The 115,343-nt window shown below is 34.5% G+C and carries 105 protein-coding genes, 1 tRNA gene, 1 rRNA gene, 4 riboswitches and 1 other annotated feature (1 of these 112 running past the window's edge); of the genes, 31 read left to right on the forward strand and 76 right to left on the reverse strand.

What is annotated here, in order from left to right:
* Positions 1-73: ribosomal RNA gene (locus tag DES36_RS07790) — 16S ribosomal RNA — on the reverse strand; the annotation flags it as partial.
* A 512-nt stretch (positions 74-585) separates the two neighbouring features.
* Positions 586-1,755 carry an NAD(P)-dependent malic enzyme gene (locus DES36_RS07795; RefSeq protein ID WP_113920666.1) on the reverse strand — a complete coding sequence of 390 codons (1,170 nt, stop codon included), beginning with the start codon at positions 1,753-1,755 and terminating at the stop codon, positions 586-588.
* Between the two features lie 447 nt (positions 1,756-2,202).
* Between DES36_RS07795 and DES36_RS07800 the strand changes: the two genes are divergently transcribed.
* Complete coding sequence (locus DES36_RS07800) at positions 2,203-2,487, forward strand: hypothetical protein (protein ID WP_113920667.1); 285 nt, start codon at positions 2,203-2,205, stop codon at positions 2,485-2,487.
* A gap of 439 nt (positions 2,488-2,926) precedes the next feature.
* On the opposite strand, the gene DES36_RS07805 is transcribed toward DES36_RS07800, so the two are convergent.
* Positions 2,927-3,442, reverse strand: coding sequence for a folate family ECF transporter S component (locus DES36_RS07805; RefSeq protein WP_113920668.1), 516 nt, complete (start codon positions 3,440-3,442; stop codon positions 2,927-2,929).
* 57 nt (positions 3,443-3,499) lie between these two features.
* Positions 3,500-3,599: riboswitch (THF riboswitch) on the reverse strand.
* A 204-nt stretch (positions 3,600-3,803) separates the two neighbouring features.
* Between DES36_RS07805 and DES36_RS07810 the strand changes: the two genes are divergently transcribed.
* Positions 3,804-4,070, forward strand: a complete 267-nt coding sequence (locus tag DES36_RS07810; RefSeq protein WP_113920669.1) for a TIGR03905 family TSCPD domain-containing protein — start codon at positions 3,804-3,806, stop codon at positions 4,068-4,070.
* Between the two features lie 195 nt (positions 4,071-4,265).
* Here DES36_RS07810 and DES36_RS07815 read toward each other — a convergent pair.
* Both DES36_RS07815 and DES36_RS07820 read right to left on the reverse strand, forming a co-directional pair.
* A tRNA-Ala gene (locus tag DES36_RS07815) sits at positions 4,266-4,341 on the reverse strand.
* Between the two features lie 153 nt (positions 4,342-4,494).
* Positions 4,495-5,289, reverse strand: coding sequence for an EcsC family protein (locus DES36_RS07820; RefSeq protein WP_113920670.1), 795 nt, complete (start codon positions 5,287-5,289; stop codon positions 4,495-4,497).
* Positions 5,290-5,617: 328 nt separating this feature from the next.
* Between DES36_RS07820 and DES36_RS07825 the strand changes: the two genes are divergently transcribed.
* From DES36_RS07825 to DES36_RS07840, 4 genes are all read left to right on the forward strand, one after another.
* Positions 5,618-6,544 (forward strand): alpha/beta hydrolase, encoded by a 927-nt coding sequence (locus tag DES36_RS07825; protein ID WP_113920671.1) that lies wholly within the window; start codon positions 5,618-5,620, stop codon positions 6,542-6,544.
* Between the two features lie 9 nt (positions 6,545-6,553).
* A complete protein-coding gene (locus DES36_RS07830; protein WP_242981731.1) occupies positions 6,554-7,834 on the forward strand; it encodes a hypothetical protein in 1,281 nt (426 codons plus the stop codon).
* A gap of 21 nt (positions 7,835-7,855) precedes the next feature.
* Complete coding sequence (locus tag DES36_RS07835; RefSeq protein WP_113920673.1) at positions 7,856-8,518, forward strand: DUF6320 domain-containing protein; 663 nt, start codon at positions 7,856-7,858, stop codon at positions 8,516-8,518.
* A gap of 202 nt (positions 8,519-8,720) precedes the next feature.
* Entirely contained in the window at positions 8,721-10,040 is a 1,320-nt protein-coding gene (locus tag DES36_RS07840; protein WP_113920674.1) for an MATE family efflux transporter, read from the forward strand.
* Here DES36_RS07840 and DES36_RS07845 read toward each other — a convergent pair.
* The 14 genes from DES36_RS07845 to DES36_RS07905 form a co-directional block, all read right to left on the reverse strand.
* Positions 10,037-10,798 carry an energy-coupling factor transporter transmembrane component T family protein gene (locus DES36_RS07845; RefSeq protein ID WP_170128230.1) on the reverse strand — a complete coding sequence of 254 codons (762 nt, stop codon included), beginning with the start codon at positions 10,796-10,798 and terminating at the stop codon, positions 10,037-10,039. The genes DES36_RS07840 and DES36_RS07845 overlap by 4 nt on opposite strands.
* Positions 10,776-12,293, reverse strand: coding sequence for an ABC transporter ATP-binding protein (locus tag DES36_RS07850; RefSeq protein ID WP_113920676.1), 1,518 nt, complete (start codon positions 12,291-12,293; stop codon positions 10,776-10,778). Before DES36_RS07850 ends, DES36_RS07845 begins: the two co-directional genes overlap by 23 nt.
* Positions 12,294-12,309: 16 nt before the next feature.
* Positions 12,310-13,677 (reverse strand): UbiD family decarboxylase, encoded by a 1,368-nt coding sequence (locus tag DES36_RS07855; RefSeq protein ID WP_113920677.1) that lies wholly within the window; start codon positions 13,675-13,677, stop codon positions 12,310-12,312.
* A gap of 10 nt (positions 13,678-13,687) precedes the next feature.
* Positions 13,688-14,251, reverse strand: a complete 564-nt coding sequence (locus DES36_RS07860) for a hypothetical protein (protein WP_242981732.1) — start codon at positions 14,249-14,251, stop codon at positions 13,688-13,690.
* Positions 14,252-15,985, reverse strand: coding sequence for a hydantoinase B/oxoprolinase family protein (locus tag DES36_RS07865; protein WP_113920678.1), 1,734 nt, complete (start codon positions 15,983-15,985; stop codon positions 14,252-14,254).
* Complete coding sequence (locus DES36_RS07870) at positions 15,982-18,048, reverse strand: hydantoinase/oxoprolinase family protein (RefSeq protein ID WP_170128231.1); 2,067 nt, start codon at positions 18,046-18,048, stop codon at positions 15,982-15,984. The genes DES36_RS07865 and DES36_RS07870 overlap by 4 nt, the downstream gene beginning before the upstream one ends.
* A gap of 337 nt (positions 18,049-18,385) precedes the next feature.
* Positions 18,386-18,574, reverse strand: a riboswitch (cobalamin riboswitch).
* A 160-nt stretch (positions 18,575-18,734) separates the two neighbouring features.
* Positions 18,735-20,141 (reverse strand): NlpC/P60 family protein, encoded by a 1,407-nt coding sequence (locus tag DES36_RS07875; protein WP_170128232.1) that lies wholly within the window; start codon positions 20,139-20,141, stop codon positions 18,735-18,737.
* 218 nt (positions 20,142-20,359) lie between these two features.
* Complete coding sequence (locus tag DES36_RS14805; protein WP_170128233.1) at positions 20,360-20,509, reverse strand: hypothetical protein; 150 nt, start codon at positions 20,507-20,509, stop codon at positions 20,360-20,362.
* A 102-nt stretch (positions 20,510-20,611) separates the two neighbouring features.
* Complete coding sequence (locus DES36_RS07880; RefSeq protein WP_113920681.1) at positions 20,612-21,352, reverse strand: SprT-like domain-containing protein; 741 nt, start codon at positions 21,350-21,352, stop codon at positions 20,612-20,614.
* 71 nt (positions 21,353-21,423) lie between these two features.
* Entirely contained in the window at positions 21,424-22,194 is a 771-nt protein-coding gene (locus tag DES36_RS07885) for an ABC transporter permease (RefSeq protein WP_113920682.1), read from the reverse strand.
* A gap of 2 nt (positions 22,195-22,196) precedes the next feature.
* Positions 22,197-22,925, reverse strand: a complete 729-nt coding sequence (locus DES36_RS07890; protein WP_113920683.1) for an ABC transporter ATP-binding protein — start codon at positions 22,923-22,925, stop codon at positions 22,197-22,199.
* Positions 22,925-23,851, reverse strand: a complete 927-nt coding sequence (locus tag DES36_RS07895) for an ABC transporter substrate-binding protein (RefSeq protein ID WP_242981733.1) — start codon at positions 23,849-23,851, stop codon at positions 22,925-22,927. The genes DES36_RS07890 and DES36_RS07895 overlap by 1 nt, the downstream gene beginning before the upstream one ends.
* A 255-nt stretch (positions 23,852-24,106) precedes the next feature.
* Positions 24,107-24,793, reverse strand: coding sequence for a CDGSH iron-sulfur domain-containing protein (locus DES36_RS07900; protein ID WP_113920685.1), 687 nt, complete (start codon positions 24,791-24,793; stop codon positions 24,107-24,109).
* 96 nt (positions 24,794-24,889) lie between these two features.
* Positions 24,890-25,819: a LysR family transcriptional regulator gene (locus DES36_RS07905; RefSeq protein WP_113920686.1), complete on the reverse strand. Its 930-nt coding sequence runs from the start codon at positions 25,817-25,819 to the stop codon at positions 24,890-24,892.
* A gap of 133 nt (positions 25,820-25,952) precedes the next feature.
* On the opposite strand from DES36_RS07905, the gene DES36_RS07910 reads away from it, so the two are divergent.
* Complete coding sequence (locus DES36_RS07910) at positions 25,953-26,849, forward strand: 4Fe-4S dicluster domain-containing protein (RefSeq protein ID WP_113920687.1); 897 nt, start codon at positions 25,953-25,955, stop codon at positions 26,847-26,849.
* A 213-nt stretch (positions 26,850-27,062) separates the two neighbouring features.
* Here DES36_RS07910 and DES36_RS07915 read toward each other — a convergent pair whose 3' ends face one another.
* The 3 genes from DES36_RS07915 to DES36_RS07925 all read right to left on the reverse strand — a co-directional run bounded on the left by DES36_RS07915 (position 27,063) and on the right by DES36_RS07925 (position 29,680).
* On the reverse strand, positions 27,063-27,296 hold the full coding sequence (locus tag DES36_RS07915; protein WP_113920688.1) for a heavy-metal-associated domain-containing protein: 234 nt from the start codon (positions 27,294-27,296) through the stop codon (positions 27,063-27,065).
* A gap of 88 nt (positions 27,297-27,384) precedes the next feature.
* Positions 27,385-29,238, reverse strand: coding sequence for a heavy metal translocating P-type ATPase (locus DES36_RS07920; protein WP_113920689.1), 1,854 nt, complete (start codon positions 29,236-29,238; stop codon positions 27,385-27,387).
* A gap of 139 nt (positions 29,239-29,377) precedes the next feature.
* A complete protein-coding gene (locus tag DES36_RS07925) occupies positions 29,378-29,680 on the reverse strand; it encodes an iron-sulfur cluster repair di-iron protein, ric (RefSeq protein WP_113920690.1) in 303 nt (100 codons plus the stop codon).
* Positions 29,681-29,829: 149 nt separating this feature from the next.
* Between DES36_RS07925 and DES36_RS07930 the strand changes: the two genes are divergently transcribed.
* The gene (locus DES36_RS07930) at positions 29,830-30,231 is read left to right on the forward strand and encodes a hypothetical protein (protein ID WP_113920691.1); all 402 of its coding nucleotides are present in this window, start codon (positions 29,830-29,832) and stop codon (positions 30,229-30,231) included.
* A gap of 390 nt (positions 30,232-30,621) precedes the next feature.
* Here the strand turns inward: DES36_RS07930 and DES36_RS07935 are convergent, their stop codons facing one another.
* From DES36_RS07935 to DES36_RS07955, 5 genes are all read right to left on the reverse strand, one after another.
* Positions 30,622-31,221: a 50S ribosomal protein L25 gene (locus DES36_RS07935; protein ID WP_113920692.1), complete on the reverse strand. Its 600-nt coding sequence runs from the start codon at positions 31,219-31,221 to the stop codon at positions 30,622-30,624.
* A gap of 149 nt (positions 31,222-31,370) precedes the next feature.
* Positions 31,371-33,986, reverse strand: coding sequence for an ABC transporter permease (locus DES36_RS07940; RefSeq protein WP_113920693.1), 2,616 nt, complete (start codon positions 33,984-33,986; stop codon positions 31,371-31,373).
* Positions 33,983-34,666 carry an ABC transporter ATP-binding protein gene (locus tag DES36_RS07945; protein WP_113920694.1) on the reverse strand — a complete coding sequence of 228 codons (684 nt, stop codon included), beginning with the start codon at positions 34,664-34,666 and terminating at the stop codon, positions 33,983-33,985. Before DES36_RS07945 ends, DES36_RS07940 begins: the two co-directional genes overlap by 4 nt.
* An 82-nt stretch (positions 34,667-34,748) precedes the next feature.
* Positions 34,749-35,759, reverse strand: a complete 1,011-nt coding sequence (locus tag DES36_RS07950) for a sensor histidine kinase (protein WP_341457130.1) — start codon at positions 35,757-35,759, stop codon at positions 34,749-34,751.
* Positions 35,752-36,429, reverse strand: coding sequence for a response regulator transcription factor (locus DES36_RS07955; RefSeq protein ID WP_113920695.1), 678 nt, complete (start codon positions 36,427-36,429; stop codon positions 35,752-35,754). Before DES36_RS07955 ends, DES36_RS07950 begins: the two co-directional genes overlap by 8 nt.
* A gap of 258 nt (positions 36,430-36,687) precedes the next feature.
* Positions 36,688-36,932 (forward strand) — a binding site (T-box leader).
* Positions 36,933-37,186: 254 nt separating this feature from the next.
* Here DES36_RS07955 and DES36_RS07960 point away from each other — a divergent pair.
* A complete protein-coding gene (locus DES36_RS07960) occupies positions 37,187-38,554 on the forward strand; it encodes a TrpB-like pyridoxal phosphate-dependent enzyme (protein ID WP_113920696.1) in 1,368 nt (455 codons plus the stop codon).
* A gap of 118 nt (positions 38,555-38,672) precedes the next feature.
* Positions 38,673-40,247 carry a ClC family H(+)/Cl(-) exchange transporter gene (locus tag DES36_RS07965; RefSeq protein WP_113920697.1) on the forward strand — a complete coding sequence of 525 codons (1,575 nt, stop codon included), beginning with the start codon at positions 38,673-38,675 and terminating at the stop codon, positions 40,245-40,247.
* Between the two features lie 290 nt (positions 40,248-40,537).
* Here the strand turns inward: DES36_RS07965 and DES36_RS07970 are convergent, their stop codons facing one another.
* Positions 40,538-41,242 (reverse strand): YetF domain-containing protein, encoded by a 705-nt coding sequence (locus DES36_RS07970; protein WP_113920698.1) that lies wholly within the window; start codon positions 41,240-41,242, stop codon positions 40,538-40,540.
* Between the two features lie 266 nt (positions 41,243-41,508).
* Complete coding sequence (locus DES36_RS07975) at positions 41,509-41,754, reverse strand: CDGSH iron-sulfur domain-containing protein (protein ID WP_242981734.1); 246 nt, start codon at positions 41,752-41,754, stop codon at positions 41,509-41,511.
* A gap of 363 nt (positions 41,755-42,117) precedes the next feature.
* Here DES36_RS07975 and DES36_RS07980 point away from each other — a divergent pair, with 363 nt between their 5' ends.
* Positions 42,118-42,324, forward strand: coding sequence for a GMC oxidoreductase (locus DES36_RS07980; protein WP_113920699.1), 207 nt, complete (start codon positions 42,118-42,120; stop codon positions 42,322-42,324).
* Between the two features lie 233 nt (positions 42,325-42,557).
* On the opposite strand, the gene DES36_RS07985 is transcribed toward DES36_RS07980, so the two are convergent.
* Complete coding sequence (locus tag DES36_RS07985; protein WP_170128234.1) at positions 42,558-43,202, reverse strand: glutamine amidotransferase; 645 nt, start codon at positions 43,200-43,202, stop codon at positions 42,558-42,560.
* 271 nt (positions 43,203-43,473) lie between these two features.
* On the opposite strand from DES36_RS07985, the gene DES36_RS07990 reads away from it, so the two are divergent.
* From DES36_RS07990 to DES36_RS08000, 3 genes are read left to right on the forward strand one after another with little or no spacing between them, the layout of a single operon-like run.
* Complete coding sequence (locus DES36_RS07990) at positions 43,474-44,412, forward strand: metal ABC transporter substrate-binding protein (protein ID WP_113920701.1); 939 nt, start codon at positions 43,474-43,476, stop codon at positions 44,410-44,412.
* Positions 44,413-44,421: 9 nt separating this feature from the next.
* Positions 44,422-45,177, forward strand: a complete 756-nt coding sequence (locus DES36_RS07995) for a metal ABC transporter ATP-binding protein (RefSeq protein WP_113920702.1) — start codon at positions 44,422-44,424, stop codon at positions 45,175-45,177.
* A complete protein-coding gene (locus DES36_RS08000; protein WP_113920703.1) occupies positions 45,164-45,994 on the forward strand; it encodes a metal ABC transporter permease in 831 nt (276 codons plus the stop codon). The genes DES36_RS07995 and DES36_RS08000 overlap by 14 nt, the downstream gene beginning before the upstream one ends.
* Before the next feature lie 266 nt (positions 45,995-46,260).
* Here DES36_RS08000 and DES36_RS08005 read toward each other — a convergent pair whose 3' ends face one another.
* From DES36_RS08005 to DES36_RS08015, 3 genes are all read right to left on the reverse strand, one after another.
* Positions 46,261-47,532, reverse strand: a complete 1,272-nt coding sequence (locus DES36_RS08005) for a M14 family metallopeptidase (protein ID WP_113920704.1) — start codon at positions 47,530-47,532, stop codon at positions 46,261-46,263.
* 222 nt (positions 47,533-47,754) lie between these two features.
* The gene (locus DES36_RS08010) at positions 47,755-48,522 is read right to left on the reverse strand and encodes a GGDEF domain-containing protein (protein WP_170128235.1); all 768 of its coding nucleotides are present in this window, start codon (positions 48,520-48,522) and stop codon (positions 47,755-47,757) included.
* Between the two features lie 235 nt (positions 48,523-48,757).
* Positions 48,758-50,383 (reverse strand): putative manganese-dependent inorganic diphosphatase, encoded by a 1,626-nt coding sequence (locus DES36_RS08015; protein ID WP_113920706.1) that lies wholly within the window; start codon positions 50,381-50,383, stop codon positions 48,758-48,760.
* Positions 50,384-50,557: 174 nt separating this feature from the next.
* Between DES36_RS08015 and DES36_RS08020 the strand changes: the two genes are divergently transcribed.
* Complete coding sequence (locus DES36_RS08020; protein WP_113920707.1) at positions 50,558-51,301, forward strand: VCBS repeat-containing protein; 744 nt, start codon at positions 50,558-50,560, stop codon at positions 51,299-51,301.
* A gap of 158 nt (positions 51,302-51,459) precedes the next feature.
* On the opposite strand, the gene DES36_RS08025 is transcribed toward DES36_RS08020, so the two are convergent.
* The 11 genes from DES36_RS08025 to DES36_RS08070 form a co-directional block, all read right to left on the reverse strand.
* On the reverse strand, positions 51,460-52,632 hold the full coding sequence (locus tag DES36_RS08025; protein ID WP_113920708.1) for an ABC transporter permease: 1,173 nt from the start codon (positions 52,630-52,632) through the stop codon (positions 51,460-51,462).
* Between the two features lie 10 nt (positions 52,633-52,642).
* Positions 52,643-53,314: an ABC transporter ATP-binding protein gene (locus DES36_RS08030; protein ID WP_113920709.1), complete on the reverse strand. Its 672-nt coding sequence runs from the start codon at positions 53,312-53,314 to the stop codon at positions 52,643-52,645.
* Complete coding sequence (locus DES36_RS08035; RefSeq protein WP_113920710.1) at positions 53,314-54,204, reverse strand: efflux RND transporter periplasmic adaptor subunit; 891 nt, start codon at positions 54,202-54,204, stop codon at positions 53,314-53,316. The genes DES36_RS08030 and DES36_RS08035 overlap by 1 nt, the downstream gene beginning before the upstream one ends.
* 160 nt (positions 54,205-54,364) lie before the next feature.
* Complete coding sequence (locus tag DES36_RS14810; RefSeq protein WP_170128236.1) at positions 54,365-54,526, reverse strand: hypothetical protein; 162 nt, start codon at positions 54,524-54,526, stop codon at positions 54,365-54,367.
* Between the two features lie 165 nt (positions 54,527-54,691).
* Positions 54,692-56,230, reverse strand: coding sequence for a methylenetetrahydrofolate reductase C-terminal domain-containing protein (locus DES36_RS08040; protein ID WP_113920711.1), 1,539 nt, complete (start codon positions 56,228-56,230; stop codon positions 54,692-54,694).
* A 364-nt stretch (positions 56,231-56,594) separates the two neighbouring features.
* On the reverse strand, positions 56,595-57,680 hold the full coding sequence (gene ytvI, locus DES36_RS08045; protein WP_170128237.1) for a sporulation integral membrane protein YtvI: 1,086 nt from the start codon (positions 57,678-57,680) through the stop codon (positions 56,595-56,597).
* A gap of 239 nt (positions 57,681-57,919) precedes the next feature.
* Positions 57,920-58,801 (reverse strand): Hsp33 family molecular chaperone HslO, encoded by an 882-nt coding sequence (gene hslO, locus DES36_RS08050; RefSeq protein WP_207657436.1) that lies wholly within the window; start codon positions 58,799-58,801, stop codon positions 57,920-57,922.
* Positions 58,802-59,216: 415 nt separating this feature from the next.
* A complete protein-coding gene (locus DES36_RS08055; protein ID WP_113920713.1) occupies positions 59,217-59,423 on the reverse strand; it encodes a cold-shock protein in 207 nt (68 codons plus the stop codon).
* Positions 59,424-59,511: 88 nt separating this feature from the next.
* The gene (locus DES36_RS08060; protein WP_113920714.1) at positions 59,512-60,255 is read right to left on the reverse strand and encodes a class I SAM-dependent DNA methyltransferase; all 744 of its coding nucleotides are present in this window, start codon (positions 60,253-60,255) and stop codon (positions 59,512-59,514) included.
* Between the two features lie 9 nt (positions 60,256-60,264).
* Positions 60,265-61,596: a hypothetical protein gene (locus DES36_RS08065; protein WP_113920715.1), complete on the reverse strand. Its 1,332-nt coding sequence runs from the start codon at positions 61,594-61,596 to the stop codon at positions 60,265-60,267.
* A gap of 2 nt (positions 61,597-61,598) precedes the next feature.
* Positions 61,599-62,741 carry a M20 metallopeptidase family protein gene (locus tag DES36_RS08070; RefSeq protein WP_113920716.1) on the reverse strand — a complete coding sequence of 381 codons (1,143 nt, stop codon included), beginning with the start codon at positions 62,739-62,741 and terminating at the stop codon, positions 61,599-61,601.
* Between the two features lie 337 nt (positions 62,742-63,078).
* Positions 63,079-63,252: riboswitch (Lysine riboswitch) on the forward strand.
* 106 nt (positions 63,253-63,358) lie between these two features.
* Between DES36_RS08070 and DES36_RS08080 the strand changes: the two genes are divergently transcribed.
* The 5 genes from DES36_RS08080 to DES36_RS08100 all read left to right on the forward strand — a co-directional run bounded on the left by DES36_RS08080 (position 63,359) and on the right by DES36_RS08100 (position 68,166).
* Positions 63,359-64,357 (forward strand): aspartate-semialdehyde dehydrogenase, encoded by a 999-nt coding sequence (locus tag DES36_RS08080; protein ID WP_113920718.1) that lies wholly within the window; start codon positions 63,359-63,361, stop codon positions 64,355-64,357.
* Positions 64,358-64,371: 14 nt separating this feature from the next.
* Positions 64,372-65,253, forward strand: coding sequence for a 4-hydroxy-tetrahydrodipicolinate synthase (gene dapA, locus DES36_RS08085; protein ID WP_113920719.1), 882 nt, complete (start codon positions 64,372-64,374; stop codon positions 65,251-65,253).
* A gap of 12 nt (positions 65,254-65,265) precedes the next feature.
* Entirely contained in the window at positions 65,266-66,018 is a 753-nt protein-coding gene (dapB, locus tag DES36_RS08090) for a 4-hydroxy-tetrahydrodipicolinate reductase (RefSeq protein ID WP_113920720.1), read from the forward strand.
* Positions 66,019-66,187: 169 nt separating this feature from the next.
* On the forward strand, positions 66,188-66,931 hold the full coding sequence (dapD, locus tag DES36_RS08095; protein ID WP_113920721.1) for a 2,3,4,5-tetrahydropyridine-2,6-dicarboxylate N-acetyltransferase: 744 nt from the start codon (positions 66,188-66,190) through the stop codon (positions 66,929-66,931).
* Positions 66,932-66,960: 29 nt separating this feature from the next.
* Positions 66,961-68,166 carry an aspartate kinase gene (locus tag DES36_RS08100; RefSeq protein WP_113920722.1) on the forward strand — a complete coding sequence of 402 codons (1,206 nt, stop codon included), beginning with the start codon at positions 66,961-66,963 and terminating at the stop codon, positions 68,164-68,166.
* 138 nt (positions 68,167-68,304) lie between these two features.
* Here DES36_RS08100 and DES36_RS08105 read toward each other — a convergent pair whose 3' ends face one another.
* From DES36_RS08105 to pdaB, 3 genes are all read right to left on the reverse strand, one after another.
* A complete protein-coding gene (locus DES36_RS08105) occupies positions 68,305-68,970 on the reverse strand; it encodes a single-stranded DNA-binding protein (RefSeq protein ID WP_113920723.1) in 666 nt (221 codons plus the stop codon).
* Between the two features lie 68 nt (positions 68,971-69,038).
* Positions 69,039-70,103: a Mur ligase family protein gene (locus tag DES36_RS08110; protein ID WP_113920724.1), complete on the reverse strand. Its 1,065-nt coding sequence runs from the start codon at positions 70,101-70,103 to the stop codon at positions 69,039-69,041.
* A 46-nt stretch (positions 70,104-70,149) separates the two neighbouring features.
* Positions 70,150-70,929 (reverse strand): polysaccharide deacetylase family sporulation protein PdaB, encoded by a 780-nt coding sequence (gene pdaB / locus DES36_RS08115; RefSeq protein WP_113920725.1) that lies wholly within the window; start codon positions 70,927-70,929, stop codon positions 70,150-70,152.
* 403 nt (positions 70,930-71,332) lie between these two features.
* Here pdaB and DES36_RS08120 point away from each other — a divergent pair, with 403 nt between their 5' ends.
* The gene (locus tag DES36_RS08120) at positions 71,333-71,860 is read left to right on the forward strand and encodes a DUF4364 family protein (RefSeq protein WP_113920726.1); all 528 of its coding nucleotides are present in this window, start codon (positions 71,333-71,335) and stop codon (positions 71,858-71,860) included.
* Positions 71,861-71,988: 128 nt separating this feature from the next.
* On the opposite strand, the gene DES36_RS08125 is transcribed toward DES36_RS08120, so the two are convergent.
* Positions 71,989-72,141, reverse strand: coding sequence for an aspartyl-phosphate phosphatase Spo0E family protein (locus DES36_RS08125; protein ID WP_113920727.1), 153 nt, complete (start codon positions 72,139-72,141; stop codon positions 71,989-71,991).
* Between the two features lie 161 nt (positions 72,142-72,302).
* A riboswitch (cyclic di-GMP riboswitch) is annotated at positions 72,303-72,389 on the reverse strand.
* Positions 72,390-72,639: 250 nt separating this feature from the next.
* Entirely contained in the window at positions 72,640-75,321 is a 2,682-nt protein-coding gene (locus DES36_RS08130; protein ID WP_479722700.1) for a valine--tRNA ligase, read from the reverse strand.
* A 380-nt stretch (positions 75,322-75,701) separates the two neighbouring features.
* Here DES36_RS08130 and mgtE point away from each other — a divergent pair, with 380 nt between their 5' ends.
* Entirely contained in the window at positions 75,702-77,042 is a 1,341-nt protein-coding gene (mgtE, locus tag DES36_RS08135; RefSeq protein ID WP_423230754.1) for a magnesium transporter, read from the forward strand.
* Positions 77,043-77,217: 175 nt separating this feature from the next.
* On the opposite strand, the gene DES36_RS08140 is transcribed toward mgtE, so the two are convergent.
* From DES36_RS08140 to DES36_RS08145, 3 genes are all read right to left on the reverse strand, one after another.
* Positions 77,218-78,321, reverse strand: coding sequence for an MGDG synthase family glycosyltransferase (locus DES36_RS08140; RefSeq protein ID WP_113920730.1), 1,104 nt, complete (start codon positions 78,319-78,321; stop codon positions 77,218-77,220).
* Positions 78,322-78,399: 78 nt separating this feature from the next.
* Complete coding sequence (locus tag DES36_RS14815) at positions 78,400-78,567, reverse strand: hypothetical protein (RefSeq protein ID WP_170128238.1); 168 nt, start codon at positions 78,565-78,567, stop codon at positions 78,400-78,402.
* Positions 78,568-78,711: 144 nt separating this feature from the next.
* Complete coding sequence (locus tag DES36_RS08145; RefSeq protein ID WP_113920731.1) at positions 78,712-79,692, reverse strand: SIR2 family protein; 981 nt, start codon at positions 79,690-79,692, stop codon at positions 78,712-78,714.
* Between the two features lie 202 nt (positions 79,693-79,894).
* Here DES36_RS08145 and DES36_RS08150 point away from each other — a divergent pair, with 202 nt between their 5' ends.
* The 3 genes from DES36_RS08150 to DES36_RS08160 are packed head-to-tail and all read left to right on the forward strand — an operon-like array spanning position 79,895 to position 82,472.
* Positions 79,895-80,902, forward strand: coding sequence for an ABC transporter substrate-binding protein (locus DES36_RS08150; RefSeq protein WP_479722701.1), 1,008 nt, complete (start codon positions 79,895-79,897; stop codon positions 80,900-80,902).
* A 15-nt stretch (positions 80,903-80,917) separates the two neighbouring features.
* Positions 80,918-81,676 carry an ABC transporter ATP-binding protein gene (locus tag DES36_RS08155; protein WP_113920733.1) on the forward strand — a complete coding sequence of 253 codons (759 nt, stop codon included), beginning with the start codon at positions 80,918-80,920 and terminating at the stop codon, positions 81,674-81,676.
* Positions 81,666-82,472: an ABC transporter permease gene (locus tag DES36_RS08160; protein ID WP_113920734.1), complete on the forward strand. Its 807-nt coding sequence runs from the start codon at positions 81,666-81,668 to the stop codon at positions 82,470-82,472. Before DES36_RS08155 ends, DES36_RS08160 begins: the two co-directional genes overlap by 11 nt.
* 147 nt (positions 82,473-82,619) lie before the next feature.
* On the opposite strand, the gene DES36_RS08165 is transcribed toward DES36_RS08160, so the two are convergent.
* The 5 genes from DES36_RS08165 to DES36_RS08185 all read right to left on the reverse strand — a co-directional run bounded on the left by DES36_RS08165 (position 82,620) and on the right by DES36_RS08185 (position 87,355).
* Positions 82,620-82,769: a stress-responsive transcriptional regulator PspC gene (locus tag DES36_RS08165; RefSeq protein ID WP_113920735.1), complete on the reverse strand. Its 150-nt coding sequence runs from the start codon at positions 82,767-82,769 to the stop codon at positions 82,620-82,622.
* 215 nt (positions 82,770-82,984) lie between these two features.
* Complete coding sequence (locus tag DES36_RS08170; protein WP_113920736.1) at positions 82,985-84,700, reverse strand: ABC transporter ATP-binding protein; 1,716 nt, start codon at positions 84,698-84,700, stop codon at positions 82,985-82,987.
* Positions 84,701-84,723: 23 nt separating this feature from the next.
* Positions 84,724-85,560, reverse strand: coding sequence for a glutamate 5-kinase (proB, locus tag DES36_RS08175; protein ID WP_170128239.1), 837 nt, complete (start codon positions 85,558-85,560; stop codon positions 84,724-84,726).
* Positions 85,548-86,501: a dipeptidase gene (locus DES36_RS08180; RefSeq protein WP_113920737.1), complete on the reverse strand. Its 954-nt coding sequence runs from the start codon at positions 86,499-86,501 to the stop codon at positions 85,548-85,550. Before DES36_RS08180 ends, proB begins: the two co-directional genes overlap by 13 nt.
* Positions 86,502-86,752: 251 nt before the next feature.
* A complete protein-coding gene (locus DES36_RS08185; protein ID WP_170128240.1) occupies positions 86,753-87,355 on the reverse strand; it encodes a zinc dependent phospholipase C family protein in 603 nt (200 codons plus the stop codon).
* A gap of 144 nt (positions 87,356-87,499) precedes the next feature.
* On the opposite strand from DES36_RS08185, the gene rlmD reads away from it, so the two are divergent.
* Positions 87,500-88,855 carry a 23S rRNA (uracil(1939)-C(5))-methyltransferase RlmD gene (rlmD, locus tag DES36_RS08190; RefSeq protein WP_113920739.1) on the forward strand — a complete coding sequence of 452 codons (1,356 nt, stop codon included), beginning with the start codon at positions 87,500-87,502 and terminating at the stop codon, positions 88,853-88,855.
* 32 nt (positions 88,856-88,887) lie between these two features.
* Here rlmD and DES36_RS15365 read toward each other — a convergent pair whose 3' ends face one another.
* Genes DES36_RS15365 through DES36_RS08205 form a run of 3 tightly spaced genes read right to left on the reverse strand, consistent with a single transcriptional unit; the run spans position 88,888 to position 91,595 of the window.
* Positions 88,888-89,196, reverse strand: a complete 309-nt coding sequence (locus tag DES36_RS15365; protein ID WP_341457131.1) for an EamA family transporter — start codon at positions 89,194-89,196, stop codon at positions 88,888-88,890.
* A gap of 34 nt (positions 89,197-89,230) precedes the next feature.
* On the reverse strand, positions 89,231-90,220 hold the full coding sequence (folP, locus tag DES36_RS08200) for a dihydropteroate synthase (protein WP_113920740.1): 990 nt from the start codon (positions 90,218-90,220) through the stop codon (positions 89,231-89,233).
* Between the two features lie 10 nt (positions 90,221-90,230).
* A complete protein-coding gene (locus DES36_RS08205; RefSeq protein WP_113920741.1) occupies positions 90,231-91,595 on the reverse strand; it encodes an SLC13 family permease in 1,365 nt (454 codons plus the stop codon).
* Positions 91,596-91,912: 317 nt separating this feature from the next.
* Between DES36_RS08205 and DES36_RS08210 the strand changes: the two genes are divergently transcribed.
* Positions 91,913-93,826 carry a GGDEF domain-containing protein gene (locus DES36_RS08210; protein WP_113920742.1) on the forward strand — a complete coding sequence of 638 codons (1,914 nt, stop codon included), beginning with the start codon at positions 91,913-91,915 and terminating at the stop codon, positions 93,824-93,826.
* A 99-nt stretch (positions 93,827-93,925) separates the two neighbouring features.
* On the opposite strand, the gene DES36_RS08215 is transcribed toward DES36_RS08210, so the two are convergent.
* Positions 93,926-94,138 (reverse strand): hypothetical protein, encoded by a 213-nt coding sequence (locus tag DES36_RS08215; RefSeq protein ID WP_113920743.1) that lies wholly within the window; start codon positions 94,136-94,138, stop codon positions 93,926-93,928.
* Positions 94,139-94,391: 253 nt separating this feature from the next.
* Between DES36_RS08215 and DES36_RS08220 the strand changes: the two genes are divergently transcribed.
* Positions 94,392-95,999: a potassium/proton antiporter gene (locus DES36_RS08220; RefSeq protein WP_113920744.1), complete on the forward strand. Its 1,608-nt coding sequence runs from the start codon at positions 94,392-94,394 to the stop codon at positions 95,997-95,999.
* Between the two features lie 377 nt (positions 96,000-96,376).
* Positions 96,377-98,383: a sensor domain-containing diguanylate cyclase gene (locus DES36_RS08225; protein WP_148581887.1), complete on the forward strand. Its 2,007-nt coding sequence runs from the start codon at positions 96,377-96,379 to the stop codon at positions 98,381-98,383.
* A gap of 217 nt (positions 98,384-98,600) precedes the next feature.
* Here the strand turns inward: DES36_RS08225 and DES36_RS08230 are convergent, their stop codons facing one another.
* From DES36_RS08230 to DES36_RS08240, 3 genes are all read right to left on the reverse strand, one after another.
* On the reverse strand, positions 98,601-99,863 hold the full coding sequence (locus tag DES36_RS08230; RefSeq protein ID WP_113920745.1) for a hypothetical protein: 1,263 nt from the start codon (positions 99,861-99,863) through the stop codon (positions 98,601-98,603).
* A 291-nt stretch (positions 99,864-100,154) separates the two neighbouring features.
* On the reverse strand, positions 100,155-100,385 hold the full coding sequence (locus DES36_RS08235; protein WP_113920746.1) for a glutaredoxin family protein: 231 nt from the start codon (positions 100,383-100,385) through the stop codon (positions 100,155-100,157).
* A 108-nt stretch (positions 100,386-100,493) separates the two neighbouring features.
* Positions 100,494-101,378, reverse strand: coding sequence for an NAD(P)/FAD-dependent oxidoreductase (locus DES36_RS08240; RefSeq protein WP_113920747.1), 885 nt, complete (start codon positions 101,376-101,378; stop codon positions 100,494-100,496).
* Positions 101,379-101,596: 218 nt separating this feature from the next.
* Here DES36_RS08240 and DES36_RS08245 point away from each other — a divergent pair, with 218 nt between their 5' ends.
* A complete protein-coding gene (locus DES36_RS08245) occupies positions 101,597-102,406 on the forward strand; it encodes a J domain-containing protein (protein ID WP_113920748.1) in 810 nt (269 codons plus the stop codon).
* Between the two features lie 129 nt (positions 102,407-102,535).
* Here the strand turns inward: DES36_RS08245 and DES36_RS08250 are convergent, their stop codons facing one another.
* The 11 genes from DES36_RS08250 to gpr form a co-directional block, all read right to left on the reverse strand.
* Positions 102,536-102,805: a spore coat protein gene (locus DES36_RS08250; RefSeq protein ID WP_113920749.1), complete on the reverse strand. Its 270-nt coding sequence runs from the start codon at positions 102,803-102,805 to the stop codon at positions 102,536-102,538.
* Positions 102,806-102,817: 12 nt separating this feature from the next.
* On the reverse strand, positions 102,818-103,024 hold the full coding sequence (locus DES36_RS08255; protein ID WP_113920750.1) for a hypothetical protein: 207 nt from the start codon (positions 103,022-103,024) through the stop codon (positions 102,818-102,820).
* A gap of 171 nt (positions 103,025-103,195) precedes the next feature.
* Positions 103,196-104,338, reverse strand: a complete 1,143-nt coding sequence (gene dnaJ / locus DES36_RS08260) for a molecular chaperone DnaJ (protein WP_113920751.1) — start codon at positions 104,336-104,338, stop codon at positions 103,196-103,198.
* Between the two features lie 139 nt (positions 104,339-104,477).
* Entirely contained in the window at positions 104,478-106,310 is a 1,833-nt protein-coding gene (dnaK, locus tag DES36_RS08265) for a molecular chaperone DnaK (RefSeq protein WP_113920752.1), read from the reverse strand.
* Between the two features lie 24 nt (positions 106,311-106,334).
* Positions 106,335-106,886: a nucleotide exchange factor GrpE gene (grpE, locus tag DES36_RS08270; protein ID WP_170128241.1), complete on the reverse strand. Its 552-nt coding sequence runs from the start codon at positions 106,884-106,886 to the stop codon at positions 106,335-106,337.
* Between the two features lie 27 nt (positions 106,887-106,913).
* Positions 106,914-107,942: a heat-inducible transcriptional repressor HrcA gene (hrcA, locus tag DES36_RS08275; RefSeq protein ID WP_113920754.1), complete on the reverse strand. Its 1,029-nt coding sequence runs from the start codon at positions 107,940-107,942 to the stop codon at positions 106,914-106,916.
* A gap of 102 nt (positions 107,943-108,044) precedes the next feature.
* A complete protein-coding gene (gene hemW, locus DES36_RS08280; protein ID WP_113920755.1) occupies positions 108,045-109,181 on the reverse strand; it encodes a radical SAM family heme chaperone HemW in 1,137 nt (378 codons plus the stop codon).
* Positions 109,182-109,371: 190 nt separating this feature from the next.
* Positions 109,372-111,183 (reverse strand): translation elongation factor 4, encoded by a 1,812-nt coding sequence (gene lepA, locus DES36_RS08285; protein WP_113920756.1) that lies wholly within the window; start codon positions 111,181-111,183, stop codon positions 109,372-109,374.
* A gap of 306 nt (positions 111,184-111,489) precedes the next feature.
* Positions 111,490-111,735, reverse strand: coding sequence for a hypothetical protein (locus DES36_RS08290; protein ID WP_113920757.1), 246 nt, complete (start codon positions 111,733-111,735; stop codon positions 111,490-111,492).
* 12 nt (positions 111,736-111,747) lie between these two features.
* Entirely contained in the window at positions 111,748-112,875 is a 1,128-nt protein-coding gene (gene spoIIP / locus DES36_RS08295) for a stage II sporulation protein P (protein ID WP_113920758.1), read from the reverse strand.
* A 66-nt stretch (positions 112,876-112,941) separates the two neighbouring features.
* Positions 112,942-113,907 carry a GPR endopeptidase gene (gene gpr / locus DES36_RS08300; protein WP_113920759.1) on the reverse strand — a complete coding sequence of 322 codons (966 nt, stop codon included), beginning with the start codon at positions 113,905-113,907 and terminating at the stop codon, positions 112,942-112,944.
* Positions 113,908-114,129: 222 nt separating this feature from the next.
* Between gpr and rpsT the strand changes: the two genes are divergently transcribed.
* On the forward strand, positions 114,130-114,390 hold the full coding sequence (gene rpsT, locus DES36_RS08305; protein ID WP_113920760.1) for a 30S ribosomal protein S20: 261 nt from the start codon (positions 114,130-114,132) through the stop codon (positions 114,388-114,390).
* A 341-nt stretch (positions 114,391-114,731) separates the two neighbouring features.
* On the opposite strand, the gene holA is transcribed toward rpsT, so the two are convergent.
* Positions 114,732-115,343, reverse strand: partial view of a DNA polymerase III subunit delta gene (holA, locus tag DES36_RS08310; RefSeq protein ID WP_113920761.1) — the 3' portion only. 414 nt of this gene lie beyond the right edge of the window; only the last 612 of its 1,026 coding nucleotides appear in the window; the start codon falls outside the window, past its right edge — the gene reads right to left on this strand; the stop codon is at positions 114,732-114,734.

The following is a 115,343-nucleotide window of genomic DNA, read 5'->3' on the forward strand; positions in this document are numbered from 1 at the left end:
AATCTCGCTCGACTTGCATGTGTTAAGCACGCCGCCAGCGTTCGTCCTGAGCCAGGATCAAACTCTCTAAATAAATTGCTGGCTTGTTACATTTTATTACTTTAATGTTGCTTGTCCTAAAGACTCGCAACTAATTTGCTTGGGTTTGTGTGCACTATTCTATTTTCAAATACCTTTAGAGTAATACTTTGCTTACAAGGAACGCAGTGACGCGGTAAGTAATTAGTATTACCTATGCCAGGCTTATCCAAGAAAACGAGCCTCAAGGCGAAGTTTGATTGGCTATAAGCTACGGCTTGCCTTTCCGGCAATTTTAAATTCAGAATTTACAATTTAGAATTATAAGTCCTTTTCTTCTTTTGCTTGTCTCAAAAGACAACTTTTATATCATACTTCTTTTTATTTCTTTTGTCAACCACTTTTTTATTTTTCTTATAAAATCAACAATCTCTTTTTCTTTGAGATATTTTGTCGATTTTTGTGGCGACTTGTCCTATTATAGAGAGATTTCCCATCAATGTCAACTCTTTTTTACAAAAAAATAAAAAGCGCCTATTGCGCCCTTTTATGGATACTTATTTCACTTTATATTCTATTTACTCCAGTTGCAACAGCAGCTTCTTTTACCGCTGAGGCGATTTTATCTACTACCCTTTTATCAAAAGCATCTGGTATTACATAGTCCTCTCGCAACTCTTCTTCGCTAATTAAATCAGCTATAGCATAAGCCGCAGCCAATTTCATTTCCTCATTAATCTCTTTAGCCCTTACATCAAAAGCACCTCTAAAAATACCAGGGAAAGCCAGTACATTATTTACTTGATTTGCAAAATCAGATCGTCCTGAACCAACTATTTTTGCTCCAGCTTTTAAGGCTAAATCAGGCATTATCTCAGGAGTAGGATTAGCCAATCCAAAAATAATAGCGTCTTTTTTCATAGATTGAACCATCTCTTCCGTTACAATATTGGCTATGGAAACACCTATAAACACATCCGCTCCCACCAATGCATCCTTTAATGAACCCTTTAATAATTTTTTATTCGTTACTTTTGCAATTTCAACTTTATATTTTACATCTGATGATCCTTCAAATATGGTTCCTTTACTATCACACAAGATAATATCTTTTACACCTAAATTGAGAAGCATTTTAACGATAGCCACACCTGCTGCTCCCGCACCATTTACTACTACTTTAATGTCTTCTAACCTTTTCCGAATGATTTTTAGAGCATTAATGATACCTGCAGTTACTACAATAGCCGTACCGTGTTGATCATCATGAAAAACAGGTATATCTAATTCTTCTTTTAATCTATCTTCTATTTCAAAGCATCTTGGTGCACTAATGTCTTCAAGATTAATACCGCCAAAAGTTGGAGCAATCCATTTTATAGCCTGAATGATTTCATCTACATTTTGAGTATTTAGACATATTGGAAAAGCATCTACATTGGCAAATTCTTTAAAAAGAATGGACTTTCCTTCCATAACTGGCATAGCCGCTTCTGGTCCTATATTTCCAAGACCCAAAACAGCACTGCCATCACTAACAACGGCTACTAAGTTTCCTTTTGATGTATAAGTATAAGCACTCTCTTTATTCTCATGTATCTTTCGGCAAGGTTCTGCGACTCCAGGAGTATAAGCGATGCTTAAATCTTCTCTATTTTTAACAGAAACTTTCGATACAAGTTCAATTTTCCCCCTATGTTCTTCATGAATAACAAGACTCTTTTGTGAATAATCCATTTATTTACTCCTTTTCATCTTCATTCTTTGTACTTCCTAGCTAATATGATATTGTGTTCTGTATTTTACTAGCAATATAAAAGAACATTATTAGGTATTACAATGCTCCTACCCGCTTATAAATTTTTCATATAATTATATCACAAAGCTTTTATATGAGGAAAAAATTAGTAAGAAATTTGCTAAATCAATACATCTATCATGAATTTTTGGTTAATAACAGTCGCATCAGTATGGATTTGAATTAACTGGGGATAATCCTTTTTAATCCTACCTAAATAAATAATAAACAGATTAAAATATAATATTTTTTATAAATTCTGTTATAATTATATATAAGCATCAGCAGATATTGATGGCAAGATAATGACGTATAATCTCGATAAACACTAAATAGTGTTGAAAAACATTTAAATTATTAGGTTTCATCGAAAGGTGGTATCCGTTGTGAAAGCAATACTACTAGGAACTTTCGCACAATTCATTATTTTTATACTGAGCCTTATTTTAGAGAATCACGAAATCATTAAGAGAGGAAATGTCTTCCTTTTTATGTGCGCTTTAGTTTTAGCCCAAGGGATCGGGGCAGGTGGCGGTGGCTGGGAATATGTCGGATTTAATGAGGATGAACAAAACAAAGTACGAGATCATCGTGGAAACATAGGATTGAAATTTCTGTTTTTTATTATTCCATGCCTTATTGTAATGACTCTGTATTTTTATATTTACTAAGTATATTAAAGAAAACAATACATAGAGGGGACATATTTCATTTTTTCATATGCGTCCAATTAATTATAGAAAACTACATACTATTTATAATTTACACTGCAAAAAAGCAGCATAAACTTAAATACTGTCTATACTTCTTTAAACCATTCATCTCAGATGATTTCCTTATAATGTAATAGAAAAACCCAAAATAATTAATTTGCTCATACTATTTATAAATCATCTATTTTTCAAAATAGCTATTCAGTTATAGTGCACTCACGCTGGGTGCACTATAAGAGAGCGCCTGTGGCGCATTAGTCACTAGCATTAGGGCATTCCTCTTGGGTCAAGATCCTTCGCTTACACTCAGGATGACTGGGCAGGAGACAATGTCAAAAGTAGGACTTTCCAATTATATAAAAAGAGCCTTGCAAAAGCAAAGCTCCTCATATTTTAGTTATATTGTTGCTGTTTTCATAATATTCAAACGGCTCACTACGTAGCGCCACATGATTTGGATTAATGAAACTTGAATTGGAATCATGATTAATGATTTTATAACTCGGGTTGGTAAAATAGCTAAGTATGCATTTCCTGTTATCATCTTTATCCATAGAGTATCTAGTCCTAAATTAATGAATAAAGAAACAAATACTACTGCAAGAGTGATTCTGATAAATGTCTTTGGTTTATTATAAAGAAACAAACCATAAGCTGCACCTGTTAAAAAAGCAGTTAGTGTAAAACCTGGAAAATACGCCCCACCTGATGGAAAAAGCATCATTCCAATAATATCTGCTACTGCTGCAGCAACGCCTCCTAACAAAGGACCAAACATCATAGATGATATTGCTAAAGGTAAGAAGGAGAATCCAATTCTTACGATAGGTGTTTGTATAGACAAAAACCTAGTTAGTACAATTTGTAGCGCAATGAATAAAGCTAAGAAAACTAGTTTCCTCGTATCCTTCATATGAGCACCTCCTCTCTTATATGGCATGTACCACATTAGAGAAGAGAACTCTTCTGTGGCAGTGGATGCAGAAATAGTACCGCAAATCGTGATGATTTTTCGTCCGTCGACAACTTCCCATTCAAACGGCACTTAACGCGCTATTTCCTACTCTGCTTATGTAAACGATATTACATTCTCTTGCTGTAAGTCTACCATAAGTATGTACATATATCAATTGTATTTTTATTATTTTTTATTCTATTATTTAATAACTCCTCTCAACTATTTATGTTTTGAGTAATACAATGTCCTATTGATTATAATTATATATAGATGATACAATTCAAAAGACAGAATTTAATATGAAAGGGTGTTTTAAATGATTACATATCATACTAATGGAGTATGTTCTAGTGAAATTAATTTTGATATTAAGGACGGTTTAGTAAAGAATGTTCATTTCACTAATGGCTGTTCAGGAAATCTCCAAGCTATTAGTAGACTTGTTGAAGGAATGCCTGTAGAGGAAGTAATTAAAAAGCTTAGAGGAATTGTATGTAGAAACAATACATCTTGTGCCGACCAATTAGTGTCCGCACTAGAAGAAGCTCTCAAGAAAAGATTGGCAGAAAAAGAAATAAGTTAGACAATGCGCCTGCGGCGCATTCGTTCTAAGCTCTATGTTGTAAGTTCTAAGTAAAACCTCTTAAACCACAAACGGTAGCAGTTACGTTTGATCATCTATATTAGAATAAGAATTTTATTAGAAGGAAAACTATTCTAGTACATGACAAAACCCCTTGAAATCAAGGGGTCATTTTATTCAAAAAAACTCTTAATATGGTGGAGATAAGGGGATTCGAACCCCTGGCCTCTTGAATGCCATTCAAGCGCGCTCCCAACTGCGCCATATCCCCATATAGATGTTAGATATTAGTCTCATATTTCTAATTTCATCAAGTCATTTTTATCTAGCATCTGATTTCATACATCCTACTTCTTATCATCATAAATAAGAATATATCACATATTCATTCAAACATCCATATGAAATTAATTTTTTATAAATCTTAAGGTTTAATTTTACTCAATAAATACCTTTTCTTGTACTTAATTGATGCGTATTTTCCTATTTTGCTGACCATACTATAATTGATTGCCCCTCCTACGACTCCCACAATTGGAATCCCTTGTATAAATTTCGCAGTTAATAGGGAATTTGATAGTAAATCCGAAGTTGTCTTTATATATTCTTTCAGATCATCCCCTAAAGAAGTTTTTTGATCAATCTTTTCACCTAAGACATTAATCTGCTCATTATATTCTTTTTGCTCTTCTCCATAAGTGATGGCTCCACATATTAGAAGTAAAACATACTGCTTTTCTTCATCTTTCTCATAATCATATCCATAGCTAAGAGATACTTGATAAATGGTTCTCATAATCACGGATATAAACAACGGAATATCTGGTAAACCAATACCTAAGACACCTAGTACGCCCCCCTCTAATACAGATAAGGTAGAATTAATTCTTTTAGAGCTATTGGCTTCTTTATCCAGCTTTTTAATATATTTCTTGCTGAGACTTTTCTCTACTGCATAATTATTTAACTCGTGTTCTAATTGCATCTGATCTTTTTTATAGGTCTTTTCGATGTAGTCATTTCCCTTCACAAAGACTAATTGAAACCCTTTCATAAAAGCAGCATCAAGAGTTGTCTTTAAACCTTCTGGAATCTTCCCTTCAATTTTTTGCCTAATAGGGTTTATCTTAGATTGTATAAAGGTGTTTTTTTCTTTACTTAAAAATTTATTTTCTTGCTTTTCGATCTGTTTTAATTGTTTTTTAATCAGAGAATCCATTTAGACGCCTACCTTTTTTGGGGGTTGAAATGTTCACTTCAGAAACTCGCTTTGCAACTTTCTGAAGTCGCGCCACTCACGAAATAAAAGCTACGCTTTCATTTGCGTAGATATATGATTCCACATCCAAAACGACAAGCTATTTGTCTGCTACATTATATATCTACAGCCAAAACTTAGCTTTCGCTTAGTTCGTTGGTTACCGCAAATTATTAATCCGTGCAAGTTTTCTATGAACAGTATATAATCTAATCATACTATAATTAATGCGTGAATCAAATTAAATTTTACAATAACAGCCACCCTATAGAGAAAGAGAGGTGCTATTATGAACCCCATAAAAAGGAAAGCGCTAGAGTTTCTTACCTTTTCTTCTATAAGCATCAAGAAAATATATAAATTCCACCGAAAAGCACTCAATATTTTTAATCCTTATATTAAGCCCCTTAAACCTCTATACAATTTACTAGACTATAAAATTTTTATAGATGGCAGAGAGATTCCTGTTCGTGTTTTTAAACCAAGAAAACAGGAACACTATAAAGTGTTAATCTTCTTTCATGGTGGTGGATGGGTGACTGGAAATATTGATTCTTACACTAATGTATGTGCTTATATGGCAAAACAGACTAAACACACTGTGGTTGCTGTGGATTACAGTTTAGCACCTGAACATCCCTTTCCTATTGGACTAGAAGACTGTTACGAAGCAACTAGAGCACTCTATGAGAATCCTCATCTCTTTCATTGTAAAACGGAGGATATTACTCTGATCGGTGATAGTGCAGGAGCGAATCTTGCTGCAGTTGTTTCTCTTATGGCGAGAGATCGTGGTGAATTTAAGATTAATAAACAGATTTTAATATATCCCTCTACCTACTATGACCATAGTGAAAAAGCCCCCTTTCCTTCTATTGTTGAAAATGGGGAAAATTATATTATGACATCGAAGCGTCTAGAGGATTACATGGATTTGTATGTTCCTGACAAGAATAAAAGAAAAAATCCTTATGTAGCTCCTTTGATGGCTCAGGATTTAAAAAATCAGCCAAAGACTTTGATCATCACAGCAGAGTATGACCCACTGAGAGACGAAGGAGAATCTTATGGTGCAAGGTTGATGGATTTTGGAAATAGTGTAAAAATATATCGCATGAAGGGTGCTTTACATGGTTTTTTTTCCTTGCCCTGGAAGTCAAAGTACTTAAAAAAAACCTATAAAATTATTAACTTATTTTTAAAAGAGAAGAATTAGAAGGGAGAAATGAAATTGAAACAGAGCAAAAGCGTGGAATGGACCAAATTAGATAATGCATCCAAATATTTTCCTGCTACTGCAAATGAGCTAGATACTAAAGTATTTCGTTTATCCTGTGAACTTTATGAAATGATTGACCCTAACATATTACAGAAAGCATTAAACAAAACCATTGAAAGTTTTCCTTTTTTTAAATCTATTTTAAGAAGAGGAGTATTTTGGTATTATTTTGAATCCAGCGATTTGATTCCTGAAGTGTCAGAAGAATCTCTTTCTATATGTGCGCCAATCTATAATAAAAATACGAAAAACCTCTTGTTTCGCGTATTTTATTATCATAAGCGAATTAGCCTTGAAATCTTTCATGCTCTTTCTGATGGAAAAGGCGCTCTGCTCTTTTTACAGACCTTAGTATACCACTATTTAGTTTACCGCTATGAGGAGCAATTTAAGAATTATAAGCCAGCTTTAGACTACAATGCTTCTATTAAGAAGAAAATGGATGATAGTTTTAACAAACACTTTATAGGCGACAATGGGTTTACACGAAATGTAATAGACCATAATAAAAGAATAAAAGCTCACCGAATTCGCGGAAAAAGAACAGAAGAAAATAGAATGAAATTAATTGAGGGAACTATGTCTGTAAAAGCTGTATTAGGCGAAGCAAAAAAGAACAATACCTCTTTAACAATTTATCTTGCCGCTTTATTCATCTATTCCATTTATAAAGAGATGAATGCTATTGAACGAAGACGACCTATTGTTTTATCTGTACCTATAAATTTAAGACAATTCTTTGAATCAGACACTGCAAGAAACTTCTTTAGTACGATGAATGTGAGTTACCAATTTAGAAAAGAAGAAACAGAGCTAAAAGATATCATCGAAAGCATTACAGAATCTTTTCAAAAAGATTTGACTGTAGACAAGATCAACTACAAGATTAATCGCCTCATTTCTCTAGAAAAGAATCCATTTATGAGGATCATTCCACTGCCTATAAAAGACTACTCTATTCGCATGGCCAATAAATTGGTAGATAGAGGAATTACTGGGGCCATTTCTAATATTGGAAAAGTTCAAATGCCAGAAGAATTTGAGCCTTATATTCGTCAATTTACTGTTTGCACAAGCGCTAGAAGACCTCAAATCTGCATGTGCTCTTATGGGGATCGATTGGTCATAAGTTTTACATCTCCCTTTAAAGATACGGAAATCCAAAGGAGATTTTTCGAACATCTTTCTAATAAGGGTATTCAAATCGAAATTTCATCTAATATGTAAATTCTTGAAAGGAAGTTTTTTATGAAATATTGCTCCCATTGCAAAGTTTATATTCGCGGAGACAAACTACAGTGCACACTTTGTGAAAATTCGCTGCCAGATACCCATGACGAAGAAGAAACGCTGTTTCCAACGGTTCCACTGATTTTCCAAAGTCATTTAGCACTTCGTATTACCGCATTTATATCTATTGCTGCATTAGTGGTTAGTTTTGCATTAAAGGAGATTTTCCCAAGTAATATTAACTCACCCTTATTTGTTTTGCTTGCTCTTGTAACCATGTGGCTAAGCTTAATCGTAGTTATACGAAAAAGACATAATATCGCCAAGACTATTATGTGGCAAGTATCCTTATTGTCGATACTCTCTATACTTTGGGATTGGAGAATTGGTTGGAGAGGATGGTCCTTAGATTATGTCCTCCCTATCAGCTATGTTGCTGCCATGTTTGTCATGTATATTACAGCTAAAATCATGCGTTTGAGTGTTAGAGACTATATCGTATATTTGCTCTTAGATGGATTATTTGGAATCATACCAATTGTATTTGTGTTATTTGATTGGATTACTGTGTATTACCCCTCTATTATTTGCGTTGCAATAAGCATTATATTTTTGTCTGCAATCCTTATCTTTGAAGGGGAAAATATTAAAATTGAATTGGACAAGAGGATGCATATTTAAAGACAGTAATTAGCGTTCAGCCACCAGCATTTAGCCACCTTCGGTGGCTTTAAAAAATATGTGAATCAAGAGATGAATCACCTTACGCTTAGAAAAGTTTCAACTTTCGACTTTCCGCTTTGGTACTTTCAGTAAAATAATAAACATAAAATAGAACATCTTTGTAAAGTAGAAATAAAGAAAAAGAATAGGACGACAATATATGAAATATATCGATTTGACAGAAGGTAAAGTTACAAATGTTTTGACTAAATTAGCGCTACCTATAATGGGCAGTTCTTTACTGCAATTTACATACAACCTTTATGACATGCTATTAGTAGGTGGTTTAGGTAGCGATGCTGTGGCCAGTATTGGCTCGGCAAGCTTTTATATTGGTCTAGGTTATTCCATCAACGCATTAGTCGTAATCGGCACGGGAATAAAGGTTTCACATGCTTTAGGTGAAAAAGACGCAATAAAGGTAAGGCAATACATTAATACTGGCTTAGCCATCAATCTTGTTTTGGCTTTGCTCTACGGTATTATTTTGGTATTAGCGGGTAATTTACTAGTTGGATTTTTAAACATCAGTAATCCTATAGTAGAAGACTACGCTTATAAGTATCTGGCACTTCACGCCATAATACTATTTTTCAATTTTTTTAATACCCTTTTTATACGACTTCTTAGTAGTTATGGAAACAACCAATTATCCTTAAAAATCAGCGTTATCGGCGTCATCGTAAATGGAATCTTTGACCCCTTATTTATCTATGGGTTGAAACTTGGTGTGGTCGGCGCAGCTCTTGGCACATTAGTTGCTAATGGAGTCATGTTTGTTTTATTTTTAGTTTATTCTAATGGAATCTTTAAATTTGAGCCAAAATACGGTGTAGTTTCGAATAAGGCAAAGAAAATCCTTGTTTTGGGATTGCCAAATGCTTCTCAAAGGGTTCTATTCACTTTAATAAACATATTGCTCGCTAGAATCATCGCATCCTTTGGTTCGGATGCGATTGCCGCTCAAAAAATCGGTCTACAAATAGAGTCTGTTACCTATATGGTCACAGGTGGATTAAGTGGTGCTATGGCAGCTTTTACTGGGCAAAATTATGGTGCAAAAAAATACGACCGAATTTTAGAAGGATACAGATCAGCCAGTAAATTAAGTATCTTTTACGCTAGTTTTATGACGTTATTGTTTTTGTTTTTCAATAGACCCATAATTCGACTATTTATTCGAGAAGTCAATACCATATCAATTACTTCATCCTACCTTATGATTCTCGCTTTTTCTCAAGTATTTAGCGCTATAGAGTACACATCTAATGGCTATTTTACCGGTTTAGGTAAACCTAAGATTTCGTCTAGCATTAGCATTCTTTTTACTAGCTTAAGAATTCCTATGGCCTATTTTTTAGTAGGGTATTTTGGTTTAAGTGGAGTGTGGATGAGCATTTCACTTTCGAGTATTTTTAAAGGTATCACAGCTTATACAGTTTATCGCATTACTCGAAAAAAATTAAAACCTGAAACTTAAAGAATTTGAAGGATAAATAAAGAACCAAAATACATTACCATGATATATAATGCTATATAATCCACCGTCTTAAATGAAATGCTACCTAAAAAAGTACGAGTTGAATACCTAGTATAGCCTTTTAGCTCCATAGAAAGGGCTACTTCCTTTGTTCTTTTTAAGGAGCGAAGAATTAGTGGCATGATTACAGGAAACAATCCCTTAACCTTTTGAAAAGTAGTGCTCAATTCTAATCCTCTTGATTGTTGACTTTCATATATTTCTTTAAGATCCTTTTCAATTACTGGGAGAAAATACAATGTCATTCCTGTTAAAATAGCGTATTTGTGAGGAAGTCCTAGTTTGACTGTAAGAAGAGTCAATTCTTGAGGGGAAGTCCACATTAAAAATTGTAGAAAAGAAAAAGCCAAGCAAATCAATCGAAGAATTCCATTTAACCCTATGAAAACCCCTCCTAAATAGAAAGGAAAGGGTCCTATTTGAAAGAGCACTCTCCCTTCATGAATTAAAAGACCCTCTAAGAGTATAAACTGTATTCCAATTACAGCCATAACCTTAAGCATGGGCACGTAAACCTTAAGGCTAATTCGCGAAAGGGAGGTGATCAGTAAAACAAGGGCAAAGCATACTATAAGAAATGTGGTATTTGCAAAGAACAGGATAAATAGAAGATTGGCTACTAGCCAAAGAAGTTTTATCCGTGGATCTAATTTATGAATAAAAGACGTCCCTTCCTTATATCCCAACAATAGTTTCATACATTTCTTCTCCTTTTTTACCATCTTCACAGATATCTAAACCTAAATCGTACAATTCCTTTTTATATATAAAACATTCATTAGTCCGTATATCCAATTCAATATGGCCTTCTTTTAAAACTACCATTCTGCTAGAGTAATGAAGTGCCAATTCTAGATCATGAGAAATCATGATTACTGCAACGCCTTTTTGAGTCAATCGGGAAATAATCTCCATAATTCTCCAACTTTCAACAAAGCTCATTTGAGATGTAGGTTCATCGATAATTAAGATTTCTGGTTCATTAATTAAGCTAGAAGCTAATGCCAATTTTTGCACATCTCCCTTAGACAATGTATAGGGATGGTCTTGTGCATATTGGCTTAAATTCATCTCATCTAATATCTTTTTGGTTCTTTCTACTATTTCGTCTTTAGGTAGCTTTTGTACTCTTAATGCAAAAGAGACTTCTTCTTCTACAGAGTTCGTAAATAGCTGAATTTGAGGATCTTGAAACAAATAGCCCACTTTTTTAGACAATTGAGCTGTTGAATGCTCTCTAGTATTCATATTCTTCACCCATACATTCCCCTTGCTGGGTTTATACAGTCCATTAAAGTGTTTTGCTAATGTGGTTTTACCTGCTCCATTTTTACCCATAAGTGATATAAATTCACCGGGATATACCTTTAAGTTGATGTTCTCAAGACCAAACTCACCATTGCCGTATTGAAAAGAAACATTTTCTACAGAAAGAACCGGATCTAAAGTTTTAAACAGAGTGGTAACTTTTTGGGATTTTATTGGCTTAATAAATTTAGGTAATTTATCTCTTCTCATTGGTCCGTCGTAAAGAAGTTTTCCCTCATCAAGTACTAGTAGTCTATGGTCAATAGAAAAGTAATTATCTACTTTATTGTCCACAATAATGACAATTTTCTTCTCCTTTTTAGCCATCTGACCCAATCTTTCATAAATATCTTTTCTACCCTTTGGATCAATTTGAGTGACAGCTTCATCTAATATGAGAATTTTAGGATCTAAAGTCAGTACAGATGCCAAGACGGCTCTTTGGGCTTCTCCTCCTGATAAGGTATGGCTTTTTCTCTTTTCATAGCCTTCTAAACCCACAAAATCTAATGCTCTTTTAATTCTCCTCTTTACTTCTTCTTCCTCAACAAGAAGGCTACAAGGTCCAAATCCCAAATCTTCCTCTACAGTAAAGGAAAAAAGCTGGTTTTTTGGTTCATCCCGTACATATGCAACCTTACCTGCTACCTCTGGCAAATCTTTAGTAACAATATCTTCACCATCTAATTGAACCGTGCCCTCTAGAATACAATCTGTAAAATTCGGAAGAACTCCAGCTACCACCTGGCACAAGGTAGTCTTACCAGAACGTGGAGAACCAGTTAAAAAGACGAGTTCTCCATATTCAATATGAGTATTAATTTCTTCTAAACTCCATTCCTCGCCCTCAGCATAGCAAAGGTTTTTAATTTTTACCTCTAGCATTTTATTCCTCCTAATGCTATTTGATCTTCCCTAAGATTTCTCTAGCTTTTTTCATGGCTTCTGGGTGAAGTTTGATGCTCTCAGGAAAATTATCAAGAGGTTTTGTAGCATCGATTCCCATTTTTGCACTTCTACTGAGTTCATCTGTAGATGGATCTAATGTAACTCCCATAGCCATATGTTGCGGAATAATGTGTACATCCCTATCTGCCTGTACTCTCGTAGCAATAGCCCATAAAACTTGGGCTTCGTCCTGAACGTCTACATCTTCATCTACTACCACCACATGTTTTAGATTAAAATCCATACCCAGTGCCGTCAAAATAGCTTGCATTGGTTGACCTTCTGCTATTTTCTTCATAGAGATATAACAATGAAACCACCCACATCCAGATACAGGCACATGTACATCTACGATATTAGGGATATTTTCTTTTAATGCTTTTAATACATCCCCTTCTCTTTGCACGGCAATAACCGTATTGTGTTCTGCACACATTCCAGGTGTAATGGATTGATAAATGGCATTATTTCGATAGTAAATCGCTTTTGGCTTAAAGACATTTTCTGTACTTCTATGGCATGCATAATTCGTAAACTCTGCAAATGGGCCCTCTGGCTCTCGTACTCCTGCAAGAATTTCTCCTTCAATAACAATTTCTGCATAAGCAGGCACCTCTACATTGATAGTGGTACATGGTGAGATCTTTAAAGGTTCTTGTATGAGTCCACCCATTCGAGGAAATTTACCTTGATCATAAGGAACTAACGCCATAGATCCCATAGATATAGCAGGGTGAACACCTAAGACTACAGCTGCCTCTAAATTTTTCCCCATTTCTTCAGCTCTTCTAAAATACTCCCACAATCGTTGGCGAGAATGAAGACTTATAGCTAATTTATCTTTGCCCTTTAATTGCATTCTGTGATATCCACAGGTATCTGCTCCAGATACAGGATCTTTCGCCGTCACCAAGCCTGCAGTAATATAAGGACCTGCATCTACTGGAAAATGAGTCAATATAGGAAGTTTTGTTAAATCTAATTCCTCTCCTTGTAGACAATTTTCCTTAAAAGGTGCATTTTCAATGATTTCTGGTTCTATGCTATTTTTAATCCTGTCTGCTAATACGCTGTACAAGTCCTTTACTTCTACACCTAAAGATAGGGCAAGCCTCTCTCTTGTGCCAATGGTATTGGCTATAACAGAAAACTCAGAACCCGCTATTTTTTCAAAGTGAACTAATGGATAACGCTTTTGTCTTTCTAGTTCCATCATAATTCCTGTAGGTTCGTATTCTCTATTTAACCCTTCTTTAATGGAAAGGATTTCTCCCCCTTGATCTTCGTACTCTTTTATAAATGCTCTCCAGTCTTGATTCATTTTGTCCTCCTTATTTTAGTACTCCAGATTTATGAATGCCCTCATATACTTTTTTTGTAAGAATAGTGCCACCAACAACACCTACTAAAGTCGTAATCGTACTAGATACGAGTATCGCAGGAATAGGCACTGCAAGAACCATATACAAACCAATCCCTACTACGATATTTCCTAATACATTAGAAACGATTTGAGCCAATAAATGGTGTGACCACTTTTCCATAGAAAACTTCCAAGTAACAAGAGTGTAGCCAATAGAGGCCAAGCCATTAGATGGAATAAAGAAAATAGATAAAGGAGACAGACCCGATGCTACTGCTACTAGAGCCTGCACTTCTACAGTAATAAGGCCCGCCGGCTGTTTAAATAAGAGGACAGTGAGTCCTGTAAACATAGCCCAAGTTACTCCACCAATAATCGTACTAGCTGGGTTAATTAAAGCGTCAATTCTATGTGCAATTTGTTGTACGAGAACAAAAACAATCCCCAAAATCACAGCACCAACAAGTGCCTTCGTATCAAAACGCGTTTTTTTCCTACTTTCTACCTTTTGTGCCATACTCACATTATTCATTTACTTTCCCTCCACATTTCTTAATTTTCTTGTTTTTTCTATGTTTACTCCAGCGTGTGATAAAACCACTCCATAATCTTTTTCTGCTTTTTCTTGACTGATATAACCGTTTATAAAATCTTCATAGACCTTTTCTCGTTCTCTCTTATAAGGGTCACCCCAACCTCCTCCACCAGAGGATATAATTAATATACTATCTCCTGAGTCAATTCTTCGAGGTGCCGTTTTGCTTGGTAATACCTCTGAACCATTTTTTTTGGTAGTAAGGGAATTCTTATTCGTGCTGCCTAACTTTCCACCTTCTAATCCATATGGTGCTATTTTCATTCCATCTCCCCACATGACTATACTTTGATCATGACCGTAGAATTGATACTCGTATTTGACTCCTGGAGCTCCTCGGTACTCTCCTGAGCCTGCAGTATCGGTGACTAGATGATGATTTAAAGTGAGAACTGGATACTGAATTTCATTGGATTCATTATTTGGCGCTTGAACACCACCATAATTTGAAAAAGCAGCCATATAAGGATAACCATCTTGACCGCATTTTCCACCACCAGAACCTAGAGAGCAGAAGGTAAAACCTACGTAATACTTTTCATTTCTAGGGTCCGTTCCGTAGAAAGAAGGTCCTAAATAACGACCAAAACCTGCTGGAATTCTCTCAGGTACAGCTTTAGCACAAGCCTTTAGGATTGCTGCAATAATTTCGCTTGCACAATGTAAAGTAGACATGGTTACTGGTGCACCTTCATGGGGATTTATTATACTGCCTTTAGGCGCAATGATGTTTATTGGCCTAAACCCGCCACTATTTCGGGGGATTTCAGGAGAAAGAGCCCACAGTAATCCAATATAGGAGGCACATTTTGTAGTGACTAAACCACAGTTTACAAAACCTGTAACTTGTTCATCACTACCTGTAAAATCAATCAAGACTTCATCGCCATTAAAAGTGACAGAGGCCTTAATTTTAATGGGCTCTTCTTGAAATCCATCATCATCCAGCCATTCTTCGCCAATATAAGTTCCTTGAGGAAATTTTGCGATTTCACTTTTAGCCAATTCTTCTGCGCTTTTCAGGATAGAAACTAGTATTTCTTTGACTTTTTCTAATCCGTATTTTTCAAGTAGTGAAATCAATCGATTCTTCCCTATTTTATTGGCTCCCATTTGAGCGTAAAAATCACTTCGCATCATGTTAGGATTTCTTGTATTGTAGGTAATGAGATCTAATACTTCGTAGATGATTCCATCTTTTGTAGCCATCTTTGTAGGTGGAATTCGAATCCCTTCCTGAAATATCTCTGTGGCTTTCGTATTATAACTGCCTGCCACAGAACCACCAATATCTCCATGATGTGCACGACTTACGGTAAAGAAGACTAACTCTTCTTCATAAAATACTGGAGTGATTATGCCAATGTCTGGAAGATGATTTCCGCCCCAGTAAGGATCATTAATGATGAACACATCCCCATCTTTAATCTCTTCTCCATACTTTTCAATAATCGCTTGAACGCTAAAAGCTCCTGCAGCAGCTAAAATTGGTATTCCATTTAATTGGGATATGAGCTCTCCTTTGTGATTGGTAACGCCGCAGGCAAAATCACAAGCTTCTGCAAAAATAGGAGACCTAGAAGATCTTTCTAATGCTACCCCCATTTCTTTGGAAATCGTATCTAAACGATGTGCGATAACGGACTTTAGAATGACATCATCTATACTCATATATGGCTCCCCCTTTTTCTTAGAATAAAATCACCATGTTCGTTAAAGCTCCCTTCAAAGCGAGGATTGATAAAAATACTTGTATAATCCTTTTCGATTAATGCAGGGCCTGCTATGATATGATTTTGTGAAAGTTCTTTTTCTTTGTAAACGGGAATCTCGTCATATACGCCTTTACCATCAAAGTATACCTTCCTATACCTAGGTATTAATGGTTCTACAGAAGCTACGGGCCTTTCTATTTGAGATATTTGATCTAAAGACTCTTCCCACATCTCTAATCGTATGCTAATTAAAGTGCACTCTTGATTTTTCTCTGAATAGCCGTAATTCTTTTCGTGTAAATTGTGAAATTCATCGAGAAGCTCTTTTATATTGTGCTCATCTAATTCTTCTCCTTTAAACTGAACAGGCAATGTGTGATGTTGGTCTTCGTATCGTATTTCAAAGAGAAATTTGTACGTAAGATTTTCTGCTAAAAGACCTTGAGCTTTTAGCTGAGAAGTCGCATCCTCTTTTAATCCCTTTAAAGTGCTGTTGATTTCATCAAAATGTACTTGAGCTAGTTGTTGAACGATGCTTTGTACCATATCTAATTTAATTTGAGATTCGAGCATTCCCTGAGCACAAAAGACTTCTCCATTAGCAGGAATAATCGTTATCTTAGCGCCAATTTCCTCTGCAATATTACAAGCAAAAATTGGAGATGCTCCTCCAACTGCGCAGAGTGCAAAATCTCTTGGATCATGTCCTTTTTGAATCGTCATAAGATGAACCGCATCGACCATTTTGGCCAGTGCAATTTGATATATTCCGTACGCTCCGTCTTCTACACTCATATGCAAAGGCTTAGCAATTTTATCTTCAATAGCTTGAGCTGCAAGATCTTTTCTGATTTTCATCGTTTTGCCACCAAAATCTCCCTCTTCAATGAAGCCTAAAACTAAAGCTGCATCTGTAATCGTAGGTTCTTCACCACCCCTATCGTAGCAAGCAGGACCTGGGTAAGATTCCGCAGACTGTGGACCTACAGATAGCATTGCGCCTACACCTATACTAGCAATACTCCCCCCACCAATGCCTACGGATTCGATATCAACAAGAGGTAAGTTTACTGGATATCCTCCTACGACAGCTTCTGGCATAATTTTAATCTCATAATCGCTTACTAAGCTTACATCAAAGCTGGTTCCTCCCATATCTACTAAGATAAGATTTGATTCTAATACTCTCTCCCCTAATGCTTTTGCACCGCTACTTCCTGCAGCTGGACCTGAAAACAATCCTTTTACGCCAAAATCCTTAGCATAGGATATATGAGCTAAACCTCCATTGTTTTGAACTAATAGAATGTCTGTTTTAAGCCCGCGCTCTTTAAGAGCATGGGATAATTCATCAAGATAACGAGACACTAGTGGAGTCAAATAAGCATTAAGCACAGTTGTTGAAACCCTTTCGTACTCTCCAAGCTTTGGCGATACTTCGCTTGATACAGACACAAATACATTGTCAAGTCTCTCTTCTATGTACTCCTTTATGGCTTTTTCATGGGAAGGATTCATGAAGGAGAAAAGAGTGCAAACAGCAACAGACTCTACTTTCTCTTTTTGCAACTTTTCTAGAATTTCTTCTAAATCCTCTTGTACTAATTCTTGTAATACTTTTCCGCTATAATCTACTCTTTCTGATACTGGCAGGCGCAAATGGCGAGGAACTAAGACTTTAGGAATAGGCGAAAAGAAATCCCATTGATTATCAAGTCTGGCCCGCCTCATTTCTAATGTATCCGTAAATCCCTTTGTAGAGATTAAAGCTGTCTTTACCCCTTTTCTTTGAAGCAAGGCATTAATTGCTACAGTATTTCCATGAACTAGCTTATGGGTTTTTGAAAGAAACTCTCCTAATGGCATATTAAAATTAGTAGCTAATTCTTCTAACCCCCTTAGTACTGTTTGTATGGGGGATTCTTTATTTGAAGGGACTTTGACAGTTTTAAACTCTTCATTTCCTATAGCAATAAAATCTGTAAAAGTTCCGCCCATATCGATTCCTATTTGAAACATTTTTACACTCCTTTCGATATTTTTGTTGGATAAATTCATTGTTGTGTCATCGTAACAGTTAAGAAATAATGGATTGGCGTGTTTAAGGTGGTCAGGTGGTTAGGTGGTCAGGAAAATTATAACTCGCTTACAAGCGAGATGGGTTTTTCTGTCTAGTTTTATTTATGTAGATTGTGATTCCACAACCAAATTGGCAAGCCATTTGGCTGTTGCATCCCATATCTACTGCGAAAGCGTAGCTTTCGCTTTGCTCGTTGTTTCACGCAAAAAAAGTTCTCAGCCAAATAAGGCTGAGAACTTTTCCATCATTCTCAAATGTTTACTCTTTCCTAGAGAGTGCACAATTCATTAACAAGCAGGTCTCCTGACTAACGGATCAACGCTTTTTATCTCCCTTCCCATTTCTTTAATAAGAAACAGTGGTTTATCGATAATTTGCTACTCGTTTACAGTGGCGGGACCGTTCAGGGCTTTCACCTGATTCCCTATTATCCTCTTAAGAGGCACTTGTTAAAATATTCTTTTCTTTATTATATCCCAATGATTTACACTTATCAAGAGGAAAATACCTTTGTTATTTTAAATTATAAGCGATTAGTATATACAGCGGCTTAATTATTGCCCCACATACGAGTATTTCTAAATTATTAATAAAAAAACTGCAATCTCAGATTGCAGTTTTTTTATTAATATACTCTTCTTCCGCCTTGGAATCTTGATGACCAATAACCATCTAGCGACGATATTTGAATCGATTTTCCTGGTCTTGGTGAATGTATAAAGCTGTTACCACCAACGTAAATTCCTACATGCCCTGGAAAAACAACGATATCTCCTGGTCTTAGATCTGATCTTGATACGTATCCACCTAAACCACCTTGACCACCACTAGTTCTAGGTATGCTTATTCCATATTGTCTATACACATAAGATGTAAAACCTGAACAGTCAAAACCTGATGGTGTTGAACCTCCAGATACATATGGAATTCCTATGTAATGTTTTGCAGTAGCTACTATGGCTGATCCTAAATCTCCATTGTATGTAGGAGCGGCTTTGCCGCTGCCTCCTCTACTTGCACTTGTACTTGCACTTGCTACTGCTCTTACCTTTGTTCCTACTAATACGATTTTGTTTACTGGCTCTTTTATGATTTCTTCTTTTATGATTTCTTCTTTTTCTACAATATCATTTATATATGTAATAGATTTGGTAATTTCTTTTGATCCTTTTTCGCCTTTTTGTTCTACTTTTGTTTCTCCAATATACATGGATGAATCTTTTTTCTCTTCTACTTCAAAATCAATTTCTTTCGTCTCAATTTTCTTTACCGTAGCACTTACATCGATAAATGATTCTTTAGAAGCTAAGTTAAGAGATTCTCCTGGCATTAAATTTTCAAGGTTTTTGTCTGGATTGGCTTTTTCTAAATTAGTAATTGGTGTATTTGTAGATCTAGAAATCGTCCATGCAGAATCACCCGAGGCAATTTTATAAGTCTTTGGTTGAGTTTGATTTACTTGATAAAGAGCTTCTTCTTGTTTAAGAATATTTTCTACTAAAACGTCTTTTTCTACAATTTCAACCTTTTGATTAAAATCTACATTTACTAATTCTACATCTTTACTCTTTAATTCTTCTACAAAGGGCTTTTTAATACCTTCTAATATATTTTGAACCTGCTCTTTTGCCTCTAAAATCAATTTTTCCTCCCCGTCTACCATAAGTATAGCAGCGGGTTTATAAATATCAATATTTTCATATATGCTTTTTTCTAGTTGTTTTTCGCTAAGAAGCTTGTCCTTTTCTACTCTCACTTTATTGTACTGTACTTCTTCGCTGTAATATGCTTTTTCTCCGTGGCTTTCATCTACTTTTTCTTGAACAGCTAATAAAGCATTTTCAGCGTATTCCATTTCCTTTACTATACCTACCGATTCCTTGTTCAAGACCAATTCATAAGAGAAGCTGCTTTCATAGGCATATATCCCCACTACCGTCGCAACTGTGATGATGCCAGATGCTAGTAGAGCTTTTTTCTTCAGGCTGAGCTTGTTTATTTTTTCTTTCAGCCCTTTTGGTTGATTTTCCATGTGATTACACTCCATCAAATTTGCTATCCGTTGACACGTAATTTATGACTTTTTTATTGTAACATTAATTCAACTTTTTGACAAACATTTATTACATTTTTGTTACAATATTTTTTATTAGCCACATATTGATTACAATTCATACTTTATTTGATATTATTCTACAAAAAAACAGAACCTTCTATAGTCCTAGAGATTCTGCTTTGTAATAAAGTTATCTACTTCGTATTTTTTTCGTGCTTTCCGTCATGAGTACCTATTTTAATACCATTGATTATCCCTACATCTTCATTGTCTTTGGGTTCCATTTTTCTGAGTTCTGAATTGCTCTTTTCTCTATCCTTTTTCCTATTTTTGTTGTTATCCATCTTATTCCCTTCCTTATATCAATTTGTATTTATATTAGTTTTAGTCTTTAGGAATAATCTTATGCAGGATATTTGTTTAGAGGTGATGGCACAACAGTAGTTCTATTCAATTAAGGTTAAATGGTTTAAAGGCACATAGTATTTTGCATATCGATTTCCTTGACGGTCTATGTAATCCCCTTCCTTATTTTTTACCATAACTGTAGCTCGCTTGTTAATTCCATTAATAAAACCTTCAAAGGATTCATTTTCAAATTGAAAGGATACTCTTTTCCCAATAGATAAACCCAACTTTTCTTTAGCAATCTCTCGATTTGTAGGTAATGCATGATAACTGCTGCTATGATTAAATAAATTTTTAGCTATTGTTTTAAAACGCTTCCCCTTGCAACTCGACCGATGATACAGTATAAATTCAATGACATGACAAATTTCATGCTCTAAAACTAATTGTAGTGCCTCTAGAGCATTATGGGTTTTTACGCCGGAAACAAATTTTTCTTTATGGCTTAAATCGTAATTAAAGAAGAAATTGATGCCAAAACGAAACTCAATGATTACATCCTTTGGCTGTAATGTGCTAATATTTTGAGGGCACAAAGTAAGTCCAGCACTTCTGGTCATACGCTTAGAAAAAGAGAACCGAAGACTACCTTCATATTGATTGCGAAAATCACTATGAAAAAACACCTTGTCGTATAGTTCAAACAATAGCTTTAAATCATAGGTAGAAATGGTCTTAAAATTGCCGTCTTCTACATTTTCGGATAACTCTAAGAACTCTTCAAAAATTTGCTTTCTCTTCTGTACTATGGCTTTTTCGTCATATATATAATCAAACATTTTATCTCACCTTTATGTAATAAAGTATATATTTGCACTACTTCCTTTCTACTTTATCAAAATAGGCTTCTTTAATCTACACTATTCTTTTCTAAAAAGACCCATGGGCACAGTTTTTTCTCTATGAGATCTAAAATTTTTAATAAAAATAACCCTAATAAACTCAGTCCTATTATTCCCGAAAACATATCTAGGTAATCTACCATAATCCAAGCGTTCATAATATAATATCCTATTCCATAAGTGGTAGCAAAATTTTCGGCAAAAAATAGAGTAGAAATGCTAATTCCTAAAGTTATTCTAAGAGCTGATATTAGTTTTGGAAGAACTGCTGGTAATATTAAATGTTTACATACACCTAGACCTGTTATGCCTAGTGAAAAAACCGAGTAAAAGAGTTCCTTTTGAATTTCTTTCACTCCATCTCTTACAGATAAAAGGATCTGAAATACGATTATGGTAATCATGAGTACAATTTTAGAAAGATCTCCAATACCCATCAAAATCATAAATATAGGTAAGAATGCGACCTTAGGCAATGGATACAAAATATATATTATAGGAGAAATAATAGCGTCTGCTTTTTTGCTCATACCGGTCCATAACCCTAATGGAACTCCTATCAGTACAGATAGAAGTATAGCAATAATGATCCTGTATAAACTTGCTATAAGGTGAACAGATAGCACTTGAGGAAATAAAATTACGAATTGCTTTACCGTTTCATTGGGGCTAGGAACGATATTGGACTTAATGATAAAATGAAGTCCATACCAAATAGCGCACACCATTAGGAGTCCATATAGGGTATTATCCTTTGTTCTTCGTTTTAATAAGTTCATTTTCAATACCCCTCTTCTAGCGCCTTTCTTACCTCTAGACATATACCGTAGTACTCCATCTTTCTACGGATTTTTGAGTCTCCAAAATAAGGATTTTCAACGACTTTTTTGATTCTTGATTTTTCCATAATGACAATTTTCTGCCCAAGAAATACAGCTTCTTCAATACTATGAGTGATAAAGATCATGGTACTAGGTTTTTTATGGTACAGTTTCAGAAGTAAATTTTGAATATGCTCTTTGGTTATCGCATCTAATGCAGAGGTCGCTTCGTCCATTAAAAGTAAATCCGGTTTGGTCACTAAGGTTCTAGCAATGGTGACCCTTTGTTTTTGCCCGCCACTAAGCTGAGCTGGAAACTTGTCCTTTAATTCTAAAATATCTAGTTCCGTTAGAATTTTATCTACTTCTCTTTGAATTTCTTCCTTAGAAAGGTTACGAATGGTTAGTCCTAGGGCTATATTGTCCTTTACCTTTTTCCAAGGTAGAAGCCCGTAATCTTGTAGAATAACACCTGTTTCTTTTCGACTTGTCATTATCTTATCTCCATTTACCCTAATTTCTCCTTGGTTTGTATGGAGAAGCCCTGCTAATAAATAAAGCAGGGTCGTCTTTCCACATCCTGAGGGTCCAATGATGGCACATGTAGCATTTTCATTTATATGAAGACTAATGTCCTTTAGGGCAATATCAGAGCCATAGGAAAAACTTAAATCTTTGATATCTACCATTATTCTACAAAAGCTCTTTCAACGAGGTCCTCTGGAGACACTTCCATGTCTTTTTTTAATACTTCTTCTACCCACGTTATAATGTTTTCAAGATATTTTTCATCAGGTAACGAAGCTTTCGTATACGCTGGAAGGATTATGTCCTCTTTGATGGATTCATTTAAATCAAGCTTTTCAATTACTACATCCCTTGCTATAGTTTCATCAGCATGTATATCTCCTATAGCTTTATTGTATCCTTCATAGAAAAGCTCTATCGCCTTAGCCTTTTCATCTAAAGCCTTTGCCGTAAACGCAAGTACATCAGGTGAGTAGCCATCTTTCATCTCAAAAGTTTTCTTTTCTAGGCCATCTACAGCGCCCATAGATGCCATTGGCTCTGGGAAAATGCCCATATCTACATCACCACTTTTAACCATTTCTAATCGAGCTGGTATTTCGTTAATAAATACTTTTTCAATATTGTGGTCCTCACCAAACCATTCATCGATTAAAAAGTTGGTCACGCTGACTTCCATCATAGTAGCCTTAATATCCTTCTTATCTTCATAATCAGATTTTACAAGTACCGGAAACATTCCTTGGGTCATAGATGTAGCTTTTAGACCAAATCCACTATTTACATTAGTAGCTACGGCAATTAAATCCGTTATAGAGCCATCTATTGTATTTGTCTGTAATGCACTTTGTCTTTCTTGTCCATTGTTAAAGACTACAAACTCTACATCTAGGCCTAATTCTTCAAAGTAGCCTTCCTTTTCTGCTATATACATAGGTGCTGCATCTACAGCTGGCATTAAACCAATTTTTAAAGATAACTCTTTACTCGTATCTTCATTAGGTTTTCCTTCTGTTGTATTGGTACAAGCTGATAAAAAAAGAATGCTTGCTATCAACATCCCTGCTAGTAATAATCTTTTATTCATAATAATTCCTCCTTTATTTAAGCACTACTGTATTTTATAGGTAAATGCAATCTTAAGCAAGACAATATGTACAATTGGGTTCCTCATCTTTATAACAAATAACAATCAGCTATCTATATTATCGTAATAAATGTATTCGCTTTTGTATAAAGAGTAGACTATTTTTATAATAAATTTTCAATTACATAAAAACAACCGAAGGATGCCTTCGGCTGCACTTATATGATTACCAAATTTTTTCACTTTATAGGACTCTTATTCTTGATCTAAGTACTTTGCACTTACATGAGTTGCATCACAGAAGGGTTTGTTACTTGATTCTCCACATCGGCATAGCATTACCCTATTTCTTGTTTCATACATTTCTCCATTAGAGGATTCAATTGGAATATTTCCCTTAACAAAAATGCCACAGCTTACCCCTTTTTCAGGGTCTTGAAGGAACTCAATAGAAGGTTCATATTCATCTTCATATGGTTTTCCCGACTTATCTAGAGCGACTAGTCTACCTGCTGGGCACTCAGATGCTCCTTTAATGGCTTGCTCCCGATATTCTGGAACATCGGATTTCTTTACTAATTGCCAAACGCTGCCATCCTCTAAATGACAAAAGCGCCCTAAAGCACACCTGCCATCATCCATAAGATCAAGGTCAGGCCCTTTCAGTAGTTCAGCTCTTTCTTCAAATTTCGCCTTAGATGCAGTTTCTGTCCCATCAAATCCTTCTTTTACATGGGCACCATCACAAAATGGTGGGTTTTTTGATTTTCCGCATCGACATAATGCGTATTGTTCTTTAGCTGGAAAAGTACATCCCTTTTCGTATTCATAGCCCTTGCCCTTTGGAACAATGATTGTTTCATTTAAAGGTACATTTCCTGTTACCATGTATGGACCATCCTTAAGTATTTTTATCTTTATGTTCTTATTATCTTTTATCAAAACTGATATCCCCTTTCATCCTTTAAGCAATTTCTTTGATATTTACTTATCTTCAATTATATGTAATATTTAAGAAGTCCGCAAATCACTATTTATTTAAGAAGTTTCATTTATGAGCATTCCTGATTGAAATTTAGGATAATTCTGCAGATATTTATAATTATTTATAATATCTATTATACATCTTATTTTATCTGTCAATTCTTTGTCTTTATGGTAAACAACGCTAAAGTATCTATTCCAGCCTTCGTTTGCGTTTTTAATAATGTGGATCTTGGAGTCCTGTACTTCCTTTTGTACTAGACCAATAGATATAACCGCCAAACAATTGTTTTCTACAACTTCTCTTTTAATGGATTCTGGGCTATTTCCTTCAAAAACCGTTTTAATAGGTACCTTATTCTTTATCATATACTCTTCAAATAATTCTCTAGTACCACTGCCCTTTTCCCTCATTGCAAAACTTTTATTTGCCAATTCCTTTAAGTTGATGACATCTTTTTTAGCAAATGGGTGTTGGTTACTGCAAACTAGAACAAGGTAATCTTTAATTTTGGGAATACTAATTAAATTAGGACTTTTAATTTTACCTTCAATAATCCCAATATCAATTTCTCCATTTAGCAGTTTTTCTTCAATGCGCTCTGTATTATTGGCATAGGAGTAAACCTCTACAGTAGGTTCTTTTATTTTAAACTGGTTAATTATATCGCTCAAAATACATTCTCCCACTGTTACAGTGGCACCTATTTTAACTTTTTCGGTTCTACTCAGATTGAACATTTTTTCTTCTAGATGATCAAATTGTTCGACTACATCTTTGGCGTAAAATAATAACTGTTTTCCCTCGTCAGTAATATACAATCTCTTTTTTATGCGTTGGAATAATAGAACGCCATAGTGCTGCTCTAACTCTCTGATTGCTTGACTTATAGTAGGTTGAGACACAAACAATCTTTCAGCTGCACTGCGCATTTTTCCACATTGTGCTACTTCAATAAATATCTTTAAATGCCTTATAGTCATGGCTTATTCCTTTCAGATGAGAGTTGATAGGTTTTACCTATAATCATGATAAGATAATATCATTTTATAAAGATATTTACAAATGTTATATTTATATAAAAGGTTCAAATATTATAATCGGAGGCTAATTATTATGGCTAGTTTAAAAGTTACACTAGAAGAGGAAAAAAGAGTTAAAGGACTTGGTTTCTTACGAAACAGAGGTACAGATAACTTTTCTGCAAGGGTTATAACAGTCAATGGAAAGCTTACGCCTCAACAAGCTAGGTGTATTGCAGAGGCTGCAGAGAAATTTGGAGATGGAAATATTCTTTTTACTACTAGACTATCTGTAGAATGCCCAGGTATTCCATATGATAAAATTGAAGACTTTAGAGCATTTATTGCTAAAGAAGGTCTTCAAATAGGTGGTACAGGACCTAAAGTGCGCCCAATTGTCGCTTGCAAAGGTTCTACATGTAATTACGGTTTAATTGACGTTAGTTCTTTGTCAGAAGAAATGCACCGTCGTTTTTATGAAGGATATAGAGAAGTAAAATTACCTCATAAATTTAAGATTGCTGTTGGTGGCTGCCCAAATAATTGCGTTAAACCAGATTTAAATGACGTAGGTGTAATGGGCTCCAAGGAGCCAAATCTAAATAAGGAACTATGCAAAAGCTGTAAAAAATGTGCCGTTGTAGAAGTATGTCCAACTAACGCAGCTCAAGTTGTAGACGGTATAGTACATATTGATTATAATACTTGCATTCGCTGTGGACGTTGTGTGAGTAAATGCCATTTTGATGCCTTAAGAGATAGTCAGGTAGGCTATAAAATCTGTGTGGGCGGAACGTGGGGTAAAAATGTAAATCGAGGCAAAGCTCTAAACAGAGTATTTAAAGAACAAGATGAAGTTTTAGATACAATAGAAAAAGTAATTCTATTTTACAAAGATCAAGGAATAGCTGGAGAGCGTTTGGCTAATACCATAGATAGGCTGGGGTTTGAAAGTTTTGAAGAAGAGATGCTTAAAGCGCCTGCACTTTAGTTCTACGTAAAATCTCTTAGGTCACCAATGGTGACCTCCTTTAGTTTCTAGTCATTAGTGTTAGGGTATTCCTTCACGGTCAGGATTGAACCCTAACGCCCTAGAATGACTGGTTTAGTAGCTAGGATCAAAAGCAGAATTTTCTTTCTACATAATACCGGCCCTCATAGCTAGATTATTGATCTAACTCATGAGGGCCGGTTTGTTTTTGTCTTATAGATCTTTGACTTGAGATTTTTTAACTTCATATCCTAATTTCGTGATTGCGCTTTCAATATCGTTTATTGATACTTTTTCATCGTCAAAATTTACTTTTACTTTACTAGAGTTAAAGGATACATTTAAACTATCTTTATCAATACCGCCTAAAGATTTTACACCATTTTCTATTTTTTGCATACATGATGGACAAGTTAATGTTTCTAATTGAATCGTTGCTTTCTTCATTTTTCATCTCTCCCTCTATTTATTAATTTCATTCTATACCATTATTGTTTGTTTTAAATTGATTTACATCAAGTTTTATGATTCATCTTTAATATTTTAATTTATAGCTTAAGAGTCTCATGCCATTTAAAATAACCACTAATATACTTCCTTCATGTACTAACATTCCTATAGACATGTTCATCCATTCACTGAAGAATACGCTGGCAAGGAGCACTAATACAACTCCAACTGCAATAAAAATATTTTGGCGCATATTACTAGCGGTTGCTTTTGTCAAACCTAGTGCATGTGGTAATCGGCTAAAATCTGAATTCATTAGAACTACATCCGAAGTCTCTATGGCTACGTCTGTACCGCCTCCCATTGCGATTCCAATTTGAGCTAGAGCAAGGGATGGACTGTCATTCACTCCATCACCGACGAAGGCAACAATTTGACCTTTTCCTTGTAACTTTTCAATATATGCAGATTTATCTTCTGGCAACATGTGTCCATGAGCTTCTGTAAGACCTAGTTCACTTGCTACTAAATCAACGGTTCCTTGATTATCTCCTGAAAGGACTACTAGGTTTTTAACACCTAATTTCTTTAGCTTTTGAAGGTCTTCTTTTACTCCTGGTCTAATTTGGTCACGAATACCCATTAGGGCTTGTAACTTTCCGTCAACAGATGTAAGAACGAGTGAGTTTCCATTCTTTTCAAACCTCTTAATATCTGAAAGAGCTTTCTCGCTTAAAGAGACGTTTTCTTGCTCCATGAGAAAAACATTTCCTATTGCTATTCTATGATTTTCTACTTGAGCCACAATTCCGCCACCTTTAACAACATCTGTCTTTTCAACACTGTATTGTTTTGTCTCTCCAATATGTTCCACCACTGCATTCGCTAATGGGTGGTCTGATTCCTTTTCAACACTTGCTACATAAGCCAATACTTCCTCCACATTATCTGTATACATTTCCTGATCTGCTACTTTAGGATTTCCAATTGTCAAAGTACCTGTTTTGTCAAATACAATTGTATCTACTTTACTAAAATCTTGAATCACTTCGCTGCCTTTTAAAAGAACACCGTGTTTTGCTCCATTACCAATACCAGCAACATTTGAAACAGGTACGCCGATAACTAACGCTCCTGGGCATCCAAGAACTAATATTGTAATGGCCAGTTCGATATCTCTTGAAAATAACCATACGATAAAAGACAGAACCAAAACAGCTGGGGTATAATATTTAGAGAATTTATCGATGAAACGTTCTGCTTCTGATTTGGAATCTTGTGCTTCTTCAACAAGCTCGATGATCTTACCAAAAGTAGTATCTTCTCCTACACGATCTGCCATAATCTGGATGGTTCCATTTTCTAAGATTGTTCCTGCATACACTTTTGTATCTTTCTTTTTACTTACTGGAAGAGATTCACCTGTAATACTTGCTTCATTTATATGCCCTTCTCCGCTTAAAACCGTGCCGTCAACAGGAACCTTTGCGCCGGTTTTTACGAGTAAAGTATCTCCTACGTCAACTTCATCTACTTCTACTTCTTCAAATTCGCCATTTTCCATTTGTTTTAGGGCACTTTCCGGCGCCATTTCTGTTAGTTCTTTAATTGCAGATCGTGTTTTGTTTAGTGTTCGTTGTTCTAAATAGGCTCCAAATAAGAATAAGAATGTAACAATAGCTGATTCTTCAAGGTTCTTAATTAAAAATGCTCCAACAACTGCAATGGTAACTAAAACATCGATGCTGACAACTTTTACTCTTAATGCTTGGTACGCTTGGATTGCAATAGGCGCAACGCCTAGAACAGATGCTATACCTAAAGACCAAATCGCTATACTTTCATTTTTAAAGCCTAATTCACTAATAAATCCAATAAGGATTAAAATCCCACTGATTACGGTTATGTGATTTTTCTTACTTAATATAAATCTCTGCATATTTACTCCCTCCCCCTTTTATTTTTGGGTTTCTTATACGCATGTGTTCCTATTTGAAATGGATGTAATCCATTTGTTTACCTTGTTATAATCCAGAAAGCAATTTGTTGCTTTTGCTTTCTGGATTTAGTCTTTCATCTTAAGCTTGATAAGCTTGATCTACATCAGCTAACATATTGTATACAGCTTCAAAGCTTTCACAAACATCGCCTGGAACAGTGTAGTGGTTTGTGATTTCCCGTAGTTTAGATAATTCTTCGTTTAATTCAGGTTTTTCTGATCCTGCAGCTTTTGTTTTCTCGTTAATCGCATCAAATAATTTTTTCACATCATGAAACTCTGGATGATTATCTCCATGAACTCGATCTACAACTGGTACATATTGTTCTAATCTCTTAAAATGGCTTTCCTTCACTTGATTAAATGTTAATTGGTTTGACATATCTATTCCCTCTTTCTTGTTTTGTTTGATTTCTTGATTACATCATACCAATTATGTAAAGTATTTAAATTGATCTATATCAAGTTTATTGATATTTTTTATTATATAGATTATGATATACTCAATACATATTGTAAAGGGTGTTTTATTTGAAAAATATTAACCGAATTTTAATGAGGATTCATTTATTCGTTGGAATTGGTGCTTTTTTTGGGGGAGTTTTTGGTATGACGAGTCCGAGTGGAGCGGCATTTGGCATGCCAGCTAGTAAGTATTTAATAGGGTCACCATTTAAAGACTTCTTTGTTCCTAGTCTTTTTTTGTTCGTCATTATAGGGATTGGAAATATTGTAGGATTTCTATTTCATTTGCGTAAAATCAAATACGATAATCTGTTGAGCATGGGCCTTGGTCTCATTTTATGTATGTGGATTGTCATTCAATGCATTATCTTATCTAATATTAATCCTCTTCATGTAATATTTTTTGTTATTGGAGCAATACAAATTTTATTACCTATATCAAAAAATAGAAAAACCAAAGATGCCTAATGGTGAAAGTACTTTATAAACTGTATAATTTACACTTCATCTTTAAGCTTTAATTATTAAAAGTATATTATATAGCGAGGCAATGAATTCTAGAGATTATCCTTTGATATATTATGAGATTTCTAAAATCGTAATATAAAGAAGTGCCTACGACGCTTTAGTCGCTAGTCATTAGTCACTAGCATTAGGGTATTCCTTTAGGGTCAAGATCTTTCGCTTGCGCTCAAGATGACTGGACAGGAGTCAATGTCAAAAGTAGGACTTTCTTATTACATAAAAAAACAGAGTAGAAATATTTCAATATCTACTCTGAAAGAAATCTGATTTAGATTTATGAAGGAAGCATAGCACTTCCTTGTAAATCTATTATTTATTTTATGCTTGTCTTTTTTATAAACTAGTATCTGCTTCTTCAACATCTTCTTCTACTACTTGAATCTTTGGCTCTGTTACAACAACGATAACATCATCAGCATTATTTTGTGCAATGATACCATCTGCTAGTGTAAGATCCCCTACTTTAACTGTATCGCCTTTTTCTAAATTAGATACATCAATATCAATAGTCTCTGGAGTATTTTGTGGTAAACATTTTACTGTTACTGCATCTAGACTAGTAGCCAATAACAATTTCTTTTTCTCTAATGATTCCATACCTGTAAATCGAATAGCAACATCCGTCTGAATTTCTTCAGTAAGGGATATTTTGTGAAAATCTACATGTAAGATTTCTCTGCTTATAATATCGTTTTGAATTTCTTTGATAACGACAGTATAAGGATCTTGGTCGGGTAATTCTAATTTAAATACCCCATTTCTACCTGATGTAGTTAGCATATTCCTAAAATCATCCTTTTTAATGGATACAGATACAGCTTGTATTTCTTTTCCGGATATAGCTCCAGGTAAATAACCAGACTTTCTTAATCTTTTATTAGCACTAGAACTAGCCCTACTACGTTGATTAATTTTTACCGTATTAATTTTCATGGAACATTCCTCCTTTATTGTTATATATAGTATATATCATTCATAGTTTTAAATCAATTTTACACACTATACAGATAGTATTTCTATATTTTAGGAAAAATATTCCTATTCCTATAAATTAATTTATTTCAATTTTGTCTGGTTTTATACTATATAATCTCTTGCTTAAGTACATCTATAATATTTTCTCTTTTAATCTTTTTACTAGAGTAAAGCATTGATACTCCAACTATCACAAATACTGCAATTATTGCTATAGAAACACTCACCCATGGAATCTCAAATACAAAGCCAAACTTAACCATAAGTGTTTTGTGTATTAAATACATCACAACAAAACTTATTGGAAGCCCGTATAATAGAGCTTTTATACCATAGAATAAGCTTTCATAATTTATCATTTTATTAAATTCTTTAGGTGTCATTCCAACAGATTTCAGCATTGCAAACTCTCTTTTCCTAAGTGCTATGCTAGTTGATATCGTATTAAAAATATTGGCTACACATATTGAGGCAATGAGTAAAACAAAGGCATATGTGAATACAGACATTAATACGATCATCTGTTCTTCTCTTTTCCTATTCATATATATATTATAAATAGCCATTTCATCTTCACCATATAATCCTTGAATTTCTTCACTGTCTTCTTGAAGTTTTAAAGGATTATCACTTTTTAGATATAGTGCCCTATTTACGCTCTCGCTCATATTCATATTATCTTGTATGATTTTATAAAAAGCATCCTCAGATACAATTACATTAAAACTATCCTTGTAATTAATAGAAGAAATCCCCATAGGAACCTTATCTACAAGAGCAGCTATCTCTACCGAATCAATAGGGATATATTTTTCAAATTCACTATCATAAAATTCTAAGTCTAGCTTCTGTCCTATCTCTGTATTGATAACCTTTGACTCCACAATTCTACCTGTTTTTGCTTCTTCGAACCTTACTGTATCAATGATTATCGCAAAAGGTTCTTCTGCACCCATTAACTTTTTAAAATCAACTCCAACTTCTTTTGCATAAGCCATTAAGGCCTGATCATCCAATGCTATAAGTTTTATATTGTAGGGATATTTACCATTCTTTAAAATTTCCTCATGATCTCCCTTTAAGTAATCAGCTATGAAATCTTCTTGAATCCAAGAACGAACATCAAGTGAAGCAATGGAGTTCGCGTCTACTATATTATCTAATGAGGTTATTTTTCTGATTAGGTCTTCTTGCTTTGTTTTATCTCTATCATTAAAAAACACTTCTATATCGTAATTAACCCCATCTTGACTCAATAAAATAGATTTTTCAAGACTTGATGTAAAGTAAGACACCGATAAAAATAAAATCATACTTATGATCAATGAAAGTACCGTTGCCCTGTATCTCGATTTATTTCTTTTTAGATTCTTAAGTCCTAACTCTCCTTCTATGCCAAATATGTTTCTTGTTAGTATTGATGTCTTAACATCTTTTTGCGTAATCTTTACATCTGCTGTTTGGCGAATTGCATCTATAGCTGAAATATTGGATGCTCTTTTTGCAGGTATATAGGTTGAAGTAAAAATAGTGATGATTGAAACAGAGGTAGCAATTAAAATTGTCTCTGGTAATACTATTAGTCTTAAACTTTCACTTAGACTTAAGGCTTCTTTTATAATAGAATTTATAAACATAAATGTAGTGTCTATTCCTACAAGCCCCGCTATGATACCAATAGGGATACTAATTAGACCTATAAGAGTACCTTCAAAAAACACAGAGTTTTTCTTTTGCCTTTTTGTAGCACCAACACTTGACAACATTCCTAGATGCCTAGAACGTTCTGATACAGAAATAGCGAAGGCATTGTATATCAGCGATATAGACCCAACCATTATAATAACCGTAATTATAGCAGACAAATTAAAGATCATGCCTCTAATCCTATCGCTTTCAACAACTCCATAGTATCTAAGTAAATTTTCATGAAAACTTACTTTTTTGATATCATTCTGAGATGCTATATCTTTTGCATTCTCAAATAATGTAAAGTCAACATCGTCTAAAAGAACAGATACATTTACTTCTTTCTTTGAATTCATCATGCTTTCATCAATATATGATATTGCTGTATATCCTGGGGACCATGTATACTCCCATGTAGGACGTTCCATAATACCTACAACTGTATATATCTTTGTATTTTCCTTTGTTAGAACTTCTTGAACTTTACCTTGGTATTTTTGTAATTGAGTCTTTTGTGATAGCACTACATCAGCTTCTTGCTCATCCTTAGAAACTCGTTGCCCAATATCAAGGGATAGAATATCTCCTATTTTATAATCTACTTGTCCATTCGTTATTATCGCTTCTGAGATAATAATTTCATTATTCTTGTCAGGATATCTTCCTTCTTTTAACTTAACAGGAAAATTACTGAATCCTTCACTATTATACTCTTCAATATAGATATATGGTTTATTATTGTTTTGGCTTGCCCCTAATAAAGCATAACCTACATCTCTACTTAAAATTACATCTTTCGTTTCTTCGTCATTTTTTATAGCTTCTAATTGAGTCCTATTCACATTCTCATAAAGAACGTGCCACTCCCCTTCATCTGATATAACTTGTCTTTGCATCATATCCATAAAAGAAACACCTAGTGATGCTACTGCTGTAATCATTGCAACAGAAATTATTGTACCTATTATAGTAACAAGAGTTCGTCTCTTATTTAATAGCAATTGTCTCAAAGTTAGCTTATTTACGATATTCATGGGCGAATCACCTCATTTTTAGTAATGCGACCATCTTCTATTGCAATGATTCTGTCTGCTTGTAATGCAATCTGCTCATCATGAGTAATAACAATGAGTGTTTGATTAAATGTTTTATTAAACATTTTTAGCAGTTCCATAATTTCATTACTGTTTTTATTATCGAGATTTCCAGTAGGTTCGTCTGCAAGAATAATAGCAGGGTTGCTTATCAAAGCCCTTCCAATGGAAGCTCTTTGCTGTTGTCCACCTGAAAGTTGATTCGGTAAATGATGGAGTCTGCTTTCTAATCCCAGGATATTAATAATTTTATCGAACTGGTCTTTATCAACCTTATGTCCGTCAAGCAACAGAGGAAGTGTAATGTTTTCTTCTACATTAAGTATGGGAATAAGATTATAGAATTGATAGATAAGCCCAATTTGTCTACGCCTAAAGATAGCAAGCTGTGTTTCATTAAGATTATAAATATCTGTATTATCAATAAAAACTCTACCCCCTGTAGGTGTATCTACACCTCCAAGCATATGCAATAAAGTAGACTTACCTGATCCTGATGGACCAATTATTGCTACAAATTCTCCCTTATTGACAGAAAAAGATACATTATCAAGTGCCTTTACTGCTATATCTCCACCACTGTATTGTTTAGACAGATTTTCTACTTTTACTATTTCCATTGTAAACCCTCCATATCTCTTTGTATGATCATAGTATATCTGCCTAAGGTGACTCCACAGTGACTCCTTTATTACAATTTAGTCACTTTCGCTTTTTATAGAATTTTACGCTAAATTGCGTACCCTGATTTTCCTTGCTTTTTACACTTATATGTCCGTTTTGATTATCTATAATACTTTTTGCCATAGCAAGACCAATCCCCACACTTCCTTCATTTGCATTTTTACCTTTATAAAATCGTTTGAAGATGCGAGGTAAATCCTCTCTTGATATACCTCTCCCACTATCTGATATTTTTATTTCAGTATATAATGGATTCTCTTCAAAAAAAATAGAAATCGTTCCTTGATTTTGAGTGTGTTCTATACAATTTTTTGTTATATTTATAATCGCTTCTATGGTCCAGTTAAAGTCCCCAATAAAGGACGCTCTTTGATCTCCTTCGATGACTAAATCTTGTTGTTTAAGCTCTATGGGAATAAGTAACGGATTCATTGCTTTTTCTATAAGCTCAGATACCAAAACCTTATCTGTTTTGAATGTAACAGCACCAGCATCTATTTTTGAGAGTTTCAGTAGTGATGTCAAGAGCCACTCCATGCGCTCAAGCTGTACTTCTATTTTCTTAGTAAATTCCATTCTTTTTTCAGGCTTTAAATTATGTTGACTTAATAAGTCTGTCATAACGATTATCGAGGTAAGGGGAGTCTTTAACTGATGAGATATATCAGAAATAGCCTCTGCCAGTCGTTCCTTATCTTTTTTTAAAAATTCTCCTTGTTTTGAAAGCATAAGAGTAAACTTGTAAATCTCATTTTTAAGAATGCTAAGCTCTCCCTCTTCATTATCCCTAATATCTAATGAATGTTCTCCATTACGAATACAACGCAGATATCTCGATAACTTTGCAATTTGCTTATATCTTTTTGATGTAAATAATATAGTACAAAATATTAATGAAGAAGAAAATATAAACATTATAATTCCACTAACTGGATTAATAATAGCAGATAAAATAATTCCTATAGCTGATATCCCTATCATTAATGTAAATAAAACTCGAATTTCTCTATTTCTTAGGATACTAATCACCCACCTTGTATCCAAGACCACGTACCGTCTTAATAATTGTAGGTTTCTGAGGGTCATCTTCTAATTTTTCACGTATTCTTTTAATGTACACTGTCAACGTGTTATCATTTACAAAATCTCCTGCCACATCCCAGATTCCTTCTAGCAGCTGACTTCGAGATAACACCTGACCTTTATTTTTAACAAAAGTTAATAATAGACGATATTCTAATGCGGTTAGATTGACTTCTTCACCATCTTTATAAACCTTTGCTTCGAGTGTATTTATTCGTAAACTATTATTTCCAAGAATAATAGTTGAACCATCTTCCTTATGATATCTTCGTAGTACTGATTTTATTCTAGAAACAAGCTCTCTAAGGCGAAATGGTTTTGTTATATAATCATCTGCTCCCATATCAAGCCCCATAACCACATTGACTTCGTCATCACAAGCAGTTAAAAATATAATGGGTATATCTCTTTTATCTTTTATTATTTTGCATAGCTCATAACCTGTTCCATCTGGCAAAGATATGTCAAGTAAACATAGACCAAATTCATTTTCAATTAGGGCCTTTTTCCCTGAGGCAACATCATGGCATAAAACTATAGTAAACCCTTCTTTTTCTAAAGAATACTCTAAAGCAGAGGCTATCGTTTTATCATCTTCGACCAACAAAATCTTCAAATTACCACCTCATTCATTAAGTTAATATTATTATAACATTTCACAAAACAAAGATGGCATTAGGTCAAGAGTATTATATAGAAATAGCACTTAAACTTTTTATTCATTTAGTGCTAAAATATCACGCTCCTAGCCTTTTATTGTTTTGGGATTAAAGTTATAATAATTACACAACACAACAAAACATTTTATGAATTGAATTTAGATTTTTTCTAATTATTATTGACAAAATATTCTAACAAGTATAATATAAGTAAAAAGAAACTGTTGATAGAGAGAAGTAAACTATAAACTATACTTATAGAGATCTGCAGGTGGTGGAATTGCAGAAGTAAAAGAGTAGTCGAATGGGCTCTAGAGGGTGGCTGCAAAATATTTAAAGTAGTGGCCAACGGAAACTCCTACCGTTATCAGAGGGAGTGCACATGATGGTGTGTAACTAAGTGGATCTTTATAAGATCAATTCGGGTGGTACCGCAAAAGTCTAAGCTTTTGTCCCAAAACAATTTTGGGATAAAATCTTAGACTTTTCTTTTTGCGCGAACTAATGGGCCGAGCGAAAACGAAGTTTTCGTAGTATATATGTAATGTAACAGACAAATAGCTTGCTATTTGGGCTGTGAAATTATATATACGTAATATTATCTATTAATAATCAATCCTGTAAACAATAAGTCAGAAATCTTGACAATATATAAATCTAAATGCCAGAAATCAAATACCTATGTTTCTGGAAAAAATGAAAGGAGAGAGAATAATGACAAAAATACCTTACAAAACATATCTAACAGAAGACGAGGTGCCAAAGCAATGGTACAATATGCGAGCCGACATGAAAGAACAACATGACCCTTTTCTTAATCCAGAAACATTAGAGCCTCTGTCAACAGAAGATCTATATCCTATATTCTGTGAAGAATTGAGCAAACAAGAAATGGATCATACCACAAGGTATGTGGATATTCCTGAAGAGGTACAAGAATTTTATAAGATGTTTCGTCCCTCTCCACTTATAAGAGCCTATAATTTAGAAAAGGCATTGGGCACACCTGCAAAAATTTATTACAAATTTGAGGGAAATAACACCTCTGGCAGCCATAAACTTAATTCAGCGGCTGCAATGGCTTATTATGCGAAAAATCAAGGGCTTACCTCTGTGACTACAGAAACTGGTGCTGGACAATGGGGTACTGCTTTATCTATTGCATGTGCTCATTTCGGTCTTGATCTTACTGTTTTTATGGTAAAGACCTCCTATGAACAAAAGCCTTTTCGAAAATCGATCATAGAAACCTATGGAGCAAAGATTATTCCAAGCCCATCTATAACTACAGAAGTAGGTCGTGCTATACTAGAAAAAAATCCTAAAACCGGAGGCAGCCTAGGATGCGCTATTTCAGAGGCGGTAGAGCAAGCAATAAAACAAGAGCAATCAAGATATGTGCTCGGTTCTGTGCTAAATCAAGTGCTATTGCATCAGTCCGTCATTGGTTTAGAATGTAAGACTGCCCTAGAAAAATTAGGCGAATATCCAGACATTATCGTTGGTTGTGCAGGTGGTGGATCTAATTTAGGTGGATTGATTGCGCCATTTATGCAAGATAAAATTACAGGTAAGAAAAACCCACGGGTTATTGCTGTCGAACCAGCTTCATGCCCTTCCCTTACTAGAGGTAAATATGCTTATGATTTTTGCGATACTGGTCGTATAACGCCACTAGCCAAAATGTATACTTTAGGAAGTGATTTTATGCCATCTCCTAATCACGCTGGAGGACTTAGATATCACGGAATGTCACCTATCCTTTCTAAATTGTATAATGATGGCTATATAGAAGCCATATCTGCAGAGCAAACTACAGTATTTGATGCAGCAGTAAAATTTGCCAAACTAGAGCAGATCCTTCCTGCACCAGAGTCATCTCATGCAATTTACGGTGCTGTAAAAGAAGCTTTAAGGTGTAAAGAAACAGGTGAGCAAAAGACCATACTTTTTGGTCTTACAGGCACAGGTTATTTTGATATGGCAGCTTATAATCAATATAATAACAAGACCATGAATGATTACATTCCTACAGATGAAGATTTGCAACGAGGTTTTGATAGCTTGCCTAAGGTAGATTAATAGAGCGGACACAGTTCGCTTCTATATTTTCTTACCTTTAGACAAGTTATGATTTTTTTTCGCTTTTTAATTTATAGGCACTAATATGGTACTAATTATATAGAAAGAAGAGTTTATATTGAAAGAAAAGACAATACAGTTTTTAAACGATACTCGAGTTGCTTTTACTTGTAAAGGAATTGTGGTAGGTATAGCGGCTGGCTTTGTTGTAAGTCTTTTTCGCTTGATCATCGAAAAAGCATCTCATCTCGTATTTAATGTGTATGGATTGTTGAAAGAGGAACCTAAATGGATCATTTTATGGGTGTTGATTTCATTAATTGTCTCTCTATTTATCGGTTACCTAATCAAAAGTGAGCCTAATATTAAAGGAGGAGGAATACCTCAAGTAGAGGGGGAACTCATTGGAGCTATTAAAATGAATTGGTGGTCCGTCTTATGGAAAAAATTCATAGGTGGGATTTTATCTATTAGTTCCGGTGTGTTTGTGGGTGCAGAAGGGCCTTCTATCCAATTGGGTGCTGTAGTGGGACAAGGGATTAATCACTTTTTAAAGGGCAAGCGAATGGATGAGAAAATACTCATTTCTAGTGGTGCTGGTGCTGGTTTAGCTGCTGCCTTTAATGCACCTATTGGAGGACTAATGTTTGTACTAGAAGAAATCCATCATCATTTATCCCCTTTACTATTGCTAACCACTCTTGTTTCAGTGGTTACCTCTAACTTTATCTCTTTGAATATCTTTGGTCTACAACCTGTACTATACATTGGAAAGTTAAATATCTTTCCTACGCAAGCCTACGGTCATTTAATTCTATTAGGAGCAATCTTAGCAGCACTAGGAGTACTATATAATAAAATTGTATTTATACTCCCTAAGATTTATGGATTGATTCCTCGTCTATCCCCTAATTTTTATGGAATCATTCCATTCATAATCGTCATACCTATAGGCATAATTTATCGTGAAATTATCGGAAGTGGTAGTGAAATTGTTCTCGATCTTGGAACCACTTTTCCAGAATTAAAGGTAATTCTCATAATCTTTGTCATACGATTTGGGTTTTGCATGATTTCTTATGGAGCAAATTTACCAGGGGGAAATTTGATTCCCATCCTCTCTTTAGGAGCGATTATTGGAGCAATATATGGAACTTTCCTTTTTAACAAAATGGGAATCGACCAAATTTTTATAAGGAGTTTCATCGTTTTCGCTATGGCAGGTTATTTTTCAGCGATTTGCAAAGCACCACTTACTGCTATATTTTTAGTAACAGAAATGGCTGGAACCCTCAATCAGCTTATGCCCTTGGCAGTTATTTCACTTACTGCGTATTTAGTCTCTGATTTGCTCGGTGGCGAACCATTATATGAAGCCCTTTTAGAGCGCTTAGTAGGTAAATACAGAGGAAATTTAACTGGCAAAAAAGAAATTATCGAAATTCCAGTCGTAATAGAAAGCTGCTTAGATGGCGGTATGATACGAGATTATAAGTGGCCAGAAGAAGCTCTCATCACCTCCATTAGACGTGGTGAAAAAGAAATCATCACCCATGGGGATACCATTATCCGTTCAGGAGATTACTTGATCATATTGACAGATCAAGGGGTAGCTAACAAAGTTCGCCAAGAGGTTGAAAGAATGAGTGTTCATTCAAATAAGAATGCTCAGAAATTGCAAATACAAAGGTGAGATACCTAGTAGAATATAGAAAACAAAAAAATATAAGGGGCGAGTTCATAATATTTTATGATCTTCGCCCCTTATATCTTGTACCCACTAGTCATTAAATCTTGCTTATAATTCTTTTATACCCTAGCTAAGATTGGTTAATCATTTTGGGAAAGAATAAGAATATATTTTTGTTCTTGTCATTTTTTATCCTGTAATTTCATAAAAACGCCTTCAGTCGTTCTTCTCTTAGTGTAACCCATGCTAATATAACATCAATCACATACTTCAATCATATCAAACGACGACTATCAATAATTTCTCGATTTTTCTTTTTTATCAATATATACAGAACCATCTCTTTGTAACTGAGCGTATAAAACATCTTTTACACTATTAATTCCTTGTATTTTAAGCTGACCAAGTAGCCATTGACTGTTCAAATTAACTTCTTGTAAGCTTTTATTTACCATTTTTCCATCAATAATTAAATCTGTTGGCAGATATTTAATTGTTTGGTTTTGAATATCTAAATCATTTTTTACAACATTTTCACTACCTGGATATTTTAAAATTGTTAGTTGACCATTCGTTTCTAATATAGCATATTGCACATCTTTAATTGAAAACACATCTTTTTCTCTCAACATCATCATTAAACTATCTATATCGACTTTTAAATGGGATAATGCTTTGTATTGTATTTTTCCTTTTTTTATTACTATAGAAGGCTGACCGTGTAATAAATCACTTAATGTAGGAGACTTCATACTGACTATACTCATTATTGTTGTCAATAGTGCCCAAAATATTAATCCCCAAACGGTAACTTTAAATTGCTTCCATTCATAATCGACCATATTAGCCGCAATAGATCCAATTGTAATTCCAGTAACGTAATTAAAAAATGTTAATTGTGACATTTGCTTTTTCCCTAATATTCTAGTAATAATTAATAATGTTGCAAAAGATATAAATGTATTTAATATAACTTGATATACACTGTTAGTACCCATTTTGCACCTCTAAGTTTGAATTTTCGATAATTTAAGATATCTTCATCCTTATTTTCACTTATTTTAATAAAGTTATTCTTAATATTATTATTTTAGATTATTAGGAAATATCAGGGGTATGATAGTTGGGAAAAAGCTACTGCTCATTAAAAAATACTTTTCTCTAATACCACAAAAAAGCGCAAAACCATCTAAAGTTTTCCCCTATCAAAGGAATCTAAAATGGCTTTGCGCTTCCTTTTTATTATACATTCAAACTACTTATATTAGAGTTTTTCGTGTGAACCATCACAGTATGGAGGATTTTTAGTTTGCTTGCATGCACATAGATAAACGGTATCATCTTTTTCTGCTGTAAATGCTAATGGTTCGAAAGAAGTGCCTTCATGTGATCCATCGCAAAATGGCTGCTTACCGCTTTTACCGCATGCACAATAGTAATATGTTTCACCTTTTTTTACATCAACAGGTATAAGTGCCTTTCCTGCTATTACAGGCTTTTCGATTTTCATCTCTCCTTAATTTCTTTTTAAATAATTTACCTAAAAATCTCCATCTTATTTTATGCATTAATTTATATTCTATACTATATATGTTTGATAAATTTCTATAAAATCCTGGAGCTGTAGGAAATGTGTTAAGGCTATACTACGGCAATAGAATTGGTTTAAAACTTAGAGTTTTAATATTTGTTACATTTTACTTCCAAGGAGTATTTCATATAATAGACTGTTATTATTTAAGAAGGGGGAAGTTATAGTGCCTTACAAAAATAATTGGATTCCCTCAAAAACCCTTGAAGAAATGTCAAAGACAAATTACGATGTACTTATTGTTGGAACTGGTCCTGGCGGTGGAGCAACCTTGTATAGACTGTGCCAACTGTGGAAATATCAGCGTGCAAAATCGGTACTGATCCATCTACTTCAGCTTCAAATCAACACAGTCAAATACACGGAGTTCCAGGTCTGTTTGTCAGCGATAATAGCGCTCTCCCTACCCTAACTGCAACTGGGGCAATTCTTTCTAATATTGCTTTATCAATGCGACTTGCGGATCATATTGTACGTGAATCAAAGTAGTATATGATTTCTTAGATTTTCCTTGCTTTGAATATAATAGTATTATAGATAAAAAAACTACATTCAGTATCATGCTGAATGTAGTTTTTTATGTGTGATAATAAAACTTGTTAATACCTAGTAAAAACAGTATAGATAACATATGCTCATCCCAGCAATATTATGATTTACATATCAAAAACATTTTAATCATGAGACTTTGTGCTTCTTCTTAATTACAAATTTAGAATACCTCAACCCGCAATCTTCACAAACTGCTTTAGAAGCCTTGCTCCGTAGGTTTTCTCAGGTTGTACATTTACCCCATCGTCTGTATACTCGGGATGAAATTGTACGCCCCAGATTTTATTGCCGAAGGCTACTGCATGTGACGATTCAAAGTGATTTCTGGCTAATACTTTGGCGTTATATGGCAATTTAGTTACTGTTTGTTTGTGAAAGGCATGTGCCGAAAAATCAGCTGGTAGTACGCTTAACAAAGGGTCTTTTTTACCTTCTTCTGTTAGCTGAATATCTACTTCTCCCTTTTCCTCTCCCAACTTATGATAATCTACGGAACCACCTAGAGTATGGGCAAGAAGTTGATGGCCGAAGCATATTCCTAGAATTGCAATATCCTTTTGAACGATATCCTTTAACCAATTTGATACTTCTACACACCATGGTTCCTTATCTGTTACCATAGCTGGAGAACCTGTGATGATGATCGAGGATACGCCATCTAATGAAATTGGGATGCTATTTTTATAGACGCAAGAGACGATTACATCTTCGCGGGATAAACCAGCGTATTTTGCAATGCGAAAATCGCAATCTCCGCATCGTTGAATTACGGATTTATTTGAAGAACCTGTTTTAATAATTAAAAGTTTGCCCATAATCATACCACCAACCATTTTCCTTATATCGTATTAATCATATATGTTTAATATATTTTATTACACAAGGCATTATTTGTCAACAAATATTCATCTCACCACTATATTTTATGAATTTATAAGGATACTGTCATGAAAATAGCACATGAGCACGGATTTAAAAGCTTAATATACTTGTATTTTTTGACTTTTAAGGATAATATATTTATAATAGTCTAAATGCAAATGATTTGCATTTAGATAGATAGTATTAAATAAGGAGGTAATTTATATGAGACGACAGATTACATTATGGTCTTTATTCATTTTATTAATAGTTCTATTAACTGCCTGCAGCACTACCCCAAAAAACACCTCTGCGGTTGAAAGTAAAAATGACAATAATATTACGACATATGCTAGCATCTATCCTATGTACGACTTTGCATCAAAGATTGGTGGAGACAAAATCAATCTATCTACTATGGTGCCATCTGGTACAGAGCCTCATGATTGGGAGCCAACGGCTATGAACATTACTCATTTAGAAGAAGCGGATGTTTTTATCTATAATGGCGCAGGTATGGAGCACTGGGTTGAGGATGTATTAGCATCTCTTCAAAATGAAAAAATCATTGTTGTAGAAGCTTCTAATAATGTAGATTTTATCAAAGGACATTCTCATAGTGAAAAACACGAAGAAGACACAACCCATGACCCTCACGTTTGGTTATATCCTTTAAATGCAAAGATACAAATGGAAAACATCAAAAACGCATTTGTAGAGGCAGATCCTAGTAATGCAGGTTACTACGAAGCAAATTATAAAAAATACGCTGCTGAGTGTGATGCATTAGATCAAGAATTCAAAGATACTCTCGCTCCTCTTGTCAATAAGGATATTATCGTCTCTCATGAAGCCTATGGGTACTTAAGTGAAGCTTATGACCTGCATCAAATAGGTATTGAAGGATTATCTGCTGATTCAGACCCAGATCCAGCTCGAATGGCTGAAATCATTGACCTTGCAAAAGAAAAAAATATTGAGACCATTTTCTTTGAAGAAACTGTAAGTTCTAAAGTAGCAGAAACTATTGCAAAGGAGGTAGGTGCAAAAACAGCAGTACTAAGCCCCATTGAAGGCCTTAGCAATGAACAAGAGTCTGCTGGTGACGACTATTTTTCTGTTATGAGACAAAATTTAGATGCACTAAAGAGCGCATTACAATAGGAGAAGTATATGAAAATAATCGAAGTAAACAATATAAGTTTTGGTTACAGCAATATGCCCATCTTTTCGGAAGTCGACTTTACAATAAATAAAGGGGATTTTGTAGCCATTATAGGAGCCAATGGCTCTGGAAAAAGTACTTTGTTAAAACTAGTATTAGGCGAACTGGTTCCATCTACTGGGCAGATTCGCCTTTTTAATGAAGACGTACAACACTTTAAAGAATGGTCTAAAATTGGCTATGTGCCTCAAAAGGGTCTTTCTTCTCACTCTAACTTCCCTGCAACTGCAGAAGAAATTGTAATGGCTAATCTTTTTTCTCAAATTGGACTACTTCGATTTCCCAAAAAAGAACATCGTGAAAAAGCTCATACTGCACTCAAACAAGTTGGCATGCAAGAGTATGCAAAAGAGCTAATTGGCAATCTTTCTGGTGGGCAACTTCAAAGAGTCATGTTAGCAAGAGTCATGGTTAATGAACCAGATATTATGATTTTAGATGAACCAACTACAGGCCTCGATACTGAGACCATAAAAGGCCTATACCAGTGGTTAAACAAGATTAACAAAGAAGCAGGACTTACCATACTTATGGTTACTCACGACATTGCCAATGTACACCAGCATGTATCTAGAATCCTTTGTTTAGAAGAGGGCTCTCTAATTGAACTAAATAAAGAACAAATCCATCATGAGTTATCTCACAAACATAAGCATCCAAAGAATAATAAAGCAGAAAGGATCGATAAAAATGGCGATATTTGAATACACTTTTATGCAAAGAGCTTTCATCGTAGGTATTTTGCTCGCTATTATTATTCCTTGCATTGGCATTATTGTAGTGTTAAAAAGGCTTTCGATGATTGGTGATGCCCTTTCACATAATTCTCTAGCAGGTGTGGCAGCTGGTCTAGTCATGGGTATTAATCCTATTGTAGGAGCTATGATTTCAAGTATTATTGCAGCCCTTGCTATTGAGTACATTCGCAAAAAAATTCCTAGATATTCAGAAATGTCTATAGCCATCATTATGTCTGCTGGTGTAGGTTTAGCTGGTATTTTATCTGGCTTTATAGATAACTCGGCTAATTTTAATAGCTTTTTATTTGGAAGTATTGTAGCCATTAGTGATTTTGAGCTGTATCTAGTAATTGTAATCAGCCTTTGCGTTATGCTCTCTTTTATTTTCTTATTTAAAGAGCTCTTTTTTATATCTCTTGATGAGCGTTCAGCTAGGCTTGCAGGAATTCCAGTAAAGAGTATTAATTTTATATTTACCATACTCACTGCTATTACCGTATCCGTAGCAGCTCGAACAGTAGGAGCCCTTATTGTATCTTCCCTAATGGTCGTCCCAGTAGCTTGTGCTATGCAGTTTGCAAAGAGCTATAAACACACGGTTTTATACTCTGTATTCTTTGCCGTTTTATTTACGATTGCAGGACTATTTCTCTCTTACTACGCAAGTTTAAAGCCAGGAGGGACTATTGTGCTTATCGGGGTTGTGACTTTGCTTGGGATTTTATTTGAAAAGAAAGTGATCAGGTGGGCAGGTGGCCGGGTGATCAGCAAAAACACGTAAGCCACCGCTGGTGGCTTTTTTGCTAGATTAGGAGATGAGAAATTAACGATGAAAACTTGTTTCAGTTGTAAGAATCACAGATCCTTCGCTTTGCTCAAGGATGACTCTTGCAGGAGCTCGAGTCTAAAAAACTCGCCCGAAGGGAGTAGTGATTTTGCTTACCACATTGCTGGATTATACAGTTTCACATAAAAAGTCCAACGTTTTAACGATGGACTTAATTATTATTGTATATGAAATTTTTCTCAACTTTCCGCATTTAGCTTTTAGATAATTGGTGCTAATAACATGACCTCCTCATTATCATTATAAATCCTATCGAACTGACTTATAGGAAGTGGGTTTACGCCTAGGCCTACTTCAAAAGTATAACCTGGTCGATAGAATTCCTCTATAAACCAATCTTTGTATCCTGCATAGGCTGCTTCGTATGGAACATCTGCTAATTGGTATCCTGTAGAGCGAGCAAATACTTCCCCATATTCTCTAGCCCCTGGTGGAGTCATCCCTTGGTAAAGCCAGAAGATAACCTCTCCTTGAGTGTGATAAGCTATAACTAACTTAAAATTGTGCCCTCTCGTAAATTCTGTCATTGCCTGAGTTTCAGGTTCTGATAGTGGAGAAGGGCCCCCGTATCTGGTAGGTGCAGGTCCCGTTACGCCAAATTCTATCTCTTGAGCTTTTGCCTCTTCCCAACTTGCCGGATAATTTCTATTTAAGTCTACGCCTCTGGCATTCGCCTTCCACACTAAATTAAGAGGTAATCCTGTATTATTCCACCTGGCATAATCATTATAGTATGGATTTGATGGCTGTGGTCCATTTAAGACAATATCCACACCATCAGGATTTACCATAGGAACAATATAAATACTACTTCTATTCCATATATCTCGAATATCATAACCCCTTATAGATCTGCCTGAAGAATAGGCTTTAGAGAAATTCTCAATAAATTTCATAAGAAGAGGCGTGGTAATCCACTCTAATCCGTGATGTGCTCCATTGTAAGAGACCTCTACTGGTCCTCTGCCTATTCGTATATAGTATAGTTCCTTACCTAATAAGCTTTGTCCAATGGTTCCGACTTCAAGGAAAGGATACCGGACTTGAAGTCCTCGGATATCTCTCTCCATAATTTCATAAGTATAGTCAATATTTGTAAAAACCACATCTATACCGTAGGGCACTATAATTTCCTGCCCTACTTGTAAATTTATTGGGTCTACATTAGGATTTGCAGTGACTATGGCATTTACTGTGGTGTAATATTTTTGAGCAATTTTGTAGAAAGTATCTCCTGGTTGTATGATGTAGGTATCATATCCTTCTAAGAACCTTTCAAAATAAATCCATGTATTGGGACCCACTATTCCATCAGCTACTAATCCATTATCTCTCTGAAAAGCCATTACGGCTCTTTGTGTCTGAGTGCCGAAAATACCATCAACTGCCCCAGCAGGATATCCTATTCGATTGAGTAAACTTTGAATGAGTTTTACATTCGATCCTGTAGATCCAATTCTTAATATCTCCACCTATTTTGCTCCTTTCCTCATACTTTTTCTATTTATAATACGAAAATAAAGATGTTTCCGTGAATAAAATTAGTTCTAACTTTTACATTGTAAGTTCTATGTAAAAGCTTTTAGATTACTAGCAGGAAGTCAAGTAAGCTAAAAGGAGGAACTTCACATTCTACTTTCAGCTTTCCACAATGACAAAAACTCAGGACAATATTATCCTGAGTTTTTTGATAGCTATAAATTAATTTTTTCATTACACTTCAAATTTTTGGGTTTGTTTAGGATTTCCTTTCCGTATATAACGATTTTGGCATCTTCTTGATTGCCCTTAGCATTACAAAGAGCCTCTACAGCATTTCTAAATAGAACCTCTGTAGCTTCTTTTTTATCCACAAATTTAATTCCTACAGAAGTAGATAGCCTAATGTTTTTTTCTGATAGTGCTTGATTTTCCTTGATGTTTATTTGGATCTGCTTCATAAGCACTTTTGCATTTTGTGCTGGACAATTACTTAGAATAATGAGAAAAGCATCTCCCTTATACCTAGCTACAATATCGCAATATCGCATGTTTTCTCTAATAGACTTTGCAGTAACTTTTAATACTAAATCTCCAATTACTGTATCAAACTTCTCATTAATTTCCTTAAAATCATCGATATCTAACATAACTAAAGAAAAAGGAATCTCCATCTTTTGCATGAGTTTAACGAAGTAATCAAAATTGTATAGCTGAGTTAGCGTATCAAATTTTACCAGATCATGCGGTTCTTTTTCATTCTTTTGATAAAGGTGTTGCTTGTATGCTTTAATCCCAAAAAAAATCAGATAGGCTAAAGCTATAACAAAAAGAATTCCCAATAGGATAACTATCAACAAATTATTCCGTAACATCTCAGCAACATTGACATTTAATAATCCTAATGTTATAAGCGTTATTATAACTCCTAAAACAAACATTACGATAGATGTCGTCAATACTACTTTCGAATTATTTGACATCATAATACCCCTTTTAATTTCAATCTATAGTCTATTTTTATACTATAAATATGCGGATTAGCTCTATTATATTTACATCATACAGTTAAGTTGTCTTACTCAAAGACAAAACTCATCTCCGTAAGTTAATCCGTTTGCTGTCAATATTATACCATAATTATAGAAGTCACTCGTATATTATTATTATTGAATGATTTCACTTAGAATCGAAAGAGGTATTTCATTTCCGCTTTTACTACTTGGAATTTCTTATGCCCTCAATTAATGCAGGTATGATTTGTTTTTTTCTAGATACACATTCTTCAATAAAAGTTCCTTGTTCCATCTTTTTGTTAAAGGAAGCTTCTAATATATTTTTTCGGTTTTCATTATAGAATAGGTAGGACCCTTGTCTAATAATATCTGTTACGATAAGAAGTGTAGCAAATTGTCCCTTTTGAGCATTTGTCTCTTCTATAATATTCAAGTATTCAGACGTTTTTTCTTTTACAGATTCGATATTTAGGGTAAATACTTGAGCTACACCTACTCTCATACCTTCTAGGCTAAATTCTTTATAGTCGTTAAAGAATACTTCATGAACATCTAGTCCCGTAATATCTGTACCCTTTCTAAACATCTCCATTGCATAATCTTGTAGATCCATTCCTAAAAGTTCGGTGAGCTCTTCTACAGCTTGTACATCTTTTTTCGTTGTCGTTGGGGATTTTAATAGCAATGTGTCTGAAATAATACCAGATATCATGATTCCAGCAATAGGGTGTGGAATTTTAATTTGGTTTTCTTTATACATTTGATAGATAATCGTATTCGTGCTGCCCACTGGTAAATTTCTAAAGCCAATGGGTATATTCGTAGAAATATCCCCTATTTTATGGTGGTCTACAATCTCAAGAATTTCTGCCTGTTCAATTCCATCAGCACTTTGCGCGTATTCATTGTGATCTACTAGGATAACTCTTTTCTTCTTAGGCGAGATAATATGACTTCTACCTAATATTCCTAAATAATAACCCTCTTCATCAACAATAGGAAACTTTGAATGACCTGATTTTCGAATGACTTCCTTACATTCATCGAGATATTCGTTTTCTCTGAAGAATAAAATGTCCTGATCTATCATAATATTGCTAGCATAATTCGTTAGATAAATCAGTTTAGAGGTGCTATAAGTATCCATTTTCGTACGGATAATATTAACTTTTTTGTTCATTGCTTCTTCTAACAAATCATCACTTAACCATGATTCCCCTGTAATAACAATTAGTGCTACTCCTTTTTCTATAGCAGCCTTTATTACTTCATCGCGGTCACCTACAATTACAATGCTATCTTCTGTCAATAAATGTAGTTTTTCAATAGTGTTTAAGTGAAAAGCCGTTACTAAGATATTGCCATCAATATGTTCTTTATGCCTTGAAACAGCATGCCCCTCTAATCCATTTAAAACATTTGTATAGCAACTATGCAGCTTTCTTTGATCTTCCTTAATAAGACTCATGGCAATATCTTTCATTGTAATGAGTCCAGCAAATTTGTTATTCTCAAAGATAATAGGTAGGGTTCTAACCCGATTTTCCGTCATAAAATTATAAGCGTCTAATATCGAATCTTTTGATTTAAATGTAGCGATTTTATCGTAATTTAAGTCTCTAATCTGAGTTCGAACATTTTCTAATAATACAGGTTTATCTATCTGAAAAGAATGTAAAACAAATTCTGTTTCTTTACTTATTTCACCCAATATATAAGGCTCTGTATTTTCGCCTAGACTATTTTTTAAATAAGAGAAGGATATGGCTGATGTTACACTATCCGTATCTGGGTTCTTATGTCCAAAAATCAAGGTTTTTCTATCCATGTAATACCTCTATTCTTATGTATTATCAATAATATTATATATATACCAATTTAGATAAAGGAAGTCAAGGATAAACTAAAATGTAACAAATAGAGATTTTTTCTATAAGGGATTCATACACCAATACTAGCAAAAACGCATAATATAGTACTATATTAAATAGGAGGTATAAATATGCAGTATGATGGTTTCAAGAAAGTCTCTTATAGATATTATTTTCTTGACTTTAAGCTTGGAGATGTAACTGGAGACGGTTATGTAGACAGAGTGTATCTAATCGGTGAAAAGACTTCTAAACAAGATCTATTTTCAGATAATATATCTATTGTTATTCATGATGGTCGAACAAACCAATTGATTCGAATTCAAATGAAGTATGCTGCAGGCTACAATGCCAAACTCTTTCTCGGCAACTTTACCAGCAAAAATAAGTTTGATATATTAGTAAAAATTGATACTGGCGGTAGTGGTGGTTATATATTATCTTATTTATATAGTTTGAATAATGAAACAATTAATTTGCTCCTAGATTCCGAGAGCTTTGAACGCATATCCTTGTACGATGTGAATTTTCTAGACCATTTTAATGTAGAGATAATGAGTAAAGCAAGAGATGTATCCTTTACATTAAGCATCCTAAATCGAAAAGACGCATACATAAAGGCAGGTCTCTATACAGAGGATGGAAAACTCGTAAAACCAACAGAAGGAGCCGTCCTAGCATTAGGAGCAGCTTATCCCATTATCGATGACTATCATGGATTATTTAAACTTTTGACATATCAAAGAATTATTGGCATAAACAATGCAGATGACCTAGGCGCCATTGAAAGCTATTTGACTTGGAACGGAGAGTACATGGAAGTAGAAAGAGTTAATGTGAGTTTAATCCCCAACGACTCCGTCGTTGGAGATTAAACTCACAAGTCGCTAGTCTTTAGTCATTAGACTCTAGCTTGCATGTGTTCCTCTTGGGTCGTTTAGCTACCTTCGGTAGCTTTTTTTGACCAGTAAGGAATCCTCTAAAACTAAGGACTAGTGACTATTTCTTGCTATCGACTAGAAGTTTAGTGTTTTTATAAACTTCTGAGAGCGTCTATTGGATTTAGTTTGCTCGCCTTTCTTGCAGGAGCGTAGCCAAAGATAATTCCTACAGCTGCCGAAAATCCGACTGCTAGGATAATAGTACCTGTAGATATAGAAAAGCTCGTGCCAATAATTGTGGATGTAATATAGGCTATTAGTGCTCCTAATAGAAGACCAATTATACCGCCAAATATGGAAAGAAAGATGGATTCAATAATAAACTGAATTTGTATGCTATTTGGCGTGGCGCCTAGGGCTTTACGAAGGCCGATCTCCGTTGTTCTTTCCGTAACAGACACGAGCATCATATTCATAATTCCAATGCCTCCTACAACAAGTGAGATGGCTGCAATTCCACCAAGTAACATGGACATCATAGACATAACCGTCTGAAAAGACTCGATCATATCTCCCATATTAAAAACAGTATAAGCATCTTCATTTTGATTAAATACTTGATATAAGGCGCCCTTTATATCTTTTACTGTTTGATCTGCTAAGTTTACATCTTCTAGGTAAACGTCAAAAGATGATACGTTTTTGACGCCTAGGCTCCTAAGAGCTGTCGTATATGGAATAATCACCGTATCATTATTAGACTCTAAGCCAAATTCATTAGAAGGGGTTAGAGTACCTATTATTTTATAGGTAGTGCCATTAACGATAAGCTCTTTTCCAATAGGATTTATTCCGTAAAAGAGTTCTTTAACAATATTGTTCCCTATAATAGCTACCTGGTTTTTGCTTTCAATATCCAATCTATTTATGGGTCTTCCTGATTTTAAAAGGCTTGAATCTACATTAAAGTAAACCTCATTTTTTCCTTGTACAGATACGTCCTCCATAGCATCTTTTTTGTATACTACAGCAGAACTACCTGATATAGTAGGCGACAATCCACTAATATTTTCCAATTCTGAAATTTGACTAATTTCATCATCTGTTAAACCTTGTTTTATAGTAGTACCCATGGTGCTTACCATAATCTTGTTGGCACCAAGGTCTGTAATCTGTTGATTAATGCTGTTCGTTGCTCCTTGAACAATGGTAATTAAAGCAATAATCGAGGCAACTCCAATGACGATTCCCAGCATTGTTAAAATAGAACGGAGTTTGTTGCTGATTATATTTTCCCATGACATTTTTATGCTTTCAAATAACACAACTTCACCCCTATTCCGTTAAGTATCCATCTAAAATATGGACTACCCTCTTTGCATACTTTGCAATATTCGTGTCATGAGTGATCATGATAATGGTCCTTCCCTCTTGATTGATCTCTTCAAAAAGTTCCATTACTTGGTTACCTGTCTTTTGATCTAAAGCTCCTGTAGGTTCATCTGCTAAGAGAATAGTAGGTTCTGTTACTAATGCTCTTGCTATAGCCACCCTTTGTTGTTGGCCACCTGAAAGTTGATTGGGATAATTTCTCATTCGGTCTCCTAATCCAACCTTTTCTAGCATTGAAGCTGCTCTTTCCCTTCTTTCTCCTGCAGGTACACCAGCATATACCAGGGGAAGTTCTACGTTTTTTAAAGCGCTTGATTTAGGCAAAAGCTGAAAACTTTGAAAAACAAATCCAATTTCCTTGTTTCTCGCTTTAGCTAGGGCCACTTCATCGTAGCTTTCAATATCTAAGCCCGAAAGATAATACTTGCCTTTTGTAGGAACATCTAGGCAACCAATAATATTCATTATAGTAGATTTACCTGATCCGGAAGGACCTAATATGGATAAAAACTCTCCACTATGAACTTTTAGATTAACATTATGCAAAACCTCAATTTCTTCTTCACCCATGTAGTAGCTTTTACAAATCGTTTCCATGTTTAGGATCTCAGACATTATTTTTCGCCTCCGCCAATGCCATTTTCCCGGTGTTCTCTAGTCATGACCATCGCTTCAAATCCATTAGCTTCTGTATAGTACACTGTTTCACCTGCAGATACGCCCTTTTTAATCTCTACGGTAATGCCATCATTAATACCTACTTCAATTTTCTCTTTGTAGATCTCTCTATTTTCATCTTTTTTCTGTACATAGGCTTCATTATTGTCTTCAAATTGAATTGCGCTCATAGGCAAAGACACCACGTCCTTTACTTCATGGCTTAAGACCTTAATTTCTGCAGACATACCAATTTTAATGTTTTCCTCTTCTTCTAAGTCAATAGTAGCCGTAAAAAAGGTTACTCCATTTTCCACTTGGCCTTCTTTTGATATGCTCTTGATTTTACCCTTAATTTCCTTATCAATTGCGCTAATGGTTACCGTAGCATCCATACCTTCTTTTATAGCACCTAAGTCGTATTCATCTACTTTTACGATAATCTCCATGTTCTTGTAATCTGTAATATCCATTAGGGGCGACGCAGCCATTACTTGTTCATCTTCTTTGACGTGAATTTTTGAAATCTCACCATTGATTTTGCTCTCAATGTCTTCCCCATATGAAGTCTCAAATAGAACGTCTCCTTCTTCTACCATATCTCCTTCTTCTACTTTGATTTCAGATATTTGCATAACTTTATCAGCTATGACATTTTGTTTGTTTTGGGATTCTACATTCCCTGAAAAATGATAATAAGCAGCGATATCTCCTTTTTTAGCTTCTGCACTTTCGTAAATTGTGGCCTCAGGTTTTGAAGCAAATGTCGTTGCAACTGCAATAATCCCAATAATGATAATTCCAACTATAAAAGCTTTGCGCTTTTTTGATTTTTTTCTTACACTCATTTACTGCCTCCATCTTGCATATTTATAATTTTAATTCCCAAAAGATTACAAAAAAAGTATACCAATTTTTTCTTAAGTTAACATTAATTTTATCATGTAAAAAGGCAATATCCAAAAGTAGATACTGCCTAGGGTAGATGTATATTATAATGGTCTTTAATCAATCGTATAGGATTGGATTTGCTTTTTCGTGTCCTGCTTTTGCTTTACCTTGAATTTCAGGTACTGGAGGTACGTCATTTTTCTTTCTTTTGTGTTTTTTATTGCTCTCTGTACCATGAGGATCACTAGGATCTGGTCTTCGCATTCCAGCCTTAGCCATTTTTATCACCGCCTTATACGATTTTAATTTTATTATTTGATTTAAAATAAAATTTATTCTTTTTTAGAATACTATATTTCTAATTATTTACGCTCTGTTTAAAATGAATATTAAATCTTGTACTATTTTTAAAAATTAGCAAAAAAAACGCCCAAAAGGGCATTTTTAGTCGTCATTTCTATGATTATAGTCTCTTTCATTGAAGAAGTTTAACCATGAAGATGTTTGATATAGATTCCAATCTGCCGGTGGAGCGTATCTATTGTTCATAATGTATTCTTTTCCATCGTGCTTCAATTTTTCATACATATTAACATAGATGCATCGTTTTTCTCCAGGGTATACTTCACACCATCCGTCTTTTCCACCGCCACAAGCACCATTTCTTTGATGTTTGGCACATTGAGACATCGGACACTGGAAAGCCAGTTCGTGCATTACGCAGTCTCCACAGAATTTACATTCATTTGTTAATGTTTTAGTGTAATATTCTGCATATGTAAATGGCTTTTTAAGAGCAGATTTGTCTATTTTTTTAGCAAACCATTTAATCATTGGATAAAGTGGTGCTTGCTCGCTTAATGCTAGCTTATGAACCATACTAAAGCTCCAATAGAATAAAGAAGTACTCTTCTCACCTGTTTTACTTCGGTCTACTGGCGTTGTTGTATTTAAGCCAGTCTTTTCATCTTTTTCGAAGAAATAGAATCCATTCTGTTCTGGATAATCAAATTCTTTGACAAGGGCTTGCCAATTTGGCGCAAATTCTTCTCCTTTATCAAGGATAAACTTAATATCTTCGTATTTAATACCATGACCAGCTATAGTGACCCCATCATAGCCGATTCCCTTCAATACAGCAAATAATTTAGCGGCACGAAGCAATTGTCTTTCTTTATTGTTTTCAAACTCTTTCTTTTCTGCCTCTAAATCCTTTAAGAATTCATCTGTGACGACAGCACCAGGTATTACACCCCTGTTCATCATCTTTGCTACGCCTAATGTTAATATGTATATATTACCAATAATAGGAACATTTAGTTCAAATTTATCTACATACTTTCTGAGTTCATCAAATTTACGTGCGTCCCAGCCTACTTGTGTAATAATATACTTTGCACCAGCAGCAACCTTTTGGTGTAGTTTAGCGTATTGAGCCATAGTCTCTGCTTCTAAGGACTTAAATGGAGAAACAACAGCTCCAGCAAAGAAGTCTGTCTCAGGAAATTTTTTTAATTTACCCCTCATTGGAACTTCTAGACCAGCATTTAATTTTTCGATCATTCTAACAGCCTGAACACTGTCTACATCGAATACTGGTTTTGGTCTTCCATTATAACCAGCAGTCACATAGTCACCAGTCATCACTAATAAATTCTTTAGACCTACTCTATCTAATGCATATAATTCTGATTCTATTTCATTTCTATTCTTATCCTTACAAGTAAAGTGGATAAGAGCATCTATACCTAAATCCTCAACTTCTTTAGACAATCCCGCCGGGTGAATTGCTGGTGTACCGCTAGGATTATCTGTCAGAGTAATAGCATTGATTCTCGGATCTTTTACTGCAGCTTTTGCGCATAGTGCAACAGCATCTTGATCCTTTTCGTGTGAGCCTCGTCCTGGAACAAGTTCCCAGGTTACTGAAAATTTGTCCTTATCTAAAACTGCGTCTTTAAATGGAACTCTTTCTACAGACATTGCATCCTCCTTAAGTCATTGACTATTGATAATTTGTATTTGAAAAATGTATGAACTCGTTTTCACAATAGTACATATAAATGTCCTTCTAAACACATTATAGCATCTTTTTTTGTTTTATAAACGATAGTTAAAAAATAGCCACACATGTATATACAAGTTAGTATTTAAAGCTTTTATTCTAAATTCTATGTCATGAGTTCTAAGTATAATTATCCAAATTCTGATATGAAATCTATATAAAATCATGAGATTATATATAAAAACACAAGTAATATGCTTTGGAAGCTCTCTTGATTCTTGACAATTTCTTGACTTATCATTTTGTAATAAAAAAGCTAGAAAATACTTTTGTTAGTATTTTCTAGCTTTTTTGTATAAATAACAATTCTTTTAAGTTCTTTCCTTTAAACGCTACAGCAAAGATACTTTTTATAATCAAAAGGGTAATTGGTCCAACGATCAAACCACTAGCCCCTAATATTTGTAATCCAATATACATAGCCCCTAGAGTCATCAGCGGATGTACACCAATTTGTGCTCCAATAATTTTAGGTTCTACAACTTGCCTTACAACTAATACTACTAAATACAGAATGATTAGAGAAATACCCAAACCAATATCTCCCGTAATCAAAGATATGATCGCCCAAGGGATTAGAATTCCACCTGTCCCTAAAACAGGTAATATATCAAAGATAGCAATGATAACAGCCAAAACCACTGCATACTTTACCCTCATAATACTAAAGCCAATCAGAAGCTCTGTAAAGGTCACTAGCATGATTAGTATATAAGCTCTTATGAGCCTTAATATTTGACTTATTACATCGTTTTTTATAAAACTAATTTGATCGTACCAGTCTTCAGGCAGTTGTCTTCGAATCTTCTTTTTAAAATCGTCTTTATCTCCTAGGAAAAAATAAGTAGAAAACAGAGTAATTATAACAAAGATTAAAACCGTAGGTAAAGATATCGCCGTATTTACGAGATACTTGACACCATTATTTGCAAAATTAGCTAAACTAGATACGATAACTGCTAATTGATCCACTAAAAAGTCTAATACCTCTTGAGGCAATTCAATTAGTTGATCACTGCTGTTTAAAAAGTTAATAATGGAGTTATACCAATCATTCAAAAATATAGGAAGTACTTCAAAAAGCTCTTTAGCCTGTATGATTAACTTAGATACTAGAAGGGTAATAGCCAGACCAATAAACGTTAAAACCAATACGATGCAAATAATAGAGGCTAACTTTCTTGGCATTTTCACTTTTCGCACTAACAATTTTACTAATGGTTCTAAAAACATTGATAATATAAGAGCGATGAGAAAGGGTGCAATGTATTGAATCGACTTAAAAAATAGAAATATACCCAAAAATATTCCAATTGTCATAACAAAAAACTTTTTCGCTTTTTCCGGATCAATTATGTAATTATTCATCATTTCTCCAATCCATTTATTCTTAAATAACTTAAATAATATGATATCATATTATAAGGGAATTACAAGAAAAATATGGGATGAGTTTTAAGGTCGTCAGGTGGGTTTAAGGTTGGACGGAAAAACCTTAAAGCTGAATGCAGAAAGCGGAAAGCGGAAAAAAACAAACTCGCCTTTAGGCGAGTGTAGATTTTGCTTACCACCTTACTACCTTGTCACCTTACCACCTCGTATATGAACTATTTTGCTTCTATACTCTCCAATAATGTTATCAAATCGGCCTTTTCAAATTCATACTTCTTATTACAAAAGTGACAGAGTATTTCAGCTTGTCCGTCTTCTTCTACTATAGCAGTTAGCTCTTCTCTTCCCAATGAAATAAGGCCTCTTTCAAAACGGTCTCGATTGCAATCACAGTGATATACTGGCTTCTTCTTTTCTGTAAAAGTCACTTTATAATCTTTAAAGATCAATTCTAAGATCTCTTTAGGTTCATGTCCTTCATCTAGCAATTTGCTTATGGTAGGAATTTCTCCTATTCTCTTTTCGATATAGTCAATTAATTCTTCGCTGTGATTTGGAAGTAATTGAATTAAGTAGCCGCCAGCTTTTTTTATAGTACCATCTGGATTTACTAACACTCCTAGAGCTACTACGGATGGTATTTGTTCGGATACAGAAAAGTAATAAGAGAAGTCCTCTCCTATTTCCCCTGAAACTAGTTCTACCGTTCCAACATAAGGTTCCTTTAAACCTAAGTCTTGAATAATGGTTAAAGTCCCTTTACCAATAGCACCTGCTACATCGAGTTTACCAATTTGATTTAAAGGAATGTGAACGTGTGGATTATAAATATCCCCTTTGATTTCCCCGTTGGTGTTTCCTATAACTAAAAGATCTTCAATAGGGCCATCACATTTAATTTGAACGCTGATTTTATTGTTTTCGTTTTTTAGTAACATGGTCATAAGAGCTGTCGCCGTCAACGTTCTACCAAAAGCAGCAGAAGCTGTTGGCAATGTAGAATGTATCTTTTGAGCCTCTCCTACAAGCTCTGTTGTATCCGCTGCAAACATTCGAACTGGTACATCTTTAATCATTGCGCCTATCATATAGTCCATAATTTTTTCCTCTCTTGTATCTATCAATTTATGTGTAACTTTTATTTATTATAATCAACTTGTGCTGTTTTGAATACAGTTTTAGCTATTTATTTATTGTAGGATTTGTATTTAGTGCAGTTGCTAATAGATTTTTTAAAAGCGCCGAATGCGGAAAGCTGAACTTGCGCTTTGCGCAAAGAAGATATGTTTTGCCTAAAACCAAATATTGTACCTCCAGCTCTTTCCCAGTCATCCTAGAGCGCAGCGAAGGATCTTCGTTACTTAGCCTAAAGATGAGCTACTTTTTCCGCTTTCAGCTTTCGGCTGTCCGCTACAATAAGAAAAATCCCTGTGATTACACAGGGATTTGCTTAATGTTATTCGCAATGCATTTATATTGTCTAAGTACGTAAATACTTTTAATCTTCTTTAATTAAGCTTCAGCAATGTTAACATTAGCAGCTTGAGGTCCTTTTTCTCCCTCAACAATATCGAATTCTACATTTTGACCTTCGTTTAATGTCTTGTAGCCGTCCATTTGTAACGCTGAAAAATGTACAAATACATCTCCTTCGCTTTCAGTTGAGATAAAACCATAACCTTTTTCTGCGTTAAACCACTTTACAATACCATTTGTCATTAATTTGTTCCTCCTAAAATAATTCAACTTCGAATTTATTGTATCATTTAGGGGGTAATTTGTCAAAGAAAATTGTACTAACTTGTACTTAGCTTTTGGAGCAAAATTGAAGCCTTTCCGTCTTTTCATTAGGCTCTTCAAATGATCCAAAACCAAAGACATCTATTGTCTTAAAGCCCGATTCTAAAAGCAATTCTTTAATTTCTTCTATTTCGTATGCTCTTTGATAATGGATTTCTTCTGATCGGGTGTAATAAGGGTCTCTATGCTTTTTTATGAAAATGTTTAAATAGTACTCTATAATAGAGCTGTCTTCATCAAAACTGTTTTCCCAAATATAACACAGCTCATCAGAGGTGTAAGTAAAAGTCTCATTTCTATATATTTGTTTGAGCGTATAAGGGGCATGAATATCAAATGTAAAAACCCCTCCTTCTCTAAGGCTCGTATATGCATTTTGAAATACCTTCAAAATGTCTTCTGTTTCTAAGATATAGTTGATGCAATCACAGCAGGATATAATAGCATCAAAAGCATTCTTTATGCTAAAGCCGCTCATATCTCCTTGAATCCATTTTATATTTTGTTTTTGTTCAAAAGCCTTGCCATCAGCTATTGATAACATATCTTCCGATAAATCTACACCAGTCATTTCATAACCCATTTTGCTTAAAGGTATGGTAATATTCCCAGTGCCACAACCTAAGTCTAAAATAGTAGCCACTTGTACTTGGTATTTTTCTAGTATGCTTTGAACATAGCCACTCCATTTATCATAGTCTACATCTTCCCTCATTAATTGATCATAAATTTGAGACATTTCTTTATACATAGTACTCCTCTAATAGAAAAATCTATCTCTTCTTTTCTTTTTTCGTATCATAATCACTATAATTGTAAGCAAAATAACTAATCCTAATCCCACAAATAAGTAGATATAAAAATCTCCTTGCATAAACTTTCTCACTACTTTTTCTACAGAGCTAGGCTCTTTGCGACTTTCGCGTAATTTCTCTAATTGTTTTTCTGGAATCAACTCTAATTGGGCACTTAACCAAGTGTCTAGATAAGAGTTTGAATTGCTATAATTTACTTGATAATCAATCAAGTCATACATAGCCTCATATTCTTTTAATCCCCTATAAGCTTCGACTTTATTAACTAGAATCTTTTCAGTAATCTTTTTTTCAAGAGTATCAAAATTACTCATATCGGTTTCAATCAAATCGTAAACAACTAAAGCTTTATCAAATTTTTTTGATTGCATATAAGCATCTGCCATGACGAGATACACTTTACTTTGATCCTTTTCATCTTTGGAACTAGAAATATAACTATTTCCAGCATCAATAGCCTTTTCATATTCACCACTATTAAAACTAGAAATCATCTTGTTGATTTGATTGCTCTTTATTGCTTTTAATTCCCTTTCGATGACTTCATCTACAAAGTAATAGCTAAAACGAATCTCTTTAAAAGCATCTCTTCCAGACCGTTTCCAGTAATAACCATATTCTGAACTGATTTTCGTAGGCTCAATCGAAAAATAATTGTCAAAATTGTACATTTCTATAGATCTAGCGTTAAAACCTACATTGATTTGAATATTTTTAGGTTCTTTACTCCAAGTTCTTAAGTGATTCATATCCATATCAAAGAGAACCTGACCGAGATTTTCGTGTTTATTTTCCGTATTATAGGACACTTTAGCCATGGCCGCTTCCCCTGGCTTTAATGTCATAGCTATATTGTAATTTTTCCAATTGTCAAAATCCACACTTACTTCTTCAATACTTGGATTAACTTTGCTGCCATTTACAATAACCGAATTGTACTTGAACGATCTTCTCTTACCAGGATCGTCTGGAAAAAACACAAATTCTGATGTATATCCGTCAACCTTTAGATCCGTTATTGGAGTTCCTAATGTCAACAATTGAGTTTCCTTTGTATTGTTTTTCATGGAATAAGAAGCAGTCACACTGCTTTTATTTAGTGCATCTACCGTTATATCGATCTCTACCCCAGTGAGTTCAACTTGACCATCGATCAAATACAGACCATTAAAAACAGATATTCCTTGGGCTCGTGCTGTGGTTTGAGAAGAAAACAAGGAAAAAAATGCAATGCAAAACAACGCCATGAATATCTTCTTAAAATTTACGTTTCTCATCTTTATCCTTCTATAATACGTGCGTACAGTTCAACTGCTCGCAACAGTATCCTTTCATTAAAATTAAATTTGCTGTGGTGAAGACCATATACATAGTCTTTCTCTTCATTTTTTGATCCTAGATAAAAGAATACTCCAGGAACTTCCCTTTGGTAAAATGAAAAGTCTTCTGCAATCATCATAGGGGGAACCTCTTTATATGGAATATCTCCTAAATAGCTCAAAAACTCTTGATACATTTGAGGCTCGTTGATTACCGGTGGATACATCCTTATAACTTTACATTCAATACTACAGTCAAAAGCTTTTTCATAACCATTTACAATCTCTATAAGCCTTTTTTCAATTAAATTGAAGGTCTCTTCATCAAACGCCCTCATGGTACCACTTAAATGAACCTCACCAGCTACTACATTTACTCTACTTCCGCCATTAATTGTACCTATAGAAAATAAGGTAGTTTCTATAGGGTCTATATTTCTACTTATAATATTATTAAGAGCATTAATTAGCTGAGCACTGATCATAATAGCATCGATACTCTTATGAGGAACTGCAGCATGACCGCTTTTTCCTTTAATGTTTATATAGAATTCAGCCGTTTGTGCCATAAGAGGGCCAGATTTGCACCCTATTGTCCCCTCTTCTACAGTAGGCATAATGTGACAGCCATATATTTTCTTTACTTTATACTTTTGTAAGATGCCTTCTTTAACGATGACTTCTGCCCCTCCAGGGCCTTCCTCTGCAGGTTGAAAAATAAGAAGCACATTCTTTTTAGGAGCAATGTGATTTTCTACCATATACTTAGCCATCAAAAGAAGAATCGTCATATGTCCATCGTGGCCACATCCATGCATCATACCTTTATGAGTAGATACATATTCCCATGCGTTCTCCTCGTCTATAGATAATCCATCCATATCTGCTCGGAAGGCTATGGTTTCATCCTTAGATTCTCCAGGAAAAAAAGCAATAATTCCAGTTGTAGCTACTTTTTCTATCGTCTTAATACCTAGATTAGATAAATAATTGTAAATATACTCAGATGTCTTGTATTCCTTAAATCCTTCTTCTGGAATTGTATGTAAATACCTTCTAACAGCAATTGCTTCAGACTTTAAATTTATAACACTGTCTCTCATATTTGCTCCTCCAAATTAATTATGAACATAAATAAATCCCTTTCATACAATAGTAACAAAGACTTTTATGATTAAAAAGATATTATATCATATAAAGGCACGGAAAATGGCTTGATTCCTCCGAGCCAATCTACGCAGATTACCTCCACCCTTTGGGTGTCGGTCGTTGGCACTTGCTCATAAAAATAAATCCATTTTTTCGTGCAAGCACGAAAAATGATTTGATTTTTACGAGCCAATCTGCTGCTTCGTACATTATACCGTAAATTAATGTAAAAAAAATATAATTTTGTTTATTTTATAAGCAATACCTGTTATAATGTAAGTCAATTACATACTTAACGATAGAGGCGCATTTTTTAATAGTACTGCTCATGATGATATCAGGATCAACTGAATGAACAGGAAAGGAGAAAATGCCGAAGTGATTTTTTACCTGAATAAAAAATTTGCTGGGATTATTGTGAATAACAATAATACTGCCGTCAAACGATGGAGAGCTATCTGTAATGTATGGTTTTATTTTTCTATAAAATTATACTTTAAACTTACAGCTAGTTTCTATAAACTAGCTGTTTTCTTTACATTTAACTAATTATATTACATGGAGGTTTCACATGAAAAAATTTAATGTAGCAGTAGTCGGCGCGACAGGAATGGTTGGAAATAAAATAATGGAGGTACTTGAAGAGCGAAATTTTCCTATTGATCAATTTTATCCAATGGCATCTGCGAACTCTGCAGGAAAAAAAGTCCATTTTATGGGAAAAGAATATACAGTAGAAGAATTAAATGAGCATTCCTTTGACAAAGATATTGATATCGCTCTTTTCTCAGCAGGAGGCAGTACTAGTAAGAAATACGCTCCTATTGCTGCAAAAAATGGCGTTATTGCTATAGACAATAGCAGTACATGGAGAATGGATGAAAATGTACCTTTAATTGTACCTGAAGTAAATCCAGAAGATTTAAAATGGCATAAAAACATCATCGCCAACCCAAATTGCTCTACGATTCAAGCTATGGTTCCACTAAAAGTACTACACGAAACATATAAAATAAAAAGAGTTGTATATTCTACTTATCAAGCTGTATCGGGCTCAGGAGTTAATGGCTATAAGGATCTTGAAGAAGGAAGCAAAGGAGAACCAAACAAATTCTACCCTTATCCAATTGCTTTTAATATATTACCACATATTGATGTTTTTGAAGAAAATGGTTACACAAAAGAAGAAATGAAGATGATTAATGAAACGAGAAAAATTCTACATGATGATAGCATTCGCATTACAGCAACTACTGTTAGAGTTCCTGTTTTTTACAGCCACAGTGAGTCCATCAATTTAGAGTTTGAAAAGGACTTTGACTTAGACGAACTCATTACATTGCTGGAAAAAACACCAGGAATCGTCGTCAAAAATGATATTAAAAATCTTCAATATCCGACACCTTTAGATGTTGCAGGAAAAAATGAAGTTTACGTTGGCAGAATTAGAAGAGACGAAAGTATTGACAGTGGCGTAAACCTATGGGTTGTAGCAGATAATATCCGAAAGGGAGCTGCTACAAATGCCGTTCAAATTGCCGAAACATTAATTCAAAATAATTTAATTTAAAGGGGTGTTATAAAATGGCTATATTCGAAGGCTCAGCTGTAGCAATCGTTACTCCATTTAACGCAAAGGATGAAGTAAATTACAATAAATTGGAAGAATTGCTGAATTGGCACGTTAAAGAAGGTACAGATGCCATTGTAATCTGTGGCACTACAGGAGAGACACCTACTACTAGCGATGATGAACAACGACAACTTATAAAATTTGCTGTAGATGTAATTGATAAGAGAATTCCCGTTATCGCTGGTACAGGTAGTAATGAGACGAGGCAGGCCATCGAAATGTCTATGTTTGCAGAAAAAGTAGGAGCAGACGCTGTCTTAGTGATGAACCCTTACTACAATAAAAGTACACAAAGAGGGATTATTGCACACTTTAAAGCAGTTGCGGATAGCATAAACATTCCAATCATTGTTTATAATGTTCCTAGTAGAACTGGTTTAAATATTACAGTAGATACAATAGTTGAATTAGCTAAAATCAAAAATATTGTAGCTGTAAAAGAAGCAAGTGGAGATATTTCACAAGTAGCAGAAATTGCCCGATTAACTCCTAATGATTTTACGATTTATTCAGGCAATGATGATCAAGTTGTCCCTCTTCTTTCTCTAGGTGGAAAGGGCGTCATTAGCGTATCGGCTAATATCATTCCAAAGGACTTACACAATATGGTTCAGTACTATCTTGATGGCAAAGTCAAAGAAAGCTTAGATTGCCAATTAAAGATGAATGGCCTTAATAAAGCTTTGTTTATTGAAGCAAACCCTATACCTATTAAAGAGGCAATGAATGTAATGGGTATGGAAGTAGGTCACTTGAGAATGCCGCTTCTTGAAATGGAAGAAAAGAATCTTGCAGTTTTGAAAAATGAAATGAGTGCGTACGGCTTAATATAGGAGGCTAAAAAGATGATTAAAGTTTTACTATCCGGCTGTAACGGTGCAATGGGTGATGTTTTACAAGAGATAATCAATAATGAAGGACAAATGCAAGTAGTAGCTGGCTTTGACCGCATGAAAAACGAGAAGGCAAATTTCCCTGTCTATATCAATCCAAAGGATTGTACAGAAAAAGTTGATGTAATTATCGATTTCTCTCATTACAGCGCTTTTGAAAGCATATTAGATTACGCTTTAACAAATAAAATTCCACTGGTTATGGCCACTACAGGTTTGACAGAAGAAAATGAAGCTTCGTTGATAGCTGCATCAAAAACGATTCCCGTTTTCAGGACGGCGAATATGTCCGTAGGAGTAAATGTTTTACTTGGTATTGTAGCAGAGGCAGCAAAGCAATTAGAAGGTTTTGACATAGAGATTATCGAAAAACACCATAATAAAAAGGTAGATTCCCCTAGTGGAACCGCTTTAATGCTTGCCAATGAAATTAATGGCGCTTTAGATAACAGCCTAGAGTTTACTTATGGAAGAGAAGGAAAATCTACTAAAAGACAATCAAATGAACTCGGTATCCACGCTATAAGAGGTGGTACTATTGCTGGAGATCATACTGTAATTTATGCTGGAGAAGATGAAGTCATCGAAATCAAACACAGTGCTTCATCTAAAAAAGTTTTTGCGAAAGGCGCGGTAAGAGCAGCTAAATATATTGCTGACAAGAAAATTGGCCTTTATAATATGCGCAAAGTGTTGGAGGGTTAGGAGCTGTCTTAGCAACATACCAACTAATATAAAACACTTATTTCCTTCAAAATAAAGAGCGGTGAAGTCGCCGCTCTTTATTTTAATCTAAAATATATAGTATGTCGTATAATTTTGCTCAATATTCATAATTAATATTGAGAAGAAATTTTTTTGAAAGGAGTTTTCTATGACTTCGAACGATGAATTAAAAGAACGATTTGATTTCACAGATCCTTATGAATTAGCTAAGTACATTAAAGCAATCAAAAAGACTACACCTGTTAAGGCATACATAAAAGGCAATCTCTCAGCTAATGACTTGGAAGGATTAGAATATTACGGGAGCCCAGAATCCTGCGTGATTTTTGCAGAAATGGATATAGTAAAAAATTTCTTAAACAAACACAAAGGACAAATTGAATCTCACCGATTAGAGTATGATAGAAAAAATTCAGCTATTCCGATGTTAGATGTGACGAGAATAAATTCTAGAGTAGAACCAGGTTCTTTTATTCGAGAAGGCGCGCATATTGGCAATAACTGTGTAATTATGATGGGCGCAGTAATTAATATTGGTGCAAATATTGGAGATGGCACTATGATCGATATGAACGCTGTAGTTGGGGCAAGAGGTCAATTAGGAAAAAACGTGCACTTAGGAGCCGGCGCAGTTATTGCAGGAGTCCTAGAGCCACCAAGTAAAACGCCAGTCATCATTGAAGACAATGTCTTAATCGGAGCAAATGCAGTAATTTTAGAAGGTGTCCATATTGGAGAAGGTGCAGTCATTGCAGCTGGCTCTATTGTAACAAAAGACGTCCCTGCAGGTACTGTAGTAGTAGGCTCTCCTGCTAGAGTTATAAAGGAAAAGGATGATAAGACGAAACTTAAGACAAAATTATTAGAAGACTTACGCGGTAATCTTGATTAATTGTATTAGAACTTAGAGGGAGAATTTTTATGAAAATAGTAGTTCAGAAATACGGTGGGACATCTGTTGGTTCCATAGACCGAATCAAAAATGTTGCTAATCGCATTATAAAGAAAAAAGAAGAGGGCTACCACATTATTGTAGTCGTGTCTGCCATGGGTAAAAACACAGATCGGTTACTTGATATGGCATACGAAATATCTAAAAATCCACCAAAACGTGAGGTAGATATGCTCATATCAACTGGAGAACAAGTGTCTATCTCTTTATTGTCTATGACTTTAAATGCATTAGGATGTGACGCCATATCCCTAACTGGCCCTCAGGTAAATATTAAGACAGTAGGCAATCACATGAAATCTAAAATCAGCGATATTGACGATACGATTTTAAGACATCATTTAAAAGATAACAAAGTCATCATCGTAGCCGGTTTTCAGGGAGTAAATGAACATAGAGATATTACCACACTTGGACGAGGTGGCTCAGACACATCTGCAGTGGCTATTGCTAGCAAACTGCAATGTCCTTGTGAAATTTACACAGATGTAGATGGCATCTATTCTACAGATCCAAGGTTGTATTCAAAAGCAAAAAAACTTGATCGTATCAGTTACGAAGAAATGTTAGAAATGGCTAGTTTAGGCTCTGGTGTAATGCATGGAAGAGCCATTGAGCTTGGTCAAAAGTACGGCATTCCAATTTACGTAGCTTCTAGTTTAGAAGAAAAACCAGGTACCATAATAAAGGAGGTTGCACAAATGATGGAAAGTACTGCTATTACAGGCATGGCAATAGATAATAATGATGCAATAATTACTTTGGATTATGTTCCATATAGCATTCAAGTAATTTCAGATATTTTTAGTCGACTTGCTAAAAAAGACGTTAATATTGATATGATTAGTCAAACATCTCCTAGGGATAATTCTGTTAGTGTTTCTTTTACTGTGCCTAAAATCGAGTTAAAAGAAGCAAAAGAGGTATTATCCTATTTCGAATCAAAATACCCTGAAATCAGAGTAAATACAAAAGAAGATATTACTAAATTGTCTGTAGTAGGCATCGGCATGAGAAGTCAATCTGGTGTAGCAGCCCAAATCTTTGCTCTACTTGCTAAAGAAAATATTGAAATTGACATGGTAACTACATCTGAAATTAAAATTTCATACGTGATTAATCCGGAAAACCAGCAGACAGCAATTAAAGTAATTGCCGAAGAGTTTGGTTTATAATATGAATGCCCCAGGTACCCTTTACCTGGGGTTTATTAATATTCAACGATTCCTATACTTAACAGCAGAACTCATCTCCATTACTATTCTATTGAAGTATTATGCATCATCATACATGTAGATTTTATGTATTAATATTTACTCTTCCTCAACGCCTAAGTAATCGTTTTCCTCATCATCTACTTTAGCTAATTTTGAGATGGATACCTCGTAAGCTATCTTTTCAATGACCTGGCCATCTAGAAACTTCTTTTCATATTTTCTACTTTGAATTCTCCCCCAGATCTTCAAATGATTGCCTACTTCTATGTTTTTTGCATATCTTGCATTTCTTCCCCATGTGATGCAGGGTATATAATCTGATTTGTTATACATCCTATTTACCGCTAGGAGAATGTCACAAATCTCTCTGCCAAAGGGAGTTTCTCTATACACTGTAGGTTTGCAGATGTATCCGTCTAAATAAATATAGTTTGGATTGCTTTTTTCGTCGCTATTTTCGTCATAGGGTTCGATGTCTTTAGCGAAAATATTTAAGATGAGCTTGCTCTTATCCTCTATCTTTTTATTATACGACCTTAATTGTCCTTTTATATATACCTTATCTCCTTGTGCAAAATTCTGATCGGTCAAGAGCCGCTCTGATACAATTATTGGTAATTGATCTACATTTTCGCTTAATCTAGGGACTTCAATTAGTACACCATAAAAATCTTCTCCAAATACGGTATGGCTATATTCAAAGTCACTGACTATCTTGCCGATCAGTACGACCTTGTTGCTTTCTATTAAGTTGTCTGACATAGTTGTTTTCTCCTTTCTAGTATAAACAAAAAGTTATCATGAAATATTATATTCACTTGTCTTTCAATTTAGAACAATCTATGATGAAAACCAATACAGACAATCAATGAGTCTTCCCCGTTTCGTAGTGCATCTTTGCCAATAAACTGCTTTACATCACTGTAGTATTGAAAATCAATATGATTTCTTACAAGTGCATCGACTAAAATATCTTTTTTCGCATTATCTAAGATTTTCTTTCTCTTCCCTACGGCATAAATATTGGAATTTCTAATATATGAAAAATCCTCCAGAAATTCCTCTAGGGCTCCACTTAAGATGCCCTCAAGATTTTCCATAGAAATGACAATATGCAAGTGCTCATAATAAATATACTGAAATGTTTCAAAAAGCATCTTAATTGATCGGTTGTCTTTTGCCATATCAAAAACAAAAGTTATGTCCTTGTATTTTCGAAGCTCTAGCCTATTTTGTATTGGTTCTATACAAGTCAAAGCCTTTACAGACTCCTCTATATTTATATCAAATAACAAAGCTGTCGTAATAACAGCTATTGTATTGTATATATTTTGATAACCGAGCAAATTGCACACAATGGGCATTTCTTGTATCATTATTTCCTTACTGCCCGCAGATAAAACACCTCGTTGTAAATAATAATTGTATTCTATTCTGCCTTCTGAAACATATATAGTAGATGCTGTAACTGTGCTTTTCGAATTTAGACCATAAGTTATGACGTATAGATTCGATATTCCTTTAATGAGTTCTAAACTACCTTTACTATCTGCATTTAGAAGTACAGATTTTGCATTGCAAATAAGGCGCTTATACCCCTCTAAAACATCCTTGTTTTTGCTTTTATCCATTGCGCTTAGGATAACACAATCAAAAGCCATATCAAAAAACATGGTATTATCGTGTATTTCCACCAATAGAAATTCTACATCATTTTTTTTCATTTCTTCAATAGCTTCCATCCAAGCTATATCATTTGGCAATTTATTTTTGTTCATTCGTAAACCCAAATCACCTAAAGAAGCAACATTTCTTTCGCCGTAAAACAAGATATGCTCTAAGATATAAAGAATTGATGTTTTCCCATGAGTTCCTATCATTCCTATTGTTTTCATGAATTTCTCCTACGTATTTCCATTTTAGTTTAGTATATGTAATATCTTAATTTTTAACATTATTCTGAATTTGTTTTCCCGTATGATCCATTGTATAATTTTCCTTATAAATGAGTTCAGAAATAGGCACAATAGTATAACCTTGATCTTTTAGCTCTTTAATGATTGTTGGCAAAGCTTGAGTAGTATACTCTGCATTATTATGGAAAAGGACAATGGATCCTGGCTTTACATTAGATACTACACGATTGACAATTTGCTCAGCGCCTTCATTTTTCCAGTCTAAAGAGTCTACATCCCACTGAATCGTATAGCCACCTAATTCCTCAACGGTTTTAATCAAATCATTGTTATAAGCACCAAAAGGCGGTCTAAATAAAAAAGTGTCTAACTCTTTGTACTTACTAATCTTTTCGTTTGTACTATTGAGCTCTTCTTTCATTTTATTTTTGTCTAGTTTGGTCATATCTGGATGTGAACTAGAGTGATTCCCAATTTCATGCCCTGCATCTGCAATGGCTTGAACTTGTTCAGGGTACTTGTCAACCCACATGCCTACTAAAAAGAATGTAGTCTTAATGTCCTCCTTTTTTAATATATCCAATATTTCTTGAGTAAATTCGTCACCCCAAGCAGCATCAAAGGATATGGCTATGGTTTTATCCTCCTTGTCTACACTGTATATTGGCAATAACTTCTCCTGTGCATTAAAAACAGATGCTAGTCCTTCTCCTTTTGAAGTCATAAAAACTAATGATAAAATGATTACAACTAAAATCGCTGCTATGATGACCATTGTTTTTTTAGATAGAAAATATACCTTCAAAGGTATCCCCCTCCCATTATTTTATCTATTATTTAATAGTATTTAGAAATGTCCCAGCTTATTCATCTTTTATAAAAAATAATCTTATAAGATTTCTTTTTCCTATTTACATAATTCGCTTGTTTTTAACATTTAAACTTCCTATAATGAAAGTTACGATTATATGCTTTTTCTGTTATAATGTTCGAAACAGCAAGTGCCAGTCGTAACTTGCACCCAATCAGACTTCGCCATCACTCGTCTTCTTGAGCAAGTCTGACATGGGTATCACTAATGCTTCTCTGCATCGCTTCGCTCTTTGACAAGCAAAGTGCTATTCTAAACGACCGAAGCTGCAAAGCAACTAGGGCAATCTGCGGCTTATTGTGATATAATATAACTAATAAAGGGGCTGATTTGCGTCATGTATTTCGATTCTGAAAATATTTTAGAAAACAAATTAATCATCTTATTTGCTTTGTCTCAATTCAACATACCTATGACAAAAGAGCAAATAACACAGATCATATTAGAAAATGTACAAATCAGTTATTTTGATATTCAATTCCTGATTGAGAATCTTAAAACAGATGCGTTTATCTATGAAATGTCGGAGGCTGGAGTATCTTATTACTCTATCTCTGAGCCAGGAAGATCTACACTTAAACTCTTTGAAAGTAGAATCCCAACTTATATAAAAGAAATTATCACAATGTTCATCTCTCAAAATAAAGACAAAGTACTTAGACAGGTAAAATATCAATCTTCTTATGTAAAACAGAGCGATGGAGAATTTATTGTAAACCTAGTATTGTTAGAAAATGAAGTCTCTTTAATTGATATAAAGCTCAATGTTGTGAACAAAAATCAAGCAGAATTCGTATGTTCAAATTGGGAAAAAAACGGGGATAAACTATACACTCAGCTCATCAATACTTTAATACATGAGTAATATAGAGACATTGTCTTAAAAATAGACATTGTCTTTTTTGTAATCAGAATAAAAATTATATTTTTGACGCATGATAAAAAAGACATAAAGAGATATAAGAGAACATGGAATATTTTGCACTAGTAAAACTACTGATCTTCAGTCATACTTTCGTAGATTAACTTGTCTAGTTTCTGACTAATTTCAATGACTTCGGGTCTTAGAAGATTATCAGTATTTTCTTCGATTAATTTATTCATCTGATTCTTTAATTCCTTAATGCAATCATATACATTTTCCATCTAAAACCTCCCCTTCCGCATATCATTAATCATAAAACAAAATTCGATAATTTTCAACGCATACCATTTTTCATTTTTCGACACTGCCATCTATAGTTGAGGCTCTATACAGTAAAGTAATCATTAAAAAAACCACTCAAAACATATATTCAAATATGCGTTTTAGTGGCCGAACGATCTTTGCTACCCTTGAGCTTTAGACTCTGGCTTTGCGTCACTAGCTTTCACTAGTTTTGCCTTTTTAATTCGACATAAATATTGTATATTATAATTTTAATACAACAGCCTGTCTATAGTACCACATGCTCACAGTGTATTTTGTCGAAATCAGCATGTAATTTACCATTTTTAACCATTATTTACAATTGTTAATCAGTTATTTCATGATTGCTTACATTATTTAATAACCCTGCAACTTATGGAGCCAATGTCAAAAATAGGCTTTCCTATTATATAAAATACAGGGAGGCTACAAGCCTCCCTGCTAAAGAGTTTTCTCTAAAGGTATTTGTTTAACATTTCTATTACATTTTGTAACATGGTCTCATACTTTTCTTTTTTGGCCTTTTCCTCATCTATTATTTTCTGAGGTGCTTTTTTTACAAAACCTTCATTGGCCAGCTTTTTATTTACTCGGTCTACTTCTTTTTCAAGATAAGCCTTCTCTTTATTAAGCCTCTCAATTTCCTTTTCTTTGTCGATTAAATCTGCTAAAGGAATAAAGATTTCTCCTCCACTGATTACACTGCTTGCTACATTGTCTGGAACCTGAGATTTATTTAGTACACGAACATCAGTAGCATTTGCTAGACTCATAATATAGCCTTTACCATTTAAGATGACTTGTTCAATAGCTTGATCTTTGGCTACTATGAGGATCTCTGCCTTTTTTGATGGGACAACATTCATCTCTGCTCGGATATTTCGCACGCTTTTGATAATATCCATAACGAGTTCAATTTCCTCTTCTTCCTTTTGGAAGTTAAACTTTTCATTGTAAACAGGCCAAACTGCTTTCATAATCGTGTCTTCATCAACTAAATGAGTATATATTTCCTCCGTTATAAAAGGCATAAATGGATGTAAAAGTTTAAGTGCATTTTTTAAGACAAAAGCTAATGTATACTGTGCTGCAATCTTGCTATTGCCACCGTCTTTATTATACAATCTAGATTTTACAAGTTCAATATACCAATCGCAGAATTCATTCCAAATAAAGTCGTAAAGCTTTTGAGCTGCAATACCCATTTCGTATTTTTCCATATTGTCTGTTATTTCAGAGGTAATTTTATTTAATCGACTGATGATCCATTTATCTGCATTTTCTAAATTTTCTAGTGCAAGACTTTCTTGCTCAAAAGTATCTTCATGAATATTCATCATAACAAATCGAGATGCATTCCAAATCTTATTGGCAAAGTTACGATTAGCGATGATTTTGTCATCGGACCAGCGAATATCATTACCTGGAGCATTTCCAGTTACTATAGTGAATCTTAAGACATCAGCACCATATTCCTTAATAACTTCTAAAGGATTAATTCCATTTCCTAGGGATTTACTCATCTTTCTACCCTGCGAATCTCGAATCAAACCGTGGATATATACGTCCTTAAAGGGTGTTTCTCCCATTTGTTCGATTCCAGAGAAGATCATCCGAGCTACCCAGAAAAAGATGATATCATATGCTGTTACTAATACATTAGTAGGATAATGCTTCTTTAAATCTTCGGTATCATTAGGCCAGCCTAATGTAGAAAATGGCCATAACGCTGAACTAAACCAAGTATCAAGTACATCTTCATCTTGATAAATATTGTGAGACTGGCATTTTGTACAGGAAGTTGGCTTTTCTTTGGCTACCATTACTTCACCGCAATCCTGACAGTAATAAGCAGGAATTCGGTGTCCCCACCAAAGCTGTCTTGATATACACCAGTCTTTTATATTTTCCATCCAGTTAAAGTAAATCTTACTAAATCGATCTGGAACAAAGTTTGTAGACTTATTTTTTACAGCTTCAATTGCCGGTTCTGCTAAAGGTTTCATATCTACAAACCATTGGCTAGAAATAATGGGCTCAACAGTTGTATCGCAGCGGTAACAAGAACCTACATTGTGATCATGGCCTTCAATTTTTTCTAGAAGACCAAACTCTCTCAAGTCCTCTACAATTTGCTTTCTAGCTTCATACCGATCTAAACCTTCATATTTTCCTGCTAGTTCATTCATGCTAGCATCGTCATTCATTACCCTAATTTGTTCAAGATTATGCCTTAAACCTACCTCAAAGTCATTAGGGTCATGTGCAGGAGTCATTTTTACTACACCTGTACCAAATTCCATATCTACGTAGTCATCTGCAACGATTGGAATCTCTCTATTTACTAAAGGTAAAATTACAGTCTTTCCAACAAGGTGTTTGTATCTTTGGTCCTCTGGGTTTACTGCAACACCTGAGTCTCCTAGCATAGTCTCTGGTCTTGTTGTAGCAACGATCACATATTCATCGCTATCCTTAATTGGGTAGCGAATATGCCAAAAATGACCTTGTTGCTCGCTATATTCTACTTCGGCATCAGAAAGGGCGGTTTTACAATCGGGACACCAATTAATAATGCGGCTTCCACGATAAATAAGGCCCTTGTCGTACAATCTTACAAAAGCTTCCTTTACTGCTTCACTACAGCCTTCGTCCATAGTGAATCTTTCTCTAGACCAGTCACAAGAAGCGCCTAATTTTTTAAACTGATTGGTAATTCTGCCCTTATATTCAGTTGCCCAGTCCCAAGCTCGATTTAAAAACTCTTCTCGTCCAATCTCTTCTTTGGTCCTATCTTCCTCTTGGCGAATCTTCTCTACTACTTTTACTTCTGTAGCAATACTAGCATGATCTGTTCCAGGTAGCCATAGTGCTGCATAGCCTTGCATACGCTTCCAACGAGTCAAAATATCTTGTAATGTACCATCAAAAGCATGTCCCAAATGAAGTTGCCCTGTAATATTTGGAGGTGGCATTACTATTGTATATGGATCTCCTTTAGGATTGATTTCAGGTTTAAAATAACCTTGAGACTCCCAATGAGAATATATTTTTTCTTCCATGTCTTTTGGATTATATACCGTGGACATATTTGTTTCCAACAAAATCACTCCTCTGTGTAGAGCGCCTACGCGCATTTGTTCTAAGTTATAAGTTGTAAGTTCTAAGTAAAACCTGTTAGGTCACCATTAGTGACCGCTATGTAGGGTCTATAGATATGAACCCTACAATTTCACTTGTACAAACACCTGAAAGCCTTTATTTGTATATTTTTCAGGCTTTTTAAAAGACCATATTTTACATCTATACTGCATTATATCGATTTTTATCTTATTGTACAAGCAAAATTCGTAAGCTATTGCTTTATTGCCTTGCTTATTGAACAAAAAAACATTTATAATAGATAGATGAATGGAGGTGTAATCATGGATGATAATCCAGAAGGCAATTTAGAAAGACCCGTTAACCCATCCATGCTTACATATTGTGGATGGGAATCGGCAAAATAAAATAAGAGGTGATTCCCTTGGAACAAGTAATAGAATTAATCGACAAAAAACAATTTAAGGAGTTAAGAAATTATCTATCTACACTACACCCTTTTGATATCTCTGAGATCATGGAAGAACTCAATAGCAAGCATAGCTTACTGGTTTTTCGATTGCTGTCAAAAGACATGGCCATTGAGGTATTTTCTCACATGGAGCCAGCTTACCAGGCTAAATTTTCTGAGTTAATTGCGGAAGAAGAACTAAGAGAGATTGTCAATGAGCTTAACTTTGACGATAAAATTGACTACCTTGAAGAAATTCCAGCCGTCTTAGTAAAAAAAATCTTAAAGAATACTCCTGAAAGCGAACGAAAATTAATCAATCAATTCTTTAATTACCCTGAATACTCTGCTGGCAGTATTATGACTATTGAATTTATCGATTTTAAGAAACAAATGACTGTGAAAGATTCCATTGCCCGGATTCGAAAAATAGGCTATGACAAAGAAACGATTTACACATGCTATGTTACAGATCGCTTTCGAAAACTAGAAGGGATAATCTCATTAAAAGATTTAATTTTAGCTGATGAATATGCCAAAATAGAAGATGTTATGCAAAGTGATTTTATATCTGTAACAACAACAACAGATCAAGAAACAGTAGCAACTACTTTCCGTGATTACGATTTACTGGCTCTTCCAGTCGTAGATTCAGAAAATCGATTAGTTGGTATTATCACAGTTGATGACGTCATCGATGTAATGGAAGAGGAGGTTACAGAAGACTTTCACTTAATGGCAGGTATGCAGGCCAATGAAGAAAGCTATTTAGATACTTCTGTCAAGGATTTAGTAAAAAAACGTTTTCCTTGGTTAGCTATTCTAATGATATCCGCTGCCTTCACAAGAGCAATTATGGAAGGTTATGATTCTCTATTAAGCAGTGTCATACTTCTCAGCGCTAACATTCCAATGCTGATGGGAACTAGTGGGAATGCTGGGTCTCAAGCTTCAACTTTAATGGTTCGTTCTATAGCTGTAGGAGATGTCGTTTTTAAAGACATATTCAAAGTACTATGGAAAGAATTGCGAGTCAGTATTTCCATAGGTATAGGATTAGCGATACTTAATTTTATCTCCTTAATTTTTTTCAGCCATTACCCTTTAGATATATCTCTTATTGTAAGTGTTACTTTAATCGCAACGATTACGGTAGCAAAATTGATCGGTTCGTCTTTGCCTATTCTCGCCAAGAAAATAGGGTTAGACCCTGCGATTATGGCCAATCCCATGATCAGCACTATATTAGATGCCTTGGTTTTAATTACATATTTTAGTATATGTAGTATGGCACTGGGGATTTAATTTTAAGTAGAAAGCGGAATGCGGAACTTTATAAGTTGGTATATTGGAAAAAATAGTTAAGAATGACCCGAAAGAGAGTTCCGCATTCAACTTTCCGCTTTCTGCTAAAATATAAAACTCCTCGCAAAAGCGAAGAGCATCTTTTACTAATTATTCATTTTTTCATTGTTCACTGTTATTTGTTCATCAGCTCATTACCTAGCTTTATAATGCGTTCTATGGATTGTTCTTTTGACAATTCAGACATATTTTTAGCCATATTATCTAAAATATCCTTATTGGTTACTAGATGATCTACTACGCTAGTAATATCCTCAATATGATCTACTTTAATGGCCATGCCTGTTTCTTGTAGAAAATCTGCATTTTCTTCTTCTTGTCCAGGTATATAGTAAGGAATAATCATGGGAATATTTTTTATAATTGCTTCTGTAGTAGTCAGCCCACCTGGTTTTGTTATAATTACATCCGCCATATCCATTAGTTTTGGAATTTGTTCTACAAAGCCATGAATTTCGATTTTTTTAGTTGTTTCTTCTTCCTGAACTAATTTTTCAATTCTCTTCTTTAGTTTCTCATTATTTCCGCATACCACAATAATTTTTAAATAATGCTTTGTTTTCAGTAGACTAGACAATGCCTTTTCTACCTGTGAAACTCCCATTGAGCCACCCATCAACAATACAGATAGATCCACTTCGTAATCTTTTATGATTTTTGAGTTATAATCTAAGAAAGACTTTCTTACTGGAATACCATAAGGGTAGATTTTGTCGCCTGGCACGCCTTTTTCTATCATATCTTCCTTTGTGTACTCACTTCCTACGATATATGCACTTACATTTTTATTGAGATATGCCCTATGAATCATATAATCTGTGACAATTGAAATGATCGGCGTATCAAATTCGCCTTCTCCTTTAAGCGTTCCTAAAACGTTTGTTACAAGAGGATGTGTGACCACAATCAATGCTGGGTTTTCAGACTGAATAATCTTTAAAAGCCTTTTTTCAGCGATATCTGTTATTACTGCGATGACATAATGGCTTAATGTTTCATTATTTGCAGCTCGATACAATCTACCGTATGTACGAGGCGTAATTTGAACAATTTTTTCATAACCTTTTGAAATCACATTGTCCAATATACTGCTGGTTTCTTTAAAAGCGTCATATGTAATCGCATCACAAGCAGAAGCTTCAAAGTGTTCTCTCAAGGATTTCGCTGCGATATTATGTCCTCCACCTGTTGAGGCTGAAAAAATTAATACTTTTTTCACTATATCAACTCCGTCTGTTTTTTGGCACCTTGATATATTGTACCCCATTCTTGTAAAAAATGAAATAGATGAATAAATTTATTGCTCATATAAGTGGTAATGGCTATGATATTTAAATAATATCCCTTTTGATACTAATTGCTCCAGGTCTGATTCATTTCCTTGGAATCCTTGAAATAATAAATCATTATAAGTCTGAGGTCCACAATACTTTAAAATTGCAATAATTTTATCTAATTCAATCATGCTCTCCCTCCTCTTATACAGTAAAACTTATATAATCCTTTGTATATGTATATGCAGAGAAGGTATAAAAATAATAGAAAGCATATAAATAATAAACTAAGACAAAATTTGCTCTCTTATTCAATTTTAATTTTATACAAAACTTTAATGAGGAATGAATCTTTCTGGTTCTTTACAAAAATCTTGGAAAGAGTGATTCGTATAATGAATATTTCCATTAAAGAAAAGCTTATACTTATCTTTTTCTTTTTCAATTTTTTCTGGTAGTTTTCCCTCATAATTATTGATGATGATGATATTAAAGGGTTTGTCTTTATATAGTTCCGCTCGTTTTAGTATAAACTTAATATAGAGATCTGCATCAGGAAAGGAATAACCACAAAAAATGATATTTTCTACTTCATATAAGCCTTTATTTAAATTATGATAAATATTATTTAGATAATAATTACTTATTTCTTTGTAAAAAGTAGGCGGAACGATAATGGATTTAAACTGATTATGGCAGATATTACAAGCGTAATCTTCTTTAATGATGCTCTTGAGCATTCCGTCTTCGATCTGAGAAGATATTAAAAAATTATCGCACACATCACAATATTTCCAGTTTAAAGACCCAAAAATCTTATACAAAGGCAAACACTCCGATTGATGCTTATAAATATTTTTAAACCCATAGTCGATGTCTAATCCATTAGACAGTATTGCACTGTCTAGGAGCAAATCGTAATTTGTGGTAATGAAAATCACATCCATAAGAAGCTGCTCTTTTTTTAGTTTCTCGATAAGTTGATTGTGATAAGTACTACCCTTGAGAAATTTGCGGTCTAAAATTTCTGCCATGGAAAATATGATGCCCTCTTTGATTTCTTCTGTATTAAAGTAAAACGATTCTCGTCTTTTCTCTGCTGAATAAAGCAATCCTAGAATTTCTTCGAAAGTAGGAAATACTTTTGTATTTCTTACATCCAGATTATAAGCTTTCATAAAAAAATCTTGTAAGACATTATAATATCTGTCTTTATCCTTCGAACATTCATTAAAATAAGCAGAAAACAATTCATCTTGTAAAGGCGCTCCTTCTGATTTTGAGGCCCCTGCACCAAAAAAAATCATACTTTTCATATTGTTTTAGTACCACCTCTTCTAAAAAACCACTCTATTATAGAAAGCAGCATTCTAATTATTTCGTCCCTACTATTATACTATTTTTTTATAAATTCATACCTGCCAACTAATTCATGGTACTAATAATTTTCTACCAAAATACTCACCACTTTTTTCCCCTTGAATATAATGACAGTATCAAAACATAAAGGAGGTTACTATTTTGAAGAAAAGTCGTTTACTTATTGCTCCCCTACTTATTATTACTCTTTTGTTATTTTCCTTTGCAGGATGCCAAAAACAAGAGCTTAAAACCATCAAAGTCGCAGAAGTTACCCATTCTATCTTCTATGCTCCACTCTACGCAGCGATTAGCCAAGGTTTCTTTGAAGAAGAGGGCTTGCAATTAGAAGTTACAAACAGCCAAGGTGCAGACAAAGTACTTACTGCCGTTATTTCGGGAGATGCAGATATTGGATTTTGTGGTCCGGAGGCATCTGTTTATGTTTATAATCAAGGTAAAGAAGATTATGCCATTTCTTTTGCTCAATTAACAAAGAGAGACGGATCTTTTATTGTCGCTAGAGAACCTGATCCAGACTTTACTTTTGAAAAATTAAAAGGAAAGCATGTATTAGGTGGTCGAAAAGGTGGAATGCCTCTTATGAGCTTAGAATGGGTTCTTAAGGAAAACGGAGTCGACCCTGTAAAAGATATGAATATGGATACAAGTATCCAATTCGCAGCATTAGCTGGTGCCTTTAAAGGTGGTACTGGAGATTATGTATCTTTATTTGAGCCTACAGCATTAGCACTAGAAAAAGAAGGTGTTGGTTATGTAGTAGCTTCCCTTGGCTTAGCAAGTGGTGAAGTACCATATACTTGTTTTAATGCTACAAAAAGTTTTATGGCAGAAAATCCTAACGAAATTCAAGGATTCACTAATGCTATTTACAAAGGTCAACTTTGGGTGCAAGAACACTCTTATACAGAAATTGCAGAGGCGATTATTGAATTTTTCCCAGATACAGAAATGGATGATTTGATCGCTGTAGTAAAAAGATATAAAGATCAAGACTCATGGAATAACACTCCAATATTAAGCGAACATTCTTTTGATCACTTACAAAATATTCTTGATTCTGCAGGTGAATTAGATGCAAGAGCACCATATTCTGATCTTGTAAATACATCTTTTGCAGAGAAGGCTGTTGAGACAATTAAATGATTTGGAGGTGGATCAATGCCTACTCCAGCGGCACGAATTAAAAATTTAAGAAAAATTTTTCATACTAGAAATGGAGAGACATTAGCTATAGAGGATTTTTCTCTACACATTAATGAAGGAGAATTCATCGTATTAGTAGGGCCAAGTGGATGCGGCAAGACTACGGTATTATCAATATTAGCTGGTTTAGTTCAACCATCCTCAGGTGAGATTATTTACTGCGATGACCACGTCCGAATGGGCTATATGTTACAAGACGATCACCTTTTTCCTTGGAGGACGATTTTAGACAATATATATCTAGGATTAGAAATTCAGGGACGTGATACAATTGAAAATAAGGAAAGAGCAGAATCCTTACTTACAACTTATGGTTTGTCCAAGTTTAAGAATCATTATCCAAACCAATTGTCTGGTGGCATGAGACAACGAGCTGCATTAATTCGAACATTAGCAGTGAATCCCGAAATCTTGCTTCTAGACGAACCCTTTTCTGCCTTAGATTATCAGACGAGAATGGCAGTAACGGATGATATTGGTTCTATCATCAAAAGAGAAGCTAAAACAGCAGTCATGGTTACCCACGACATTACAGAGGCTATTTCCTTAGCAGATCGGGTAGTCATTATGACACAGCGACCAGGAAAAATCAAAAAAATACATGATATTATATTGACTGGGACAGATGGTACGCCAAGTCAAAATAGAAAAGCTCCAGAATTTATGAATTACTATAATGATATATGGAAGGAGCTTGATATACATGTACAATGATAATCAATATTCAGATGAACACATAAGATATTTACGTAAAATAAAGAAAAACGAGCGTATGGTATTGATTACCCGTATTATGATATTAGTGCTCTTTGTCCTATTATGGGAAGTAGCAGCGAACCTAGAATGGGTTGACGCCTTCATTACAAGCCAACCGAGTAAAATTGTAGATACATTTGGATCTCTTTTAGCATCAGGTACTCTCTTTAAGCATCTGTTTACCACAGTAGCAGAAACTGTTATAGGATTTGTAGTCAGTACCATTGCGGGCACGCTTATTGCTATTGCACTTTGGTGGTCGCCTTTCCTCTCAGAAGTTGTAGACCCTTACTTAGTCGTATTAAACAGTTTGCCTAAAGTAGCCCTTGGGCCAGTTATCCTAGTATGGGTTGGTGCAGGTCCAGCATCCATCATCGTAATGACCTTACTGATTTCCTTGTTTGTAACCATAACAAGTGTATACACAGGCTTTAAAGAAGTGGATAAAGCAAAAATTACCTTAGTAGAGACATTTGGTGGCACCAAAAAACAAGTACTTACGAAAGTTTTACTGCCTGCTACTTATCCAACTATTGCAAGTGCATTAAAAATCAATGTGGGCTTATCCTGGGTAGGAGTTATCATGGGAGAGTTTTTAGTATCAAAAGCAGGTTTAGGCTATCTCATCATTTACGGCAGTCAAGTCTTCCAATTAGACTTAGTAATGACGAGCACCGTCGTATTAGCAGTATCCGCAGGTACTATGTATGCAATAGTTGCTTGGCTTGAAAAAAAACTCATACCTTATAAATAAAAGAATGGCTCCATGGACCATTCTTTTATTTTGCCACCAGCGGTCAGCAGTTAGGTTTAGGGATTCCTTTTGGGTCCTTAAGTAAGTTCTAAGCAAAACCTATGCCACCAATGGTGGCCTGTTGGTTTTGCTTACCACCTTACCACCTTACTCAAACTCTTTCGAAAACCTATAATCCACCTTCACCAATCTACCGCCTATTTTCTTCTGTTGTTGCTTGTCGATCACATAAAGTATACCTAGTACTGTAAGTGCCGTTGAAAGCACTACTGTTCCTATTTTAATTAAATTTTTCATTACAATCTCCTCCGCACTCTGTCTTAGTTTTATTATATAACTATATTAGGGGAAAAAGCAACTCAAGAAGCAGTCGCTGGTTCAGGGGTCATTTCTTTCAGGTCAGTCTTTAGCCCTTAGTCACTAGCTTTTAGGGATTCCTTGCGGGTGTTTTTAGCTACCGGAGGTAGCTGTGTTATGCTAGAGACTAAGGACTAGCATCTAGAGACTAGTATCTACTGTAGTTTCTGTGCATCATATAAAGACTTATACACGCCTTCTAAATCGATTAATTCTTGATGGGTGCCTTGTTCGGTGATTCCTTCGTCGGTTAGGACGATGATTCGATCTGCATTTTGTACCGTGGCTAATCTGTGGGCGATTACTAGTGTAGTTCTACTCTTAGATAATAGCTCAAAGGATTCTTGTATTATGCGTTCATTTTCATTATCTAAGGCAGATGTAGCTTCATCTAGAATTAAAATTGATGGATTCTTTAAGAAGATCCTTGCAATAGAGATTCGTTGCTTTTGTCCACCAGACAATTTGACGCCTCTTTCACCTGTAAAAGTATCATAACCATTAGGCAGTTTTGAAATAAACTCATGTGCATTGGCAAGTTTTGCAGCGCGAATGACATCTTCTTCTGTAGCATCAATATCTCCATATCGAATGTTTTCACTGATGGTACCAGCAAATAAAAATACATCTTGTTGGACAATGCCAATATTTTCTCTTAAACTTTTTAAAGTTACATCTCGAATATCCATATCATCTATTGCCATCTTTCCACTTGTAACTTCATAGAACCTGGGGATTAGGCTGCATATTGTGGTTTTTCCAGCTCCAGATGGTCCTACTAGAGCAATGGTTTCACCTTGATGAATCTTTAGATTGATATTTGACAATACTTGTTCACTATCATTATACTTAAATCCTACATTTGAGAATGTAATTTCCCCTTTTACCTTGCCCATGTTTTTAGCCTTGGGAGCATCTACAATATCAGGATGAATATTCATTACTTGTATAAAACGTCCAAAGCCTGCACCAGCTTTTTGGAAAGTCTCCATCAAGTTTGCAATTCTCTTTATAGGCTCTAAGAAGATGGAAATGTACAACATAAATTGAACAAATACACCCATACTGATTTGATCGTAATAGACGAACAATCCACCGAAAAAGATCACCACTAAATTTAATATATTAGAGAAGAATCCAATACCTGAATGAAATTCCCCCATATATTTATAAGAGTCTTCTTTGATTTCCTTATAATCATTATTTCCTACTTCAAATTTATCTCTTTCATAATTCTCATTGCCAAAAGATTGAACAACTCTTATTCCTGAGATGCTGTCTTCAATTTGCGCATTAATATCTGCTATTCTTACTTTAGACTCTCTAAAAGCAGCTCGCATCTTTTTATTTTTTAATATGGTGAAAGCAATCATTACAGGCACTAAAGAAAAAGTGATTAAGGCCAACTTCCAGCTATTTAGTACCATAATAATAAAGGTACCAATTAAAGTAACTGAAGCTATAAATATATCCTCAGGTCCGTGGTGTGCAAACTCAGCAATATCAAATAAATCATTGACTAATCTAGACATAATATGCCCTGTTTTCGTATTGTCAAAATAACTAAAGGATAATTTTTGTATATGATGAAATAAATCACTTCTCATATCCGATTCTATTCGAACCCCAAGGACGTGTCCCCAGTAGGTTACAATATAATTTAAAACATACCTTAAAGCGTAAATAATAAGGATAAAAAAGGATATGTACATGAGATTGTCTAAATTTTTATTTGGTATTGCATCATCAATTAATAAGGCAATTAAACCAGGAATAAGTAAGTCCATTAAGGACATTATAAAAGCACAGCCAAAATCTAAATAAAACAACTTCATATGAGGTCTATAGTACTTTGCAAATTTTTTAATCAAGTTTAAGAAACACGCCTTTCTACTTATCTGTTTTGAAGACAATCTTCACTAATATATGTCCCAATTTCTTTGCCTTCTAATATCTCATAAATATTATTCACATTTTGAGATGACGCTAACACTGTAGGAATAGATCTTTGGGCTGCAAGTTTTGCAGCATTTAGCTTCGTGATCATTCCTCCTGTGCCAAATTCAGTCTCAGAATCTCCAGCAAAGCCATAGATTTCTTCATTCAGTTGATCGACATAAGTAATCAGCTTGGCTTGTGGATTCTTCGAAGGATTAGAATCACACAAACCTTCTACATCTGAAAGAATAAGGAGAACATCTGCTTTTGTTAAACCAGAAACCATTGCCGAAAGAGTATCATTATCCCCTATTCGATCCCCTTCTAATTCACTTGTCGAAACCGTATCATTTTCATTTACAATAGGTATGATTCCCATTTTAAATAAAGCATCAAAAGTATTAATTGCATTGTTTGATTTGATTTTGCTGCTAAATACGTCTCGAGTTAAAAGGATTTGTGCAATATTTTGATTGTAATCATTAAAGAATTTTTCATATAATCGCATAAGTACTGCTTGGCCAACTGCAGCTGCTGCTTGTTTCATAGGGAGTTCTTTTGGTTTCTCACTAATTCCTATTTTCCCCATACCTGCTCCTACAGCACCAGAAGATACGAGTACCATTTCCTTTCCGCTATTTTGCAAATCGGAAATCACTCTTGTGAGCTCTTCCATTTTTCTCAAATTAATCTTTCCACTTTGATAGGTGATAGAGGATGTTCCAACCTTTATAACAATCCGTTTCGCTTCGGTAATACTCTCTCTCAATTGATTCACTCCTAGTTTAGACATTCTTCTATAATCCTCTCAGCATTAAGATATGAAATTTTTTCAATTTCATTTGTTTTAAATCCTGCACGATCTAAAGCAATTAAAAGTTTATTCATTTCACCAATATTGCTAATTTCAAGCTCTCCATCTATTCCATCAAAATCTGTCCCTAATGCCAATACATCTATTCCCGCTTTGTTTTTGATGTGTTTTGTGTGCCTAATCATATCCTCAACTTTACTTGTTTCCCCTTCTCCTAAGAAATGGGGACAAAAATTAAGGCCCATAATGCCGCCTTTATCCGCTAGTAAACTCATCATTTCGTCTGTCAAATTTCTAGGCACATTGGTAATGGCCCTTGCATTAGAATGTGATGCAATAACTGGTTTTTTAGAGTGCTTTATACAATCGTAAAAACCGCCATCCGACAAATGAGATACATCGATAATCATTCCCAATTCATTCATCTTTTCTACTACCTGAAACCCAAAATTCTTTAGACCCTTTTTCATATCATTTTTATCATAAGAATTTGGATACCCAATGCAATTTTCGTAATTCCAAGTAAGTGTAATCAGTCGGAGACCTAATTCATAAAATTCCTCTAATCTCTCTATTTTGTCCTCTAAAAAATGCCCCTCTTCTATAGTTAAAAAAGCGGATAGTATTCCCTTTTCCCTATTGGCTTTTACATCCGAATCGTTTTTTGCTAGTTTAATATATTCTTGATTTTCTTCCAATTCTTTAACAAATACCTTATAAAATTCTTTTGTATATTTGTAGATATCTAGCTTTTGTTCTTCTATCCAAGCTTTATTTAAGAACATAGCAAAGAACTGAGCATCTACCTTACCATGAATTAACTTCTTAATATCTACAGAGTAAGAGTTTTCATAAAGACTCTCTTCTTGTAGCTCATAAATCTTTTTGATCGTATCACAATGTAAATCGATGATTCCCATATATTCACCTCGTCTAAGTTCTAAGTTCTAAGTTCTAAGTTCTAAGTTCTAAGTGAAATCAGCAGGTCGCTCCGCGACCGCTGATTTCACCTGACCACCTGACCACCTGACCACCTGACCACCTGACCACCTGACCACCTGACCACCTGACCACCTGATTAAATAAACGAAAGAAGCTACTTTTAAAAAATAGCTTCTTTATATTGCTACCTTATGATAGCTGTTATTCATCCAAACTAAATAGTTTACTATTATACATGCAAAACTTCTACTGCTGGGCAATCTGCTTTTTCTAATTCAAAAATAAATCCACATAATACAATAGCGCTACAAGATATTGCATGCTCTACATCTGTCACAAATTGCTTTTGATAGTCTCTATTTTCCATATTTAAGTAATCACTATGTTTTGTTCCAAGAAAATCATAAATATCAAAATTTAGGCTTGTAAAAAAGTTTTCTTGAACTTTTTCCCTTACATCATCTTTTAATTGATAATCATATATGTACTCGGCTAAACTATTTTCGTATCTCACGTGTTTTCTAAAATCACCGATGCTTCGCATCCTCTTATTGTGAGCCAAGCAAAAAGAATCACACACATAATGAGATAACATACCTAATGTAAAGGAGACTCCCCATTTGTTTTTATTCTTATTGATAATATTTTCTGATTGTAGTTCATAATTATGATAGACTTGCTTTATATTATGTATTCGGACTCTTTTTTTAAGATTACAGTCTGGGTATACCGCACCTAGTTCCAACATGTCTCTTTCGATTTTTATATCAATTTGATCTTCTAAGATATCTGATATATAGTTTGCTAAAATAATATGCGATTTTAAGTTCAAGTTTGAAAGTCCCCTTTCTAATCCAACTACTATTTTATACTAAATTGACAAAAATTCAATAGCTTAATTTACATATTACTATATTTATGAATATGTGTTACCATAAATTAATTATATTTTATATTAAATTCTATGGAGGAAGCTATGGTAAAAAAAGGAGAAACAATAGATATTACAATCGATGATATAAAATTCCCCAATAAAGGCATTGCCCATATTGAAGGAGATAAAAAAATCACAATTAAAAATGCAATACCTGGTCAAAAGCTTACAGTAAAAGTAAAAAAGAAGAGAAGAGATAAAATGGATGCAATTGTAATAGAAAAATTACAAAGTGCTCCTAATGAAGTAAATGCACCCTGCCCTGTCTTTGAAGAGTGCGGAGGCTGTACTTATCAAAACCTCACGTACGAAGATCAGTTATTACTAAAGAAAAAATTTATTTTAGATATATTAAAAGGTTTTAATATAGAAGAAATATACGAAGGAGTAGAAGGCTCAAAGAACTCCTATGAATACCGTAATAAAATGGAGTTCTCCTTTGGGGATGAATACAAAGATGGACCTTTGACCCTTGGCCTTCACAAGAGAGGCAGTATGTATGACATCGTAAACACTGATGTTTGCATATTAGTAGACGAAGATTTTCGAGACATTTTAAAAGCAGTCCTCTCTTATGCTAAAAAAAATAATTATTCTTACTATCACAAAAGAACCCACCTAGGCTTACTTCGTCATTTAGTTCTTCGAAAGGGCATTATGACAGGAGAAATCCTGGTAAACTTTGTAACCAGCTCCCAAGGGGCTATTGACGAGGAAAGCTTAGTTGATACCATACTGAATTTGCCTTTAAAAGGGCAAATTAAAGGCATTATACACACAGTAAATGATAGCTTAGCAGATGTAGTTCAAGAAGATAGTGGGAAAATCCTTTATGGACAAGGGTTTATTACAGATAAACTATATGATTTATCCTTTAAGATTACACCCTATTCCTTCTTTCAAACGAATACCATTGGGGCTATGCAATTGTATTCCGTGGTAAAAGACTTTGTGGGTACAGGCAAAAACAAGGTTCTTTACGACCTATACTGTGGCACGGGCACCATTGCCCAAGTACTATCCCCTTGTGCCGATAAAGTCGTAGGTATTGAATTGGTGGAAGAAGCCGTCATAGCCGCCAGAGAAAACGCCAAATTAAACGGTATTGAAAATTGCGAGTTTTTAGCAGGAGATGTTTTAGAACAAGTAGATACATTAACGGAAAAACCAGATGTAATTATCCTAGACCCACCAAGAGACGGTATCCACCCTAAGGCCATATGGAAGATCCTAGATTTTGAGCCGAAATCCTTTATCTACGTCTCCTGCAAACCTACTTCCCTAGCAAGGGATTTACCATTCTTTTTAGAAAAAGGCTATGAAATCAAACGAGTAAAATCCGTAGATATGTTCCCGCAGACACCACATGTAGAAACAGTTGTTCTGTTATCTAGGTAACCCAAGGGTTTAAGAGAATTAAATAATATATTTTAGTAGTTTTGCCAACGTAATTTATTTTGCGTTGGCAAAATAAAAAAAGGCCGCTCAAGATAACGAAGTGCTGTTATTTTGTATTTTTTTAGTTTCAATATTCCTTCAGCAAATACTGCACCACCGATAATTAATATTGCACCAAGAACTTGAATTGGTTGCAGTATTTCTTTTAAAAATAGGACGGAAAAAAGAACAACTGAAAGAGGCTCTAAATAACCACAAATGCTACAGTCTGCACTGGTAGACGCCCGATTGAGGAAAAATACAAATAGCAACTTATACGGGTGTTGAGCAGACCAATCCATTTTTAAGTCCAACTCTTGACTATAACTTGCTTACTTATTTTTTATAATGATTCTTAAAATTTACTACTTGATAGGCTGATAAATCTCCACCTGTGTCGAGTTCTGCTAGTCTTACTGCATCTGCTACTATTTGAGCTGGCTTTGAGGCTCTTACATTGTGAACTCTTAAAACCTCTATCCCCTGGGAAGCGGCTAGAACTGTTAGGGCTGCAGATCCCTCATCTTTTAAGACATGTGTTTTTGACTCCTCCCCTTCCATATCATAGCCAGCTTCGTCTAGGAGGTTGTTGATGAATCTTTTTCTAGAGACTCCTACAAAGGCTGTGTAGTCGTCTTTATGAAGAAGATCCATCCTATTTAAGAGCTGGAGGTTTTCTTTCCTAGTAAGACCAAAGCCAATCCCTGGGTCTAGCATGATGTGTTCTTTTTCGATGCCAGCCTTCTTTGCTATCTCAATTGAATCATAGAAAAATTGCATCATTTGTTCTTCTATTGTCTTACCTTGATATCTACCCAACTCTTCTTCATTCATTTTCGCTTCGCCGAAAACTGGGAAAATTATAGATGAAGGGTGGTCTGGCCTGTAGGTAACTGGATTGTTCATAAGGATAAGACCTGCCTTTGTTTCTGCAACGACTTCAGCCATATTTAAATCTCCTCTAAGACCTGTTATATCATTAATAATGTCTGCCCCTGCTTCAATAGCCCCCTTAGCTACTTGTGATTTCCAGGTATCGATGGAGATTGGCACGTCTACCCTCTTTTTCAACTCTTTAATAACAGGAGAAATTCTATCAAGTTCTTCTTGCCAAGAAACTGGGCTTGAGCCTGGTCTTGTAGATTCTCCTCCAATATCAAGCATTCCAGCGCCTTCTTCAACCAGCTGAACTCCTCTGTTTACAGCATTTTGAAAGCTATACCACTTGCCTCCATCTGAAAAAGAGTCTGGAGTTACATTTACAATTCCGCAAATAATGGTTCTTGATGTATCGAGCACTTTGTTTAAATATTTAAATTTTCTCATTTTATTTCTCCTATCCAATAAAATTCCACCATGGTATATATAAAAGTGCTAGGACTAAAAATGTAACTGGCATCATGACTATCCCATTTTTAAACATAATCTTATCATCATAATAGCCCTTTCCTACTCCTATCATCATATTAGCATGATGATGAGGAAGTAAGAAGTGGATGTTTACCACAATATAATTTAATAGTACTATAACTGCTACACTATAACCACTTGCAAGACCGAGTGGGATAAAAAGCGGTAGGACTACTGAAAGCGTAGCCACGGCTGAACCTATAAGCACGTGAAGAACCATGGTAACTAGGGCCAAGGCTAGTAGGAAGAACGGTGAATCTCCTGGCGGAATAATCGCTTGTAGGTAGTCAAAGATTACTTGAGAAATTCCATTAGCCCCCATTACCTTTCCTATTGAAAAGGCTGCTGTTAAGAAGATTATAAACCTTGGATTGATTTCTTTTAGATCTTCCTTTGTTAAAATCTTTATCGCATACATAATAATTACTGCCACTAAGGCCACAAGCCATTCAGAGATGCCGTGGACTCCTACTGTCATCCAAAGAAAGATTACAACCAGCATAAGAATTGTTGGGATTCCTGTTTTCTTTCCTTCTATATCTTTTTCCTGCTTAGAAAAAACAATCATATCTGCATCAAATTCTGCAAGTTCCTTCCTAAAGATAAGCTTTGTAAGAAAGAAAGTAATCACACATAAAATAAGTGTTGGTACAAACATATGAGGTGTCCAGTTTCCAAAATAAAGCTCTGCCGTAGCCATCTGACCTCCGAAGCTAATAGCTGATTGATTTAAAACGATATCTCCATTTGAGAAGAGCATGTATGTTATTGAAACCGCCCAAAACACATTAAAGAGTAGGACTGGCTTTGTCTTAGAATACTTCTTATCATCGCTCAAGATGTTATAGAAGAATCTGGCTAGTATTACGCTCCTTGCAAAGGCTTGAGGAATTAGGAAAATTAAAACAATTCCTAAAATATAAGGAAGCACTAATAGGACATTTAGCTTGTAGCCTGTTTTTTCTAGTATCTTGCCAACTAGTTTTTCAACAAGGCCTGTCCTTGTTATCCCAACTGAAAGTAGGGATGTTGCCATAATAAGCAGAGCCGTATCCGACCAAATAAATCCTATAATTTCTGTGGGTGCGTTTTTACCAACTAGAATAAAGATAGATAAAAGGGCAATACTAGTAATAGATTTGTCGATTGCTGCAGTTGCCCATAAAGAGATTCCAGCTATTAAGGCTGTACTTAAAATCACCTGAGTCGCTGTAAAATCAAACGGATTTAGAGCTGCGTATATAGCACAAACTATGGCTATAATTGATAGACTTCTTTTCTTAATCTGCATTTTATCATCCTTTCCATTTCTAGCCTCGGATAATAAAAAAGACCCAAGGCTATGATATCTTTGAAATATCTCAGCTTGGATCTCTTAAAACAGATCACGGTGTTCGATAATTTTTTACATGTCGCAATTTTTACGACAGAGCAAAATTTTGCTTAAATTTATATTAACATATTGAAATTTCACATGCAAGAAATAAATTAAGAAGTATATGTTTTAGATAAAAACAGTTTTTAATTATAATTATAATAAAACTTAAAATATTTAAAATTAAGGCGATTATTATATAAGGAATGCTTTAACATCACGAGGTGAATTTGATGTATAAATACAAGCTACATATTATCATGATAATAATATTAATATCATTCATTTTTGGAGCGTGTTCTGCTCAAAGACCTGAGATTAAAACTATGGCTGAATCAGGTGTTATGGACTTAACCCGAGTGAAACTTGAAAATAGTGTCGTTCGTTTAGATGGTCAATGGGAATTCTTCTGGAATCAACTCATAGCTCCCGGTAAAGCTGAAACCAAGTCATCAAACGAGTATATTCAGATTCCCAGTTCATGGAATAAATACAAAGGAAATGAAGATCAATCAGGTTATGGATATGCAACCTATCGACTGCAATTTATAACAGCAGAAAATATCAAATTAGGTTTAAAGATTCCAAGGATGTTTACAGCGTATAAACTCTGGGTAAATGGAGAACTGATTGCTATAGCTGGAAAGGTAGGTGAAAATAGGGAGATAATGACTCCCCAATACATTCCTCAATTAGCGTTATTCGAATCATCTCAGGGAGTAAATGAAATTTTAATTCAGGTTTCAAATTTTCATCATCGCAGTGGAGGAATGCCGAAGAGTATAAATCTTGGCGGTGAAAAGCAAATTATAAAGTTACGAGATAAGAGTTTAGCAGCAGAGTTAATCATATTTGGAAGTTTGATATACATAGGAGCATATCATTTAGCATTATTCCTTTTTAGGAAAAAGAACACTTCGTCGTTGTATTTTGGATTGTTTTGTCTTTTAGTAGGAATGAGGACTCTGCTAGTAGGAGAAAGATTTTTCATGTATTTATTTCCTAACTTTAGTTGGGAGATTGCTCATAAGTTACAGACGCTTTCATTCTATTTCGGAGTCCCGTTGATATTACTATTTTTTATGTCGATTTACCCTCAATATTTTCATGCTAGAATAATTAAAATTGGTCAAATTATTGGAGCTATTTTTGGATTTTTAGTTGTTCTAACACCTGCTAGAATTTTCACGCCTTTCAATCCTATATACCAGATGTGGACTGTGTTTACAATTATATATATAATAGTAGCGTTAATCAAAATATGGATTCGCAAAGAAGATGGCAGCTGGTTTATAACTATAGGTGCATTGGTCTTATTAATGAGCGGTGCAAATGATATTATATTTCTTAATATATGGATGAATGATAATGGACCTGCATTTTTAAAGGCTTTGATAAGAACAGGCAGCCTTAGTTCTGTTGGACAATTAGTTTTTGCTTTTGCAAATTCTTTATTATTATCAAAAAGGTTTTCAGATTCTTTGGCACGAGAGGAAATTTTAACTGCAGAACTGACTGAAATTAATTCCAATTTAGATGAATTAGTATCTCAACGGACTAAGGATTTAGAAAAGTCAAAGGAAAAAATTGAACAACAAAAGCTTGAATTAGAAAAGATAAATAAAAACCTGAATCAGCTTTCATTCAAAGATTGCTTAACAGGAATATGGAACAGAAGAAAATATGATGAAACCATAGAAATCGAATGGCGCCGATGTTTGAGATATAAAAGACCTATTGCATTAATACTACTGGATATTGATTACTTTAAGCAATTTAATGATTTATATGGACATATGGCAGGTGATGAGTGCCTGATTAAAATCGGAGACACTCTTAAAAAATCATTGTCCCGTTCATCCGACATGGCAGCCCGCTATGGTGGAGAGGAGTTTATTGTGCTCCTGCCTGATTCAGGGAAAGAAGAGGCAATAAAAATTGCTACTATGTTACGGATAAATATCGAGTCCATTAAAATTCCTCATGAGAAGTCTTCAGTAAGTAATTATGTAACTGTGAGTATAGGGGTTACTTCTACGATTCCGAATAACAAATCGTCATATGACGATTTGTTTAAGGTGGTAGACAGAGCTTTATACCAAGCGAAAGACGCAGGTAGAAATCAAATTAAGTATTTGTCTCAATAACAAAGGATGCAATAGATGGCTCGATATAAACAATCTATCAGAGTTACAGATTATTCTATTGTAAAAGGTCACTAATCATTTTTTAGTGACCTTTTACATTTAGAGTAAAAATTGACTGAATATATCACTGATCATTTTAATCAAGTAAAGAAGCATTAATCCTATTACTACCGTAAAGATTGATTTTATAAATATATCACGTTTTTGCTTTATCTTACCTCTTTTTTCCTTTTCAGCAGCTTTCTTCTCTTCTAGATTTTTTCTCTTATCTACTTCTCTAAAATATTCTTTGATTAGTTCTTTTTCATCCAATGCCTACACCTCCTGCTTTTATATATTCAGCTTGTCTTCTTTTCATGCCATAAATTAATACATAAAAGAGAATCTCAAGAGTTTATACTATAATTAAATCAACAGAACAACTGCCTAAGGGCAGCTCTTTTGACCTTTTTAAACTTTATGATAGAATAAAGGTTGGAAAGAAATTAGTTCATCTAAACAATGAGGTTAAAATTTACAACCTCTTTAGATTTTTTTCATCATTATCTATCAGAAAGGAGTATATATGCAGTATTTATTTATCGGTGTTATTTTCATCCTAGCACTCTTTGCCATCCGATTCTCTAATAAACACGGGATACCTGCTCTGTTATTGTTTATTGCCCTAGGCATGATCTTTGGTTTACTAGGTCTTGAATTTGAGGATTTCGAATTTGCGGATAATTTTGCTACTATCGCGCTCATGGTTATCATGTTTTACGGAGGCTTTGGTACAAATTGGAATATGGCTAAGCCAGTTGCCAAAGAAGCAATTGTGCTTAGTTCCTTGGGTGTTGTTGCAACTGCCCTAGTTACAGGTTTATTTTGTCACTACATTTTAGGGTTTGAATTACTGGAGGGTATGCTCATTGGATCCATTGTGGGTTCAACGGACTACGCTAGTGTCTCAAATATATTACGATCAAAAAACTTAAACTTTAAATATAATACAGCACCACTACTAGAGCTTGAAAGTGGCTCCAATGACCCGACGGCTTATACAATGACTATGGTATTCTTATCTATAATCGTGGGATCAGAAGTATCTATTCCCATTCTGATTTTATCTCAGGTAGCTCTCGGTATTGTTATGGGTTTTGCCTTTGCATTTGTCATTGGGAAATTACTTCGAAATCTTCGACTTGAAGCAGACGGACTATACGCTGTCTTTATGGCTTCTGCTATGCTCATTACTTACGCATCTACAAGTCTTCTTGGCGGTAATGGCTACCTGGCTCTATATATTTTAGGTATTTATCTTGGTAATATAGAATTTAGAGGTAAGCGTGACATCGTCTTTTTCTTTGATGGATTTACTGAAATCATGCAGATTGGTCTATTTTTCATCTTAGGCTTATTGTCTAACTTTAAAGGATTTATTGAGACATTCCCAGTAGCACTTGCTATCATGTTGTTTATGGCCATTATCGCTCGACCATTGTCTGTTTACGGTTTGATGTTACCTTTCCGCCTCAAACGAAATCAATTAAATATGATTTCATTAGCAGGTATTCGGGGTGCTGCTGCCATTGCCTTTGCGATTATGGCTGTAAATAGTAATGCGGTAATCTCTGTGGATATTTACCATATTGTATTTGGTATCTGTGTACTGTCCTCATTGGTTCAAGGTTCTTTAATGCCACCAGCGTCAAAACGCTGGGATATACTCGATCCTAGTGATACGGTCTTAAAGACCTTTAATTACTATCAAAGCAAAGCAGAAATCGGCTTCTTACAAACAAGAATTCGCCCAGGTAGTAGCTTAATTGGCACTCAGATAAAGGATTTAAACCTGACATTTGACTTTATCGTGGCAAAAATCGAACGCAATAGAAAAACAGTTGTTCCTAGAGGACATACAGTCATTCAGGAAAACGACTTAATTATCATAGGCGGTGAGATACATTTTGATGAAAGTGGACAAGATCTTATCGAATTTACGATTCCAAGAGGTCACAAGTGGGAAAACCAATACATCAAAGACTTAGAATTGCCACCCAATCGCCTCATTATTATGGTACAACGTAAAGATAGTGACATCATCGTTCCAATTGGTGATACCTTGGTCTTGGAAGATGACAAAGTGATTATGATAAAGGTAGAACACGAGATTGAATTTCCTAGAGTGGATTAAATGAGCTCTTTACAAAAACAAGAGAATACTTTCAAAGACAAAAAAGATAACAATAAATTATAAACTTAAAATGCATTTTAGAGGATGGATAGTGAATCAATAAGCTATCCGTCCTCTTTTTACAAAAAAGTAAACATCTGTTATAATTTTATGGTAATAATACCATTAAAAATCAAAATATTCAGATATATTACATTTTATAACATCTTACGAAATGTGAGTTTAAAGCTATTACCTTCTATCCATAACCTTTTACCATAAAACGCTTATTTTAAAACCCAATAATCCGATACATACATATAGGGTCGTAGATTTTGTTTGCTATGACTATAAAATTATGGGATACTTATAGATCCTTCGAAAAGGAGCAAAGTCTTATGTCTGGAAAAATAAAGGAAATAATAGATCATATTATCAAAGAAAGGGCAAGAGGCAATCCTGTTATAGCAGAAATGACAAAGGCTAAATTAATCCTAAAGGGGATCTATCCGGATAAATACGATAGTAACGATAAGGATGACCCTGAAATTATTGAAAAATTAATTGAGATAAAGAAACAATTGAATGCAGAAGAATCTATTGAAGAGAGTTACAATCTCAAATCAGCCTTTTCAGTAAAAGAGACAGAAGAAGAGATTGTCTTAGAAATCCAAACCCAACTCATCAATATCGGTGCAAAAGTACTTATTTTCTTTGCCTCATCAGCCTTTAATCAGAACAAATTAAGCCAATTAATGCAGAATGCATTTGAAGATTGTATTGTATTTGGTTGTTCTACAGCAGGTGAAAGATTTAATGAGAAAATTTTGACCAATTCTGTAGTCGCTTTAGCCTTGAGCTCAAACTTAATTGCTGATGCCAAAGTCGAAGTGATACAGGGGTTAAATGGTAACTTTAATACAAAACAAACCTTTACATCTTTTGATAAATACTTCAATGAGAGTACCTATACCATGGATCCTACAAGATATGCTGGGATTGTGCTCATCGATGGGTTGAGTTTAAAAGAAGAAAAACTAATGGATGAAATAGGTAACCTAACCGATATTAATTTTGTCGGAGGTTCCGCAGGTGATAACTTAAAATATGAAAGAACGACTGTTTATGCGAATGGTAAAGCCTACAATGATTCTGCAGTCATCGCCTTATTAAAAATGCAAAAAAAAGCTGGATTTAGCATTATTGAAACCCAAAGTTTCAATGTACTAGATCCAATTCTAGTGGCGAATAAAGTCAATGTAGAATCTCGTGAAGTTATCGAGTTTAACCATAAACCTGCAGTACAAGCATATGCAGATGCACTTGGCGTACTTTCCCCCAAAGAGATACCTAAATATTTTTTAAGCCACCCTGTAGGGCTTGTTATTGATGAGAATAATGTTTTAGTTCGAAGCCCTCACAAGGTCATTGGTTCGAACATAAAATTTTTCTGTAATATTCTGAAGGATATGGAAGTTCGATTACTTGAGGACGGAGATATTGTCAAAGAAACTCAAAAAGCAATAGAGCAGAAAAAAAAGGTTTTAGGGAAAAAGATAGCAGGCATCTTAAGTTTTGATTGTATTCATCGTCGAGTTGAGCTAGAAAACAAGAACTTAGTGGAACAATACGGTGAACTATTTGCAGATATTCCTACAATAGGTTTCTATTCCTATGGTGAGGTTCATATAGGACATATGAATCAAACGGCAACAATGTTAATTTTTGAATACAATAGCTTGAATCACAATGTTCGCCAAGAAAACCGTTTATTGAGTAAAGAAAAACAGCGTCTAACCCAAGCGAATCACGACTTAAAAAGAGAAGTCTTTGAGCTTAAACGCAAGCTCAAGTTAGCTACTCGGGCATTAAAACAATTTAACATTGCCTTAGAAGCAGAAATCAATGAGCGGACAAAGCGAGAAGAGGAGATAAGGTATTTAAGTTATCATGATGAATTGACAGGGCTCTATAATCGTAGGTTCTATGAAGAAGCTATTAAAAATTTGGATACTAAAACAAACTTACCCATATCGATTATAATAGGAGATGTCAATGACCTAAAGATCGTTAATGATACCTTGGGACATGCTAAAGGAGATGAACTCCTACAAAAATCAGCAATGATTCTTAAAACAGCATGTCGAAAAGAAGATGTCATTGTTCGCTTTGGAGGCGATGAGTTTATCATTTTGTTATCACAAACTTCCAAAGAGGTAGCCCAAGAGATTATTAGACGCATAGATCAACTTTCTTCTAAGCAATTTGTGAATAGTTTTCCTATTAGTATTTCCTTTGGCTGGGATGCAAAGGAAAACTCTGAAGAAAATATTTTAGAAGTACTCAATAACGCCGAAAAATCAATGTATAAACGTAAAGCTCTCTATAAAAATGAGATATTATAGCATATTAGATCTTCCCCTCAAGAAGGTATCGCTGTGCCTTTGGCACTTCAGCCATCAGTGCAGGGTCAAGCCTTACGGGTCAAAGATTCAATTACATATAAAGAGGGCTTAAATAATATCTAAGTTCAAAAGTATAACTTTGCTATTACATAAAGTTATATACCTCGCCTTTAGGCGAGGTATATAGGGTGGTTTAAGCATATGAAATACTGCAGGTTTACTGTTTTTCACTTAAATTAGTTGCTATACTTTTCATTTTTTCTTCAAACTCTTTATAAAATGGAAGCCGAACTTTAGAATAAGACTCTAATTCTTTATATAATTTACGAGATATGAGCTCTGGATTTCTCCCTACTGCCTCCATAATCATCATTAGGGTGCAGTTTCTTATGACTTCTTTCATGAAAGACATCATCTGAGTATCCAATTGCCCTTCTGTATTGATCTTAAATATATAAGAAATGAGCTTAATTACTTCGTAATCAATTTGACTTTTATCTTCTATAGTGCTAAACAAAGTCTGATGCTTGTCTTTTTTATCATCTTTAGCATCTTGAAGATCGTCGAGAAGTTGAAGGAAGGCCCCATAGGCAAAAGCAAAATGCATTTCGTCCATATTTAAATTGCCTTTCACCAAAAAAGCATCTGCTAAAACAGAAGTGCCACCTTTAAAAAAGCTTATGGAAAGAATTTGATCAGAAGTTAAAAACTGCTCTTCGTCCTGTTTCATGCTTTTTATCTGAGCTTCCTGTATAAGATATAGGCTTTGAAAAACTTCAGGATATGTATCTCTTGAATATTGGGTTTTTATTTGATCTACTAAAGAAAAAACCCTTTCTTCAATGGAATTTGTAGGTGATAATTCTTCTCCATTTAAAACTTTAGACAATCTTTTGTTGAATTCTACTTTTTCTTGTACTTTTACTTTTGGATTGTCTAGAAAATTATCTGTATAAGGATAGAGCATGCTATAAGCGTAAACGGAAGGAGTCAATTCAAGAGAAAGGCCCCAGAAAATTTGAAGGCTATTCATGATCCATACGTTTCTTATGGCTTGAAATATTTCTTCAGCTTTTAATTGAGAGTCTTCTTCTTTAGCATCTAGAATGAACTCTTCAGCAATATTGAGGTAACCTTGTTCCATAAAGAATTCTAAAAAAGGTCTATCAAATAACAGCTTTCTTTTATCCATCTCCAGCATAAAATCCGTAACAATACATTTAATTTCTTTCATCTCAGGCGAATTAAAATCTGTATAGGAGTTTAATTCTTTCTGGACCTTTGTTTTGTAAGGTTCTGTATCCCTTATAAATTTGTCAAACAATCTTTTGATTTTTCTTTCATTCCATAGTTTTTTTATAAGTGATATTTTCCTAAGCTTCTTTAACTGACATTGATCACTACCAAAATATTCATTCATAGCACAGTTAAGCAGAACATCTATTGGTATTATATGTTCATTCTGCAAAATGTTTTTCATAAATAACCCCTTAATTTATTCATTTAGTAAGTACCCTCAGAATTATACTTTACTCATTATATCAAATAAAGAATACCAAAATCGTCATTACTACTTTTTTTTAAAATTCGAATTGGAATGATATTAATTATTATGCTTAAAATGAGCAATATAAATATAATGAGATTATTATTAAAAGAACTTGCCGACAAAGTTGACCCTTTCAACTTTCCAGCATACTAACCAAGTAATAAAAAAGCTCCAAGCCCTATGCTTTTACATAGAACTTAGAACTTACATCTTACAACTAAATTACAGATTTAATAATTTTGCTATGTTCTTTTGGTCAAAACCTACTATGATATTTCCGTCAATATCTAGCACTGGTACGCCTCTTTGACCTGATTTTTCGATCATATCTGTAGCTGCTTCACGGTCTACAGACACATCATATTCTTGAAATGCGATATTATTTGCCTTTAAGTAATCTTTAGCCTTTACACACCATGGGCAGGATGGTGTTGAATATACTTTTACACTCATTTTATTTCCTCCTATTTAAAGCATATTTATTCTTATGTTTATAATTACCTTATTATATTATTCCACAAAATAAGTTATTTCAAACACATTGATATTAAATAAACGCTTTTAAGGTTTCTTCTTTCTCAAGTAGCTTTTTACTTCTTGGCCAGCAGTTGCCCCTTCACCTACTGCAGTTGCAACTTGAGCTAATCCTCCAGTACAATTTCCTGCTGCATATACTCCTTCAATATCCGTTTCTTGCTTTCTATTGACGATAATATCGCCATTTTCAATTAGTACTCCTAAATTTCTAGCAAAATCAGTAGATGATGCAGAACCATATGCTACAAACAAGCCTTCCACTGCTTCTTCTGTACCATCTTGAAATCGTACTTTCTCTAAAAATTGGATTCCTTCAACGGATTGAATCTTTTTATTATTTATTATAATATTTTTCTCCTCTAAATATTTTGCGCTTTCTTCACTAATTTGTAGGCCATTTCCATTCGTATAAAGTACTCTATTAGATGTAAGAGGTTCAAATTCTTTTAATTCATGTACAGCATAATCCTTGTATCCTAATACCCCTACCTTTGCACCATTGTAAAAATAACCATCACAGGTAGCACAATAATGAACACCCTTTCCCTCGTATTCATCAAGCTTTTCTACTGGTACTTTGATCTTGGATTTTCCTGTAGCTAAAATAATCGATTTTCCTTGATAAACATTTTGGTCTGTAGATACCTCAAAAATATCATCGATATTTTTTAAGCCAACTACTTCTGCATCTACAATATCTGCGCCGAAACTTCTCGCCTGCTCTATACCTATGTCAATCATTTCCTTACCAGATAACTTAGGGATAAAACAATAATTTTCAATAGTTGCAGCCTTTGATAAATCTCCTTCTTTTCCCAAAATCAACGTTTTTAAATTACCTCTAGCCGTATATAATGATGCAGATAAACCTGCAGGGCCTTTTCCAATAATAATGACATCGTATACCATATTATCTCTCCTTTATTTGTCTTATATGATTATTATTATACTATTTACCCAAAACAAAACAAATCAAATGCTTACTTCTATAATTTTCTTATTGTTAATAAATATTTAGATCACAAAATGAAGAACAAAAGCAAAACCATCTTACTATTTAAGTGTATAAATTATCCCTATTTTTTGATATAATTGTAGAATTAGCGAAATGAGAAGGAATGACTTATATGAATCCAATAAAAAAATTATCTGGTAAAATACTGCATGCTTTTACCAGTGTGCTTTCCGCAATATTAGATGTATTAATAGGTATTATTGATTTTATAGTAAATTTGGTAAGTACCATTGCACAAGGTTTGTTGGCGTTGATCAGTATGGGCGGTTGCTTAATTGCCTTTTTCCTGCTTGGTCCCTATGCTTTATTATTACTTGCCAATCCGGCAATAATTTTGGCTATATTGTTTTTTGTTATATTTCCTATCCTCGGTACTAAATTTGTATCCTTTTTAAAATACATTAAGTATGCAAGTACAGAATTTTTATTTGATCGTGCCAATAATCTCATGTACGGCACTAAAAACAAATACGAAACCTTTTCAGAATACGGTTATGGCTATAAAAGAGAGCAAGAGGCTAAAAGACGAAAAGAACAACAAGAGAGGCAATATCAGCAACAAAAGGAGTGGGAAGAAAAATTTAAACAGTGGCAAAGCTACCAGAATTCCCAAAGAACTTATCATGGACAAGGAAATTATGGCGGTTATAGACAAAACACAGGGTATGGCAGTCAATCATATATTAATCCTAGCATTGAATTTAAGAAAAAATATGAGGAAAGCTGTAGCATCTTAGGAGTATCCTATGAAGCAGATAAATACGAAATTAAACTAGCTTATCGTAAAAAAGCTAAAGAATATCATCCTGATATTAACAAATCACCTGATGCTACAAAGATGTTTCAAAAGATCAATGATGCTTATGAGTTTTTAAGTGAAAGTAATATAGATCGATACAAAAAGATAGTCGCTAGACCTTAGACGCTAGCTTTTTATTTACATCATCTCAAAATAACTCTCTTAAGCTCACTATGCTGCCTTAGTAGCAAAATGCTAGAGACTTTTGACTAAAGACTAGAGTCTAAAAAAGCTGCCAAAAGGCAGCTTTTTTTATTGCATCATTTCGTTCATCATTTGTGAGCTTTCTGTTTTTAATTCTTGTACCTCTTGGCTGTTTGCGTCTTTTGTTTTGTACCAGCCTTTTTGTTTCATACAATCAAATACTTTATATTCAACTTCTTGCGCTCCTCTAAAATTCCCTAATAAAGTATTTCTTAAGTTTTGGCATGAGCTCTCTGTTATGCCAGTACCGTAAGCACCTAATGCTTGTTTTTCAGTAGTTAATAAGTCTTGTAGTATATCTTTATCTCCAAAATTCATTCTTCTTCCTCCTTATTGATGAGAATCTAAATAGCTTTTTAAACTGTTGAAGTTGTTTTTGTGGATTTGACAAGCTTCTGTACAAAGAGTTTTAATTTGAGAATCGGAACATTGACTCGAGTACATTGAGTATTTTTTGTGCAATAATGCTTCGTGTTCCATAGAATCTTTTAAGATTTTTAGATTGTTGCTTTCGATTTGTTTGCTTTGCATAGACATTTTTTGTTTCCTCCTTATATCAATATCAATAGTATTGTTTGCAATAAACACTCTATTATAAATGGTAAAATCTTCATTTAAAAGTAATCAATACATAAAAAAAGCCAATGAGCCCATCTTCTAGTGAGTTCATTGACTTTACTATTGCATCAAAATACTATATATAACTTTTTAACTAAAATAATCCTTTATTTTATCCCAAAAACCTTTTGTCTCTTTCGTAGCATCGGAGCCAGTGACTTCGCCAAATTTTCTTAAAATGTCTTTTTGTTCTTCATTTAAATCTGTTGGTACTTCAATTTTAATTTGTACGTATTGGTCTCCTTTTCCGTAGCCATTAGGATTGCTGACCCCTTTTCCCTTTAATCTAAAGATTTTATTGGGCTGAGTACCTTCTGGAATGGTGAACTTCACTCTTCCTATGGCTTTTTTCTTTTCGTCTAAGGATGGAATTTCAATTTCGTCACCTAATGTAGCTTGAATAAAAGTTATAGGGATTTCTGAGAAGATATCATTATTTTCTCTCGTAAAGAAGGGATGGGAATCTACGCTTATGTAAACCAATAAATCGCCCCTACTTCCACCATTAGTGCCAAGCTCTCCTTCTCCTCGAAGTGGCAATATAGATCCATTATCTACACCTGCTGGTATATTTAAATGGATTTTTCTCGTTCTCTTTTCTGTACCCTTTCCACTACAATTGCTACATGGTTTAGATATGGTCTTACCTTCTCCATGGCATTTATCACAAGTTCTTACAGATTGCATTACGCCAAAAGGAGTTCTTTGATTCACTCGGACTTGACCTGTTCCATTACATTTGTCACAGGTATGAATATCACTCTCATCTTGAGCGCCTTTACCATTACATTTAGAACATTCTTCATTTCGATTGATCTTAATGTCTTTTTCAACGCCAAAGACTGCTTCTTCAAAAGACAAATGGATATTTACTTTTAAATTTGGGCCCATTTGAGGACCATTTCTTCTGCCTGAAGAAGAAAATCCTCCACCACCAAACATATCAAAAATATCGCTAAAGATATCGTCAAATCCTCCGCCACCAAAGCCACTATAGCCACCATTGCCATTGACACCTTCATGACCAAATTGATCGTATTGACTTCTTTTTTGTTCATCACTAAGGATTTCGTAAGCTTCGCTTACCTCTTTAAATTTTTCTTCTGCTTCTTTGTCTCCAGGGTTTCTATCTGGATGATATTTCATTGCCTTTTTACGATAGGCACCTTTTATATCTGAGTCTGAGGCACTTTTATCTACTCCTAATACCTCATAATAATCTCTCTTGCTCATATCTACTCTCCTTACTTCGCAAATTTAGTGGTAGTTGTTCCTAAAATCAATTAGAAGCAACTACCACTAAATTTGTACATTTAACCACACACAACCAAAGCTTTGCTTTGGTTGTGTGGAAACTTCCCTTTATATTTTATTACTTATTATCGTCATCGTCAACAACTTCATAGTCTGCATCTACTACATCATCTTGAGCTTGGCCTTGTGGTCCTTGACCTTGCCCTTCTGCTTCACCTTGTTGGTATAATTTAGAAGCGATAGGATAGAAGGCTTCATTAACAGCTTCTGTTGCACTCTTAATAGCTTCTACGTCTTCCCCTTCTAGCTTTTCTCTTAAATCTTTAATCGCATCTTCTACTTTTGCTTTTTCATCTGGTGTTACTTTATCGCCTAATTCTTTTAAAGATTTTTCGATTTGATAAATAGTAGAGTCTGCAGTATTTTTCGCTTCTACTGACTCTTTTCTCTTTTTATCTTCTTCTGCAAATCTTTCTGCTTCTTGGACAGCTTTGTTGATCTCATCATCGCTCATATTTGTAGAAGATTGAATCACTACATTTTGAGATTTCCCAGTTCCCATATCTTTAGCAGATACATTGACGATACCATTCGCATCGATATCGAATGTTACTTCTATTTGTGGGATTCCCCTTGGAGCTGGTGCAATTCCTGCCAATTGGAATCGTCCCAATGTCTTATTGTAAGCAGCCATTTCTCTTTCACCTTGTAATACGTGAATGTCTACTGCAGTTTGATTATCTGCTGCTGTAGAGAATACTTGGCTCTTCTTAGTTGGAATTGTAGTATTTCGTTCAATTAATTTTGTAAATACGCCACCCATCGTTTCAATACCTAATGACAATGGAGTTACATCTAATAATAATACGTCTTTTACTTCACCAGCTAATACACCACCTTGAATCGCTGCACCGATGGCAACGCACTCATCAGGATTAATGCCTTTGTCTGGATCTTTGCCGACGATTTTCTTAACGGCTTCTTGTACTGCAGGGATTCTAGTAGAACCACCTACTAAGATTATTTTATGAATTTCATTTGCAGATAAACCAGAATCCTTTAAAGCATTATTTACTGGTCCTTTTGTTCTTTCTACTAAATCTGCAGTAAGTTCTTCAAATTTTGCTCTAGTTAAAGTAATATCTAAATGTTTAGGTCCTTCTTGAGTAGCTGTAATAAATGGTAAATTAATATTTGTAGTCATTACTCCTGAAAGTTCAATTTTTGCCTTTTCAGCAGCTTCTCTCAATCTTTGTAAAGCCATTTTATCGTTTCTTAAATCAACACCATTATCTTTCTTAAACTGATCTGCTAAGTAATCAATGATTTTTTCATCAAAATCATCTCCACCTAGGTGATTGTCTCCGTGTGTAGAAAGAACTTCAAATACACCATCACCTAATTCTAATACAGAAACGTCAAAAGTACCACCACCTAAGTCAAATACCATAATTTTTTGATTGCCTTCTTTATCTAATCCATAAGCTAAAGCTGCAGCAGTTGGCTCATTTATGATTCTTAAAACTTCTAAACCTGCAATTTTACCTGCGTCTTTAGTTGCTTGTCTCTGGCTATCACTAAAGTATGCAGGAACAGTAATAACTGCTTTGCTTACTGTTTCGCCTAAGTATGCTTCTGCATCTGATTTTAATTTTTGTAGAACCATAGCAGATATTTGTTGTGGTGTATACTGAGTAGCATCAATATTTACTTTATAATCTGTACCCATATGTCTCTTTATGGATGCGATAGTCTTTTCAGGGTTGGTAACAGCTTGCCTTTTTGCTACCTGACCAATTAATCTTTCACCGTCTTTAGAGAAAGCAATCACTGAAGGTGTGGTACGGTCTCCCTCTGCATTGGCAATTACTACTGGTTCTCCACCTTCTAATACTGCAACACATGAGTTTGTTGTTCCTAAGTCTATACCTATAATTTTTTCTTTACCCATTAATTTATTTCCTCCCTAATTACTTTATTTTTTACAAATCTTGACCATTGCAGGTCTAAGGACTTTTTCTTTGAATTTATACCCTTTTTGATAAACTTCAATGATATGATTATCTTCAATATCCTCAATATTATCTACAGCAACACCATGATGCCATTGGGGATCAAATTCTACATTTTCAGTTGGAATCTCTTCTAAGCCTTCATTATTAAGCACTGTAAACAATTGATTCATTACCATTTTGACTCCATCTACATATCCATCGCTAATTTTAGCATCTTCTATAGACTGAATTGCTCTCTCCATATTGTCTATAACTGGTAGAAGTTTTTCAGAAAAATCGCTTAAAGCATATTTGTGGATTTCCTCTTTTTCTTTAATTGTTCTCTTCCTAAAATTGTCAAAATCAGCTTGCAATCGAACGAGCTTATTTGAAAGTTCTTCCTTTTCTTTGCTAACAGATTCTGTAGATGAAGTTTCCTCTTTTTTTTCAGTTGCTTCTTCTACATCTAGATTTTCTACTATTTCTTCAACTTCTTCTTGAATTTCATCTCTTTTAATTTCCTCTTTATCCAATCCTATCACCTTTCAAAGTAAAATAATCTATTGCTGATTGATTTGTTCATTTAACTGTTCTGTTAAAAATTTCAAGACAGAAACAACCTTGTCGTAATTCATTCGGATAGGGCCTACAACTCCAATGGTCCCCAAATTTTCTCCATTAAACTGATAGGTGGCAGTTAGCAAACTGTAATCTTTAAACTCTGACAAACTGTTTTCCTCGCCAATAATAATATTTACTCCATTGGAATAACTTTTTAATAATTCAGAGATAATTCTTTGATCTTGAAAAACCTCTAAGAATTGTTTTACTTTATCAATATCGTTAAATTCGGGATATTTGAGCATATTTGTTACACCTGTAGCAAATACTTGGTTACCATCGTCAGGACTTAGAGTCAGCTCTTGTAAAATACCTATAAGCTCCTGTAGAGCTTCATTCTCTTTTATAGATAATTCATGTAAATGGCTATTTAAATCATCGCCAACTTTGTTAATATCGTAATCCGTTATAATGTAATTTAGTATATTAGTCAACTTAATTAATTCAGCTTGATCTAATTTGTATGGTAATTTTATCTCTAAATTCTTGACAATATTTTCTTTTGTTATAATAACCATTACGATTCTTTCATCTTGTATAGGCAATAACTGAATCAATTTATAGTTTAATGACTTTATTTCTGGAGCCATCACTAAAGAAGTGTAGCTTGTCAATTGAGCTAATAATTTTGCAGTGAGCTGGACGGATTTTTCAATTTGCTCTACATATTGTTTATAACTATCTCGAATGGATTGTTCTAACTCTATATCAAGTTTTTGTACCGTCATGAGTTGATCTACGTAAAGGCGATACGCTTTTTCAGAGGGAATTCGACCTGCAGATGTATGGGGCTGTATAAGTAAACCCAAATCTTCAAGATCACTCATTTCATTTCTTATAGTAGCTGCACTCACCCCTAAATTATATTTCTTTGCTATAGTTCTTGAGCCAATAGGCTCTGCATTTAAAATATAATCTTTAATGATCGCATTAAGAATTTTAAGTTTTCTCTCTTTCATGTTTTCCATTCTTCCACCTCTTTGTTAGCACTCATTATCATCGAGTGCTAACTCTATAATAAAAATATCACTTATCGGCTTATTTGTCAATAGTCTTTCCATGATTTTCTATTAGGATTTTAGGAAACTCATAAAGACTTTATTAGCAAAATCTAAGCCTAATTTACTCAATTTTATTTTTCCTCCGTCTATCTTTATCATACCTTGATTATACAAATCTTTTAATTCATTTTTGTATTCTTCAAAGATACTATTTTTATAAAGAATTTGATAATCTTTGTCATCTATTCCTTCCGTTTTTCGAAGGCCTAAAAAAATAAATTCCTCTTTTTTATGATCTAGAGAAAGAACATCCTCAATTTTGCAGATAGATAGATTGTTTCTTATCTTTGCAATATAATGATCCATATTTTCTTCATTGTAGTACCGAATACCTTCGTAATAAGAATGGGCACCTAAACCAAAACCAATATAAGGTTTTACTTCCCAATAAACTAGATTATGTTTACATTCCATATTTGACTTAGAAAAATTTGAAATCTCATATTGAGTGTATCCTCTTCCTGTTAAGTACTCTACTGCATAATGGTACATCTCTCGATCTAAATCATCATCTAAGATGAGTTTGTTATTTTGTGCCCTCTCATATAATACTGTGCCCTCCTCAATTTTCAAACTATAACAAGAAAGATGAGTAGGATCTAAATCACATACTTTTTCTAGAGTTTCTTTCCAATGTTCTAAAGTTTGATTTGGCAAATTAAAAATTAAATCTACATTTATATTATGAAAACCAGCCTCTTTTGCTTCCATAAATCCTTTAATAAAATCTTTTTGGCTATGAATTCGCCCAATTTCTTTTAAGAGTTCATCCTGCCAACACTGAAGGCCCATGCTCAATCGATTAATTCCAGATTTTCGATACTCTAAAAGCTTCTCTTTGTCAAAAGTTGCTGGATTGCTCTCGATGGACACCTCTGCTGTTGGTGATACAGAGAATTTTTCTTTGATAAGATCCATCGTTTTACTAATATAATCAGGTGGAACCACCGTAGGGGTTCCACCTCCAATAAAAATGGTCTGCACTTGTTCATTAGAGTGTACTGGCGCACATCTTTCTATTTCTTTGTATAAGGATTCAAAATAAAGGGAAATTTTATCTTTTTTAGACGAAAAGGATAGAAAATCGCAATAATAACATTTGTGTGCACAAAATGGGATATGAATATACAAGCTTAAATCCTTCATCTTATCCTCCTTTTCCAAAAACGATGACTTTTGATTTATTTTTTGATAGAAACGTTCTTCTTTTTAACTCTAGCTACTAATTAAGTCATTCTACGTGCAAAAGCCAGATTTGGACCCGCATAGCTCATCCCTATAGCACTAGTGACTGGCGGCTGATTTCTGATAGCTAGAGTGCCAAAGGCACTCCTTATCACTCATCATCTAACTTAAGAACTGCCATAAACGCTTCCTGTGGAACTTCTACGCTACCCACTTGACGCATTCTTTTCTTTCCTTCTTTTTGTTTTTCAAGAAGCTTTCTCTTTCGAGAAATATCTCCACCGTAACATTTTGACAAAACGTCTTTTCGCATGGCACGAATCGTTTCTCTTGCGATAACTTTCCCCCCGACTATTGCTTGTACAGGAATTTCAAACATCTGTCTTGGTATATTATCCTTTAGCTTTTCAGCTATGCCTCTGCCTCTAGTATAAGCTTTGCTGCGATGAACGATAAAGGACAATGCATCTACATTCTCTCCGTTTAGAAGAATATCTAATTTTACTAGATCACTTCGTCTATATTCCTTTATCTCGTAATCAAAAGAAGCGTATCCCTTTGTTCTAGATTTTAAAGCATCAAAAAAATCATAAATAATTTCATTTAAGGGCAGTTCATACTTTAATGATACTCGAGTTTCTTCAATATAATCCATAGTGATATACTCACCACGTCTTTGTTGGCATAATTCCATAATAACGCCAACATACTGAGTAGGCACTATAATATTTGCATTGACGATAGGTTCTTCCATATACTGTACTTCTGTGCTTGCTGGTAAGTTTGCAGGATTATCTACCTCAATTATCTCACCATCGGTTTTCTTTACTTTATAAATTACACTAGGAGCAGTGGTAATAATATCTAAATTGTACTCTCTTTCTAATCTCTCCTGAATGATTTCCATGTGGAGTAAACCTAAAAATCCACATCTAAAGCCAAACCCTAAGGCAATAGAAGTTTCTGGTTCAAACATCAAAGATGCATCATTTAATTGCAACTTTTCTAATGCCTCTTTTAAATCATTGTATTTTGATCCATCTGCAGGGTAGATGCCACTGTACACCATAGGGTGAATGGCTTTATACCCTGGCAAAGGTTCTTTAGCTGGATTCTTTGCATCGGTTATGGTATCCCCTACCCTCGTATCCGCTACATTTTTTATGCTCGCTGTTACATAACCTACATCTCCACTTGTCAATTCGTCTACTGGAAATAGAGAACCTACAAAAATACCTACTTCGTCTACTTCAAAGGTTTTATTTGTAGACATCATTTTCATTTTCATGCCTTTTTTAAGTTTTCCTTCAATAATTCGGATAGACGCAATTACCCCTCTATAGGAGTCATAATAAGAATCAAAAATCAAAGCTCTCAAAGGTTTTTCATCTTCATTTTTAGGTGCAGGAACCTTTTTTACAATAGCTTCTAGAACTTCTTCGATATTAATTCCATCTTTTGCAGAAATCATTGGAGCGTCTTGGGCTTCTATTCCGATAACGTCTTCAATTTCATGTTTAACTCTCTCAGGATCTGCACTAGGTAAATCGATTTTGTTGATGACAGGAATAATCTCTAGGTCATTTTCTAAGGCTAAATATACATTAGCCATGGTTTGAGCTTCAATTCCTTGAGCTGCATCAACAATAAGCAAAGCTCCTTCGCAGGCAGCTAAACTTCTAGACACCTCATAAGTAAAATCCACATGCCCTGGGGTATCAATTAAGTTTAAATAATATTCCTCTCCATCCTCTGCTCTGTAAACCAATCGGACAGCTTGAAGTTTAATGGTAATTCCTCGTTCTTTTTCTAAATCCATATTGTCGAGAACTTGATTAGACATTTCTCTTTGACTCAATAGACCTGTCTTTTCAATCAACCTGTCCGCTAAGGTAGACTTGCCATGATCAATATGAGCGATAATACTAAAATTTCTCGTTTTCTCTTGTTTTGATAAAGACATTGTTTTCCTCCATAAATAGTGTGAAATAAATCAATTTAAAAAATAGCGAATTAAGGTATTCTCCTTCTTTCGCGCTATTATATCATTGTAACCAGTAACTAACAATTCATTATACCAAAAATACATTAATGTTCAAACAAGAAAAGCACCTTCGCACATTAGTTGCTAGCAATTAGGGTATTCCTTTTGGGTCAAGATCCTTCGCTTGCGCTCAGGATGACTGGGACAGAAGCTAGGGTCAAAAGTAGCACTTTCCTGTTACACAAGAAAAAAAGAAAGCATTATGCCTTCTTTCTTTATTTACATTTATTTATTTTTAGGAATGAGATTTGTAATAGTATCTTTAATGGACTCAATAGTGGAGTTATCAATATATAAATTCTCACCCAATATATTGAGTTCAGTACCGTCTTTATGGATTTGATAAGTAATAACTTCTTTTGTTCCGTTTTCGACGATTTGATAATTACTGTAGTTTACTTCACGCACACCCATATAGAGCACACAAACTGTAAATAAAAAGAAAAAAAATACCTTCATCTTATGATTCATACACATTATCCTTTAATTGGTTTCCTTTTCGGTGATTACTTTTCCCAGTACATCTCCTAGATGAGATGCGGATACTTTTGCCTCTTCTAATGTGCTGAGATTACTGCCTATTTCAAAGAGCACCGCATTATCGGAGACAAATTGATTGTATTTTGCTTTGCTCCTTTTTACGCTTGGCCTAGTCAAGCTAGGGTACATCTCATTGAAAGTGCCATATACTTGATCTGAAAACTTAGCGTTATTAGCTGAGTTTTGATGGTTTAATCCTACCACCATCATAACTCTAGTAGAATTGACCCCATTAACTGCAGTAGCATATACTTCTTTATTTTTTTGATTTTCTGCTAATCCATCTCTATGTATATCAAAGACATACTTTATAGATGGATACTTCTGTAAGTTTTTTTTAATCGTCTCTAAAGAATTAGAATAAGATGAATTATAATCAGGGTGATCGTGAATCGTTGTGTCGAGTACTACTTGGACACCATATTTATCCTCTAATACTTTTTTGATCTCCTGACATACTGCTACCATATTATACCTTTCATCAAGAGATCTAGCATAACTTACGTAGTTAATCTTAGTCTTACTGCTAGAAGCATAACTTTCTGTAGTATGAGTAGCATACAAAAGCACTAATGGCTTATCCCCTGTATTATTCACTGCAACTGCTCCATCATTAAGAGGTTTTGATGATGTTAGATTGTAAATCTCTTCTTCTTCTTCTTCAGTAATTTCTACATCATCTACCTCATAGCTGTCCATAATGGGAATCTGACTGCTGATAAGTATCTTAGGATCGCTTATGTCTATTTGGGTCAAATCCTTAATTGCGTCTACTACTCCATAATCAACGGGATCCTTTTGATAAGGAATTACTTGTTGCAGTAAAAAGGTAAATAAATTTGATGATATCTTTTCATCTTCACACTTTTTTACGTTTTTTTCTTCTGTATTTTCTAAATCTTTTGATACGCCTTTTACTGTTGTTACATTTGCATCTACTTGCACTTCTTGTTTTCCCTTTATTAAATTGGTAATTAATAATCCTAATTGCAATACAATACTAATAAGCAAAATTGCTACGATAATCTTATAAGCTTTATTATTTGCTAGTAATTTATGCAAATTCTGCACCTCATTTTCTCCTCTATAGTAGCCTTATTTATCCTATTCAGTGAGAAAAACAAATATGTTACAAAGTTAATGAATATAAGAATTTATCTCTTCAATGTCCATATGAGGGTGCAATGCTAAATTAATACCATCAGCTATAATATTAGATAAATCAGCAATTTCTTGATCTACAAAATTTGGTGTCACGAACAGATTGCCAACATGAGGTCTCAACAAATCCTTTATTAAGAATTCTTTTTCTTCTTTGTCGATATCTGACAACATTTTATAGAACTCATGCCCACTAGATGTCTCATCCATCATTCTGTCTATTAACATATCAATTGTATCGTTTGCTATAGTAGCCGCATCTACTACAGTAGGAACGCCAATAGCAATAACAGGTACTCCTAGAGACTCTTTATTTAGTGCCTTTCTGCTATTATTCACCCCTGAGCCAGGTATTATACCAATATCTGTAATTTGAATGGTAGAGCAAATCCTCTCAATTTTTCTAGAAGTTAAGGCATCAATAGCAATGATTAAATCCGGTTTTACATTATTTATAACACCCCTAATGATTTCACTAGACTCGATTCCAGTAATCCCCAAAACACCTGGTGAAATAGCGCATACTTGTGACATTTCATGGCTAATAAGCTCTCTTGCTTCTTTAAATAGATGCTTTGTTATCATGAGTTTCGACACTACCTGTGGTCCAAGGGCATCGGGCGTAATATTCCAGTTTCCCAAGCCTACAACTAATGTAGTGAAGTTTTCATTTGTTTCAACTAAGATAAGCTCTTTTATTGCTTTAGCTAATAATTTAGACAACTCTATGGCTTCATCTTCAGTGTCCTTCATTTCTATAGTAATATAGTTGCCGATAGGTTTTCCCATGGCTTTCTCACCTTTAGGGTCGGTGATTTGAACTTTTGTATAAATTACATTCTTTAAAGACTCAACAACATCGACTTTAACTCCATCTTCTTTTATACCTCTTTGACTCAAATCTTCTTGATTTTCCAAAGCTAAGTCTGTTCTCATATTCATTGTTTTCACCTCTTAGAGTTATTTTTACAAATTCACAGTACAATATTACATTAAAATATTTGTAAGTTATTCCATTAGCAAGCTATTTGTTTGCTACATCATATGTCTGCTACAAAAGCTTCACTTTTGCTTGGTTCGTTGGTTCGCGCAAAAAAAGCTTGTCTTTTATGCTTTTTAATGGTAAAATATCAAATGTTATAAATTATGGAGGGTGGTGAAAACATGGCTAATATTAAATCTGCTAAGAAAAGAGCTAAAATCGCTGAAATCAGAACTTTAAGAAATAAAAGCATCAAAACGAGCATCAAAACTTCTCTAAAGAAATTTGAATCAGCAGTTGCTGCCAACGAAAAAGAATTAGCTTTAGAAAGCTTCAAATTTGCAGTTAAAAAACTTGACTCAGGCGTTGCAAAAGGCGTAGTACATCAAAATTCAGCAGCAAGAAAGAAAAGTTCTTTAGCTAGAAAATTGAACGCTATGTAAGTTTAAATAAATATTTCCCACTCGTGTCTAAAAAAGACTACTCCATAAGTAGTCTATTTTTTTTGCGTGAACTAACGAGCCAAGCGAAAGCGTAGCTTTCGCAGCATCCACATAGTGGAGCAAACAAATGGCTTGCCAATTTGTTTGTGGAATCATGTGGATGCGTAAATAAAAGCTTTAGCTTTTATTTGGCCAGTGGCACGACTTCAGAAATTTGCTTGTCAAATTTCTGAAGTGCACTTTCTATAATAAGAAGAAAAATACTCGCCAAAGGCAAGTTAATGCTTTTTTCAGCTTTCAGCTAAAGGTTTTCCCCGTCCAACGAACCAACCGACCAACCATTAAATCACTTTCATCAACAACATCTCCAAGGCCAATTTAGGATCGATTTGTCCACTTTTCATCTTTATGTCCATTTTTGCTGCATAATCGTAGATGGAAATGAGTCTTTCATAGGAAAATTTTTGAGCTTGGGTTAAGGCTTTTGTAACTACAAAGGATCTTTCTCCAATCATTTTAGAAATATCGTTGGTGGAATATCCTCTGCTTTGTAAAAACTTACATTGATAGATTAATCGAAATTGTCGTACAATCATAAATAATACTTTTATAGGAGGCTCTCCATCTTGGAACAAAATATTCATGAGCTTAAGCCCTTGTCCTACGGATTTGGTACCAATTAACTCTAACATTTTAAAAATATTCGTATCTATATTGACTTCAATAGATCCTTCTACATCCTGTATTTCTATAATCGTCTTCTCCCTCGTATACGCCAAAAGCTTTTTTATTTCGTTTTCAATATCACTTAAATTAGCCTTGCTGTCTTTATTTAAGTAATCAGAGGATTCGATAAACAGCTGCAAAGCACTTTCTCCAATAGACTTTCCCTCTAATTTAAATCTCTTTGCAATCCATTTGCTAAGATCTCTTTTGTCAAGCTTACTATATTC

Origin of the sequence: Alkalibaculum bacchi, from assembly GCF_003317055.1 — a bacterium.
In the GTDB taxonomy this organism is placed as follows: domain Bacteria; phylum Bacillota; class Clostridia; order Eubacteriales; family Alkalibacteraceae; genus Alkalibaculum; species Alkalibaculum bacchi.

What these genes read in the sequence shown, in the direction of transcription:
- DES36_RS07795 (WP_113920666.1), bottom strand. Translation starts at nt 1,755, where the DNA reads ATGGATTATTCACAAAAGAGTCTTGTTATTCATGAAGAACATAGGGGG.
- DES36_RS07805 (WP_113920668.1), bottom strand. Translation starts at nt 3,442, where the DNA reads ATGAAGGATACGAGGAAACTAGTTTTCTTAGCTTTATTCATTGCGCTA.
- DES36_RS07810 (WP_113920669.1), top strand. Translation starts at nt 3,804, where the DNA reads ATGATTACATATCATACTAATGGAGTATGTTCTAGTGAAATTAATTTT.
- DES36_RS07820 (WP_113920670.1), bottom strand. Translation starts at nt 5,289, where the DNA reads ATGGATTCTCTGATTAAAAAACAATTAAAACAGATCGAAAAGCAAGAA.
- DES36_RS07825 (WP_113920671.1), top strand. Translation starts at nt 5,618, where the DNA reads ATGAACCCCATAAAAAGGAAAGCGCTAGAGTTTCTTACCTTTTCTTCT.
- DES36_RS07830 (WP_242981731.1), top strand. Translation starts at nt 6,554, where the DNA reads ATGAAATTGAAACAGAGCAAAAGCGTGGAATGGACCAAATTAGATAAT.
- DES36_RS07835 (WP_113920673.1), top strand. Translation starts at nt 7,856, where the DNA reads ATGAAATATTGCTCCCATTGCAAAGTTTATATTCGCGGAGACAAACTA.
- DES36_RS07840 (WP_113920674.1), top strand. Translation starts at nt 8,721, where the DNA reads ATGAAATATATCGATTTGACAGAAGGTAAAGTTACAAATGTTTTGACT.
- DES36_RS07845 (WP_170128230.1), bottom strand. Translation starts at nt 10,798, where the DNA reads ATGAAACTATTGTTGGGATATAAGGAAGGGACGTCTTTTATTCATAAA.
- DES36_RS07850 (WP_113920676.1), bottom strand. Translation starts at nt 12,293, where the DNA reads ATGCTAGAGGTAAAAATTAAAAACCTTTGCTATGCTGAGGGCGAGGAA.
- DES36_RS07855 (WP_113920677.1), bottom strand. Translation starts at nt 13,677, where the DNA reads ATGAATCAAGACTGGAGAGCATTTATAAAAGAGTACGAAGATCAAGGG.
- DES36_RS07860 (WP_242981732.1), bottom strand. Translation starts at nt 14,251, where the DNA reads ATGAATAATGTGAGTATGGCACAAAAGGTAGAAAGTAGGAAAAAAACG.
- DES36_RS07865 (WP_113920678.1), bottom strand. Translation starts at nt 15,985, where the DNA reads ATGAGTATAGATGATGTCATTCTAAAGTCCGTTATCGCACATCGTTTA.
- DES36_RS07870 (WP_170128231.1), bottom strand. Translation starts at nt 18,048, where the DNA reads ATGTTTCAAATAGGAATCGATATGGGCGGAACTTTTACAGATTTTATT.
- DES36_RS07875 (WP_170128232.1), bottom strand. Translation starts at nt 20,141, where the DNA reads ATGGAAAATCAACCAAAAGGGCTGAAAGAAAAAATAAACAAGCTCAGC.
- DES36_RS14805 (WP_170128233.1), bottom strand. Translation starts at nt 20,509, where the DNA reads ATGGATAACAACAAAAATAGGAAAAAGGATAGAGAAAAGAGCAATTCA.
- DES36_RS07880 (WP_113920681.1), bottom strand. Translation starts at nt 21,352, where the DNA reads ATGTTTGATTATATATATGACGAAAAAGCCATAGTACAGAAGAGAAAG.
- DES36_RS07885 (WP_113920682.1), bottom strand. Translation starts at nt 22,194, where the DNA reads ATGAACTTATTAAAACGAAGAACAAAGGATAATACCCTATATGGACTC.
- DES36_RS07890 (WP_113920683.1), bottom strand. Translation starts at nt 22,925, where the DNA reads ATGGTAGATATCAAAGATTTAAGTTTTTCCTATGGCTCTGATATTGCC.
- DES36_RS07895 (WP_242981733.1), bottom strand. Translation starts at nt 23,851, where the DNA reads ATGAATAAAAGATTATTACTAGCAGGGATGTTGATAGCAAGCATTCTT.
- DES36_RS07905 (WP_113920686.1), bottom strand. Translation starts at nt 25,819, where the DNA reads ATGACTATAAGGCATTTAAAGATATTTATTGAAGTAGCACAATGTGGA.
- DES36_RS07910 (WP_113920687.1), top strand. Translation starts at nt 25,953, where the DNA reads ATGGCTAGTTTAAAAGTTACACTAGAAGAGGAAAAAAGAGTTAAAGGA.
- DES36_RS07915 (WP_113920688.1), bottom strand. Translation starts at nt 27,296, where the DNA reads ATGAAGAAAGCAACGATTCAATTAGAAACATTAACTTGTCCATCATGT.
- DES36_RS07920 (WP_113920689.1), bottom strand. Translation starts at nt 29,238, where the DNA reads ATGCAGAGATTTATATTAAGTAAGAAAAATCACATAACCGTAATCAGT.
- DES36_RS07925 (WP_113920690.1), bottom strand. Translation starts at nt 29,680, where the DNA reads ATGTCAAACCAATTAACATTTAATCAAGTGAAGGAAAGCCATTTTAAG.
- DES36_RS07935 (WP_113920692.1), bottom strand. Translation starts at nt 31,221, where the DNA reads ATGAAAATTAATACGGTAAAAATTAATCAACGTAGTAGGGCTAGTTCT.
- DES36_RS07940 (WP_113920693.1), bottom strand. Translation starts at nt 33,986, where the DNA reads ATGAATATCGTAAATAAGCTAACTTTGAGACAATTGCTATTAAATAAG.
- DES36_RS07945 (WP_113920694.1), bottom strand. Translation starts at nt 34,666, where the DNA reads ATGGAAATAGTAAAAGTAGAAAATCTGTCTAAACAATACAGTGGTGGA.
- DES36_RS07960 (WP_113920696.1), top strand. Translation starts at nt 37,187, where the DNA reads ATGACAAAAATACCTTACAAAACATATCTAACAGAAGACGAGGTGCCA.
- DES36_RS07970 (WP_113920698.1), bottom strand. Translation starts at nt 41,242, where the DNA reads ATGGGTACTAACAGTGTATATCAAGTTATATTAAATACATTTATATCT.
- DES36_RS07975 (WP_242981734.1), bottom strand. Translation starts at nt 41,754, where the DNA reads ATGAAAATCGAAAAGCCTGTAATAGCAGGAAAGGCACTTATACCTGTT.
- DES36_RS07985 (WP_170128234.1), bottom strand. Translation starts at nt 43,202, where the DNA reads ATGGGCAAACTTTTAATTATTAAAACAGGTTCTTCAAATAAATCCGTA.
- DES36_RS07990 (WP_113920701.1), top strand. Translation starts at nt 43,474, where the DNA reads ATGAGACGACAGATTACATTATGGTCTTTATTCATTTTATTAATAGTT.
- DES36_RS07995 (WP_113920702.1), top strand. Translation starts at nt 44,422, where the DNA reads ATGAAAATAATCGAAGTAAACAATATAAGTTTTGGTTACAGCAATATG.
- DES36_RS08000 (WP_113920703.1), top strand. Translation starts at nt 45,164, where the DNA reads ATGGCGATATTTGAATACACTTTTATGCAAAGAGCTTTCATCGTAGGT.
- DES36_RS08010 (WP_170128235.1), bottom strand. Translation starts at nt 48,522, where the DNA reads ATGTCAAATAATTCGAAAGTAGTATTGACGACATCTATCGTAATGTTT.
- DES36_RS08015 (WP_113920706.1), bottom strand. Translation starts at nt 50,383, where the DNA reads ATGGATAGAAAAACCTTGATTTTTGGACATAAGAACCCAGATACGGAT.
- DES36_RS08020 (WP_113920707.1), top strand. Translation starts at nt 50,558, where the DNA reads ATGCAGTATGATGGTTTCAAGAAAGTCTCTTATAGATATTATTTTCTT.
- DES36_RS08030 (WP_113920709.1), bottom strand. Translation starts at nt 53,314, where the DNA reads ATGTCTGAGATCCTAAACATGGAAACGATTTGTAAAAGCTACTACATG.
- DES36_RS08035 (WP_113920710.1), bottom strand. Translation starts at nt 54,204, where the DNA reads ATGAGTGTAAGAAAAAAATCAAAAAAGCGCAAAGCTTTTATAGTTGGA.
- DES36_RS14810 (WP_170128236.1), bottom strand. Translation starts at nt 54,526, where the DNA reads ATGGCTAAGGCTGGAATGCGAAGACCAGATCCTAGTGATCCTCATGGT.
- DES36_RS08040 (WP_113920711.1), bottom strand. Translation starts at nt 56,230, where the DNA reads ATGTCTGTAGAAAGAGTTCCATTTAAAGACGCAGTTTTAGATAAGGAC.
- ytvI (WP_170128237.1), bottom strand. Translation starts at nt 57,680, where the DNA reads ATGAATAATTACATAATTGATCCGGAAAAAGCGAAAAAGTTTTTTGTT.
- hslO (WP_207657436.1), bottom strand. Translation starts at nt 58,801, where the DNA reads ATGGACTATATGATAGGCGCAATGATTAAAGATGTACCAGTTCGAATG.
- DES36_RS08055 (WP_113920713.1), bottom strand. Translation starts at nt 59,423, where the DNA reads ATGACAAATGGTATTGTAAAGTGGTTTAACGCAGAAAAAGGTTATGGT.
- DES36_RS08060 (WP_113920714.1), bottom strand. Translation starts at nt 60,255, where the DNA reads ATGTATAAAGAAATGTCTCAAATTTATGATCAATTAATGAGGGAAGAT.
- DES36_RS08065 (WP_113920715.1), bottom strand. Translation starts at nt 61,596, where the DNA reads ATGAGAAACGTAAATTTTAAGAAGATATTCATGGCGTTGTTTTGCATT.
- DES36_RS08070 (WP_113920716.1), bottom strand. Translation starts at nt 62,741, where the DNA reads ATGAGAGACAGTGTTATAAATTTAAAGTCTGAAGCAATTGCTGTTAGA.
- DES36_RS08080 (WP_113920718.1), top strand. Translation starts at nt 63,359, where the DNA reads ATGAAAAAATTTAATGTAGCAGTAGTCGGCGCGACAGGAATGGTTGGA.
- dapA (WP_113920719.1), top strand. Translation starts at nt 64,372, where the DNA reads ATGGCTATATTCGAAGGCTCAGCTGTAGCAATCGTTACTCCATTTAAC.
- dapB (WP_113920720.1), top strand. Translation starts at nt 65,266, where the DNA reads ATGATTAAAGTTTTACTATCCGGCTGTAACGGTGCAATGGGTGATGTT.
- dapD (WP_113920721.1), top strand. Translation starts at nt 66,188, where the DNA reads ATGACTTCGAACGATGAATTAAAAGAACGATTTGATTTCACAGATCCT.
- DES36_RS08100 (WP_113920722.1), top strand. Translation starts at nt 66,961, where the DNA reads ATGAAAATAGTAGTTCAGAAATACGGTGGGACATCTGTTGGTTCCATA.
- DES36_RS08105 (WP_113920723.1), bottom strand. Translation starts at nt 68,970, where the DNA reads ATGTCAGACAACTTAATAGAAAGCAACAAGGTCGTACTGATCGGCAAG.
- DES36_RS08110 (WP_113920724.1), bottom strand. Translation starts at nt 70,103, where the DNA reads ATGAAAACAATAGGAATGATAGGAACTCATGGGAAAACATCAATTCTT.
- DES36_RS08120 (WP_113920726.1), top strand. Translation starts at nt 71,333, where the DNA reads ATGTATTTCGATTCTGAAAATATTTTAGAAAACAAATTAATCATCTTA.
- DES36_RS08125 (WP_113920727.1), bottom strand. Translation starts at nt 72,141, where the DNA reads ATGGAAAATGTATATGATTGCATTAAGGAATTAAAGAATCAGATGAAT.
- DES36_RS08130 (WP_479722700.1), bottom strand. Translation starts at nt 75,321, where the DNA reads ATGCGCGTAGGCGCTCTACACAGAGGAGTGATTTTGTTGGAAACAAAT.
- DES36_RS14815 (WP_170128238.1), bottom strand. Translation starts at nt 78,567, where the DNA reads ATGATTGAATTAGATAAAATTATTGCAATTTTAAAGTATTGTGGACCT.
- DES36_RS08145 (WP_113920731.1), bottom strand. Translation starts at nt 79,692, where the DNA reads ATGAAAAGTATGATTTTTTTTGGTGCAGGGGCCTCAAAATCAGAAGGA.
- DES36_RS08155 (WP_113920733.1), top strand. Translation starts at nt 80,918, where the DNA reads ATGCCTACTCCAGCGGCACGAATTAAAAATTTAAGAAAAATTTTTCAT.
- DES36_RS08160 (WP_113920734.1), top strand. Translation starts at nt 81,666, where the DNA reads ATGTACAATGATAATCAATATTCAGATGAACACATAAGATATTTACGT.
- DES36_RS08165 (WP_113920735.1), bottom strand. Translation starts at nt 82,769, where the DNA reads ATGAAAAATTTAATTAAAATAGGAACAGTAGTGCTTTCAACGGCACTT.
- proB (WP_170128239.1), bottom strand. Translation starts at nt 85,560, where the DNA reads ATGTCTAAACTAGGAGTGAATCAATTGAGAGAGAGTATTACCGAAGCG.
- DES36_RS08180 (WP_113920737.1), bottom strand. Translation starts at nt 86,501, where the DNA reads ATGGGAATCATCGATTTACATTGTGATACGATCAAAAAGATTTATGAG.
- rlmD (WP_113920739.1), top strand. Translation starts at nt 87,500, where the DNA reads ATGGTAAAAAAAGGAGAAACAATAGATATTACAATCGATGATATAAAA.
- DES36_RS15365 (WP_341457131.1), bottom strand. Translation starts at nt 89,196, where the DNA reads ATGGATTGGTCTGCTCAACACCCGTATAAGTTGCTATTTGTATTTTTC.
- folP (WP_113920740.1), bottom strand. Translation starts at nt 90,220, where the DNA reads ATGAGAAAATTTAAATATTTAAACAAAGTGCTCGATACATCAAGAACC.
- DES36_RS08205 (WP_113920741.1), bottom strand. Translation starts at nt 91,595, where the DNA reads ATGCAGATTAAGAAAAGAAGTCTATCAATTATAGCCATAGTTTGTGCT.
- DES36_RS08210 (WP_113920742.1), top strand. Translation starts at nt 91,913, where the DNA reads ATGTATAAATACAAGCTACATATTATCATGATAATAATATTAATATCA.
- DES36_RS08220 (WP_113920744.1), top strand. Translation starts at nt 94,392, where the DNA reads ATGCAGTATTTATTTATCGGTGTTATTTTCATCCTAGCACTCTTTGCC.
- DES36_RS08225 (WP_148581887.1), top strand. Translation starts at nt 96,377, where the DNA reads ATGTCTGGAAAAATAAAGGAAATAATAGATCATATTATCAAAGAAAGG.
- DES36_RS08230 (WP_113920745.1), bottom strand. Translation starts at nt 99,863, where the DNA reads ATGAAAAACATTTTGCAGAATGAACATATAATACCAATAGATGTTCTG.
- DES36_RS08235 (WP_113920746.1), bottom strand. Translation starts at nt 100,385, where the DNA reads ATGAGTGTAAAAGTATATTCAACACCATCCTGCCCATGGTGTGTAAAG.
- DES36_RS08240 (WP_113920747.1), bottom strand. Translation starts at nt 101,378, where the DNA reads ATGGTATACGATGTCATTATTATTGGAAAAGGCCCTGCAGGTTTATCT.
- DES36_RS08245 (WP_113920748.1), top strand. Translation starts at nt 101,597, where the DNA reads ATGAATCCAATAAAAAAATTATCTGGTAAAATACTGCATGCTTTTACC.
- DES36_RS08250 (WP_113920749.1), bottom strand. Translation starts at nt 102,805, where the DNA reads ATGAATTTTGGAGATAAAGATATACTACAAGACTTATTAACTACTGAA.
- DES36_RS08255 (WP_113920750.1), bottom strand. Translation starts at nt 103,024, where the DNA reads ATGTCTATGCAAAGCAAACAAATCGAAAGCAACAATCTAAAAATCTTA.
- dnaJ (WP_113920751.1), bottom strand. Translation starts at nt 104,338, where the DNA reads ATGAGCAAGAGAGATTATTATGAGGTATTAGGAGTAGATAAAAGTGCC.
- dnaK (WP_113920752.1), bottom strand. Translation starts at nt 106,310, where the DNA reads ATGGGTAAAGAAAAAATTATAGGTATAGACTTAGGAACAACAAACTCA.
- hrcA (WP_113920754.1), bottom strand. Translation starts at nt 107,942, where the DNA reads ATGGAAAACATGAAAGAGAGAAAACTTAAAATTCTTAATGCGATCATT.
- hemW (WP_113920755.1), bottom strand. Translation starts at nt 109,181, where the DNA reads ATGAAGGATTTAAGCTTGTATATTCATATCCCATTTTGTGCACACAAA.
- lepA (WP_113920756.1), bottom strand. Translation starts at nt 111,183, where the DNA reads ATGTCTTTATCAAAACAAGAGAAAACGAGAAATTTTAGTATTATCGCT.
- DES36_RS08290 (WP_113920757.1), bottom strand. Translation starts at nt 111,735, where the DNA reads ATGAATCATAAGATGAAGGTATTTTTTTTCTTTTTATTTACAGTTTGT.
- gpr (WP_113920759.1), bottom strand. Translation starts at nt 113,907, where the DNA reads ATGAATATGAGAACAGACTTAGCTTTGGAAAATCAAGAAGATTTGAGT.
- rpsT (WP_113920760.1), top strand. Translation starts at nt 114,130, where the DNA reads ATGGCTAATATTAAATCTGCTAAGAAAAGAGCTAAAATCGCTGAAATC.